The organism is Mucilaginibacter dorajii (assembly GCF_024808255.1).
Lineage (GTDB): Bacteria > Bacteroidota > Bacteroidia > Sphingobacteriales > Sphingobacteriaceae > Mucilaginibacter > Mucilaginibacter dorajii.
In genome coordinates this window covers 1-115,343 of record NZ_JANTYS010000013.1, presented here as the reverse complement: position 1 = coordinate 115,343, position 115,343 = coordinate 1, and the positions used below count along the sequence as shown (strand labels likewise).

Sequence of the window (115,343 nt, the reverse complement as noted above, 5' to 3'; positions counted from 1 at the left end):
TGCCAGCGAAAAACTCGCAGGGCAAAGCTTCATTATATCCGGAGTGTTTGAAACATTCTCGCGTGATGAGCTGAAGGATATCATTGAACAAAATGGAGGCAAAATATTGAGTAGTATATCGGCAAAATTAAACTACCTTGTGGCTGGTGATAATATGGGGCCTGCAAAGCTCGAAAAGGCACAAAAACTAAATATTCCTGTCATTAGCGACCAGGAGTTATTGGATTTGATTGGCTGATTTACTGAAGCTTTGTTTTGACTCAGTCAATTTTTTTCCAATAAAGATTCTTTACTTGGCTTGTTTAAAAATAAATAAAAAGATCGTCATTGAGAGTATACATTAGTGGTGTTCATGAAAAAAAAGTTAATGACACCTTGAAAGCACTATTGATAATCAATAACTTAAATGGACGCTATTATAAGAAGAAATGACGTATAGGTTAGCGCAGACGACTCACCCCGACGAGGCTACGCCCGTCTGCCCCTCTCTCCGACTGCGTCGCATAGAGGGGCTAAAAAGGTTTTTGTTTCTTCTAACCCTCTTTGCGGCGCAGCCGGAGAGAGGGTGGTCCAGCGAAGCGTAGACCGGGTGAGTCGTAGCCAGCGTTCATGCAATGACGGGTGTATATGTGCTCAATGGAGGATATAAAAATTTGAAAGAAATTTAAACAGACCCTTAATGATTTTAAAGAATTTAAAACTGAATAGTATAAATTACGTAAGTTGTACTATTATTTGATTCATGAAACGCGCGATCCTTAAATTTTTATCAGCATGGCCAACTTTGTAGCAATTCAGGAAAATATTTTTTGCGAACCTTGCAAAGATTGTGGCGCAAGGCCCGTTATTGAACAAATAAAAGGTAACTTCATGGTAAGGTGTCCTAACAGTAGCAGCCATTACCAAACGAAACCGGGTTTGGTTGACATCAATGACTGGAACCTTAAAAACAAGATACATACATCTTTAGGCGCTAAAGACACAAAGCCATCAAAGGAAGCTTCCTGATAAAACCATCACAATTTCACACAATTTAACAATTGCCTGTTGTAACATTTAGCAAATAAGCACCATCTTAGCTTAAACACCTGCTAAATGAAATTAACCTTATTTTTTGCCCTGCTTTGTAGTTTAAATATCCAGGCCTTTGCCCAACAGCTTAGTATCAGCGGTAAAATAACCGGCGAAAACAATAAGCCAGTTCCATTTGCATCGGTATACATCAAAAATACTACTCAAGGTGCATCGGCCAATAGCGAAGGTGCCTACCAATTGCAATTAAAGACTGGGAGTTACGAATTACAATTTAAAGCCGTGGGTTACGCCCAGCAAAGTACAATTGTAAAGCTTACCAAAAATCAAATCATCAATATAAACCTCAAAACCGAAACCTACCAGCTTAAAGATATCACCATACACGCCGGTGGCGAAGACCCGGCTTATGCCATTGTTCGCAAAGCCATAAAAAAGCGTAAAATGTATTTAAACGAGGTAAACGCCTATACCTGCGATATTTACATTAAAGGGCTTCAAAAACTACTGGCAGCCCCCAAAAAGTTTATGGGCTTTGACGTACAGAAGGCTACCAGCGAAGCCGGACTGGATTCCAGCCGTACAGGCATAGTTTATCTTTCAGAATCAGAGTCGAAGTATAGTTATATGCGTCCCGATTTGGTGCACGAGGTACAGGTATCATCAAAGGTTTCGGGCTATAACCGGGCATTTAGCTTTAACCGGGCCAGTGATATGCAGGTAAATTTTTACCAGAATTTTGAAAGCTGGAAACGCCTGAGCAATCGCCCGCTGGTATCCCCTATTGCAGAAAATGCACTGTTTTATTATAATTATAAATTGATAGGCGTTACCATTGAAAACGGCGAAACGATCAACAAAATCCAGGTAACGCCAAAGCGTGGTTATGACCCTTGTTTTGAAGGCTATATTTATATTTTGGAGGATAGCTGGCGCCTATCGGGCCTGCAGCTTTTTATAACCAAAAAAGCAAATATCAATTATGTTGATACCTTAAAAATAAGTCAGCAGTTTTACCCGGTTGATAATAAGGTTTGGATGCCGGCCACTATTAAATTTGAATTTACCGGCGGCCTATTGGGTTTTAAATTAGGCGGATATTTTATCAGCGTATATAAAAATTACGATCTTAACCCTGTACTCAATAAAAAGGATTTTGAAGAACGCATCAACATTACCAAAGGGCACGATAAAGATTCAGTTTACTGGGCGCAGGAGCGGCCCATCCCATTAACCGATGAGGAAAAGAAAGACTACGAGGTAAAAGGAAAGCTGGCTGCCAAACGCGAATCGAAACCGTACCTCGATTCGTTAGACAAAGCCAATAATACCTTCAAATTAACCAACCTGCTGCTTACGGGTATTGATACCCGCAACCGCTATAAAAAAGAATACTTTCATTACAACGGGCTTTTACCTTCCCTGCTATATAATACGGTTGAAGGCCTTACCATCAATTATGGGGCAAGCTACAGCAAGATGATTGATACCGTGAATGATCGTTTCCTGGTGGTGAACGCGAGGGTAAGGTATGGGTTTAGCGATCATTTATTGAATGGTGTAGCCGGTGTAAGCATCTCCGTAAACCAGATGACACTGAGCTTTAACGGCGGATCGGACGTTACAGACCTGAACAGCCTGCAGCCGGTATCAAGCATTGTAAACTCGGTTTATACCTTGTTCAGGCGCGAGAATTTTCAGAAGCTTTATCAAAAACAATTTGCTTCGGCATCATTTTTTGGCAGAATCTATGGCGGATGGCAAGCCAGCGCAACCGCCGAATGGGCCAACCGCAAATGGCTGCCCAATAGCAGCGACTATAGTTTTTTCCACAAAACAGACCGCCAGTTTACGTCAAACAATCCGCTAAATCCTTCGCAGGACTTACCCTTGTTTCCGGAAAATCAATCCTTTAAAATAAGTGTTCGTACCAGTTATGATTTTAGTAACCGGTATGAAACCTATCCGTTTGGCCGGCGGTACCTTCCATCCAAATATCCAACTATCGGCCTTAGCTATACTAAAGGCATCAGCGGGATATTAGGGAGTGATGTAAGCTATGACCAGTTAAGTGCCGATATATCCAAATCAGACATCGACCTGGGCTTTTACGGGCAAACCTCCTTTTTTATTGGCGCAGGCAAATTTTTAAATGCCAATAAAATCTACTATCCCGATTATAAACAATTTGATGGCAACCAATTATTGGTGTATAAGCCAACGTTTAACAGGTTCCTGTTATTAGATTACTACAACTTTAGCACACCCGATAAATACCTGGAAGGCCACCTGGAACATAACTTTTCAGGTTTTATTACCAACAAAATTCCCCTCATCCGCGATCTTAAACTAAAGGAGATCATTGATGTAAATTACCTGTATACGCCAGTGCTTAAAAACTATACCGAGTTGGGTTTTGGTTTACAACGCGGCCTGGTTAGGGTGATGTACGGCGTATCCTACAACAGCGGCAGCAATATAAGGAACGCTGTAAGGGTGGGAATAAGTTTATAGTATTGAGTGATGAGTTTTGAGTTTTTGATAATCAATCGCGATTTTACTTATAGTAATACTCAAAACTTACAACTCATAACTCAAAACTACTCCCTATATTAGCATCCTTTAATTTTACTCATGAATATATTTTACGGAACAGGGGTAGCCATGGTGACCCCTTTTCATGCGGATGGTCAAGTTGACTACAACGGGTTGAAAAACCTGATTGAACATTTGATTGATGGCGGGGTGGAATACCTGGTATCATTAGGTACAACCGGCGAAAGCGCCACATTGAGCGAGGCTGAACGAAAGCAGGTTTGGGCATTTACCGCCGAAGTGGTAAATAAGCGCGTTGGTCTTGTTGCCGGCATAGGTGGTAATAATACTCATGAGGTTGTTGAGCAGATAAAAGCGTTTAATACTGCCGGCTACGATGCTATATTATCATCAAGTCCGCATTACAATAAACCTACGCAGGAAGGGATTTATCAGCATTACAAGGCTATTGCGCAAAATACGCAGCTGCCTATCATTTTATATAACGTACCAAGCCGCACCGGGAGCACTATCAGTGCAGAAACTACCGTGCGTTTAGCAAAGGACTTTAAAAACATCATCGGCATTAAAGAAGCGTCGGGTAATTTCGATTTGTTTAACCACCTGATGCGCGATAAGCCCGAGGGATTTTTATTCATATCAGGCGATGATCCGGTTACTTTGCCTATGATGGCTTTGGGAGCAGTTGGTGTAATATCTGTTATAGGCAACGCGTTGCCTCGCCGGTTATCTGATATGGTACGTTTACTTTTAAATAACGATTACAAAGGTGCCCACAAAGCGCATTATGATCTGATAGAGTTTACACGCCTGATGTTTGCAGACGGCAGCCCGGCCGGCGTAAAAACCGCCTTAAAACAATTAGGTGTTTGCGGCGATACGGTAAGGTTACCATTGGTACAGGTTGGTCCTGCTACTAAGGATGCTATTATTAAAGAAACACAGTTGCTATCTTAAATAGAAACTTAAATTTCTTCTTCCATAAAAAACCCGGTTATGATTAGTAACCGGGTTTTTATTTGGAATAAGATGATTAAACCTTCCTTAGCTTTCTTTGTTTTTTGATTCCTGAACCTCCAAACGGATAGCCTGTGCCAGGTTTTTCAAATCTTGCATGCCTTTACGAACACGGGTTCCGGCAGCACTGTTTCCTTTGTTGTAGAATTTGTCGGCGTCAGCCTCCAAAGAAGCTATAAGCTCTTTTACTTCGGTAAATTTTTTCATTTTTTACTCCTTTTAAATAATGAGGTTTATTGTTTTTAATTAAAGCTAAGCTATAATGTTTTTTTTTAATTAAAAACTTTTAAAAGCAAAAAATAGTGCCTTTAAAGTGGTTTTTTTCCACATTTTGGCTCATTAAGGCGTATTTGAAGGGTTGCGATATCGTATTAAAAATATAAAATTGTGTTAATATATTTCAATTACGCTTGAATGATAAATTACATATTTAAAATATTGATCTATTAAATAGTATTTTATTGATTTTTGGGTAGTTTATGCTGTATTTTTGTAACTTTTGCGCTATTTAATAACTAATGATAGAATACCGGTTTAGACTGTTTTAACGAGCAAAGAACAATAAGCAAATTTCATTGCGTCTTAGCGCCTTTGCGTGAAATGAATTTTTCCTTTAAGTTACCCTTTTTACTTGATATGCTTAAACGCGATTTTCCAACATCGCCCGCAGGGAAATCGCTTTTACCGACAAGTAATGAATTCGTGTTATAAGTAAGGCACCTTTTTTTTTGTTAGACACGAATACCCGCTGCCCCGGTTACAATTTAATCGAATTTCACGAATTTTGGAATTGATAGATGGCACAAATCAGGGCAAACGCATCTGAATAATTAACGGGGATAAGCTGTTATTTAAGTGCGCCACACATCAGTTTAGTGTTAACCATGTAAAAATACAAAATATTGATTATCAAATAATTAAGTGTAATTACATCTAAAATATGTTAAGTTATGTTAACCCAATTTGAGGCGTTTGCTGTGTGACACAAATTTAAATGTGATTGAAAAAATCCGTGTTTACTCAGCTCTCAGCTTGTGAGAAAATAAAGTTAAATATGAAAAGCGATTTCCCTTATCGGCCGCCCCGCTTAGCGCCTCATTATAATTATTCATGTATATTTGGTACAATAGCATTGATGAGAGATTTGCCTATCGATGCCGCTTTACCATGTACGAAATAATCACCCAATCCTTACGTAAACTGGTTGACTTTACCGACGAGGAGCTTTTTATGTTTATGCAAAGGCTAAAACCGGTAATCTTAAAAAAATATGCTTTTTATTTAAAGGAAGGCCAGGTTTGCAAAGGCATGGTCATTGTGCAAAAAGGTTGCTTACGCTATTTTTCGCGGGGCGAAAAAGGCGACCATACCATAGGCTTTGCCTTTGAAGGCGAATGGATTGGCGATTATGAAAGCTTTTTATTACAAGCCCCATCACCCGATTTTATTGAAGCCATTGAAGATACTGAGCTGTTTACCCTTAGCTATGCCGATATGCAGGCGCTGTACAGCCATAGCCAACGTTTTGAAAGGTTTGGCCGCCTGATTGCCGAGAGATTATTTATTGATACAGCAAGAAACAATCGCAATTTAAAAATGCAATCGGCCGAAGACCGCTACCTGGAATTGCTGAACACCCAACCCCGCATTTTTGAACGGCTACCTCAGCATCTGATTGCCTCGTACCTCGGTATCCAACCCCAAAGCCTTAGCCGCATCAGGGCCAAGCTGTATAACCCCAAAAGTTAACTCAGGTTAATAAATCTGTTGCTCTTTTTAACCCCATGTCATTTTTAAGCTAAGCCATTAGCCCCAGTTTTGTGCTGTGCATTATTTGCGCCCGGTACAACACTTAAATTAAAAATGATATGAATCCCAACCAGGTATTCCCGGCAGTTAGTTCCATTGCAGCCTTGCAGTGGCTGTTACTTATCGCGCTCCCCAAATGGAAGGTTACAAAGTGGCTTGTTAATCACGCTGCTGTTCCGTTGTTATTATCGCTTATTTATTGCATTTACATCGCCGGCTTTTTTAACGTGCAAGGTGGCGGTTTTAACTCCATACAGCAGGTACGTACTCTTTTTAACAATGATAATTTGCTGCTGGCCGGCTGGGTACATTACCTCGCTTTTGATCTGTTGACAGGCTTTTCTATCCTCAGATCGGCACAGGAAAAATCGGCTTCGCACTGGCTGGTTATCCCATGCCTGGTACTCACTTTTATGTTTGGCCCCTGCGGTTTCCTGCTTTATCAAGTTATTCAAAAAGTAAAATCACGCAAATGAAAACGTTATTCAATCGTATCAAAACCATAAGCCCGGCTTTTTACTATTGTGGTTTAGGTCACCTGGCGCTATTTATATTGATGATCATCGTTGCGCAGTTTGATAGCAGGCAGCTTATGGGCATCAACCTATGGATAAAACCTATCAAATTTGCTATCTCTATAGCCATTTACTGTTTAACCTGGCCTTTGCTGTTACAGTATTTGCCGTTTGAACGCATCAAAAAGCGCTTTATAAATTTCAGCGTATTTGCCATGACATTTGAAATGTTGGCCATTGCCACCCAGGCCGCAAGAGGACAGCTATCACACTATAACACAGCGGGTCTTTATAACGCCATTTTATTTAGTTTGATGGGAATAGTGATTGTGTCGCAAACGTTGTTTGCCATTTACATAGGTTACCTGTTTTTTAAAGTACGGCCTATACAAATAAGTCCGGCTTTGCTATGGGGCATCCGCCTGGGCATTATCATGGGCGGCATCTTTGCCCTTGAGGGCGGCATAATGGCCTCACGATTGGCGCATACCGTTGGCGCTGCCGATGGTGGCCCGGGCCTGCCACTATTTAACTGGAGCCGTATTGCCGGCGATTTACGCATAGCACATTTTTGGGGCTTGCACGCCCTGCAAATTGTACCCTTGTTTGTGGTACTTAGCAACACCAAAAAAGCAAAGCCGGCAATTGTGTTTGCCGGCCTGTACTTTGTAATTGTGTCTTTATTATTTTACAACGCCATGCTGGGCAGGCCGTTGTTTTAATAAATGATTTAAAAGATCTTCTGCAACAGATCCGGATGATGGGCGTGTAGTTTGATGATCAACTCGCCAAACAATGTATTTGCCCAGGCAAACCATTTACGGGTAAAGTTATTGGCATTATCCTTATGGAAACCTTCGTGCATGAAGCCTGTACCTGCATGGGTGTTTTTTAACATATGTAAGCAGCGGGTGATCTCTAATTTATCGGTAGAGGTTAGCGCACGCATGGTAATAGCCATTGGCCATATAAAATCAATTCCCACGTGCGGGCCGCCAATACCTTCGGCAACTTTGCCTTTAAAAAAGTAAGGATTATCCAAACTCAGCACAAACCTACGGGTGTTTTGGTACAAGGGATCGGTAACGGGTAATGAATCGAGGTAAGGCAAGGCCAGTAAACTTGGCACATTGCTATCATCCATTAATAGCTGGTTGCCATAACCATCAACCTCAAAAGCTAATATTTTACCGTATTTAGGATGATTTACTACGGCATATTGTTTTAACGCGGCATCTACTTCAGCGGCAAGGGCTTTACATTCGGCGGCTGTAGCAGCATCTTTACCAATCACGCTAAACATTTCGGCCATTTGCCTTAAGCTGGTAACCGCGAAATAGTTTGAAGGGATCAGGAACGGATAAATAGTGGCATCATCTGACGGGCGGAAGATGGAACAGATCAAGCCTACAGGTTTTACCGGGTTACCATAGCCACGGTTTGGCGCGGTATCGCTGGCTGTCTCGGTTTTACGCTGAAAGTGATATGGCCCTTTACCGTTTTTGCGCTGTTGTACTTTAAAGGTATCTAATATGGTTTTACCGGCTTTTTGCCAATTCTCGTCAAAGAAGCTGGTATCGCCGCTTATTTTCCAATAGTTATAAGCCAACCTAACGGGATAACAAAGCGAATCAATCTCCCATTTACGCTCATGTAACTCGGGCTTCATATCGGTAACATCAGTATCCCACTCGCTGCCGGTTGGGCCTTCGTTAAAGGCGTTGGCATAGGGGTCTATCAGTACACACCTTGCCTGCCTGCTTAACACGCCCTGGATCACTTTTTTAAGTTCAGGATCGTTTTTGATCAATGGCAGATACGGCCAAACCTGCGCCGATGAATCGCGCATCCACATGGCAAAAATATCGCCGGTGATTACAAACGTATCTGGCTTGCCATCCTTTTCGGAATAGTTAACGGTAGTATCTAAAGTATTAGGATAACAATTTTCAAAAAGCCAGGCAATTTCCGGGTCTTTAATAGCCGCTTTAACTTTTTGTATAGTGGCCTCAACAGCCTTGCTGGTAAATTTACGGTCGGCAAGTTTGGGCCGATGGCTTTCAAATACCGGCGTAGTTGCACTAACCCATTTTGGTAAAGCACCTAAACCAAGCCCCGCGGTGGCAACACCATTGATCTTAATAAAATGTCTCCTGGTAATCATATAGGTAAATTGAATTGGTATACTGTAAAAGTATAAAAGGCTTTGATTATCCAAAAGAAAATCGCCTTAAATTATTTATCTAATACCTTTTAGGGGAGTAATTAGTATCAAGTATCAAGACCGAAGCATTGCTTGTTTGAAGTGTTTTTTAGTATTATTCAAAAATCTTGATACTTGCTACTAACTACTTGATACTTGTTTGCTCGGCCTGCATCATTCGTAACCATTCTTTAAAATAAGGGTAGCACCGGGTTTAAAGATTAAGCTTACAAAGCCGGTTTCGGCAGGGTTTATCTGTACATCTTTTTTAACTGTGCTAAAAAAAGTTTTAAACGGAAGCTTCAACTTTGTTTTACCACCTTTTTCTGAAACTATTTTAATTTCGGTAACCTGCCCGTCTGCCTTTTTCAGACTCACTAAAAACGCGCCTTCGGTGCGTAAATTTTCAAAGGCTAAGTTTTTCCAGCTTACAGGCACAGCAGGTAAAACCTCGATGAAACCAGCATAACTTTGTATCAGCATTTCCTGCAGACCAGATGCAAACGCAAAGTTTCCTTCTAATGTAAACGGCCTGTATACAAATTTAGAATAACCGGATTTGGTTTGGTCGCCGTTTAAATGAAAGCTGTTTATTGAACAGAACGCCTTAGCAAAAATGGTAAGATCTTTAGCTGCCCCCTCGCCATCTTTGGCCCTGGCTTTCATATTGGCCAGCCAGGAGTATGAGTAGCCGCACCAATAAGCCGGACCTATGCTATCTAATAAATGAATAGAGTTTTTGATCACCGACTGCGCCTTTGGCCCGTCTTCCCATTTTATTAAGCCTAAAGGATGTATAGCCATCATATTTGAAAAATGCCGGTGCGATTGGTTGTAAGCCATGCTTGGCGCAAACATCAGTTCATTGGCTGGGGTAATGGCAAAATCATCAAATTGTGAGCCTATCTTTTGCCAATGCGCAGCTTCTTTGCTATTCCCCAGTTCTGTTGCCAGTTCTGCCGCGGCTTTAAAGGTAAATTTCATGAGTGCCAGGTCGTAATTAGTGTTTTGGGGAAACCAGGCTGTAATATCATTATCGTTTATTTCGGGACTGGAGCTAATAGGTAATTTACGATGGCCGACGCTATCCAAAACAGTTAAACTTTCAATAAAAGTAGCTGCTCCTTTTATCCAGGGATATGCCCTGGTGCGTAAAAAAGTTTTATCCATGCTGTAGCGCCATTGTAAATAATAATGCTGGCCAAGCCATGACGATACCGTTGGCGAAAGCGAATATTGGATCCAGCCACCCATTTCTGTACCGTTAATAGTAGTTACGCCTGGCACAGCTAAGCCTTTAGTACCAAAATACATTTTAGTGTAACGTTCATAGTTGGCTTTGTTGGCGTCAAGATGATCAAGATACGGCATCGATTCTTTTAAATGGTTGCCGCTATAGCCTGGCCAGTAGCTCAATTGGGTATTTAAATCATGATGAAAATCGCCTTTCCAGGGAGGGAGGCGACCATTATCGGCAGTCCAGATGGCTTGCAGGGAAATGGGTGGAGCCCCTGATCTTGAGGCCGAACCAAATTTATATTGTTCCAGGTACCATTGTTTTTCAAGCAATGTATCGGGCAGGTGTATGGTCGATTTACTCCAAAAATTTTGCCACCATGCACTATGTGAACTATAATAACTTTTGAAACTTTGTTTTAGCGCTTTTTTAGAAACGGCATTAGCCGGCGGATTAATTTTTTTGTTGGGGTATTGTGATGAGATACTCCAAACACCTTCAACAGTATGGGCAGCGGCATAACGCCAGCTTACATTAATTTGATAGGTAAACCCGCCATAACCGTTTTGTATATAGGTAATACTATTCCCTTTTCTTTTGATGCTTCCCTGTGGATATCCAAGCCGGGAAAGGTCATCGCCGCCAACAGGATCGCCGCTTATTTTTACCTCGCCCTGGTATTTAGGCGCTATTAGCTGGGGGACGAATGCCGTTTTTATGTTTTCAAACCTAAACCAGCCTACAGGCGCGGTTGCATGTACAAACGTTTTAAGAATAACGCCGTTTGCCCACTTTACCTTGCACAAAGCATCCGGTAAATGCAGGTTAACCGATTTAACCTGTCCCCATTTTTGGGTATCAAACTCCAATGCCCCGCCAGGGATTTTTGATGGTGCCGGTTCGTGGTCATAAGGGTCATCAAAATATTTTTGCACCGGGGCATAATCTTTTTTATTGACCTGGTTTAGCACCCATTGATAGCTAAACTCGGGCCGGTGCAGGCCTTTCATGGGGCGGGTATCCCAAAGGTCGGCGCGGTCAAGTGAAAAGCGCAGGTGATTTGCCTTTTGCCAAATAAGTGCTCCTATCATACCATTGCCCAGGGGGATGGCTTCGTCCCACCGTGTGGCCAGTGTATCAAAATGCATATCGTGCCTGCTGGCTTGTGTAAAAGCGGGAATGTAGTGTAATAAAACACAAATAATCACCAGTTTAATTTGTTTCATACTTAAGAGGTATTAATAGCTACCTGATTTTTGGTGCCTACAAGGATTATTGTTATGCTATTTATAATGTACCTTATTTATCAAACTTAAAAAAAAGAATAATCACAGACCGGGAAAGCACAAACGTTTGCGCAGCTAAAAACCTGCAAAAGATAAGCTGCAAAGTAGCAGGGCACCAGCTAAACTTGCTGATAAGCTATTGTATGCCGCCTCGGCGGCGTTACTCATCGATATAAACCTAAGTTTCATCGACACTTGCAGGCTGATTTACCCTGTTGGGTTTAATTTAGTATTGTAAATTAAATGATCAATTAAAAAGGTACATGAATAAACAATTACTATAATCCCAAACGGGAGATCTGTTTTTTACAGATCAGCGTACTCTTGTCGTTCTTTACATGTTTCTTCATTTTGTTAAGAAGATACTTTCAGTTAATAGTTAATTATGAAATAGCGCCCGCTGGGAGTGCGGCGCTATTTTGCTTTCTCTTCATAGTATCAACTATCAGACTTTCGCCACAAAGCCGCTTATCCATCGTCCAAAAGTCTCAAAGTCCAAAAATCCTTCGTCCTTTGTCCAAAAAAATCCTAATTTCCCGGCATGCATCATCCCGAGAATAATCCCTGGAAAATAACTTCTGAAAAAGCCATTTATGATAACCCCTGGATTAATGTAACCGAGTACCAGATAATCAATCCATCGGGCAATCCGGGCATTTATGGCAAGGTACATTTTAAAAACCTGGCTATAGGTGTGTTGCCTTTGGATGATGAGCTGAACACTTATCTTGTGGGGCAATACCGTTTTACGCTTAACCAGTATAGCTGGGAAATACCCGAAGGCGGCGGTCAAATAGGAGTTAGTCCCTTAGATTCGGCAAAGCGCGAACTGCTGGAAGAAACCGGATTAAAAGCATCGCAATGGACAGAAATTCAGCAACTACACCTCAGCAATTCCGTAAGCGATGAATGGGGTGTAATATATGTAGCCCGCGGCCTTACCCAACATGAGGCCGAGCCTGAGGATACCGAGCAATTGATAGTTAAAAAAGCACCTTTTGCCCAGGTTTACCAAATGGTATGTGACGGACAAATCACTGATTCGATGACGGTGGCCGCGGTGCTTAAAGTAAAATTATTACTTGCCGAAAACCGATTGTAAATACAGGTTTCCAAAAAATACCTAAATTTGGCAGTCGATGAAAAAGTTTTTAGGCTATCTTCTCACTCCCATAGCAACCGGAGCCTTTTTACTGGTACTTGTTATATTTCAGCCTATACAATGGGTGTGTTTCCGCTTTTTGGGATACGCTGCCCATAAACGCGCGGTTGACCTGCTTAACCTGTGCCTGGTAAGTACCGTATACTTGTTGGGTAATTCGGTAACATTTACCAACAAACAAGATCTGCCTTTGGGGCGACCGATTATATTTTTGGCCAATCACCAGGGGTTGCTGGATATACCCCCATTGATCTGGTACCTGCGTAAATACCACGCCAAATTTATCTCGAAGATTGAACTCACCAAGGGCATACCGTCGATATCTTATAACCTGAAACATGGTGGCGGTGCCAATATTGACAGGAAAGACCCGCGCCAGTCTATCACCGAACTGGCCAAACTGGCTACCCGGATGAAAGAGAACCGCTGGTCCACAGTGATTTTCCCAGAAGGCACGCGATCAACAGATGGAACTGTACGCACATTTCAATCGGCAGGCATAGCCACACTATTAAAAAAATGCCCCGAAGCTTTACTGGTGCCCATCGCCATAAGAGATTCCTGGAAAATGATCCAATACGGCAATTTTCCGCTAAACACATTTACTCCCATGTACTGGGAAGTGCTCCCCCCAATTGAACCCACCGGCAGGCCGGTTGATGAAGTGGTGTTAGAAGCAGAGAACATGATCAGGGCTAAACTGGGGTAGATGTGCAGGTGTGCAAATTTCAAATGTGCAGATTAAGCTCACCTGGCACTATATTCAAACTTTCTTTTTTTCTGAACCCGGATTAAGCAGATTCATCAGATTTTTTGGATTTGATTTGTGTGGTGTTTTCAGACTTTTTAGGAGAAATCCTGGTGATCCTTTAATCTGATAAACTTGGGTTCAGAAAAAATCATCCGACCCTCCCCTCTTCAGATTTTCAAATCCTCAAATCGTTTTTCATCTGCACATCTGCACACCTGAAATCTGCACATCTAATTTCCACCTGCACATCGTCCAAATCCTGTTGATAATCAGCTTAATGTTAACAAATAAATGACGCTTGGTTAACGTTAATATGAAAGCTAATCGCTTATTTTTATAGACCCATAAAACGGGTCATCAAAAATTAACTAAAATCAATTTTTATGATCTGGAGAAAATTCAGCGGCGAGGTGATCCAAACGCCCATCATGGAAGAGGTTGAAAAGGCAATTGAACGCGAAGCCGCCCTTGGTAACAAACTAAAAGTATGTATTGGTACAGATTCGCAGGTGAAGGGTAACGTTACCGATTTTGCTACCGTAATTGTGTTCCTGCGCGAAAAACGCGGTGCTTTTATGTTTATCCACCAGGAACGTACTTCGCAAAAGATGACTATCAAAGAGCGGATGTTGAGCGAAGTTCAAAAATCTATCGACATTGCCTACAAACTTTGCGATTTGCTTGACCTGTACGATGTGGAGCTGGAGGTACATGCCGATATAAATACCAACCCTATGTTTAAATCAAATGCGGCCCTGCACGAAGCTATGGGTTACATCCTGAGCATGGGCTTTGTATTTAAGGCCAAACCAGAAGCTTTTGCAAGTTCATACTGTGCCAATAAAATAGTGCAGTAAAAAACGCGAAACTAAAAAGGCTGTTTCTATATTTGGTTTTATAAAAACCAGATATTGCTATGTCGCCATTAATTGAAATTAACGACCCGGCTTTGGCCGGCCCGAACACCATACTTATCGACGCCCGCGCCGGGAAAGATACGCATGACCGCTACCTGGCTGGTCACCTCAAAAACGCGGCTTACGTTGATCTCGACCGCGATCTTGCCGCCCCCGTAACCGATGCCTCACAAGGCGGCCGTCACCCCTTACCAGATATTAATGATTTTGCTGCCCTGCTGGGCAAATTGGGCATAACGCCCGATAGCCATGTTGTTGTTTATGACGATAAATCGGCAGCGTTTGGCGGTGCCCGTTTCTGGTGGATGCTGAAAGCTATCGGTCATCAAAACGTACAAGTGCTTAACGGGGGCTTACAGGCTGCAAAGGATGCTGGTGTTGACCTTAGTACTGAAGAGTACACGCCAACTCCCGTAGCGCCTTACCCGGTAACAGGCGGCTTTGCAGGTACGGTTACCATTAAAGAAGTAGCCATAGCCGCGCACGATCCTAACCGCATTGTAATAGACGTACGCGAAACACCACGTTATTTAGGCATAACCGAACCCTTGGATCTCATCGCCGGCCACATCCCCGGCGCATTCAACCTGCCATACGTTAGCAACCTGGGCACAGACGGCAAGTACTTGGATGCCGATATCCTTCGTAAAGTTTATGATGAAGCCGTTGGCGCTGTTGTGGGCGAAGATATTATTGTACATTGCGGATCGGGCGTTACTGCCTGCCATACGCTGTTGGGTATGGAATACGCCGGTATTAGCGGCGCCAAAATGTACGTAGGATCATGGAGCGAATGGAGCCGCAGGGGATTACCGATTGGCACCAGCGAACGATAGGATTTTTGGATTAAGGACTTGGGGACGATGGACTTTTGAGACTTCTGGACGAAAGACTTTGGGACAAAGGACAAAAGTTGGCGATATTTAAGTATCGAAACAATAACATGCGCATGGCGGTTGTGCTACCAAAGGACCCCATTTTGAAAATATACGTTTTAAAAACAGAGCAAAAAATCCCGATCTCTTTAGCGGAGGCCTGGGATTTTTTTTCATCTCCATTAAACCTTGCTAAGATTACCCCGCCCGATATGAGTTTTGTGGTAACATCTGATTATACCACCGATACCAAAATATACACCGGTATGATCATCACCTACAAAATTTCGCCCCTGCTAGGTATCAAAATGAACTGGATGACCGAGATCACCCACGTTGCCAATGGCCAGTACTTTGTAGATGAGCAGCGTTTTGGTCCGTATGCCCTATGGCACCACCAGCATCATTTTAAAGAGATCAAAGGCGGTGTACAAATGAACGATATCCTGAACTATGCCATTCCCTACGGCGTCATCGGCACCTTTACCAATAAGATATTTGTAGGAAAAGAGGTGAAGAAGATTTTTGCTTACCGGGAAAAAGCTATTGAGAAGATGTTTGGGGTTTATGGGGAGTAAAGATCATTGGATAAAGGAGTACAGATTTAATTGGAGCGTGGTGCTTATTCATCCATGACAACTTAAAGCCCCCGTCATTGCGAGTTATAAAATTTCGCGAAATTCTGAAGGCAGAATGACAATATAAAGCTATGTCATTGCGAGGCACGAAGCAATCGCGAACTGTGCAGATTCGCTCTGTATGGCTACGAGATTGCCACGCTGCGCTCGCAATGACATATTTTTATATTTGTCATGGGTAGGAACGAAGCAATCTCGTCGCCATGCATATTCGCTCTGTATGGCTACGAGATTGCCACGCTGCGCTCGCAATGACATATTTTTATATTTGTCATGGGTAGGAGAAACGACGAAGCAATCCCCTGCTTACAGGGCGGATCTGTACAGTCGGGGATTGCTTCGTGCCTCGCAATGACGCGTTTTGTTTGTCATTCCACTTGTGTGGGCTGCCGGGTTTCACATTTTACCCTACCATAAAAATAATGGCACCAGCCATATGGGCGATATATAATACGGATCGTAGTAGGGTTGGTAGTATTCGATGGTTTCTTCTTCAACAATGGTAGTAGTAGTTGTGCCACCGCCCCCATTGTTATTCTCGTTATTCTGTTTTTGCTCTTCCTCCATCAGTTTGATCATCAGTTCCGATCCCTGGTTTATCATATCTACCATGGCATCTTTACCAACCTCGTCGGGCTTAATGGCGGTGTTGCAGATCTCTTCTATCTCGGCCCAGGCGTTAGCGCCCATCAGGTCGTTTTGCCAGCCGGATACGCTGGTATCAAACCTATTTTCGTTAACGAAACTCATGAATACAATTTCGGCCGGGTTAACATTTTTAAACATGGCTACGGCAATCCGCAGGTCGTCAAAACGCTCGTTATCCGTAAAGTTGAACCAGTCGTCATCGGTATCAAAATCGAAATAGCTGCTAAAAGCAAACTCGCCGCTTTCAAGATCAACAAACGAAAAAACGTCATAAACCTTCAGGTACTCGGTGTACCGTTTCATAAACGTTTCAAATACACCTCGCCCTTTTGAGCTAACTTTATATACCGAACCCGAGCTGATGATATAGCCATTGGCAATTAACTCGGTAAATAAGGGTTGTAGTACGGCATCATCGCCATAAGCATTGCTGCTAAACTGGTGATCGCCGTTTATCATTTCGTTTAAAACGACGATGGCTTTAAACGTTTTTTTATTATCGTCAGATAAAACAGTGTTTTTTCTTAATTGGATAGCCATATGTTAAGTACGGTTGTCGGCCCCCTCTAAATCTCCCCCGGTAGGGGAGACTTGATGTTGCTTCGGGTTAAATCTAAATTAAAATCTAAAATTGAAATAATAAAGCACGCTTATCGCCTGCGGCCAAAACCACCACGGCTACGGCCAAAGCTTGATCTGCTACTTGAACTTCTCCCGCTGCCAAAGCTGCTGCCCGAACTGCTGCTGCCAAAACCACCGCTCCGTACCCTATTGCTTGAGTTACGGCTGCTGAACGATCTTTGCGACCTGGTAGGCTGACTTAAGCTACTCCTGTTGTTTGTTCTTGACGACATTGACGACGACGTAGTAGGCCTGAAAGTAGTATAAGTACGCGTACGGGTATAATAATTCGGATAATATCCGTAGTGATACATCGGCACGTAATAAGGGTGCGGACGTAAAAAGTAACTCAATATCAAAAAGTCTGTCAGGCCGAATGACGAGTGGTAGTAGTTGTTGTAACCTACGTAGCTCGGGTTGCCCTGTATATCCAGATTGGCGGTGTTATTATTGCCGGTAGGTTGCACATTGATGCTGGCCACCGTTACCGACTGCGAATTGCTCACATCATCAATTACGTTTAGCTTGTTGTTATCAGCTTCCTGTACCTTCAGGTAATCAATGTTACCGTCTTTATCCAGGTCGAGGTTGTTGATCTGGTTGGCCGGATTGTTAATGGCTTTTTCCAGTGTTTGCGGGTCGGTACTGTTTTTAACAAACTGGGCAAGTTTATTCACATCAAAACCGGCAGTGGTATTGTTTTCGATAGTTACATTGTTTTGTTGTGGCGGATTCTGGCTGCAAGCCGAAATACTCAACACTAAACCTGTAAGCGCTATTACTATTTTTTTCATGATGATTTCCTGATTATTTGCCGGCATATTTGCTTTTATTGGTTTGCGCCGGCAGGCTTTGGTATTTGTTTTTTTGTTTAGATGCAATAATGCTATACGATGTTACAAAAAAATATTGGAAATAGAATCAAGAGTTAAGAGTCAGGAATCAAGACAAAGAAAAATAGCAACCGGAAACCTGTTTACGAAACTACGTTTAACACAAAGTAATTTCGTTTCCCAAATAAACGTAAAGCACAGTACAGATGACCACTGATTATCATAATGTTTGTGAAAACGTTTGTCATCCTGAGGAAGTTTTATTTGCGCACAAATAATAGCATTGCAAATGACACTAAAAATAGCTCTAATAATCAGCAAGTTACAAATGTGTCAATGGCAGCATCGCGAAGGATCTTCTTCACCATGAAAGTCTGCGATGAGCAGGGCTAAGAAGATCATTCATTCCTACCCATGACATATTCGATTTCTATGAGCGAGGGCCGGTCACCCTGAGCCTGTCGAAGGGCACGCGTAGAGGCCTTCGACCGCGTGCTTCGACAAGCTCAGCATGACCCTCTTTTTATTATTAACGTCCTTCCTACCTTCAGAGTCCACCGGATCTAAAAACTTAGGATGACAAATCTTTTAAATCAATATTTCTCTCCAAATATCAACCTATAACCCTATTTTAGGGATTATTAATAAATGCATTTACCCAAATACCATCAGCCATGATCAAAAACTACTTTAAAACTACGTTAAGATATTTATGGAAGAATAAGTTTTTTTCGCTCATCAACATCATTGGCCTGGCTACAGGTATCTGCGTTTGTTTTTTTGCCTTGCTGTACGTCCACTTCGAATTGAATCACGATACCTATAACCAAAAGGCCGATAATATTTACCGCCTGGTAACCGACATCAAAACATCAGCGGGCACCACTTACGAAAGTACATCAACCCCAATGGGGCCCCAAATAAAAGCCACCTTCCCCGAAGTAAAAGATATGGCCAGGGTTTTTATGGACGATATGATCCTGCAAAGCAACCCCAACAATGCTATGAAAGAAGAGGTAGCCTATGCCGATTCATCAGCATTTAAAATATTTTCGTGGCCGCTGCTGCGGGGCGATATCAAGCACCTGTTTAATGCTCCATGCGACGTAGTACTTTCCGAAACCGCGGCAAAAAAATACTTTGGCAACACCGACCCTATGGGCCAGACCATGTTCATCAATGGTAAAGCCAAATGCAGGGTAACGGGTATTATGAAAGATATTCCTTATAGCTCGCACCTGCGGGTGGATGTTATTTTTTCGATATCAACCCTCGTTGACCAGGATTGGGAAAGTCACTGGACCCGCTTTGGCTTTTACACCTATCTGCTATTGCAACCGGGAGCGTCGCCAGACGCGGTGCAGGCCAAGCTGCCGGCTCTTGTAAAAGCCAATATGGATCAAACCGAATTTAAATATCAGCTGTCTATCGAGCCATTAAAAAAGGTTTATTTATACGGTAACCCACGCGGGCACCGCACCGGTACATCGGCCAGCGGCAGCATTACCAATGTGTATATCATTTCCATTATAGCGGTATTGGTTTTGTTTATCGCCTGCTTTAATTTCGTTAACCTCACTACAGCGTTTTCGTTGCAAAGGGTTAAAGAAATAGGCGTGCGTAAGGTGCTTGGGGCATCAAAATACCAACTGATGCTACAGTTTTTTATGGATGCGGTGATACTTTGTCTGGTGTCGTTTGTGATCGCCCTGCTGTTCGCATCGCTGTTATTACCATTGTTTAACCAACTAACCGGCACCATTGTGGCCGATGGTATATTTGGCAATGTACAGCATGTTTTATGGCTGTTGGCGCTGGCTGTTGTGGTTGGTGTTTTATCGGGCGCTTACCCGGCCCTGTTTTTATCGGGCTTTAAACCCATCAGCAGCCTTAAAGGCAAAACAGGTTCATCTGGTACGGGGCTTATCCTGCGGCGGTCGCTGGTGGTGGCGCAGTTTTCTATCTCCATATTTCTCATACTGGCTACTACCGTGGTTTACATGCAGCTTAACTTTATGCAAAACCAGCAGCTTGGCTTTCAAAAAGACCATAAACTGGTAATCGATTACCAGTTTAGCAAAAGCATCAATGAGCATACCGATGTCATCAGGCAACAGATGATGGGCATCCCGGGTGTTGGTTTGGTTAGTTTGTCGTCGTCTATCCCTGGCACTACCAACAACCAGTTTAATACCACAATTGAGAATAGCAAAGGCGAAAAGCAGCAGCAACGGCCCGACGTTTACTTTATGGACGATGTATTTCTGAAACAATACCATATCGATTTGATTGCCGGGCGTAATTTCCAGAAAAACACCGCACTCGACTCCATGAAAACCATGCTCATTAACCAGGCCATGTTAACAAGCCTGGGCTTTAAACGGCCCGAAGACGCCATTGGCAAACACTTTAAACAGCTTAACCACACCGGCGAGATCATAGGGGTGATCAAAGATTTTCATAACCATTCCTTTTTGGAAACCGTGCAGCCCCTAACCATCCGCGTAGATTCCAGCCATTTAACCAATATTACTATCGATATTACCTCGCCCGATGTACGGGGCACCGTGGATCAACTGGAAACCACCTGGAAAAAGATGCTGCCCGATGTGCCATTGGTTTACTTTTTTGCCGATGAAGCCTACAACCAGCAATACATCGCCCAGGAACGCTTTGGCAAACTGTTCGTTTGCTTCGCCATTGTGGCGATCGTAATTTCGTGCCTTGGTTTATTAGGTCTGTCGGCTTACAACATTGCCCAGCGCAAAAAAGAGATCAGCGTACGTAAAGTTTTAGGGGCCTCGGTAATGAACATCACCCTCCTGTTATCCCAGGATTTTATCAGGCTTATCGCCATCGCGCTGCTCATCACATCGCCCATTTCCTGGTTGCTCATGCGCAACTGGCTCGATAATTTTGCCTACCGCATCAATATCCCGGTATGGGTGTTCATCTCATCGGGCCTGGCAGCCATGTTTATCGCATTGGTGACTATCAGTTTCCAGTCTATTAAAGCAGCAATTGCCAACCCGGTGCGGAATTTAAAGGCAGATTAATCATGGCGTAACCCTCCTTAGGTCGGGTCGGGCTATCCGCTTATACGGCTATAGGCATTAGGCCGGTATTCGCTGCTATCCCTTACGCGGCCGGGTAGAAATACCAACAAGAACGAAATCATCTATTTCCGGACAAGGAGCGGCGAAATAAATCGACTGATACCGATATAATTGCCGGGTGAACGGCAATGTGGGTTTCACAGGAGTTTCGGGCTAAAGCTACTTCTAATTAACAAATTGAGATCTTTGTCAGGATATGCCGCAATAGCCTTTTTTTAGTTAAACAACTAAAAAAATCCTATATACTGATCATTAATGTAATGAAATTACAACCCATTGCTATATGAGACATTAAATGTTAACAAGTTTAACCTTCCCTACGCGCACATTAAATGCTCTCATCCCATTTCAGGCACTATATTATTAAAGGATAACCGGCAAATGCAATAAAAATCAAATGCAACAGCGACAAAACAAATAAAGGCACTTGTTTTGTAATATATGGGGCACAATGGATCTTTTTATAAAAAACATGATCAGCAGTCGCTGTAAAATTATCGTCGAATTTGAATTACAAAGGGCCGGGCTAAAATGCATTTCTATTGACCAGGGAAGAGTAATTATTACCGGAGATGTTGTATCGGCTCAAATTCAACAGGCGGGCGTCGCTTTATTGAAATACGGGCTGGTATTAATGGATAATAAAAAAAACATCCTGATTGAAAAAATAAAGCAGGTGGTTACCGATTTGATCTTTCACTCAGACATTCCATTGAAAACCAATTTCTCTGACTACCTGAGTAACAAGCTTGACCGTGATTATACCTACCTGGCCAATACATTCTCAGATGTGCAGGGCATAACCATCGAACAGTTTATCATTATGAATAAAATTCAACTGGTAAAACAGTTGATATGGCAAGATGAATTAAGCCTCACCGAAATTTCGTGGAAACTCCATTACAGCAGTGTAGCGCACCTATCTAACCAATTTAAAAAAGTTACCGGCTTAACACCTTCACAGTTTAAGCATTTTGACTATCGGGAACAAGCTGATCGGGTGAATGTGTGAATTATATAACTTATACAAAAAGTTATGTAACATGCCTGTTGCTAAGTAGCCCTAAATTTGTATTATCCTGCAATCTGACCCAATAGGAACCACGGGACTTTTACAATTTACCTTTCAATAATATATTCATGAAAAAAACATTTACTATGCTTATGGATGGCATCCGTATGCGCCAGCGCGGCGGCTATTCCAAAACATTCGGCGCAATTTTGTCGCTGGTGTTACTCGTTACTATTTTAACCTCAGGGTGTAAAAAAGATAATTATAAGGGCGAAATCAAGGGCGACTGCCCGGTTGTGGTTTCAACCGACCCTGCTGATAAAGCTGCTGACATTGTTTTAAATAAAGCCATATCGGTAACCTTTAACACCAGCATGGCCCCCTCAACAATTACCGGCAAAACATTTATAATACAACAAGGCGCTACTGTTATTGCAGGTACAATAACCAACACCACCAACGGCACCATATTTACTTTTACGCCAACCCAGCCCCTTTTGCCTTTTACTATTTATACGGGCACCATAAAGGCATCGGTAACCGACACTTTACGCACCGCAATGGTAAGTGATTACACCTGGACGTTTACAACCATTCCGCAAGTTACGCTAACAGCAGCTCCTGCTATTGGCGGTGTTACCGATGGTGGTGGCACATTTGCGCAGGCATCTATTGTAACTGTTACAGCAACACCCAATACAGGTTACACATTTACCAACTGGACAGATAATGGAGTTGTTGTTTCAACCAGTTCCAGCTACCAGTTTACCATGGCGGGTAACAAGGCATTGGTTGCCAACTTTAAACTGATACCTGCATCGCAGTTTGCGGTAGTACTTACCTCAAGTCCCGCCATTGGCGGTACAACCAGTGGGTCTGGTGCCTATAATGCCGGCACCATCGTAACCGTAACTGCCGACCCGAATAACGGCTTTACATTTGTTAACTGGACGGATAACGGCAACGTGGCCTCCACAAGCTCAAGCTATCAGTTTATACTTGCAGCCAATCGTAAATTAGTAGCCAACTTTAAAGCTACACCCGCATCACAATTTGCACTGGTATTAACATCAAGCCCGGCAGCGGGCGGCTCAACAATCGGATCAGGCGCGTATACTGCGGGCTCATCAGCATCGGCCACTGCAACTGCAAACCCAGGCTACACCTTTACCTCGTGGAGTGGCGATGCAACAGGGACAAACAACCCCTTAACGGTTGTGATGAATGCCAACAAACATGTAACGGCCAACTTTACGCTCAACGTAATCATTATACCACCGATTTTAGGGAATGCTGCAAAATTTGGCGCTTTCGGCGGCAATGCAGGCGTAACCAACCAAGGCTTAAATACGGTAATCAATAACGGATCGATAGGCACAACTGCCGCATCAACGCTGGTTACCGGTTTCCATGATGGCCTGACTGCCGATATTTATACAGAAACACCACTAAACAAGGGTAATGTAACAGAAGGCATATTTACAGCGCCACCAGCACCCGGCACAGCTACCTCGTTCGCTGTTGCCACACAGGGATTGCTTGACGCCACCATTGCCTACAACAGTATATCCCCGGCCTCGAAACCAGGAGGTATTGATCCCGGCGCTGGCGAATTAGGCGGCTTAACTTTAGCCCCCGGCGTATATAAAGCAGCGAGCGGCACATTCAAAGTAACCAATGGCGACCTGACACTGGATGCCAAAGGCGATCCGAATGCAGTATGGATCTTCCAGACGGCTGCCGGCCTCACCGTAGGTACGGCAGGCCCGGCAGGCGCCCGGAGCGTTATCATGAAAAATGGCGGCCTCGCTAAAAACGTTTACTGGTACGTAGGCAGTTCAGCTGTTATCAACGGCGCGGGTGGCGGCATCATGACGGGTACTATCATATCCAGTGCGGGCATCACCTTTTCAACAGCCGGCAACGCGGTACAAACGGTGCTAAATGGCAGGGCTATATCCCTGGTAGCTTCGGTTACTATGGTAAACACCACCGTTAACGTACCACAATAAGCCAGCATCAGTATCAACAGTATTCAATCTCTTTTTGGGGATTGAATACTATCTGTCAACAAAATATTTAAAGAAATATCTCATGTTACCAATCAATAAAATAATTAAAACAACCATCATCTGCTGTTTGATGGTTGCTATGGCCGGCATAACGGTTAAAGCACAAACCACTATAGCCCCAACATGGTGGTTTGGTGTATCCGGAGCTGCCAATTTTAACTTTTACGATGGCACCACCCAACGGTTAAACAATTCATTGATAGCGCCTACCGCATTCCATAAAGGTCATGATATACGCCCTTATGGGTCTATTTTGATGGAATACCGACCGGCAAGAAGTGTATTGGGTGTTATGCTTAACGTAGCTTATGATGGCCGCGGTGGTAAATTCAAAGATGTGGTGGCCCCTTGTAACTGCCCTGCAACTTTAGAAACCAATACCAGTTACATTGCGGTTGAACCAAGCCTGCGTTTAACAGTACCTTCAACCGGTCTATATTTTTTTGCCGGCCCAAGAGTTGCGTTTAATGTAAGTAAAGATTTTGAGTATACTCAGCTTAAGCAACCTAATACCAATGGCCAATTAAGTGCCATGCACAAAACCCTCATCTCGGGTCAGGTTGGCGCGGGTTATGATATTATGGTTTCACCAGCCAGCAGTACTACCAAAGTGAGTATCTCGCCGTTTGTTTCATTTCACCCCTACTTTGGTCAGGAGCCGCGCAGTATCGAAAGCTGGTCGGTTACAACAGTACGTGCCGGGATAGCGCTTAAATTTGGTAAGGCTTCAAAAATTACACCTAAAGCAATAACCACAACGCCTGCACCTATGCATGATTTTGTTTTTACAGTAACCACGCCAACAGGCGTACCTTTAAAACGGCAGGTAAGCGAAACGTTGCCATTGCGTAATTCTGTATTTTTTGATGAAGGAGCAAGTCAGATCCCGGCCAGGTATATTATGCTTTCCACAGACCAGGCAAGTATTTTCAGGGAACAGCAGTTGCAAAACGAGCAGTCTGATAACATGGCCGGCCGATCTGCAAGACAGTTGAATGTTTACCACAACATCCTGAATATTTTAGGTGATAGGTTAAGGACAAACCCAGGCGCTGTAATTGTACTAACCGGTGCATCGGCTAAAGGCCCTGCAGATGGTAAAGAACTGGCACAAGCTGTAAAACAATACCTGATTACCCAATTTGCAGTGGATGCATCAAGAATAACCATTGCCGGCCGTAACAAGCCCCTTATCCCATCTGAGCAGCCGGGCGGCACTAAAGAGTTGTTATTACTGCGCACAGGCGACCGTCGTGTAGATATTACCAGCACCTCGCCAGAATTATTGACAGAAGTAGGCGGCGATATGATGAAGCCTGTTCAGATAAATGCCACCCAAGCCAACCCGCCTGATAGCCAGGTAATTTTAAATATCGATAGTGCAAAACAGCTGCTTAGATCATGGTCGGTAGATGTTACGGATGATAAAGGTACAGTTCAGCATTTCGGACCATTTATTGATGACCAGGCAAACATTCCCGGCAACACAATTTTAGGCGGCAATTCTTCGGGCGACTACAAAATTGTGATGACAGGCGAAACCCGCGCAGGTGTTCCTGTAAGGAAAGAAAGCGCTGTGCATTTGATACGCCAGGACGAAACACCAACCAAAGGCTTACGCTACAGCATCCTGTATGATTTTGACAGATCAAATGCCATTGTATCATATGATAAGTTTTTAACCAATGTTGTATCCGCTTCAATTACCGATGGATCAACGGTTATTATTCATGGCCATACCGATAACATCGGCGAGGAAGATCACAACTTGAAACTATCAAAAGAGCGCGCACTGGATGTTCAGCATACTTTAGAACGTGCTTTAATTAAAGCTGGTAAAACCAATGTTAAATTTGAAACCATAGGCTTTGGCGAAGATGCAGGCAATGCACCATTTGAAAATAATTTAGTAGAAGAACGGTTTTATAACAGAACAGTTATTATAGATATTATCCCTGTTAAATAAGAGCATTCCGCTTAATAAAAAAAAGGCTGCTGCTTTACACTGCCCCCAAAAGTTAGACACTATTTGGGGGCATTTTTATGAACAAATACAAGAGTACAGACGACTCCAACAAATGCGAAAATTCAGGTTCAGACAAAATTACCGGGAGCATTCTGTTAATCCTAAAATTTCAGCTCCTGCACGGCTTTTCGCAGAGGTCTCAGTAGTTGCACATAGCTAACAGTGCTTTCCGAAACCATGTTCATATGACGTGGTTTGGAGACTTTGAGGGAACAGTAAATACCATTTCGCCCACCTAATAACAAAAGCGGGCCACCCAAAGGATAGCCCGCTTTATAAAATCAAGATAGATAATCTTTTACACCAACTGCGCCAAAGCTTCTTTACTGAACCCTTTTAACTCCACGGTACGGTTATCGCGGATCTTTTGTGCCCAATGGGGATCGGCTAATAGTGGGCGACCAACGGCTACCAGGTCAAAATCACCGCGGTCCATACGGCGCAGTAATTCATCTAAAGAGCTTGGGTTTGAGCTTGCACCACCAAAGGCAGCCAAAAACTCACCATCTAAACCAACAGAACCCACTGTAATGGTAGCTTTACCGCTTACTTTTTTGGCCCAACCGGCAAAATTTAAATCCGATCCTTCAAAATCGGTTTCCCAGAAACGGCGTTGCGAGCAATGGAAAATATCCACACCGGCATCGGCCATAGGGTTTAACCAGGCTTCCAGTTCCTGCGGAGTTTTGGCAAGCAGGTTGTTATAGTCGGCAGGCTTCCATTGCGATAGGCGGATAATGATGGCAAAATCTTCGCCAACTTGTTTCCTTACCTCTTTAATCACCTCAACCGCAAAACGGCTGCGTTCGGCCAGGGTTTTACCGCCATAAATGTCGGTACGTTTATTGGTTTCGTTCCAAAAAAACTGGTCTATCAAATAACCATGTGCACCGTGAATTTCCACGCAATCAAAACCTAATCTTTTGGCATCGGCGGCTGCACGACCAAACGCGGCTATGGTATCGGCAATGTCGGCATCGGTCATAGTGTTACCATTGGTATTGCCCGGCCTGTTTAAACCCGACGGGCCTTCAAACGGCTGCGATGGTACCCAACCCGAATGGTGGTTATCCATTATGCCCATATGCCAGATCTGCGGTCCCATAGCGCCACCTTCGGCATGCACACCATCAATTACATTTTGCCAGCCGGCCAAAGCCTCAGTGCCATAAAAATGCGGGATATTGGCATCGTTTGATGACGATACCCTATCAATAACGGTACCCTCAGAAAGGATCAACCCTACTTCACCCTCCGCCCGTTTGCGGTAATACGCGGCAACATCAGCTGTAGGCACACCATTTGGCGAGAATGAACGCGTCATCGGTGCCATTACAATACGATTTTTGATATTTAACGATTTCAGGCTAAATGGCCTGAATAAAGTGTTATTGGCAGTCATGTTATATGTTTGTTTAATAAATGCTTATTATAATTCGGATTCCACCAGTTTACTCAGGGCGGCAAAAGCTTCGTCGTTACGTTTGTAATAAGTCCATTGCCCTACCCGGGTAACGGTAACCAGCCCGGCGCGCTGCATAATGGAAAGATATTCCGATACGGTGGATTGCGTAAGCCCGGCCTTAGCCTGGATTTGGCCAACGCAAATGCCATTATCGTATCCGTAGGGTTCCTGGCCGGGAAAACTCAACTCGGGCTCCTTAAGCCATTGCAATATCTGCAGCCGCGTTTTGTTGGAAAGTGCCTTGAATATTTCTAACTGATCCATGCTGCAAATATATATCGACTTTTCCCGATATACCAATTTACAGTAAAGAGATGACATTTGGGAGATAAAATGTGACTGCCAGATCATTTTTTCCATTTCTATATTTAAAATTAAATTCCGTAAAATTTAAAATATCAAAATTAAATTTTAATATTTGTCTTACAATCCTATCAAAACAAAATAATTAGTATGAAAACAACTTATACGTGGGCTATTTTACTTTTACTATTATTAAACTCATTAAGGACTCATGCCCAAAGTGATACCCGGGAGAATATTACAAAAGTTGAAAACGGACTGTTTGCATCCGTGCAGATAGAAGGTGAAAAAACATGGAATATATTGGATAGAATGGCCTACTACAAAACGCCAGGTTTAAGTATTGCGGTTATTGAAAACTACCGCCTGGTTTGGGCCAAAGGATATGGTTTTGCCAATGATAGTTCAAAAACGCCGGTTACTACGCAAACGCTTTTCCAGGCGGGTTCTATAAGCAAATCATTCAACGCTATTGGGGTACTTAAATTGGTACAGGATAAAAAGCTCGATCTGTATTCCGATATCAATACTTATTTAAAAAGCTGGCAGTTTCCGTACGATAGCCTGGCTAAAGGAAAAAAGATCAGCATGGCAAACCTGTTAAGCCACACTGGGGGAGTAAACTTATCGGGCTTTGGCGGGTACCAGCCGGGCAAGCCTCTGCCAACCATAGTACAGGTACTAAATGGCGAAAAGCCCGCCAATTCACCACGCATTCATTCGTTATTTGAACCAGGCTTACGGGCCGAGTATTCGGGTGGCGGGGTTATTATTTCGCAACTAATGGTGATGGATATTACCGGGCAGCCGTATGCTGATTATATGAGGCAAGCCATACTAAAACCGCTGGGTATTAGTAACAGCACTTTTATGCAACCACCTGCCGATATTAATAATGCTTTGCTGGCCACAGGTTATAATATTGTAGGCAACCCTATCCCCGGTAAATACCGTGTTTTCCCCGAACAGGCTGCCGCCGGCTTGTGGACTAATCCTACCGACCTGGCCAAATTTGTAGTCGCCGTGCAAATGGCTTATGAGGGCAAGTCGACTAAATTATTAACCCGGCAAAGCGCCAGGCTGATGCTTACCCCATATCAGAATAAGATGGGCTCGGGATTAGGTACTTTTGTTAATACATTGGATAGCACAAAGTATTTCACCCATGCGGGGTCTACGGTAGGTTTTCAAAGCGCTTATTATGGCAGCCTGCAAGGCGGTAACGGCGTAGTGGTTATGCTTAACAGTGGCAGCCAGCAACTGCTAACAGAAGTGGTAAACAGCGTAGCAAAGGTTTACGGTTTTAAAGACCTGTATCATCCCAATATTAAAAAACTCATGCCGGTATCCACGGGTATATTGCAAACTTACACCGGGCAATTTCAATTAGCGCCAAATCGCACTTTGACCGTGTTGTTTGAAGATGCCCACCTTTACGTAAGGATGCAGGGCGAAATGAAACGCGAGCTTTTTGCCGAAGCTCCCAACAAGTTTTTTCTGCGCGAACTGCCGTACGAACTTGAGTTTGTAAAGGGTGCAGATGGGGTTGTTAACTTAACATTGTATGGTGATGGAGGAAAGATGGAGGTTAAACGGGTAAAATAAATATGGAGAAGTATGCTGTACTGCCGTTAAGATTTCGCAAAACTCACTTTTTATTGATAGCCCTAATGTTGGGCATCACTTCGTGTTTAAATAACGATAAAAAAACAAGTCGTTCAGTAAATGACTCTGCACCCAGACGCAAGTTGATGTCATGGGAGCAAATGCTTGCAGATGCCGGAAAAGATCATAAAATATGTGGCACTTTTGATGTATCTAAAGACACAATAGTATTGTTGAGGGGGTCCTTTGGTATCGAGTTAAGCACCGATCATGGTAAAACGTGGACATGGCTGGGTAAAAAAATATTCCGCTTAAATGAGTTTACGATAGACGACAAAGGAACTTGGTGGGGATTGGAACGTTGGGCTGGTATCCATGAACCAAGTTATTGCATGATACATTCCTCAGTGAATGCCGGAAAAACCTGGATCACCTATGAATTTAACACCAATAACTTCTTTCCATTTCACATCGATTCAAAACCCCGTGAACCACTTGAGATAACAGATTTTCGGAGTAAAAAAATATATAGGCTTTCGGGGCGAGACGCTTCCCATAACTGGCAGTTCGTAAAACAATTGCCAGAAAACGATAACCAAATTGCAGATCTATCGGTAGAGAACTATTTTATCAGTAACAACAATGACAACAATAAGCTTTACGTAAAAAGAGAGAACGGCATAACCGATACCCTGATGAGTTTCAAAAAGGCTTACAATATATATAATATTAAAAAAATAAAAAATACCGTCTATGTTACAGGACCATCTTCCGGTGATATAAACTCTTATTTTGCGGTAATTAAAAATGAACGGTTATTACAAGAGTTTACGATTCCCGGAGGCGATATAAATTTAATAAAAACTCAATTCAATCGTATTTATTTGAACAGTACCTCCGGGGCATATCAATATAAAAACAACAAAGTCATCAATATTTATAAATGAAAAATATCATCGTCAATATCTCCGGCTGTTGCGGTTTGTAAATTATGACAATTCGCAATCTACTGATTGTTAACTATATACTATTTTTCACTGTTTCACTTGTTGCGCAACACAACAGCGATAAAGTTTAAACCAATTCCAATTCCCGTTTCACCACGGATTGCCTTTTAGCCAGCATCATCGCAAATAATGCTCCTGTTATGGCCATCACCACGCCCACCAATTCGGGCGAGGTAAAGCCGTAGCCCATGGCAATAGGCAAACCACCAAGAAATGCGCCCAGCGCGTTACCTGTATTGAAGGCTGCCTGTGTAGCCGCTGCGCCCAACATTTCGGCACCTTTGGCTGTGCGGATCATCAGGATCTGGATGGGCGAACCGATGGCCATCGATAAGGCACCGGTAATAAATGTCATGATAATGGACAGCACCTGGTTGCCCGATACAAAGTAAATGCCAATGAGTGCCACAGCCATGCTAATAAGTAATATTAAACATGCTTTTACGGGAGCTACCCAGTCGGCCAGTTTGCCGCCTAATATATTGCCTATTACCATGCCCAGGCCTGCAACAATGAGGATGAGTGGTACGCTGTTTTTTGAGAAATGACCAACGTCTGTCATCAGCGGGGCTATGTAGCTTATCCAGCAAAACAGGCCGCCGGTACCAATGGCAGTTGTTAAAAGGATCAGCCAGGCTTCGCGGGTTTTAAAGAAACCCATTTCTGATTTGATATCCCCCTCGCGGCTTACCGGCAAAGCGGGCAGCCAAAGCTGAATGAACAGCAAAGCCATCAATCCGATAAAAGCGATGAGCCCAAAAGTATACCGCCATGAATAATGGTGACCAATGTATGTACCCAGCGGAACGCTTAACAGGTTGGCTATGGTTAACCCGGCAAACATCACCGATATGGCCTGTGCCTGTTTACCTTTTTCGGCCAGGCGGCTTGCTACAACCGAGCCTACGCCAAAGAACGCGCCATGCGGCAGGCCGGATAATAACCGGGCAATAAACAAGGCGTGATCATCCGGTGCAAAAGCCGAAAAGGCGTTGAACACCGTAAACATCACCATTAAGGCTATCAATATTTTTTTAGGCGGATAGTTGCTGCTGATGGCTACCAATAGCGGCGCGCCAATAACAACGCCCAGCGCATAGGCCGAGATCAGGTGACCGGCAACCGGGATGCTAACGTTAAAATCTTTGGCAATATCGGGCAGCAGGCCCATCATCACAAATTCGGTAGTGCCTATGCCTAAGCCGCCAAGGGTAAGGGGAATTAAATTCTTTTTCAATGTGTGTTAAAATATAGTGATGCCGGCTTGTTTGTAAACGTTCAGCCTTTCGTCGTTGGGTTCGGTATCGGTAACTATGATATCTACATCGGTAACCGGGCCTATGTAGTATGATTCGGCAGTGTTTAATTTATCCATGGTAGATAGGGCGATAGTTTGGCCGGCCATTTCCATCATGGTGCGTTTTACCTGCGCTTCTTCGTGATCTACAGTGGTTAGGCCCATGCTGGGGTGGATACTGCAAACGCTGATGAGGCAAAGATCAGCCCTGAAATTTTTAAACGCCTTTATAGTTTCGTACCCAATAGTAGTAAAAGCGGTTTTACAAAGGCGACCGCCTGCAAATATGACATCGGCAGTAGGGTGATCTTCCAAAACGCTCACCACCGGAAAGCTGTGGGTAACCACGGTGATCTTCATATCGGCGGGGATCAGTTCGGCCAGGGCCTGGATGGAAGTACCACCATCTAAAAATATCACCTGCCCGTCTTTAATAAAATGTAAAGCCTTTGAGGCAACTATTCTCTTCTGCGCCATATCGTGCTTTTCCCTTGCCCTGTAATGGTGTGGGATAGGCGAATGCGCCACCGCGCCGCCACGCACGGCTTTTAACAGCCCTTTATCCGATAGGATCTTGATATCCCGCCGAATGGTATCTTCAGATACATTGAGTGAGGTGCTCAGGTCCGTTAATGATACACTGCGTACCCTTGAAACATGCTCCAATATTTGTTCTAAGCGCTCGTCCTTAATCATGACTTAATTGCAATTTATTGCAAACTTAAAAAATAAAACTTGCAACTTATTGCAATAATTGATTTTATTTGCAGAAAAATATTGCAAAATATGAAAAAGACGATAGCAATTGACATGGACGGTGTAATGGCCGATACCGAACCTCATTTTTTTGACTATTACGAACAGGAAACCGGCATCAGGCTTACCCGACCGGATATTGCAGGCAAAAGCGAACATGACGCCTTTAATGGCATTGGGCACCAAATGGTAAACAAGCCCGGCTTTTTCCGCACGCTACCGCTGATGGAAGGTGCTGTTGAAGCGGTAAGATCATTAATGGAAGATTTTGAGGTATACATTGTATCGGCAGCTATGGAGTTCCCCCTTTCGCTGCCCGAAAAGTACGACTGGCTGGCAGAGCATTTCCCGTTTATCGACTGGCGTCACATTGTTTTTTGCGGCGATAAAAGCATCATCAAAACCGACTTTTTAATTGACGACCATTGCAAAAACCTTGATTATTGCCACGGCAAAGCCATTATGTTTGATGCTTTTCATAATGTAAACCTACACCACCACCAAAGGGTTAATAATTGGGCAGATGTGTTGGAGCTCATGAAGGAGTTTCGGGGAGAAGAGTCAAGAATCGAGAGCCAGGAATCAAGATAGAAAAAGCGTTTTTTCGTAGTTTGATGTGGGAGACATCGAAGAGTTGAAGTTTAAAATGGAAGTCATGCTGAACTTATTTCAGCACCCCACGGGACAGGTAACCAACATGCTTTGTAACTTTGTGCATTGCGGCTTTGCAAGTGGGGTGCTGAAACAAGTTCAGCATGACATCGTAGCCTCGTCAGTGTGAGTCGTCTGCGCTATGCAAACCCTATTTTCATTTATTAAACTACTTTAATTTTAATTCGCCGCCGCCTTTGTTCCTTTGTATCACATCAAAAATAAGATACAATGAAAACATCACCCGAAGAAACGATCAAACAATACGTAGCCAGCTGGAACGTAAAAGGTGCAGAAGCCATCAAAGCTGCTTTTGCCAAATGCTGGGCGGCAGATGCAACCTATACCGATCCAAATTATGAAAATGTATCAGGTGTAGATGGCATATCCGCGCTGTGTGTAGGATCGCATGAGATAGCGCCGGGACGTATATTTCACGTACATACCCTGCCCGACCATCATCATAATGTGGCCCTGTATACCTGGACAGTTGATATCCCCGGTAAAGAAACCAAGGGCGGTACAGATTATATTGAGTTTGATGCGGAGGGCAAGATAGCCCGGTTGGTAAGCTTTTTTCCGCCATTGCAATAAGCGGCTGCAAAATATTGCTTTAAACATGTGCCAGCCAATTTTGTTGTTGGCACATGTTATCTTTATAAAAAACCAAAAGAATGTTTGATGTTATCCTGGCCAATTTTGCCATGCATATTTCACTCGACGCTGCCGAAACGGAACATGTAAAAAGCATCCTTAAGCACAAAACAGTTAAAAAGAATACAATACTGCTAAGTTATGGCGAGATTTGCCGGAACATTTACTTTGTGAACAAGGGTTGCCTGCGCATTTTTAATACCGACAACAACGGCGAAGAGCATAACATTTCATTTTGCCCCGAAAATTGGTGGGCTGTTGATATCTCCAGTTTTTCGGCACAAACACCTGCGTTCTATAACATTTCCGCTTTAGAAGATACCGATGTTTTTTACATCAGCCACGTTGTGCTCGAACGGTTATATGTTGATATCCCAAAGTTTGAGCGCTTCTTCCGCATCCTTACCCAAAACGGTTTTAACTTATACCAGCGCCGTATCACCTCCAATCTATCCAAAACTGCCGAAGAGCGTTATACCCAGTTTCAGAAACAATATCCCGGTTTGGAACAACGGATAGCGCAAAAGCAAATCGCTTCTTATCTGGGCATCACGCCCGTGTTTTTAAGTATGATAAGGGGGAAGAAACCCTGATAACCTCCCCCCTATCATTTCACTATCTACTGGTTAAAACCAACGTTGAGGTTTGCAATCCTTTTGATGTTGCTGTAAAGGCAATGCTACCAGCCTTCTCTTTAGCCTGTACAATAGCCAGCGCCAGCCCATGAAAAGCCTTGCGGTAGTTTACCCTAAAGGAATCATGACTTACCGGATCGCCGTTGTCAACACTGGCAATAAAGGCTTCGCCATTAACTTTAAAATCAACTAAATTATCAGCATCAGGTACTACGTTGCCATCTTTATCCAATATTTTTACGGTGATAAATGATAAATCTTTGCCATCGGCCTTAATCAATTTACGATCGGCAATCAGCTGAATTTTTGCTGGTTCGCCAGCGGTTTTGATCTCGCGGGTTAATACAACCTTACCGTCTTTACGGGATACGGCTTTCAGTATTCCTGGCTCATATTTCACACGCCACATAATATGCAGCTCGTCGCCGGTTTTCTTTTTTACACCTAATGATTTACCATTCAGGAAAAGTTCAACTTCATCGGCGTTGTTATAATAAGCCCAGATGTCAACCATCTTACCTGGCGTCCAGTTCCAATGCGGGAAAATGTGGAGCACCGGTTTATTGGTCCACTCGCTTTGGTACATGTAATAAACATCCTTAGGGAAACCTGCTAAATCAATAATCCCGAAGTATGAACTACGTGATGGCCAGCTATAAGGAGTTGGTTCGCCAAGGTAATCAAAGCCCGTCCAGATGAACATACCCGATAGGAAATCGTATTTCTTCATCACCTTCCAGGTCATTTCGTGGGTTGAACCCCATGGTGGCCGCACGTTATCATAGGCCGATACATTGTTGCCTTCCCGCACGAAAGGCTTATCCCATGTTTCTGGCCAAACGCGGATGCTATCAGATGGCATTTCGTAATAACCACGGGTTTCTAATCCAGAAGTAGTTTCTGTAGCGATGAATTTTTTGCCGGGGTAACGGTCATGAAAACCCGCATACTCACCTTCATGGTAATTGTAACCTACCAGGTCTATAGCGCCCGATGCGATGATTTTATTTTTTGTATCCGGATTGTTATTGGCTGCAGTTATAGGACGCGTTGTATCCAAGCTATGTACAATAGCTGCAAGCTGCGGCGCAATCCTTAAAGCCGAAGTATCGCTTTGCTGCCCTATCTCGTTACCAATGCTCCATATCATTACACTTGGGTGGCTACGATCTCGCAAAATCTGGTCTTCCAGGTCGCGTTTATGCCATTCCTTAAAAAACAAATGGTAATCGTACTTTGCTTTTTCCCATTCCCAGGTATCAAAAGCCTCGTCCATTACCACAAAACCCATTTTATCGCATAGGTCAAGCAACTCCGGCGCAGGTGGGTTATGTGAAGTACGGATACCGTTACAGCCCATATCCTTCAAAATTTGCAGTTGTCGCTCCAAAGCACGAACATTTATAGCCGAGCCGAGACTGCCCAGGTCATGGTGATCGCATACACCCAAAATTTTCATCGGTTTGCCATTCAGGCTAAAGCCTTTATCGGCATCAAAATTGAAATAACGGATGCCTAAGGTAGTGGTATAATTATCAATGATGGCTTTACCGTCCAATACTTCGGTTACTACTTTGTACAGGTATGGGTTATCTACCGACCATAATTGGGGCGATTTAACTGTAAAGCTGCTTGCAACTGTAAACGAGGTATCGTTAAACTGCTCTTTTGACGGTAACGCTCCGCCTGTTGCAACAACTTTACCTGCGGCATCATAAATTGAGGTTTTTATATTTAAAGTTTTACTACCTACAGCGTTATTTTTGATCTTAACTTTTAGATCAACAGTTGCAGAAGCATCTGTTACCTGCGGGGTAGTTACGTAAGTACCCCATTGATCAATAGCTGTTTTAGCAGTGGTTACCAATCGCACATTCCTATAAATACCCGATCCTGAATACCAGCGCGAGTTTGGCTGCACTGAGTTATCAACCTTAACAGCTACCAGGTTTGTACTGCCATACTTCAGGTATGGTGTAAGATCATACCTGAACGAGATATAACCATTCGGTCTGTAGCCTAACAAATGCCCGTTAATCCAAACTTTACTTTTTTGGTATACACCATCAAACTCTATATAAGTTAGTTTACCTTTTGAGGCAGCGGGCACGGTAAAAGTTTTACGGTACCAGCCTATTCCGCCTGGCAGCGCGCCGCCTTCGGGGCTGGCAGGATTGTCTTTGCTGAATTTACCTTCAATGCTCCAGTCATGCGGCAGGTTAAGACTGCGCCATTTGGTATCGCTTGTTGCCGATTCCCCAGCATGCGCCACATCGCCTAAATTAAAGCGCCAGCCTTTGTCAAAGTCCTGGATCTGCCGACCCTGCTGGGCAAAGCTTTTGGTGTAAAAAAGGGCAGTAACGAGCAACAAGCTGCTTAATTTGGCAACCCTTGCAATTGATTTTATAGCATGCATAAATGAATCTTAGGATTAATTGTATTTACGACACTAAATTATAAATAAATGCGGAATATGAAACTTATAAAGAAAAAAGGAAGGAAGAATGAGTTTAACGTTTAAGTTTTGTAGTTCTAAATTATGTCATTCCGAGGCACGAAGCAATCGCGAACTATGCAGAGGGGCTCTGTACAGCATGAGATTGCTTCGTTCCCCGCAATGACATAACGGAGACTTATCATGGATAGAAACAAAAGAAACAATATTAAAGGATTTGCTGCTTACGTTTTACTTCTTCACCGTATTTACCATACTAAACCCTACCAGCTCATCCCATCGGGCCGATGGCGGGCGGTAGTAAACTAATAGCTGGTAATCATTTTCGGTTTCAAAATGGCTGCCTTCTATTGGCACATCATCAGCTTTACCGCTTTTATCAACCCAAACGTATTCGTAATCATAAACGCCCTGTTTCAGGAGCAGGTTGATGTAGTAGCGGCCGTTCTCGTCCCGAATAAGTTTACTATGCTCATCCAGCTTATAATCATTAAACTGACCAACAATATACGCCGCCCCATCTGCACCTAACCTGTTTGGCGCAAGGTTAAAGTAAACATGCGCATAATCGGCATCGTTACGTGGATCGCGGCCATCCTGGTTCAGGATGTAAAACTTGCCATTGTTATCGTAATACTGTACGTAGTCGGGATTATCACGAATCGGGTCGCCCAATAAAACCACAATATTGGCGGTATCTTTATAAATTTTAGCTACCCGTTGCGAGTTCAATTTAAGTGTGCGCAGATCAAATAATCTAAACTCGTTACGGCCGGGGAAATCATTGATAGCAATATCGTTATAAACAAGCGATGAGCCACGGATGTTGGTAGGCTGCATATTTAAAGTAGCTGTTGCCGTGCGCGCGTTTTGCATTACCACCGTGCGGATTTCAAATGATGGATTTTGCACCCGCAGGCTGCCATAATCTATAGTAAAATTTAACTTTTGATTGGTTTGCCGGGTTTGCGTGGTGGGTGATGCTCCTGTTGTAGCCGCGATTGACACTTTTGAACCAAGCACGTATAAGCGCCGGGTAAGTATCATTTTGGATTGATCGCCATCCTCATAAACTTTCAGGATATAATTGCCCGATATTTTGGGGGCGATGTTATCGTTGGGGATCTGCTGCTCATAATGGGTATACTTTTGAAAGGTACCGGTTGAGTAAGTATAATTATATAACCTGTCGTCCTGGAAACTTTGCAGGTATTCTGTCGGCGATAAATTTGATGAGTTCCATTTGGAATCGCAATGCTCAATGGTATAGTAATAATTACGACTGCCTCCACGCAGGTCATCAAAAGCCAGCAACACCTTATCATCACTCCCCAGGTTAATAACCGGGAATACATTTTTGCCGGTATTGTTAAATTCAACGCTTTTTATAGCCGGGTTGTAAACGTTGTTATCGTAGGCATCCTGGGCGAAGGACTTGAGGGAAAACGCGACAAAAGACAACAAGCAAACAATTTTCTTCATCAACTTCAATTTTTTCATTCTTCTTCGTCTTCAACTGGCTTATATAAATACTGCCTAACATCATAAATAAATAACTGTACCGACATCCACAAAAAAGGTATCCCGGTACAAAAGCTAAACATCGCCAACCCATCGCCGCTAAATACACCGTGAATAAGGTAAAAGAAGCCCACCCATAAAATGAACAACGAAAACAAACGTGCAATTAGCGCCCTTTTAACGGTGGTAAAAAACAGCAAAATCTGTCCTACGAGTAAAAATATAGCCGAAGCGGCTAAATTGAATTCATAATCTCGCTGTAAAGTAAACAACAAAGGATAGTTATGATGAAACGGGATCATAACTTCAAATAGAATCATTGGCGCAACACCATGCCCCGCGCCTATTAAAATGCATAGGCTTGATATTAAAATACCTATGGTAAGTTTACGGTAAGGCTCTATCATGTTGTTATACATTTAAAGGTATAAATTATAAAAGCATTGAAACTATATAAAACAAAAAAGCCGCTAATGTAACAGCGGCTTTCATTAATAATGTTTTCAAAGCCCTCTCCCTTTAGGGGAGGGTTTGGGTGGGGCTTACGCTTCCAGTTCCAGAATCTGCTCGGCCAAAGCCTCCCATTTTTGTTGGATCTGTTTTAGTTCGGCCTGTTTTTGGCTGTAGCTTGCGTTGGTTTCCTTTAGCTTTTGGCTATCGTTGTATATTTTAGTATCGGCCAGTTTGGTTTCCAGTTCTTTTACTGTTTTTTCAAGAGTAGCAATCTGCTCTTCCATTTTGGCCAAATCCTGGTTCAGTTTTTTTAACTGCTGATGCTTGTTTTCGCCTTGCTGCTGTTTAACCGGCTCGGGCTTTTTTTCTTCCTTTTTAGGTTGAGGTGCAGGCGCAGCGGCCTTTGGCTCTAACTTGCGTTTAGCATTCCACTCATCGTACTCGGCGTAAGTGCCAGGGTATTGCTTAATTTTCTGGTCCTCAATAAACCAAATCTTATTAGCCACATTATCCAGGAAGTACCTATCGTGAGATACTACAATAACAGTACCCTCATACTGTTGCAATGCCTGTATCAGTATATTAACAGATGCCATATCCAGGTGGTTGGTAGGCTCATCCAGTACTAAAAAGTTAGCATCGGCAGTAAGGGCCTTTGCCAGCGCCACGCGCGATTTTTCGCCACCCGATAGTACTTTGATCTTTTTAAACACATCATCGCCGGTAAACAAAAAGGAACCTAATATGGAGCGCAGCTCGGTATCCGTATGTTTTGGTGCGAATGATTGTAGTTCCTGTAATATCTGGTGTTCCAGGTGCAGGCTCTCTAACTGATGCTGCGCGAAAAAGGTTTGGGTAACGTTATGGCCTGTTACAGCTGTACCTTCAAACTCCTTATCGGCACCTGCCACAATACGCAGCAAGGTAGATTTACCTTTACCGTTGGCTCCTATCAGCGCAATTTTATCACCTTTTTCAATAATTGCTTCGGCATCATTTAAAATATCAATAGCCGGGTATTTTTTGGTGATATGCTCCAAAGTAGTTACGTGGCGACCGGATTGCCTGCTAAATCTGAAGCTGAAGTTAACCTCCGGGTTATCATCATCCACATCATCAACACGTTCCATTTTATCAAGCATTTTGATACGCGATTGCGCCATTTTTGCTTTAGATGCCTTAGCACGAAAACGTTCAATTAAACGCTCTTCCTGTTTTATTTTTGATTGCTGGTTTTTAAACTCGCCACGCTGAATTTCGGCACGTAATGCTTTTTCTTCCAGGTAAAAAGTATAGTTACCCGCATACACGTTCAGTTTGCCTTTACGAGATTCAACCGTACGGTTAATTACTTTATCTAAAAACCACCTATCGTGCGATACAATGATGATAGCCCCGCTAAATGCCTTCAAATAATCCTCTAACCACTGGATAGACGGTAAGTCAAGGTGATTCGTAGGCTCATCCAGCAACAAAATATCAGGTGCCTGTAACAGAATTTTAGCAAGCATTACACGCATACGCCAGCCACCCGAAAAGGTGCTCAACTTACGGTGACAATCAGCTTCGCTAAAACCTAAACCGGCTAAAATTTCGTGTGCTTTGTATTCAATATTATAACCGTCAAGCAGTTCAAACTCGTGTTGCTTATCGCTCAATTTGTTTAAAAGATCTTCGGAGTAATCAGTTTCCAGCTTTTTAAGCAGGCTTTCAATCTCGTCATGCAGTTGGTTCTGGCGCTCAAAAGCTTCCATGGCCACATGCACAATATTTTTATCAGATGAGTATGACAGCAAATCCTGGTTAAGATAACCCATGGTAAGGTCCTTAGCCATTGATATGGTGCCCGATGTAGGTTTATAGTCGCCTACAATAATTTTCAGAAGGGTAGTTTTACCTGTTCCATTGGCACCTATTAAACCAATTTTTTCACCAGGTTTTATATGCCAGTTGGCTTCATCGTAAAGGGCCCGCGCACCAATCTCAAACGTAAGGTTATTTATAGCAATCATTTGCGCGCAAAGATACGCTTTTGAGGTGAATTTTAGGCGGATCTTAGGTGAAAGGTAAAAGGCTAAAGGTGAAAGGTTCTCTGGCGACGAAAAAATGACTTTTTCTTTAAACTTCAAGCAATGGATAAAGGTTAAAGTCCAACGTTTTTCAGTGTATAACCAAGATGCGTTGTCACAATTATCTCCTTAAAAAAACATTCGCCTTTAATCTCTTCCAAAAAAACCTTTCGCCCTTAACCTTTTACCTTTCACCTCCTTACGCTCCCACCGCCTTCAGCCAGGTTTGTGCCATTAGGGCTTCGCCGGCTACGCTGGGGTGTACACCATCAAGATTCCAATATGGGGCGGGGGCTATTTTTTCGGCTTTGTTGAAGGCCGCCTGGTAGGGCACAAAAACAGCATCGTATTGTTGGGCTATATCGGCCGCGGCTTTGCGGAAAAGGTCAAATGTTGGGTACCATTTATCATCAACAGCTTTTACACCTTTTTGGGCAAATGGCTCACAGATCACCAGTTTAACATCGGGCAGGGCTGCCTTGGTACGGTCAATCAGATTTTTATAGTCGGCTATGTACGTATCAATGGTGCCGGTGTAATTACCGGTAAGAGTATGCCAAAAATCATTTACGCCAATGTGAATACTTAGCACATTAGGTTTTAGCGCCAGGCAATCAGTATCCCAACGCTCGGCCAGCTGGTAAACCTTGTTACCGCTTACGCCTTTGTTGTAGATCTTAAGACCCTTATCGGCATGGTTTAATAATATCTGCGATGCAGTGATCAGTGTATAGCCTGACCCTAAAGCGCTGGTTGTATTAGGTTCTGTTTTATTATGATCGCGCCCCCAATCGGTAATAGAATCTCCCTGGAAAAGGATTACATCACCGGTATTAAAGCTGATTTTTTTAGATGGCTTTTCGGCAGCTAAAGCTGATGACACAATAGCAGGCAAGCCCATAGCGGCAATGGTACCTACCGATGCGGTTTTTAAAAAATGACGACGACTTGGATTTAATTTGCTTTTCATTTGTCTAAGTTTTCTTTTTAACAGACTGAAGTTAGGTTCTTCCATTTTTAAAGCTACAGATTGTTATAAATTCAGTATTGGTTTACATGCGGTAACAGATTTCCGAATTTACAGATTTACCCCGCTTTTTTAAGCTTTGTTAAATTTTGTATCAATTTTTGGATGATTAATATTATACCACACTAAATTTCAAGAATTTTGATTTACACAGCCTGTGTAATTGCTAACTTCGCGGCATGTATTTTTTATTAAAACCCATCCTGTTCCAGTTCGATCCCGAAAAAGTACATTATTTTGTAACCCGCAATTTAAAGCGCTTTAACCGTTTCCCTGGTGGCGCAACTTTAAGCAGGGCTATATGGGATGTGAACAGTCCACGATTAGAACGTGAAGTATTTGGCCTCAAGTTTAAAAACCCGGTAGGCCTGGCAGCAGGTTTTGATAAAAATGCCGAACTGATGGGCGAAATGGCCAACCTTGGCTTTGGTTTTGTGGAGATAGGCACCGTTACCCCCCTGCCCCAGCCCGGTAACGATAAATTAAGAATGTTTCGCCTGCCGGCAGATGCAGCACTGATTAACCGAATGGGTTTCAACAATTTTGGTGTTGATGTAGCGGCAGAACGCCTTGCCACCTTTCGCAAGAATGCCAAAGGCGCCCAAAAAGACCTGATCATTGGCGGCAACATCGGCAAAAATAAAGTAACCCCAAATGAAGACGCCGTAAGCGACTATATCAAATGTTTCGATCGTTTGTTTGATGTGGTAGATTATTTTGTGGTAAATGTAAGTTCGCCCAATACCCCCGGTTTGCGCGAGCTACAGGAAAAGGAGCCTTTAATGAACCTGCTGAATACCCTGCAGCAACGCAATTCAAAAAATGGCATCAGCCGCCCAATATTACTTAAAATAGCTCCGGATTTAACCGATTCGCAGTTAGATGACATTGTTGATATTGTGCAGCAAACCGGCATTGCTGGCCTTATCGCCACCAATACCACCATCAGTCGCAAAAACTTAACATCCCCCGAAAACCTAAAAAACGAAATGGGTGGCTTAAGCGGCAAACCGCTAACCAAACGCTCAACCGAGGTGATCAGCTATATCCACAAAAAATCGAATGGTTCGTTCCCTATTATTGGTGTCGGTGGTATACACTCTGCCGAAGATGCTATAGAGAAATTTAATGCCGGCGCAGCGCTGGTACAATTGTATACCGGCTTTATTTATGAAGGGCCGGGATTGATCGGGAGGATAAATAAAAGTCTTCTGAATTAATAGTTGAAACCGGGATTAAACAGATTTACCAGATTTTAGGATTTTGATTTGCGTTTTGGTTTTGGTTTTGAAAAACCGAGGTAACCCCTTAATCAGTTTAATCCTGGTTCCGACAAAATTTTCGCCAATAAAAAAATCCCATCGGTTTCTGAAACCAATAGGATTTATAAAGATCTTTTAAAGCGCTTGGCGCCTAAGCAGATAGAATTATTTACCGGCAGCGATAGCTAAAGCTGCGTTGTTTTTTTCAATTTGGTTGCCTTTTTTCTCTGCAGAACGGCTTCCGTACTCAATGTTAGTAGCCAGTTTCAAAAACTGAACTTCTAAACGAGAGAAAGTTTTATTTCTTCTATCTTTTCTTTTTAAACGTGTAACGCCCATGATTTCTTTTTTTAATGTTTTTAATACCCTTGAGGTCGGGAGCGGATTCGAACCGCTGTAAAAGGTTTTGCAGACCTCTGCCTAGCCACTCGGCCACCCGACCCTATTTTTAAGGATTGCAAAAATAGTAATTTATTTATTGCAATGCCAACAATTATTTCATTGAATTTCTTTTTATTTCAGCACACAGTATCGCCGTAGCAATTGCCACGTTCAATGATTCGGCTTTTCCGGCCCTGGGAATGGTTATTTTGGTGTTTATCAGTCTTTCAATTGCCGGGCTAATACCGTTTCCCTCGTTGCCCATTACTAACAGGCCTTCATCGCCAAAATTGGTATTATACATGTTTTCACCATCAAGCATCGCGCCAAACAAAGGTAGCTTTATTTGTGGTAAAACCTGTTCAAGGTTGGTATAATGTACATTTACCCGCGCCAATGAACCCATTGTAGCCTGCACAACCTTGGGATTGTAAACATCGACCGTGTCCTCGCTGCAAATGATATCGGCAATACCAAACCAATCTGCCGTACGGATAATAGTGCCCATATTACCCGGATCCTGCACATTATCCAGCACTAATGAAAACCTATGCTTAAGGCTATCGTAATTTAAAGTTGGCCATAATGGTATTTTAACCAAACCAATTACCTCCTGTGGTGTTTTCAATGTGCTGATTTTTTCGATATCCTTCATCGAAATCTCCTGAAAGTTTATATTCCGGGATAAATTCAGCATTTTTGGAACAATTGCAGGGGTATAAAATATCGTATCCACCTGGTAACCCGAGTTTGTAAATTCAATTACCGATTTATAACCTTCTACCAGGAACAGGCCATGTTCCCTGCGAAATTTTTTATGTTGTAAGGATGTTAATAAACTGATTTGTGATTTTGAAAGCATATACTAAACCTGCTGGTTACCGCTTTACAATATTAAGTATTTTACTGCTCATTATCTGGTCGGGCTGTAGCCTTACCCGCGGAATAAAAAAAGACCAGGCCCTGGTACGCAAAATTACCATTAAAGGCATTGACGATCAGTTTAGTGAAGCTGCCTTAAATTATGTTGATAAAGATCAGCAGCCCAACAACAAACTCAATTTACAATTTTATTACTGGTTTGGCAATAACGGCAAACGCAATATTGGCGAGGCGCCTGCCATTTTGGATAGCAATTTAGTTGATTATTCGCGCGGGCAGATGGAAAAGTTCATTCAAAGCAAGGGATACCTAACGGCTAAGATCACCGATAGCGTAGTTATCAAAAAACGCCGTGCCGAGCTTATTTTTACAGCTGTTGAAGGACCAATGTTTCATATCCGTAAGTTTGAGGATAGCATTCCCGATAAAAAGCTAAAAGATATATACCTGGCCAATCGTAACAAAATGTCGCACATACAGCCAGGTGGCCGTTATGATACCGATAGCCTGGCGCATGATCGCGATGAGATTTACCTGCTTATGAAACGGAATGGTTATTTTGATTTTTACAGGCAATACGTAAACTTCACGTTCGATTCTACCTTTAACAGCAGCGTTGTTGATGTTAAAATGACCATCGATAACCCGCCTGGCAAAACCGAGCACCCTGTTTACACCATCAATAATACATTGATCAGTATATCTGCCAGCAATGGCCGGACTATAGGTAAAGAGGATACGCTAAAGGTTGATTCGCAATATCGCTTTGTTGATTTTTCGCACCGTTTTGTGCCAAGGGTAGTTACAGATTATAACTTTCAGAAAAAAGGCAAATTGTATAATATTGATATGCAAACCCTTACTACAACCCGATTATCGGAGTTAAATGTTTTCAGGAACGTACCCAATCCCACGTATGAGAAGCTGCCCGATAGTACGCATCGCCTTAATACCAAAATTGATATTATCCCCCTTAAGCATTACTCAGACCGTGTAGAAGGCGAGTTCCTGTTTGCTAACGGGCGTTACGGTTACAACGTTGGCAATACCTTTACCAATCGTAATTTGTTTAAACAAGCAGCCATTTTAGAACTAAAAGTTAACTGGAGTATATTATTTGATAACGGATCAAATACCACTAATACCAACGGCATCCAAAACCAGGAGTTTAGGGTAGGGGCAAACCTCATTTTCCCCCGCATCCTTTCGCCGTTTGATTTTCCGCTACAGGGCAAATTTGGGGTTCCGCATACTACCTTCTCTACTAACTATTCGTTGTTTTATCAAAAGGGATTGGTTACACGCCAAAGTTTTGTGAATTCCCTTTCTTATGATTTTTGGGAAACTACCAGAAAACAGCATACCATTACCCCCATCAACATTGAGTTTTCCAAAGGCACCATTGATCCGGCAGCAAGGGATACGTTGATTAAGCCCGAATATAACCGATACTCGTACGTTTACCTGATAGGTCGTACCGTATTTACAACCGGCAGCCAGTATACCTATCAATACAATGCCATCGAACTTAACACCTATGATAACTTCACTTATTTTAGAGGCAGCCTTGATATAGGCGGAAACTTCCTGAGTTTGCTAAGCAACAGTTTCAATACCAAAAGAGACACACTGGGGCAACGTACCTTGTTTGGATATACGTTTTCGCAATACACCAAAACTGACCTTGATTTGCGTATTTACCGCTCATTTGGCGGCGAACGGCAATTTGTATTTCGCATTAATCCCGGCATAGGTGTGCCTTATGGCAACAGCAGTTCGCTGATTTTTGAAAAAAACTTTTATACCGGTGGTGCCAACGATATGCGCGCCTGGTTACCGCGTACCCTTGGCCCCGGCCAGTTCAACAGGGCTACATTCTATGGAACCGACAGTATATCCCGCAACCGTTTCAAATACCTCGACCAATTTGGCGAAATAAAAATTGTGGCCAATGCCGAGTATCGTTACAAACTGGTAGATAACTTTTTTGGAGCGAAATTGAAGGGTGCAGTTTTTATGGATGCCGGCAACATATGGCGTTTAGGCAAAAAAGCCGAAAACCCTGGTGGGGAGTTCAGGCTGAGTAATTTATACCAGTCCACAGCCATAGGCATTGGCACAGGCCTGCGATTTGACCTGAGCTTCTTTGTTTTCAGGCTTGATTATGCCTTTAAACTAAAAGACCCGCAATTTAGCGGTGCCGACCAATGGGTACTGTTTAAACACAGCAATGAGCTTTTCCGCACCGGCGATTTCAAAACCAATTACCTTAAAACCACCGGCGATAATTATAACTTTGCCCAGCTCAACTTCGGCATAGGCCTACCTTTTTAATTAGGTTGAAGAATTATTGAATTATTGAATTATTGAATTAACATTTTTTTCAAAAAATCCAAAAGTCAAATAGTCCCAAAGTCCTTGCTCCTTTGTCCAAAAATCCTTACTCCTCTTATAACATATTCTTCAAGCCATCAATGATGCTTTCAAAAAATGTAGGAATACTTAAGTTGTTGTGATAGTTGAAATACAGGAAGATGAGGAATATAATTACAGCGATGATGATGAACCGCTTAAACATATACGCCAGCAAAACCAATACCAGCGGGATGGCAACTAACAACACCCAGCTGATATGCCATGGGCTTAGTTTGCTATCGTGTTTATATATGTAATACAGGTTGGCGTGGGTGCCGGTTTCGTTCATGTGCTTGGCATACAAAAAAGTCGACCGGTTTATCTTTTGCCTGTAAAAGGCCACTCCTTTTTCAAACTTCAACTGGTTTTCAAACCCGTTCATTACAAAATTAAAATTGCCGTTCACATTCTCCTGGGTTATCCCCGCCGAATCCGTTGCCACGATAGCCACCTGGTCAACCCCGAAAGGGTTTTCTTTAACTACAAAATGGTTTATGGCTATTGCATCAGCAAAAACAAAACAATTAGCAGTTAAAAGCAGGCAAAATAAAAGCAATAATTTTTTCATTTTTTAATAAACAATCAATAAAATGCACGCAATAAAAATAGTGTTTTTTGCACTACTTATTCAGTAAATAAATAGCCGCGTTAAGCACGCCTGCAAATGTTACCCAAAACAAATATGGCCAAAGCAACCAGCCGGCAACCTTGTTATACTTGTTAAACCAATGGATATTAAAAAGAATGCTGATCCATAATAAAACAATCACTATTAAAGCCCCCAATATCTGGTGCAAACCAAAAAACACTATCGACCATGAAAAATTGAGTGCCAGCTGGATTATATAAACAGAACGTGTAATGATGTATGCCGGCTTGCGGCTGCGGTGTTTCCAAACCAGGTAGGCGGCAGTAGCTATCAAAAAGTAAACCACAGACCATACCCAGGGGAAAACCTGCGGTGGCGGATTAAATGCCGGCTTTTTTAAAGTACTGTACCAGCCGGCAATCTCGGGACGGGTTACCAATGAGGCGACAAAACCGATGCCCAGTGTTATTAATAAACTGATGAGGAACGGAAAAAATTGAAATTTTCTGGATACGGCAGGGATCATCGTTTTATTGAACCATTAAAACATCAATAAGTTTGCTAAATAATTACAATTACGTTATACCGGGGATGCCAATAAAAACCATAAATGCCTTAGTTTAGCAACCATGCCTACATAAGGCAAAATAAAATGATAAAAGCTTATAAACTATATACCGGTACCGACGGCCACTCCCACGTACAAACGGGCACGATTGCCGAAGGCTTATTTAACCAGGCCAGCAGCATCCGGTTCCAGGAATCGCCGCCACATTCTTTTTATGGGTGGCATAATGCCCCAACAGATCAATATGTAATTACGTTATTGGGTACGCTGCAATTTGAAACCCGTACCGGCGAAACCTTTATTTTACGCCCAGGCGAAATATTGATTGCCACCGATACAACAGGCACAGCCCACCAATGGAAACTAATAAACGATGAGCCATGGCGCAGGGTTTATGTTGTTTTTGACGAAGGGCAGTCAATTAACTTTATACCCGATGGAGTGTAATTAATTAATTTTTAGTTACAGGCTGTCTTATCGTGTTATCCGTTAAAAACGGCTTAACCTGGTCGGGGTCATTCACTTTAATGTAAGGAGCGCCTTTGCTTTTTAATACGGTTCCGGTTACGCATATGGCTTTCCCTTTAAAAGTGGAATCGAAGAAGCCTTTGGCCCGTTCCCTGGCTTTGCCGGTAAACCTTATCGATACAGCTAATGATTCACCTGGCCTATCGGCACCAAGATATAGTGTTACATTAAATGCCTTATTATCCTGTCCAAAAACGGTACCGCAAATGGTTACTTTTTCGCCAACATGCCTGGCAGCGTCTGTTGCAGGGACAACAATTTGTGCCGATACTTTAGCGATGCACAATAAAATCAGGGTGGAAATGATAAGCAGGTTTTTCATATCTTAATTTAAATATGTAAAACAGTATTTTATGGCAAATATTGTTCAGCGCTCCAATTATCTTACTGGTTTATAAACAATTAATTAAAGTCATGCTGGCCTATCCTTACGGCAGACCAGCCTCCCACTTGCAAGGTATGTAGCCCCCATCATTAACCTTGCGTGTGGGACCCGGCTTTTCGCCCCCGGGGCTTACGGGATGACTTTTAGTATCGTTAGTCGGTTTTTAGGCGTACATATACCGAGCTAAACCCGTCGGAAATATATACGTCGCTTTGGAATAAGGTGTCGTTACGGATTATAAACGCAAATGGTATTTGATCATTGATCTTTAACAGGTCTAAATTCTCTATAGTCGAGTATTTGTAATTCCTGGTTACCGAGAATTTGCCCGACAGCCGCAGCGTATCATTTTTATACAATTTAAAACTCCCATTGGCTCCATAAACCTGGGTTTGCTTAAAGCCCTCCGTTTGCGGCGTAAGGGTGAAGCCACCAATACCACCTACCGACTTCACCCAGCGCCAGCTACCTGTTATTTGTGTAGATGTTGGCCCGGGCGAACCATTTTTATTACATGAACTAACGCTGCAAAGTACCAGCGCGGCAAACAACAGGATAAAGTATCGCATGATTTAAGGTTATATAAAGCATTACGCATCCATTTTATCCTTTGCTACAGCACGTTATAAAAAAACTTAATTTTACATTCGCTCTTAATTTCCATAAAATTTCTTTGTATCATTAGCGCATGATTATTGTTATCCAATGCAAAGACCAGGTAGGCCTGGTTGCCTATATAGCGGCCATACTAGCTAAGCAACAACTAAACATTGTATCTATGCGTGAGCACGTTGACCCTGCCGAAAACCTGTTTTTTATGCGGGTGCAGGTTGAGGATAATGACCACGAGGACGCAAAGCTGGAGCAACTGCTAAAAAGGCTCCTGCCCGAAGGTGCTATGGTAGCCGTTAACCCAAACCCGGCCAAAAAGGTAGTAGTACTGGTAACTAAAGAATACCATTGCCTGGCCGATATCCTGATCCGCAATTTTTTTAAAACCCTTGGCGCTACCGTACAATGCGTAATTGGTAACCATGCCACGCTGCAGGACGTATGCGAGCGCTTTGATATGCCTTTTTACCATATCCCGCATGAAGGCGTAAGTAAAGAAGAATTTGAGCAGCAAATAGATGCTGCAGTAGCCAAATACACACCCGATTACGTGGTGTTAGCCAAATACATGCGCATTGTGCCCCCTTCCTTTGTATCCAAATACCCCATGCGCATTGTGAATATCCACCACTCCTTTCTGCCTGCTTTTATTGGCGCCAATCCATACCGTAAAGCTTTTGAGCGTGGTGTTAAGTTAATAGGTGCTACGGCCCACTTCGTATCTAACGAGTTGGATGAAGGCCCAATTATTACCCAGCAAATTGTACCGGTAAACCATTCATTTACAGTAACCGATATGGTTAAAGCCGGGCAGGAGGTTGAAACCTCGGTATTGGCTCAGGCCCTTAAACTGGTATTTGAAGACCGCGTTTTTGTATCTAAAAATAAAACGGTTGTTTTTAGTTAAATCGAAAATCCCCTTTCCTGGTAGCGATGGGTTTAAAAGCTGGAGCGTTAGAAAGATTTTTCAATTCCCTCCCAACGGGCTACTGTGTGTACACATCTTTTTTTGCTAAAGGAAAATGTCATTTCGAACGAGCAGGCGTAGGGAAAAACGCAGCGCGCAAATCCACCCCGGTTCGTTCGAAATGACAACTTTTTTTAATTATACGATAAGAATCGAAAGATCTTTACAAACAGTAACCTAACGGGAGGGGTGCCGGGAATGCACGCAAATGTAGAGAGGGCTTTCTTAGAGCGACGGGAAACGCAACAATGAATAGCTGATCAAACCCCTACTCCCCGCTTAAATAGTTCGGTTGCATCGAAGATTACTGTATAAGCCTCCCTAATTTTTAAGGAGGCTTTTCTATTTAAAACTTCAAACACATTAAATGAATGAACTAAGCCTTTTCATCATTATTTTCCAAACTTGGCGGGATCAGTTTATACATCACGGGTGTTACGATCCTCGATAGTATAGTGGAACTGATTAAGCCACCGATCAAAACAATTGCCAATGGCGCTATGAGCGGGTTAGGATTCAAGGCGATTGGGAGCAAACCGCAGATCGCTGTTATAGATGTAAGCACAACCGGCAGGAAACGCGTTTCACCGGCCATATGGATGGCCTCATCAATGCTATGTCCTTCCAAACGTAACTGGTTCGTGAAATCTACCAGCAACAGCGAATTTTTGACTTGTATACCTGATAAGCCGATGAAACCGATGATCGAAACCAGTGACATGGGATTGCCGGTGAAAAGCAGGAATACTACGCCGCCAAGAACGCCCAAGGGAATAATTGACAGTACAATAATGATCCCTTTGAACGTTTTAAATTGTAGCAGCAGTACTCCGATAAAAAGAAAGGTGCTCAATATGATTACAGAAAGGAAGTTGCCGCCCAATGCATCTCCTTCTGACTCCGCCTCGCCCGAAAGTTTGTAATAATAGCCCGGCGGCATTTTTAACTTGTTCAGCTGCGGAACGATGTCCTTCAGGATATCATTGGCCAGTACATGCTCTTTGGTCAGGGACGTCACCTTAGCAAACCGTGATTTATTGAAATGATTGATCGCTGTGGGCGACGTTTCAAAGGAAATGGTGGCAATTTGATCAACCAATACCGGGGTGCCCTGCACATTGTTGACATACAGGTTTTTTAAAGCATCGAGATTAGAGAACTTATCCCTTGGAAGTGTGATCACAACGTTGCGGGAATCACCTCTATCGTCAATGTAATCTCCAACGGTTAAGCCTGCTACCGCCATACGGACCACTTTGTCCACATCGCTGGTCAGCACACCTAAGGTACGGGCCTTCTCTTTATCGATCTTTATTTTAACATCTGACTTGTAGGTGTTCAGTTCATTGTTAACATAAAAAGTACCGGGATCTTTTTTCAGGATTTCTTCCACTTTAAATGAAAGGGAGCGTAATGTATCCTGGTTTTCTCCAAATACCCTTACTACAATATTCGCTTCAATAGGCGTTCCCTGTTCAAAGTCTTTCACTTCAATCCTTGCATAAGGAAATTCGTTGAATTTCTTTCTCAGTTGCTTGATCAGGTCAGTCTTTTTACCGGGGCTGGCCTCTTCATCCAGTTGAACAAATACCTGGGCAAAATCAGGCTTTACATCCTGCTGATGCACGTTGTAATAGATCTGGGGATTACCTTTACCTACATTAGACGTATAATAAACGATCTCCTTATGTTTTATTAATTCACTTTCTACCAGTTTAGTCACCCGGTCGCTTTCCGGAATATCTGCCTGTAAGGGCAATTTGATATTGATCAGGAACATCGGTTTTTCGGAAGTAGGAAAAAGCTTAAACCCGGTTTGTGTGAACAGGAAAAAGGCAAGCCCACTCAGGGCTAATGATATCCCGATAGTTACTTTAGGCCATTTTAACGCAAGTGGCATTACCCGGGCATAGGAGCGGGTAAGGAATCTTTGCAGGTGCTTTAAAAAGAAATTACCCTCGCCATGCGTATGGGTTTTTAGCATCCGGCTGCCCAGGAAAGGCACAAGCGTTAAAGCAACGATCATAGATGCCAAAACGCTGGTCATAACAGCCATCGGCAGGCTGCGGATAAATTCCCCGGCAACATCGGGTAAAAAAGCAAGCGGTAAAAACGCGATAACCAGCGTCGCGGTACAGCCAACAACCGCGACACCAATCTGTTTTGTCCCTTTCAGAATAGCCTCCGTACGGGAATGGCCCTCCCTGAGCCAGCGCTCAATGTTCTCCACCACAACAATACTATCATCTACCAGCAGCCCCAATGCCACTACAAGCCCAACAATACTCAGCTGATTTAAAGAATAACCCAATAAATTCATGGCGATGAGCCCTAAAGCTAAAGAAAGCGGAATGGAGATCATCACGATCAGCGATGCGCGGAAGCCCAGCGGCAGCAGGGTGATAACGACCAGAACAATGGCCAACCCAAAGTCAAAGCCCAGGTGCCCAAGACGTTTGGAAACCATATCGGCCTGATCAAAGTTTTTGACCATGCGGATGTTTTCCGGCAGGCTTTTACCAAATTCATCCAGTACCGGTAAATACTCTTTCTGAACACTGGCAATATTCACATTGTCTTTCATTGCCGCCGTAACCAACACACAACGGTGCCCGTTCACACGGGTAATATGGTTGATCGTGCCGTCCTTATAACTTACGTCGGCCACATCTTTCAGATAAATGATCTTGCCATTCGCATTATAGATAACCGTATTGGCCACATCATCAACACTCTTGAATTTGCCGCTGGTTTTTACATTAAAAACCTTGCTGTCCAGGTTGATGCTCCCTCCGGGAATATCCGCCGCTTCGCTTTGCAAACTGCCTATGACCACATTAAGCGGTATTTTCAATTGGGCCAGTTTATCCAACTGCATATCGATGCGGATCTCTTGTTCGGGCATACCGAAATACTTCACCTCTTTTAAGTTGGTGATCTTCTCTAATTGTGTTTTCAGGATGTCTGCTTTGTCCCGCAGCATTTTACCGGAGGCGTTGTCTGATACCAGGGCAACCTGCAATACCTTTACATCTGACGAGGAAACCTTTTCTGTTTTAATGAGGTAAATATCCTTAGGAAGCTCACTATTCTTTAAAGCATTGATCTCTGTGGAAATTTCCTGGTATTTGTTATCCACATCTACACCATATTTAAACTTGGGCTGGATGACCGCTACACCGTCCTCTACGGTTGTCAGGATCTTTTCAATGTTCTCCAGCCCGTATATCTTGTTTTCGATGGGTTTTACCACCTGCTCTTCCATATCCTTTGGACTGGTTCCCGGGTAAATTACCGTGATAATATACTGAGGAGGATGCGTGGTAGGATCTTCCGAACGGGGCATGGTAAACAGTGTGAGCAGGCCTACAACTGCCACTAAAAGAAATATGATCAGCGTGAACTGATAGTTCTTGACTGCAAAATTTGTGATCTTCATGGCCTTACTTAATAATTTTAATGATAGACTGTTCGTTGAGGTAGGCGCTGTTGGAAACTACGATCTGGTCTATACCTTCCAGCTTATCCTTCAGGTACACATTTTCGTTATCAAACTTCAGGATGGTAACCGGTACTCTTTTTACCCTGGTTGTGCCAATAGTAGTAAACACGAAACCTTTATTACCGTCAGCTTCTACCAGTGATCCGTAAGGAATCACCATCACACTTTCATCCTGGTGGGTAGCGATTTCTGCCTTACCAAACATGCCAACCGCGGGTTTTACGCCATTTAATTGCAATTTCAATTCTATCTGGAACGAGCCCAGTTCACGATCAGCCGCCTGCGACTTGCGGAACACGGTGGCATCAAAGGATTGACCGGCGTAGCCGTCGAGCGTTACTTTGGCTGTTTGTCCCGACTTAATGAGAGCCCATTCACGGTCGGTTACACCCACTTTGAGTGAATAACTGTTTCGCTGTTCGGTAGAGTTGGTCAGCAGCACCGGCATCCCTTCGGCAATTACTTCGCCTTCGTTTGCTATTTTCTTGCTTACAAAACCGTCGGAAGCGGCATATATTTTAGAGTAGCGCTCATTAAAGGCTATTGCTTCCTTTGCTTTTTTGGCAACATCCAAAGCAGTTTTGGTATTCTGCAATTGCTCTAACGTGTAAACGCTGTCTTTGTAAAGATTCAGTGCCCGGCTATAGTCACGTTGCGCCTTTTCTACACCTAAGCTGGATTGGGCCAGTCCTGCTGAAATTTCTGTGGAGTTGAGTGTTGCCAGCAACTGTCCCTGTTTAAAGAACTGACCTTCCTGTACGAAGATGCGGCTGATCACGCCGCCTATCTTAAAGGCATATTTGGCTTCATCCTCCGTACTGACCAGGCCTGTGGCGGTGATCTGATCGGGTACGCCTAAGGTAGACACCGGGGCGATTTTAACCGGTATGATATCCGGTTGTCCTATTGGATTTCCTTCCTTGTGTTTTTCTTTGCAGGAAGCCATTAAGGTTAGCACAGCTATTATAATGCTGAATAATTGTAAGTTTTTCATCGTTTTAATTTGTTTTTTTAATGGAGCTGAAGCTATCATGAGCTTATTTATGTTGTTTTTGAACAGTAGCTCATGATGGTTTCATGATTGTTTGTTTTTTTAAGGGATTCAAGAGCCCTTCGGGGTTTTTCATGATGTTTTTATTGTTGAATAGTGAAACTGGCGTTGGCACGTTCGATGGCCGTATTGGCGATCCAGGTATCGTAAAGGGCAATATTGGCGTTAAGCTGCGCATCTATCCACTGGTTTTGTGCATCCAGCAGTTCTATGTAAATAGCCATTCCTTGTTTGTATAACTTCAGCTCATCATTGTAGTAGGTCTGGCTGGTCTTTAGTTGGGATTGGGCAGCGTTATACTGCGCTATCGCACTCTGCATACCAGATTGCCTTACCTTCAATTCGGTAAGCAGTTGTTGCTGCACATAATCCGTTTGCGAGGCAAGTGCCTGCTGGTCTGAAAGGGTTTGTTTGATTCGGTTACTATGCTTGCCAAAGGAAAATAAGTTCCATTCGAGGGAAACACCCAGAAAATAATACTTGCTCTGTCTGTTAACCTGCCAGTCGAAGGCTTGTGAACCCAGATCAAGATAGGTGCCGACCTTGGGGATAAGATAAGATTTGGCAAGCCCGGTAAGGTTGCCGTTGATGTCTTTCGCGATCCTGAGTTTAGACAGTTCCTCCCGGCCGCCAACGTTATTACCCAAGCTTTGATCTTGTGAAGGCAGTTCGGTGATGTTATCTAACTGTACACTGTCCGTCAATGGCCGGTTCAGCAGAAAGTTGAAGTAGTAGCGCGCAGACTCAGCAGTTTTAGTGGCCGTAATAAGTGAGGCGTTAATCCTGGACACTTCATTTTCGCTTCTAAGTACCACTGTTCGGTTTACCTTGCTGTTGTTGTACAGTTTGGTATTGATCCGCAGTCCTTCTTCAACAAGCCGCAGCGAAGATTCGTAGATACTGGTTGCGCTGGTAGCTTTTAAATAGCTATAGTAGGCCGTTTTGATCTCTTTAACCAATTCGCGTTTGTAAAGCAGCACTTCAGTTTTTTGCAGATCCACCTGCTGCTGTTTGATCCGTTTATTATAAATAAGCTCTGCATTTAAGATGGGGAGACTTGTGCGAAGCTTTGCATCATAAAAATTATCCGGATTGAGCAGGATACGCTGATTTTGTAGCTGTGGAAATGAATTGCTTCCTGTTAGCCGGTTCAGTGTGGCATAAGCACCGTTGAGCAGGTCACCTGTAGGAAAATCTATGGTGCGCCCGCCATCGGCTTTGGTATAGTTAGTTGAAAAAGTAACATCAGGCAGGAACATGCTCTTAGCTTCCTTTAGTGCGTAGATATTTTTTTCGAGTACAAAGTTTTGCTGCCTGATACTCTCATTAGAGGCAAGGCCCTGCCGGATATACTCATCCAGCTTGCCCTGGGCTTTTGCATAGGGTGCAGCCAGTAGGGCTGACGATAAAAGCAAAAGCTGATAAAATATTTGACTTTTAAATTTCATTTTTAATCATTGTTATAATTTTAAACACTGTTCAATAATATATTAAAAAAAAGGCTAACTCTTTTCGAGCAGCGCAACAAAAGACTCATACCCGTTCTGCATCAGCTCTTCATTCGACTTGCCGACAAAGCTTTTATTGCGGTGTTTGCAAAAAAGCGCACAGATGCCGTGAACCACAGAGATGATCAGGAAAGTAAAATATTCGGTATCCAGATCTTTGAACTTCCCTTTCTGCTGGCATTCCTGTACCATGCCATGCATATAACTGATCGCTTCTTCAGCGATTTGAAACCCTTCGGAAAGGGAATCTTTGACCGGTTCGTCAACAATGAACATCAGGTTATAATAATCTTTGTTCTCCTGCGCGAATTGAATAAAAACGCGCCCGGAAGCCTTTAAACGCTCAAATGGATCAGCTACCTTGTCCAGTACTTTTAACTGGTTAAGCAGCAGCCGGAACCCCTCTTTATGCAATTCGTGAAAAATCTCACTCTTATCTTTGAAATAAAAATAAAGTGAACCCTGGCTGTAACTGATTTCAGCGGCGATATTGCGCATGCTGGCTTTTTCATAACCTTTCTCTAAAAATATCTTACGCGCGCCGTTAAGAATGCGTTTGTGCATTTCCTGCTTCTCTCTTAGTTTTCTTTCTGCTATGCCCATTTTTAGATTATTATAGGATACAAATATATGATCGCCACTCGTGTGGCCAAATTCCGCATGGTATTTCTGCTTAATTCTGCATTCCAGGGCTAATCTTGCCCATGATGCTCACCGCGGTCTTTCTGTTCAATAACTTGAACCCGAACAGCATGAACCGGTTTTTCCAGCCCTGCACCACTCTTGGCTTTTGCCTTTTTTGCAACGCTCTTACAAGTTCAGTAGCAACATCTTCTACGGAAGAGACAACGAACTCAGGAAAGTCGCTCGTTTGCTTGCCCGCATGCGCATGAAAGTCTGAGTTTGCCGCGCCTGGATTAAAGCCCGCCACGTAAATGCCTTTCGGTTTGAATTCATACCACAGCGATTCTGAAAAGTTAGCAACAAAACTCTTGGTGGCTGCATATACAGAACCCCCAGGCAGCGAAGAATGGGCAAGCAGCGAGCCGATATTGATCAGCGAATCTCCTGCAACAGCATGCTGTAAAAAGCTATAAGACAGGGTTACCAAAGCCTGCATATTGAGTTGCATAGTGGCCAGCTGGTCTTCCAGCGGGATATCGGTAAACTTGCCGTAAGTGCCTGTACCTGCATTGTTGATGAGAACATCGTACTTTTCAGTTCCGAGATGCGCTGCCAGCTTTTGCAGGTCTTCCATATTGTTCAGATCAGCAACCAGGATAGTGTGGCCGCTACCATTTAAACTGCTTAACGCCTGTTCGAGGCGGTTCCTGTTACGGGCTACCAGCGTTACCTGGTAATGCTGTTGAGCCAGCTGCCGGGCTACTTCGAGCCCGATGCCTCCGCTGGCACCTGTGATCAATGCTTTTTTCATGATGGTTGGATTTAATTTAAAACCAGGACAAAGTTATTGAACAGTGTTCAATAAAACAAAAACAACCATCCATCATTTTAAAACCTGACATTAAAAACAGAAACGTTGGATGACGAACCTCACACATTGCTGGTCGTCACCACACGAAGGGATGACTTAAGCAATAAAGTTACATCACTCCCCCTCCCCTACAAATCTGTTACTTAACGGTTAATTAATACTAACCTGCTATTTTCGCCGGCGGTAATATATATCCTCCTATGAAAAAGATCCTGTTTGTTTTGGCGTTCGCGCTATTATCGTGTACCTATGCTTTTGCCCAGCATTTTACCGTGGCTACCTATAACTTACGTAATGATAACTCCACTAACGACGATTCGTTACATGGCAATGGCTGGAAACAGCGCCTGCCGGTTGTTGCTAAACTTATTCAATTTCATGATTTCGACATCTTTGGCACGCAGGAAGGTTTGGTTCATCAGCTAAATGATTTAACCAAAGCTATGCCTGGCTATGCTTATACCGGCATCGGTCGTGACGATGGTAAAACGGCCGGAGAGTTTTCGGCCATATTTTATAAAACAAGTAAGTTCAAACTGTTAAAACATGGCGATTTCTGGCTATCAACCATTATCGACAGGCCAAACAAAGGATGGGACGCCGTATTGCCGCGCATTTGCTCGTGGGGATCGTTCCAGGAAATAAAAACCGGGTATAAGTTTTACTACTTTAACCTGCATATGGACCACATAGGGGTTGTTGCCCGCCGCGAAAGTGCCAAACTGGTATTGGCAAAAATTAAAGTAATAACCGCCAATGAACCGGTAATATTATCGGGCGATTTTAATGTAGATGAAACATCGGATAGCTACGCGGTAATTAATACTTCGGACAAACTGAAAGACGCGTATGAGCTCTCGCCTTTAAAATACGCCGAGAGCGGTACATTCAACGCGTTTAACGCCGAAGAAAAATCAAAAGGCCGTATCGATCATATTTTTTTAAGCAAGGATTTTAAAGTAACCAGGTATGGCATCCTTACCGATAGCTACCGTGCTTTGAACAAAACAACGCAGAAATACGAGGCTAAACTTCCGTCAGACCATTTCCCGGTAATGATAATGGTGGACCATAAATGATCCACCATACATCTGAGATTTAGTTGATTATTAAAAGATCTTTATTCTACTATAAGGGTAGCTATAGAGTGAGGCTGGCTGGTTGTTTTGGCAGCTTTACCTTTTATCCATAAGCTATAGTCAATTTTTTCGTCGGTGTTGTTCATTACTACTACGGCTAACTTACCATCGGGGTTTAAATAAGCAGTAGTTAATAATTTATCCCTGCTGGCTACCGCTGCTACACGTTTTGCACCGGGGTGAATATATTTGCTGAAATGACCCAGGTAATAAAATGAGCTGGTGTAAATGAGGCTTCCATTACGCAGATCGGCATGTACCGGTGCAAAACAGAAGTTGCCCACGTGGTTTGGTCCGCCTTTTTCATCAAGCAAGATGTTCCAGTCGGTCCAGGCTACGGTACCGGCGTTAAAATCGTTGATCATGGATAAACCATACCTTTCACCTAACGCCCAGTCATTGATCTTTGCAAAATCAAATTTTTCGATACAGCCTTCAGTAAAAATGAGGTTTTTATTAGGGAAAGCCTCGTGGGTGCGCCTTAGCGATTCAAACTGCTGACCGGCACCTGTCCATGTTTCATACCAGTGAAAACCAACACCCCAAATGTATTTGGCGGCGGCAGGATCTTCTAAAATGGTACTGGCCTGTTGGTACAATAAATCGCGGTTATGGTCCCAAACAATCAGTTTTTTGCTGCTTAAACCTTGTTTAGCCAGGGTTGGGCCTAAAAAGTTCTTTACAAAATCGCGTTGCTCTTCGGCAGTGTATTTACATGACTCCCAGCTTTGTGAGGCCATTGGCTCGTTTTGTACGGATAAGCCCCAAACCGGGATGCCTTCGTTTTCATAAGCCCTTATAAACTTACCATAAAAATTTGCCCAGCTTTGGTAGTATTTAGGTAACAACTTACCGCCATGCAGCAAACTGTTATTATCCTTCATAAACGCAGGCGGGCTCCATGGTGAAGCAAACAAGGTAAGTTTACCGCCGGCGGCAGCCATCGCGGCTTTTATAAAAGGGATGCGGTAAGCCCTGTCATGGCTGATGTTAAATGATTTTAGTGAGGCATCACCTTCTTTAATATAGCCGTAGCTTTCGCTCGAAAAATCGCAACTCTGGATATTGGTACGGGCCACGGTATAGCCAATGCCTTTATCCTTATCGTAGTAAGCTGTTAAAAGTTCCTTTTGTTTATCCTTAGGTAACTTGTAAAAAGTTTCGGCAGCGGCATCGGTTAAGGCACCACCAACCCCCAGCATGGTTTGGAATGATTTTGCCGGATCGACAAAAACTGATACCTCGGTTTCGCCTGGTTGCGGACTATCTTCAAACTTCAGGGTTTCGGTATTTTTAAACCGCATGCCTGGTTCGTTATCAGATACTATAACTTTTACTTTTTTATTCTGGGTTGAAAAAGGAGCCTTTACCTGGGCGTTAACCAGCGGAGACTGTAATAAACCACCTGCTAAAAAACAGGCAAACAATGCTTTTATATTCATGGTTTAGCTTAATTGGCATACCGGTTTACAAATCGCCAATCAGGAAGCGATTCCGGTGTTCCAAATTAAGAAAGTTAAATTGAATAAAGCAAATAAGAAGCGTTATAAATAATTGACATGTAATGATTTATTAGCTATTTGATACGGTTTAATAGCAGTTAAAAAATCTACAAATATCATTAATAATCAAATAGTTACACCAACTTTTTTGGTGCTAAAATTTCATTTTGATACGCTAAAGCACAATTGTGTATTTTGTACACTGAAATTCAATTTGAGAATGAATATAATTTGAGAATTTGAGAATTTGAAAATTGATCTGATAAGTATAATCTATAGCATTGTTAATCCGGGAGACTCGCCACATTCTCAAATTTTCAAATCATCTCCCTCCATCCGCGTTATGCCCTCTTTTAATCATCTCCCTTACTGCGCTTGCTAAAAAGGCTTTGCCACCTTCGTCAAGCTGGGTTTGTTTGCCACCACCGTTTATTTCATAAATGATTCGGCCGTTATCGTTTTCGGCAACCAGGTCGTCGTCGTTATGGCTGTATTTTACTGATCCATGCGGGGTGATAAATTTAATGCCAGTGCCATCTTCAGTAAAATAGATCTGCCCGCGATATTCAATCTTCACGGTGTTACCATTGGCGTTTTCAATAATGGTGGTATGCCTGCCTCCAAAACGGCATGCTGTTGCCAGCAGAATTATGCCCGCCATGGCAATTAAATAGTGTATTTTTTTCATGATGAATAATTTTTAGTTGAGTTTCATCACAAAGCTAATACAAAACACAGTACTATACAATACATAGTACCATATTTATTCAATTATTTTTACTGCTGATATTTTTTAAGCAAATCATCAACCAAAATACCGTTAATGGTCATCCCCATGGTATTGCAATCGTTGATAACTACGCCGCTTAAATTACAATCGATAATGGTACTGCCGCTCAGCTCGCAATCCTCAAAACGCAAGGGCCGCTGCTTTACCTTTTCGTCATAAGCAGGGTGGCCTTTGGGTGGCACACCTATATTGTGGATGTAGGCACCGCCTAATTGCGCACCCTCAATTTCCAGGTCGCTTAAATTGGCATTTACAATTTTAAGGTGGCTCAGGTCGACATCGTTAAAACTTGCGTTGCTCATCTTCAGCATCACAAAGGTCGATCCATCCAGATGTGAATATTTAGCATCTATCACTTTGGTTGTTTCCTTGATGCTGATTTTTTCGGCGTTATTTCCTGTTTCCATATGTATAATTTTAATACCCTAAATTATACATCATCATTACCATATCCAAAGGCCATTACATACATTTTAAGGGTATAGTTGCGACAGGCAAGCCATTATTATCAATTGATAATACATAATTATAGGCTCTTCATAAATAAACAGGCCTTATAGAAACCATTTACTTTTTACAATGTTGCGTTTTAATACACTTCTATTATGAAACCTATCTTTTTCACGCTAAACAATGATCTCCATATGATGGCGATCCCGGATACAGACGCCCATCTTGACGGCCACCCGGTTATCACTTATACTTATAGCCTGTTTATCGACAGGGCCAAGGGCAATCCGCAACAGGCTTTAAAGAAGGAAAGTACGTTGCACCTGGATAAAATAAACGACCCCGACTACCTGGGGTTCATTGCCTTTGAAACCCCGGCAAATGTTTTTTCATACACCGGCGGCGAACGCTCGCTTACCGTTGCCGAAATTGAAGAGGTAATTGAACATTTGAACCTAATAAGAGACAATCCTCCACTTTGGCGATCAATGGATAACCTATAGCTGAGCCTATAGGTTATCCATCTAAAAAACTTACTATCAACAAGCTTTTGCTAATAAGTTTTTCCCCTGTTCCAGGTCGACGCTTATTGGGATTGCCTTTTTTGCAGTGTTTGTTTTACGGTATTTTGTTAGGTTGATGAGCAACACGCTAAGTAGTATCACTACCAGGCCAATGATCTGCAATGACGAGATCTGTTCGCCGGCAAACAATACGCCCAATAGCACCGCGATAACCGGGTTTACATACGAGTGTGTGCTTACCTGTGTTGCCGGCCGTACCTGCAGCAGCCAAATGTAAGCGCTAAAAGCACCGATAGACCCAAACAGGATAAGGTAAACAATAGCCCACCATGAATGGGCAGGTACGTTCATTAAACTAAAGCCATTAAACTCGTGATGAGCCATGCCCGCGGGAATAAACGCAATGCCCGCTATGATCATTTGCCACGCGGTATTTAAGCGGGCCGGCCCGGTGGTTGCGTTACGTTTTGAGTATAGTGACCCTGCCGACCATGCCACCGGCCCAAAAACTAATAATAACATCCCCAAAAATGTAGGTGCCGAATGGCCTCCGGCAAGAGCTTTGCTTACCTGCTCGCCAAATAAGAGAATCACTCCGGCGAAACCGATTACCAGCCCACCAATGGTCGCTCTGCTTTTAAAATTTACGCGCCAGTTTAATTTATCCAAAGCTACAAACCATATTGGCCCTGCCGATACGGTGATAGCCACCATAGCACTGGGTAAAGTTTGCTCAACCCAAATGACAATCCCGGTAGCTACAAACAGCATGATCAAGCCGCTGATACCCGAGTTGATCACATCTTTTTTAACCCAGATCTTATCGCCTTTAATGGCGCACCAACCCAGCATTAACAGCCCGGCGGTTGTATAACGTAATGCGCCCATCAACATAGGCGGAAAGCCATGCACAGCCATCTGGATAAAAAAATAGGTAGAACCCCAAACAATATAAACGGTAGCAAACGCTATGATAACCCATAAGGTGGGTGCTTTTTGTTGATTGATAGATGTCATGGCGATATTAGTTTTTATTGATTAATGAATCGATACTCCATTTGTATTCGGGTAAAGTAGCCAGCAGCAGGCTCGCCGCGCTCACGGTAAAAACCGAATATCCCACAGGCGAATCAAAGCCGAAGGCGATAGCCATTGATAGCGCGAACGCCAAACTCAGCAGGCAGCTTAAGGACGCCGCAATACGGGTGAACAAACCTGTTAGCAGTAATAGCCCGATAGCGGCCTCGCCAATAGTTGCCAATACAGCCAGGGTTGGAATAACACCCGCAGGTAAAAATGCCATTACCTGGCGGGCGTAATCTAAAAAGTGTTGCCAATCGCCCCAGCCTACGTGTGGCTGGCCATGTGCGCCTAAAAAACCAAGGCGATCTGCCACTTCCCACAGGTAACTGGTAGCCAGCGCCAGTCTTAAAGCAACGGATGGGAACGAATAATTTTTAATGAGTTGCATATCTTTTTTATTTGCTGATATAAAATTACGCATACGTTGGCCTATCTTTATAGTCCAGTAAGTATAAACAAGATAGTCCAGTTATGTTATTTACAAGCGGGTTGATCACGGTAGATAAAAACGCGCAGGTAGCGGTGTACCTGCAAATTTGCAATGGCATTATAGGCCACATCAGGCAGGGCACTTTAAAACCGGGCACCGCCCTGCCCAGCAGCAGGGTTTTAGCTACATTGTTAAAAGTTCACCGCAAAACAGTAGTGGCTGCTTATGATGAATTGTATGCGCAAAGCTGGGTTGATGTTTATCCGCGCAAAGGCATTTTTGTGGCCAAAAACCTGCCCGATGTATCGCCAAGGGCTATCAGCACAGCGGTAAAGAGAAATACTTATCCCGATAAAACCCTTTTTGAGGTGACCGAGAAAGTGCCCTACCCCGATCTTTTCCAGACCGATAAACCCCGCACGCTTGTATTTGACGATGGCTTCCCCGATACGCGGCTTGCGCCTGTTGAATTATTAGTGCGCGAATACCGACGCTTTGCCAATTATCATTTTACGCAACAGTACTTAACCTACGGACCAGAACAAGGATCAATAAACCTGCGTTCCGAACTGGCCCGTTTCCTGGGCGAAACCCGCGGGCTACAGGTAAGCGCTACCGATATTTTAATAACCAAGGGCTCACAAATGGCTATTTACCTTTGTGCCCAGATCCTGTTAAACAAAAACGACGTGGTGATAGCCGCCGATCCTGGTTATCCCGGCGCTAATGAAACCTTTGAACAGGCCGCGGCCAAACTGCATTTGGTACCCATTGACGAACATGGCATTAGCCTGGATGCTGTAGAGGCTATATGCCGACAGAAAAAAGTAAAACTGGTATACGTGATCCCCCATCACCACCGCCCTACTACGGTAACTTTAAGTGCAGAACGGCGCATGCGTTTGCTGGAACTGGCCCGCAAATACAGGTTTGCCATTATTGAGGACGATTACGATTACGATTTCCACTACGCCAGCAGCCCCATACTGCCGTTGGCCAGTGCCGATTATGATGGCAGTGTAATTTATGTAGGCTCGTTTTGTAAAACCATTGCGCCGGGCATCCGTATTGGCTTTATGATTGCGCCGGCAAACCTGCTAACTCAAACTATTCGCCTGCGTAAAATGATTGACCGGCAGGGAGAACACCTGCTTGAAGAAGCTATTGCCAACCTGCTAAAAAATGGTGACATAGGCCGGCACCTGAAAAAGGCCAACAAGCTATACCACGAACGGCGCGACCTGCTTTGCAGCTTACTAAAAGAACACCTTCGCCAATACCTGGATTTTAAAATCCCGGATGGCGGCTTTGCCGTTTGGGTAAAATATGCCGATGGTTTTAATCCCGCCGAAGTAGCCGAAAAGGCGGCCGCGATGGGCCTTACCATTGCCGATGGCCGGGATTATTTTTATGATAACAGCCCCGGTCGTCAATATGTGCGCTTAGGTTTTGCATCGCTCAATGAAAAGGAAATGCGGGAAGCTGTGGATATTTTAGCTGCTGTTTTTAAGAAAACATCGCTTTAAGCAAGTGCTGTAGGCAAACCATCCAAACTTTGCAGGTTCTTTTCTTGTTTGTAAGCTTCCAGTCCTTCGGGGCCTTTATTGTCAGCCCATTTATAGGCCTGGTCGCGTTCGCCTTCATAGGTATAGTAGGGCACGCTGAAACCGCAGGCGGTTTGCACCTGGTAAATATCGGCCACAATAATTTGCCTTGTTGCCAGCAGGATTTGAAAATTAGGGGCCAGTTGCTCCCATTCTTCATCGTCCGGCAATACGGTATAGCCCTTACCAAATAAGCGCATAATAGTAGGAGGGCCGTCAAAAGCGCAGAACATAAAGGTGATCCGCCCGTTTTCTAAAATATGGGCCGATGTTTCGTTGCCGCTCCCGGTAAGATCCATATAGGCAACCTTTGATGGGCTTAAAACTTTAAAACTGTCAATCCCCTTGGGCGAAAGGTTTACATGCCCGTTTGCCGCAAGCGGGGCCGATGCTACAAAAAACATTTTCTGCTTCTCAATAAACACCTGGTGCTGCGGCTGAATATCATCAAAAAACTTTGCCATAGCGGTTAAATTTTTCTTGTTACTCAAATTTAACAAATATTTGCCGCTGTAGGAGGTTAAGTTATTGTTAACAGGTTGGCTGGCAGCCTTAATCCCAAAAGCCCTGTACTTTGATCTGTCCTGATGGATAACCTTGCCCGCGCAACAGTTTCCTCAATTGCGCAACCATGGTGTTGTTTCCAGCAAGGTAAAATACGGTATTTTCTAAAGTGTACCGCTGACCGATCACCCACTCCATCAAACTTTGATGACCGTAAACATCTTTGCGGGCTACGGGTTCCAATGGCGTCCAAAAGTATTCATGGAAGAGCTTACGGTGCTGCTCATTGCCTATCACTATACTACCCGAAAAACGGGTATGCGGCAAAACCATTTTTTGCAGGGCCAAAAAGTGCCCCATGCTGCTTTCATCGCCCAAAGCTACAATGGCCGATGTTGGCGCGGGCTTTTGATTGGTAGTACCTGTTTTCAGGTAGCTCACCGTATCGCCCTTTTTTAACAGCCTTGCCCAGCTGCTGCCCGGACCATTATGCGCGGCATCAACAAAAATGGTGCAGGTACAGGTTTCGGCATCCCAGCCAGATGGGGTATAATCGCGGAAGGTAAGGCCGTCAACCTTAAATTTAATGTAAGGGATCTCCTGCCATTGGGACATATCAAGCTGCGGCAAGTGCAGGTCAATTTCAATTAAGGTGCAGGGTTCCCAGCACCTTACTTCCAACACACGGCCGCTTTGCAGCCTCTGATCAAACAGCTTATCAACCGTTCTTTTAATTTTATATATAGTGGATGTTTCCATGGTGTGTTAATTTTGTTAACACAAAGAAAGGTGCAAATCATACCAGATACAATGGCATAGTTACGGTAATGATTGGACTATTTACGGTAACCCTTCCGAAATGAAAGTGGTGTACTCCCCTCCGTCTTTTTAAACAGGCGCGAAAAATAGGCGTGGTCATCGTATCCCAGCGTATGGGCAATTTCTTTAACATTCATCTGGCTGTAATACAGCAGGCGTTTAGCCTCTAATAATAATTCCTGCTGAATCCAGTAACTCACCGACATTCCTGTTACTTTTTTTAACGCTTCGTTAAGGTAAGTTTCAGATACGTTGAGCATATTGGCGTAAGCCGAGGGGCTTTTTACCTCGCGCACATGCTCAACCAGTAACTTTTTAAATTGCTGTGCCAACTGCACCGGGCGCGAGGTCATTAAACGCTGGTTGCCCGTATGGCTAAAGCAACAGGCCGCCATCCCCAAAAACGATTGCAGCAGCGAGTGTACCACGGGCAAATAAAATGTCCTGCTTTCGTCTTCGCAATATTTCTCGTAAAGCAGGTTTAACAGGTTTTTACACTGATTAAGCTGTACATCGGTAAGCCGGTAAGGTTGCTGCATAATGAGCTGATTTTCAAAAATGCTGCGGTAATCGGGCGAAAGCAGCATGGTATCAACGGCGATGAACCAGCCAAAGGCTTCAAAATTTTTAATGCGGTGATGTACCTGGCCGGGCAGTACATAATAAAGCTGCGACGCTTCAAAATGCACCTCCTGGAAATCATTCATCATAGAAGCCAAACCACCTTCCAGCAAAAAGAACAGGTAATGATCGTCCCGATGGGCGCCCAGCGGTTCATCGGCTTTGGGCATATCACCCTCCAAAAAACGGTGGATCTCAAGCCCGGATGTGGCGCGTTCTTTTAGTTGATGTACTGGGATATCTTTCATGGGCGTTAATATTTTTATGTAGAGACGCAATATTTTGCGTCTCCGGCGTTCAAATCCGGCATTTCTGAGATTATCCTCCAGTAAAACGGCTCTGCATAGCGGGAGACGTAAAATATTGCGTCTCTACATTTTAAAACCCAAATTAACGGCTTTAAGCTTAAATTTACCTAACGTAAATAATACATAAACCCTTGGCGGCTTATACAATATAGCTAATGCATAATTTAATATGTTTGTCTATCTTTAGAGGTGATCCAATTATCATAGACGCTTAAATGAGGCCGAAGTTATTTCCTGCATTCTTTTTATTACTGCTGATTATAACGCGGGGCCATGCCCAAAATCCGGTTACGGATTCGATGATGAATAAATTTAATGTTGTTTTGGCCGATAAAGACAACTTTGTACAGCAAAAACTTTCCCGCATCGAGGCTATAAAAAAGCAAGCCGGCCAGGTAAGCAACATCAACAAAAAGTACGATCTGTATCAACAACTCTATAACGAGTATAAAAATTTCAGCTACGATTCGGCTTATAGCTACGCCAAAAAGCTGCAACAGACCGCTGCCGAACTGCATGACCCTTCCCGCCTGGCCTTTGCCAAAATGGAATTAGGCTTTACGCTTATTTCATCGGGCATGTTTAAGGAAACATTGGAAACGCTCAACGGCATCGATCTAAGTTTACTTTCTACCAATGATAAAGTCGACTATTATTTCCTGAAAGCCCGGAGCTATTTTGACCTGTCGGACTTTGACCGGAATTTAGATTACTCGGCCATTTATAACCCAAAAGGAGTTCAATGTATCGATTCTGCCTTGTCCCTGGCCACACCTGGCACCTATAATTATTTCGCGCTGAATGGTTTAAAATACCTCAGGAATGGCAATTTTGAAGATGGGGTTAAAAACTATGCCTCGCTTTTACAGCTCAAAAACCTTACACCCAACCAGTTTGCAGTAAGCGCCTGTTCGCTTAGCTACATTTACGAGCGTAAAGGCATGCAGGATAAATCCATCGAGTTACTGATCCAGGCGGCCATTGCCGATCTGCAATCGGCCACCAAAGAAACCGTGGCCATTTATAAACTGGCCGATTTCCTATATAAAAAAGGCGACCTCAACAATGCCTTTATCTACATAAAACAAGCCATGGACGATGCCACCTTTTATGGCGCACGCCACCGGCAGGTAACCATCAGCAGCATTTTGCCTATCATCGAGGCCCAGCGCATCAGCACGGTCGAGCAGCAACGGCGGTCGTTATTTATCTACTCCTCTATTATTACGGTGCTGGTGCTTTTTGTGGTAGTGTTCGCGGTGATCATCTTCCGTCAGCTTAAAAAACTGCGCATTGCCGATAACCTGATCAAGGAAGCCAACGTATCCTTGCAGGAAAGTAACATTGCCCTGGAAGGCCTTAACCGTAATTTAAGCACCGCCAATAAAATCAAAAACGAATACATTGGCTATTACTTTAACATCAATTCCATCTACATTGATAAACTGGAAAGCTTCCAAAAATCCTTAGATAAAAAGCTAAGCAGCAAACGGTACGAAGATGCCCAGGCAGCCATCAAAAGCCTTAACCTGGAGAATGAGCGACACCAGTTGTTCCATACCTTCGATAAGGTTTTTCTTTCCCTGTTTCCTGATTTTATTGAAAAGTTTGAAGCCCTGTTCCATAACGATGAAAAGATAGCAATTGCCGATGGCCAGCTGCTAAGCACCGAACACCGGATCTTCGCCCTCATCCGCATGGGCATCCATGATAATGACAGGATTGCCAAACTGTTAGGCTACTCGGTAAACACCATATACTCCTACAAAAACCGCATCAAAAACAAATCGTTCATCGCCAATGATGAGTTTGAAGATCATATTATGGCGATTGAGGCGGTGTAAGATTTGAGATCCGGCGTAAACTAACCAAGGGACGACTCACCCCAACGAGGCTTCGCCCGTCTTCCCCTCTCCGACTGCGCCGCATAGAGGGGCGGGAAATTTTCGGTTTGTTTTCTTTAAATCCTGGTACTGGAAGGGGAAAATGTTATAAAAACTATATTCTCCACCCTGTCATTCTGAGTTGTAAAATTTCGCGAAATTCTGAAGTTGGAATGACAACATAAAACTCTATGTCATTGCGAGGAACGGAGCAATCGCGAACTGTGCAGATCCGCCCTGTATAGCATGCGATTGCTTCGTTCCTCGCAATGACATGGTGGACTTGTTATGGGTAGGCATGAAGCAATCGCGAACTCTGCAGATCCACCCTGTATAGCATGCGATTGCTTCGTGCCTCGCAATAACATGACGTAATTATAATAAGAAGCCATCCACATAACGCCGATAACCTACTTATTACCTCTTTTTAAATCTATATTGACCTCATTTACAACAATACATAATAAATTGATTATCAATTAATTAAAAAACATATTTCCTCTATATTTTCTATATTGACCTATCCGGCTATTGATTAGCCTGTTTTCCCTTCTTTTCTTTGATTTGGAATTACCCACCAAAGTATTTCGAAACAAACCAATTTTTAAAACCAATTTTAAATGAAAAAAGTTTACTTATTTAAGTATGGCTTGACCGTACTACTTTTAGTTTGCGCTACCATCGCTTTTGCTCAAAAAGGCACATTCAAAGGCAAAGTAGTTGATGAGCTTAACCAGCCATTACCAGGCGCAACTGTGCACGTAAAGGGAACAGATCAATCAACCGTTACTGATGTAAGCGGCTCATTCAGCCTCACCGGCAATACCCCAACCGTAACTATACAGGTTAGCTTTGTGGGTTACGATATGCAGGAGCGTGTGATCAAAGCCAATGAAAGCAGCACAATTTCGCTGGTGCCAGCCTCCAAATCATTAACCGAAGTTGTGGTTGTAGGCTATGGATCGGTTAAAAAATCAGACTTAACCGGTGCTGTAACCAATTTAGGTTCAAAAGACTTAAACCCAGGCCCTATTACCAACCCTTTACAGCAATTAACCGGTAAAGCGGCAGGTGTAAGCATTAGCCAAACAGGCAGCGAGCCCGGTGTTGCACCAACCGTGCGTATCCGTGGTATTACTTCGCTGCAAGGCGGTAATGATCCATTGGTTGTGGTTGATGGCATCCAGGGCAATATGGACCTGCTTAACCAGGTTCCGCCGAGTGAGATCGCTTCTGTCGACATTTTGAAAGATGCATCTGCCACCGCTATTTACGGTTCACGTGGTGCACCGGGTGTTATCATCATCAGCACAAAAAAAGGTGTTGCAGGCAAAGCCAATGTTGAATACACCGAAAATACATCGCTGGATGTGATCGCCAAAAAACTGAAAGAGTTAGATGCCGCCGGCTGGACCAAACAAGCCGAAGCACAAGGGGTAGATGTATCTGCCAACCACGGTTCCAGTACCGATTGGTTTAACCTGCTTACCCGGAACGGTGTAACCCAAAACCATACCCTTGCTTTTGGTTCGGGCACCAATGGTTTTAACTACCGTGCATCGGTGAGTGCTATCACCCAAACTGGTATCGTGATTAATTCCAGCTATAAAAAATACATTGGCCGGATAACCGCTACCCAAAAAGCGTTGGATGATAAGTTAACGCTTACCATGAACGTGAACAGCGGTATTAATGATAATGTATACAGCCCTATCGGTATCGGTCGTGCCGCGTTTACATCAAACTTAATCAGCAACACTTACATTTCAAGGCCAACCGACCCTGTATTTAACAGCGATGGCAGCTATTACAGCGACCCCAACGTGTTTCAGTACATTAACCCCTACGCGGTTGCCAAAACGGTTCAAAACAATGCAAACACCAATAACCTGTTCGGTAGCTTAGCAGCTAACCTTGATATCTACAAAGGCCTGTCGGCCGGATGGTTTGGCAGCTGGAGAAAAACGGATACCAACACAGGTTATTACGCGCCGGTAGCATCAACCATAGCTACCGCCATTGATAACAAAGGCATCGCCAACATTGCCAACAACCATGTTGACGAAAAGCTGATGGACATTAACCTGAGCTATAAAGCCGATTTTGGCTTAAGCCATTTAGACGCGACCTCCGTTTATGAGTGGCAGGCGCAAACCTATAACGGCAGCTTTGCACAAGGCCGCGGCTTTATCAATGATATAGCTACTTACAACGCTTTGCAATTAGGCGATATCTCTAAAGTTTTGCAGGGCGATATTTCATCGTACAAAAACGACAGGAGACTGGTTTCCTTTTTAGGCCGTGTAAACTACTCTTATAACAACCGTTACCTGTTAACCGCCAGTTTTAGGCGAGATGGTTCAACCGTGTTTGGGGTAAATAACAAATGGGGTAATTTCCCATCGGCATCATTAGCCTGGCGTATTGACCAGGAAGGTTTCATGAAAAATCAGCATGCCCTTAGCAGCCTTAAACTGCGTGTTGGCTACGGTATTACCGGTAACCAGCAAGGTATTAGCCCGCAAAACTCAATCGCTTTGGTTGGGCAGGCAGGTTCGGTATTTTTTGGTGGTACTACCATACCAAACTACTCGGTTAATCAAAACTCAAACCCTAATTTAAAGTGGGAAACCCGTAAACAGGCCAACTTAGGTTTAGATTTTGCTTCGTTCAACGATAGGTTTAACGGATCTGTTGATGTATACACAGCCAATACCGATAACCTGTTATTTAACTACACCGTTCCTTTAGAAGGCCCGTTTTTAACCACCAATATATTAGCCAACGTGGGTACGTTACAGGCCCGCGGTTTGGAACTTAGCTTAAGCTACGCGGTTATTAAAAACGCGAATACTACGTTGATCCTTGCCGGTAACGGTTCATTAATGAAAAACAAGGTACTTAAATTAGGTGGCAATATTGAGGGTTATGACATCCCTACCAATTACATTGGCTGGGGCGGTGGCGGCAACGCTTACCTTGTTGTGGGCAAGCCAATTGGTACCTTCCTGATCCTGAAACACAAAGGTAAAGACGCCAACAGTGCCGAAACCGTGGTTGACCGTGACAACAACGGCACTATTGACCAGGGTTCACAAAGTAAAGATCGTTACGAAGAAGGCCAGGGCTTACCTACCTACTCTTATGCCTTTACCCCAAGCTTTACCTACAAAAACTTTGATGCATCAATGGTTTGGCGCGGCTCTGGCGGCAACAAGATCTACAACGGTCTTCGCCAGGATTTGAGCTTGTTAGAAAACCTTGGTAAATCAAACGTGCTGCAAAGTGCTGTACCGCTGGGTATCCAGTCGTCACAATACGGATCTGACCTTTGGCTGGAGAGCGGCAACTATTTACGTTGGGAAAACCTATCGTTCGGTTACCGCATCAACCTAAAAAACGTGAAGTACATTAATGCTTTACGCGTATCGGTAACAGGTCAAAACCTTGCACTTATTACCAAATATAAAGGCATCGACCCTGAGTTGGATACAAGTGGTGGCAGCTCAATAGCCCAGGACTATGGTATATACCCCCGTACCAGGACCTTCTCTATCGGTTTAAATGTTATTTTAAAATAAGTGGATCATGAAAAAAATATTTTTTAGTATGTTAATTGTTGCCCTTGGCGCTGCAAGCTGCACCAAGGTTAACGAAAACGTGTACGACAAATACGCTGCCACGCAATTTTATTCAACAGCGGCCGGTGCCGATGTTGCGCTGGCAAGCGTGTACGCAAAAATTACGGGAAGCTGGGGTTCAAACTACGCAGGCCGCGATAACTGCTGGTACGATTTAAACTGCTACTCATCTGATGAACAGGTTATACCGCACCGCAACACCGGCGACTGGCAGCTTGATTTTGCCCAGCTATACACCCGTACCGAACTGCCAAGTCTTGGTATCATTAACAATACCTGGAACTGGGCCTACTCAACCATTTACAGCGCCAACCTTTCTATAGCGCAGCTTACCGCCGCCAAGGCCGATCCGTCAAAGATCGCCGAGGCCAAAGTGATGCGTGCCTGGTTGTATTACCTGTTGATTGATGATTTTGGTGATGTACCTTTTTATACCGATAACAACACCGATATCTCTAAAATTCCGCAGGAAAAACGCGCTACCATTTACAACTTTATTGTTAGCGAGTTGAAGGGCAATGTTGATTTGCTGTCTGAAACCAGGGGCGGCGCTTATTATGGTCGTTTTAATAAATGGGCCGGTTATATGGTATTGGCTAAGGTTTATTTAAATGCCGAAGTTTATACCGGAACAGCCCATTGGGCCGAAGCGCTTGCCGCTTGCAATAAAGTAGCATCGGGTGGTTTTGCCTTGCACCCTGCAAGCGCCAATACGGCCAGCGCGTTGGGTAACTCCTACTATGATCTTTTTGGCGATGTATGCCCTAATGATGAAACCATCTGGGCCTTGTTCATCACCCAAAACGTTATCAGCGGTAATATATACACCATCAGGAGTTTAAACAGCCCGAATGGAACCGCCCTTATCGGCTTCCCGGGTTGGAATGGTACTATCATCCCATCTGAGTATTATGATAAGTTTGATAATGCCGATATCAGGAAAAAACAATTCCTGGTTGGGGCACAGGCCGGTGGCGTTACTTACAGCAAGGAAGTATCATCATTGATCGATCCGGGTGCAGGTCCTAATGAGGGTATCAGGGACGATAAATTTTTCCCGGTAAAACCATCTGACGGCAGCGGCGAATCAAACGATTTCCCGGTATACCGTTACGCTGATGTGTTGTTAATGCAGGCGGAATGCAATGTTCGGTTAGGCAACGCGGCAGCTGCCGCGCCATTCTTAAACCAGGTAAGGGAACGCGCCGGGCTAACAGATATAGGATCGCCTACGTTGGATAATATTTATGACGAGCGCGGTTTTGAGCTGAACATGGAAGGCCACCGCAGGCAGGATATGATCCGTTTTGGCAAATTCCTGTTGCCGCACGGCTTTGTACAAACTACGCCATCGTACAGGATGCTTTTCCCTATCCCTACCGCGGCGCTTAACGCCAACCCGGCATTGAAACAGAATCCTGGTTATCCTAATTAATGATCAACATGAAAAAAATATTCAATTTAGTATTGATAGCAACGGCCTGTATGGCTGTTGCCTGTCACAAAAATGCTGAGTTAACTGTGTTGAAACCCGTTGCTTTCGGATCATCAATTTCAGCCTCAACCAGCACCGCTATACTATCGCCCGCTACAGATTCGGCAACTGTGGTAACCCTTAAATGGCCGGCTGTAGTATATCCATATAAATCGCATGTAACCTATACTTTACAGGCCGATATCCCTACTGATACGGTAGGTGCCACTGCCTGGGGTAATGCTACATCGATATTAATTGGTAACGATGTATTAACCAAAACCTTTAAAGGGAGCGATTTAAACACGCTTGCACTGGCCATTGGTGTGCCTGCCAATGATACCGCAAAAATGGTGTTCAGAGTACGCGCTTACCAGGATAGAGACGCGTTTTCGCACGCGGTAACACTTACCATTAGTCCGTACAAAATCATTTTGCCGCCAAGCAATAATTACCCGGTGCTATATGTTCCCGGCGATTACCAGGGCTGGTCGCCACCAACAGCGCCAACTGTTGCGGCATCTATCCCTAATGTGTACGAAGGCTATATCAACGAGCCTGCCGGTGGCACTTATCACTTTAAGTTTACCAGCGCGCCGGATTGGAACCATATCAATTATGGCGATGGCGGCACAGGCTTGTTAACTACTGATGGCACAAAAGGCGATCTGGTACTGCCTGGCCCTGGTTATTACGAATTGGTGGCTAATCCATCAACGCTAACCTGGTCATACACTTTGGTTACCTGGGGAATTATCGGCGATGCCACACCAGGCGGCTGGACTTCAGATACGCAGATGAGCTATGACGCGACCAAAAAGGTTTGGACAGTTACGGCTAACATGTTATCAAGCGGTTCATTTAAGTTTAGGGCAAACAACCAATGGTCTATCGACTTTGGGATTGATGCTAACGGCAAAATTCAATATGCCGATAATCCTGCCTTCCCTTACAATGGGTCGCTGGGTAACTTAACGGTTCCGTCAAACGGCAATTATACCATCACGTTAGATCTGCATGACCCTAACAATTACACGTATAAGATCCACAAAAACTAATAACAACTATAAGGCAGTGCAAAAGCACTGCCTTATTTAATACACTTATAAAACAAGCAATTTGAATTTGCCAGCTTTGCAAAAAGATGGTTGTTCAGTACCACTCTAATTCATGAAATCTATTAAGATCACGTTTTTACTTGCCTGTGTTTTGATCATGCCACGTGTTATGGCGCAATCGCCGGTAGTTATGCCGGGTAATTTTGAAAGTGTTACCCTTGGTGAGCAAGACGTTACTTTTAAAACTACCAATAGCTACGGAAAAATAACCGTTTATAGTCCATCTATTATCAGGATCAGGCTGGATAAAAAGCCGCTCAATGCCGATTTCTCCTATGCTGTTGTCGGCAAGCCGATGGCCGTTAAAGCACAGATCAACCAAACCGATAATGAAATTGATATCGTCACCGATTCGCTTAAAGCGGTAATTCAAAAGAAGCCATTTAGCGTATCGTTTTTCACAATCGATGGCAAAGTGATTAACCAGGATGAGCAGGGTTTAACAACTTCATGGGTTAATGATGCCGTAACTACCTACAAAAAAATGCAGGATGATGAGCATTTTGTAGGTCTTGGCGAAAAAACAGGCAATCTTGACCGTAAAGGTAATGGCTACACCAACTGGAATTCTGACGTGTATGGTTACAACGTAGCCGCCGATCCCTTGTATTCAACCATTCCGTTTTATGTGGGTATTCACCATGGCTTAAACTATGGCATTTTTATGGACAACACTTACCAAAGCGATTTTAACTTTGGTGCCAGTAATAACCGCTTCTCATCTTTCGGCGCGCGCGGTGGCGAAATGAATTACTACTTTATCTACCATAAAAAACTGGCAGATATTATTGCCTCTTATACCTGGCTTACCGGGCGTATGCCATTGCCCCCTAAATGGGCTTTGGGCTACCAACAAAACAGGTACAGCTATTACCCCGAAGCAGAGGTAATGCGCATTGCCAATACCCTGCGCGAGAAACGCATCCCTGCCGATGGTATCACTTTAGATATCCATTACATGGACCGCTACCAATTGTTTACCTGGAACAAGAACCGTTTCCCTGATCCTGCCAAAATGAGTGCCGAACTGAACAAGCTGGGCTTAAAACTTACCGTTATTGTTGACCCCGGCATTAAGGTTGAAAAAGGTGCGCCTGCTTACGAAAGCGGACTGGCTAAAGATGTTTATATTAAATACCCCGATGGTACACCATACACCGGGCAGGTATGGCCGGGTTGGTGTAATTTTACCGATTTTACCAGCGAAAAAGGCAGGGCCTGGTGGCGCGGCCAGGTTGATTTCTTTGCCAAATCCGGCGTCAGCGGCATTTGGAACGATATGAACGAAATTTCTACCTGGGGCCAAAAAATGCCGGATAACGTGTTGTTTGATTTCGACGGCAGGAAAACCACCCACCTGGAAGCGCATAATGTGTACGGTTTAGAAATGGTACGCTCAAGCTATGAAGGCGCTTTGGAGCATTTTAAAGAGCGCCCGTTTATCCTGAGCAGATCGGGTTACGCGGGCCTGCAACGCTACTCGGCCATATGGACCGGTGATAACCGCGCCGAAGAAGATCATATGCTGGCAGGTGTTAGGCTGATGAACAGCCTTGGCTTAAGCGGCGTATCCTTTACCGGCATGGATATCGGCGGTTTTACCGGCAACCCCACCACGTCCTTATATACTCGCTGGATAGAGCTGGGTGCCTTTGTACCCTATTACCGCAATCATACCGCCCTTAACACCCGGGCCGCCGAGCCATGGGCTTTTGGCGAAGATGTTTTGGACATTGCCCGCAGCTACATCAGCCTGCGTTATCAATTGATGCCTTACCTGTATTCCTCGTTTTATGAATCAACCCAAAACGGGATGCCGGTGATGCGGTCGCTGGCCATCAACTATACCTTTGATCCAAAAGTGATGGACCCTACCTACCAAAACCAGTACGAATTTGGCAACGGTTTTATGGTAGCACCATTTGAAAGTACCGCCGCTTTTGGCAAAGTTTACTTCCCGCAAGGTACCTGGTATGATTTGTATACCGGCGGGGAGCAGAAAGGTGCACAGGAGGTTACTATACCGGTATCGGTAAGTAAATTGCCGGTGTATGTAAAGGGCGGTAGTATTATCCCAATGCAGTCACTAACCCAATCGACAGCCGAGTTGCCTACCGATACCCTTGCCGTACATGTTTACAAAGGCGATAAGCCAAACCACTTTGTTTATTACGAGGATGATGGCAAAAGCTTCAGCTATCAAAAGGGCGATTTTTACAAACGCACCATCAGCTTTGATCCCGGCAAAAAAACGATCACATTTGATAAAGCCGAAGGGACTTATCAAACCAATTTTAAATACATCAGGCTGGTACTGCATGGCTTTGAGCAAACCGCATCGGTTAAAACAAGTGGCAATAACCTGAAACTACAAGATGGCACGATAGCCTTTTTGGGCGCAGCCGCCAATACCGATCCGCAGGGAAGTATTAATGCCCCTGACAGCAGCCCGATTAAAACCGTAACTATCAACAATACAGCAAATAACATACAAATTAATTACTAAAGGAAAAGTGCGCATGAATAAGAGTAAAAAAAACAACCGGATGAACAGCATTATATTATTTACCATGCTGATAAGCTCGATACTGGGCTGCGGCAAATCAAATCCCGGCACTACACCGGTTGATACCATGAAAACAACACCGGTTAATCCCGACCCGGTACAATACGGTACACCCTTTGCCAGCGTACCCGCAACTAAGGATATTGTAATGTACGAGGTGAATCTGCGTACCTACTCGCCAACCACTTTGGTTAAGGCAAGTGCCCGTTTAGATTCTATTAAAGCACTGGGTGTTAACGTGGTTTGGCTGATGCCTACCTACCCTATTGGTGTACTTAAAGCATCGGGATCGCCATACGCTGTTAGAGATTATACCGGTGTAAACGCCGATTTTGGTACCCTTGATGATCTGCGCGCCTACATTGCCAAAGCACATTCACTGGGCATGGCCGTGATATTGGATTGGGTTGCTAACCATACCTCATGGGATAACGCCTGGATACAGAATAAATCATGGTACCAGCAGGATGCAGCCGGGAATATCATCATTCCGCCGGGGACTAACTATACCGATGTTGCCGCTTTAAATTATAACAATACCACCATGCGCAGCGCCATGATCAAGGCGATGAAATACTGGATTTACGCTGCCAACATTGATGGTTACCGTTGCGATTTTGCCGATAATATCCCTAACGATTTTTGGGTACCGGCTTTAGATACCCTCAACACCATCAAAACCCATAAGCTGATCTATTTAGCCGAAGGCACCAAAGGACCAGAAATTAGCGCCGGTTTCCAGATGGGTTATGCTTTTAGCTATTACGGCACGCTTAAAAGCTTGTTTGCAGGTGGCTCTGCTCCATCAGCATTATTTAGTACCAATAGCGCCGAAATTGCTTCCCTGCCATCGCCAGGTATTAAATTAAGGTACATTACTAACCACGATAACGCGTCATCAGACGGAAGTACCCTTACAGAGTACAACGGCAAGCAGGGCGCGTTAGCGGCCTTTGTACTGGCAAGTTATATGGGCGGTGTACCGCTTATATATGGCAGCCAGGAAGTTGGTTATCCCAACTCCATTAACTTTTTCAATAATGTAAATGTGGATTATACGGCCAACCCGGATATGGTAGCGGCTTATAAAAAGATCCTGGCTTTCCGTGCCGCGCATGAGGCTGTAAAAACCGGCACGTTAACGCAGTACCCTGATGCCAATGTGGTTGCCTTTGAGAAAAAATCGGGCAGCGATGATGTGGTGGTATTGGTAAATGCTAAAAACAGCACGGTTACCTACTCGGTACCAGCAGGCCTGCAAAGCAGCTGGACAGATGGCCTTGCCAACACCAGTGTAACGCTGAATACACAATTAACACTTCAGCCATATCAGTATGTGATATTGAAAAAATAGCGTTCTCGTTTACTTTTTAATAAAAGGTGGCTTGGTCTCCGCCTTTGGGTTTGATCGTCGCGCGATGCGACGATCATTTTTTTTGTGGTAATATCAAGGTGTAGCTGGTGTTGCGGCCGCCGCCTGTTTCCTTCTCCATTATCCCCTTATCCACCAAATCCTGAATATCCCTTAAAGCCGTATCAACCGAGCATTTTGCCATTTTACTCCATTTACCTGTTGTGAGCTTTCCATAAAAGTCGTCCAATAAATTGGTGATCATTTGATGCTGCCTGCTGTTAAAATCCACATCACGGTTATGTTCCCAAAAACTGTTCCGCGTAAATATGCGCGATAGAACTTCTTCGGTATGATCCATCGCATGGTCAAGGCAAGCCAGGAACCAATTGATCCAGGAAGTGATGTCAAGGCCACCCTTTTGTGTTGTTTCCAACAGGTGATAATACGCTGTTTTTTCATTAAGGATCTGGGCAGACATACTATAAAAACGTTGGGAAGTATCATCGGCCCGGGCAAGGAGCAGATCGGTTAATGCGCGGGCAATTCGACCGTTGCCATCATCGAACGGATGGATGGTTACAAACCACAGGTGCGCGATAGCTGCTTTTATAACCAGGTCATTCTCGTTGTTGCCGTTAAACCAATGGATAAACAATTGCATTTCGGCGGCAAGGCGTGCCGCTTCGGGGGCTTCAAAGTGTACTTTTTCTTTGCCAATAGCACCGGATACTACCTGCATTGGACCTGCGTCCGGCGTCCGCCACGCACCAACTGTTATTTTGTGCATGCCTGCTCTTCCGGTAGGAAACAAGGCCGAATGCCATCCATATAATCGATCTTCGGTTAATGGATCTTTATAATGCTGAGTGGCATTCAACAACATTTCTACAACACCTTCAACATCACGGCTTGCCGGAACTGCACCGGCTATATCTATCCCTAAACGACGGGCGATGGATGACCGTACCTGGTCTGTGTTAAGTTTTTCGCCTTCAATTTCACTTGTTTTTAAAACATCAAGTGTTAACGTCTCCAATATCGTATCCTCTTTAAGCCTAAACCCGAGCGAATTCATTTGTCCAAGAATCAGCCCTTGCCTGTGCCTTACTTTACCCAAAACAGGCAAAATGGGATCGGCATCCCAGGTAAAATTTGGCCAGTTTTTAAGTTGATGAATATACAAAACGAAACTATTTGCGGTAAATATATCAATTATTCGCCACAAATTACTTTATTCGCCGCAAATATGCAGTGAATAAAGTAATTAATCACCGCATGATTGCCAGCGATTATTCTGCTACTTTATAAGTTGCCTGGTGTAAAACCGGGAATTTTACAGAATTTGCTATAAAACATAGCTTGTTTGCCTCATGATGAATTTCATCGGCTTTGGTCTGCATAGCAGCATCTTTTAGGGTGATCTGCGGTTTTAACACTACCTCGGTAAAATAGCCGCCACCATCGCTGGTTTCAACCATAGTGCCTTCGGCCTTATCCTCATAATCAACTACGATAACACCTGCTACCGAACATAGATGCAGGTACCAAAGCATGTGACAGGCCGAAACAGATGCCAATAAAAGGTCTTCAGGACTGTAGCGTGCCTTATCTCCCCTGAAACTTGGGTCGGATGATCCGGGAATATCGGGTTTCCCTTCTATATAAATAACGTGACTGCGTTCATAGGCCCGGTAGTCTTTGGTGCCTTCGCCCTTGTTGCCGGTCCAGTTGATGGTGGCATTATAATGATGGTCTTTCATGATCAAATCCCCCCATAAAATTAAAGTCGAAACTATAAACTGCTTTTAGCTTTGCGTTCGGCTAAAACCTCATGCGCTCTTTTGGGCAGGTTAGCGTTACCGGATTGGTTTTCGAAATTAATTTTATGATAATTAACTAACCAGGTACCATCTTCTTTAATCAGCCTGGTATGATAAGTCGCGGTAACCGTCCAAACGTCATCGCCAATAAAGTGCTCGGCCACGGCGCTGTAATGCACATCAGCTACGCTACCATTAAGCTGCACCCTGAATGCAGATAACTGGTGATGGGTCCTATCAAAACCGGGCAAAAACATTTCCCAGTTATTAGTTACTTCTACAGGCGATAATTCAACCGGACCTACACCATTCATGGATGAGTAATCAAGCGTCACTTTTTGGGCCAGCACGCTTTGCACCAGGCACCAGTCGTGGGTGTCTGCGCCTTTAAAAACATTGGTTACTGCTGCTAAAACTTTTGTGCCTTCCATGGTATTTAGATGTAAAGCTATTGAATTTGTTTCAAACCTGCTCACATTTCAAATTTACTCCAACTCTTTTGTCATCGTTAACTGATCATTAATGGCTTGTAGTCTTTCTATTGCCGCGTTCATCTCGGCTTTTTGTTTTTTTACCGTACGCGGTTTTATGTAAAAATATACCACGGCCAGCCAGCCAAGCAGGCTTACGTAGGCAACACAGCCCAGGGTAAATCCCATTTTTTGAACAAACTCAATCATGTATAAAAACATCCCTGCCGATAGAAATAAAAAGTACAGGTTCATCGCCCTTGTTTGAATAAATTCCTGCTTTTTTCTGATCTGTAGCAGATCTGTCAAAAAAGAAAAGGTATCTGTTTCTGGTTTGGTTTTAAACAAGCTCAGCAACAAGCGATTGTTTAGTGTTAAAAAAAAAACAATACCGAGGATCACCAATGCCGCGCCTATTTTGGTAGTGACCATACTGGTGCTTAAGGTAAAACCCGGCACAAAAATATACAGCAATATGGTGGCAATTAACGCCAGGTTTAGCCATAATAATTTGTTCCTGGTTTTGCGCTTGACGCCTTTGGCTTTTTTGATTACCTCATTAATGTGGGGCCTGGCAGCAGCTTCCTGTTGTTGCCAAAGTGCCTTAAAATCAATATTGCTGCTCATACTGTTTAAATTTTTGCGAAAGTTTTTCTTTGATCCTGTAAACCTTAACCCTGATATTACTCTCCGAAAGACCGGTGATGTTAGCTATCTCAGCTTGTTTGACATCCTCCAGTTCAAGGGAAATAATAATGCGGTCTATTTCGGGCAGCTCGGCTATGCATTTGTACAGTAGTTGCACCTGCCCTTCAATATCGGGTGGTGGTTTGTCTTCCAGTTCGGGCGGCATTTCGCCCAGGGGCATCCGGTTTTCCTTTTCCAGCTGCCGCAAACAATGGTTTGAAGCGATACGGAAGATCCAGGTGCCGATGGCTGATTCATTACGAAACGTGGCCAGTTTTTGCCACACGGTAATAAAAGTTTCCTGTGCAACATCGCGGGCACGGTCATGGTCATTCATGTAGCCCATGCACACCCTAAAGATCTTGCTGTAATAAGTATCGTAAATTTCCTCGAACGACATTGCCTGCATTTGTGATGGTTAGATACGGAGATTTTTAAAATGCTACAGATAAGGTGAAAAAACTCTGGCAGCACAATATAAGTAATGCTTCCAGCAACAATACAATTGTTATATTAGCTTGCACAACCTATTTATATGACGGCCGTTTTTATATCCTTATTCGTAATCATAGCCATTTCGATAACAAATCCGCTCATCACCATCTTTCATGAGTTAGGTCATGCTTTTGCTTACCTTCTATTAACAAAACCTGATAATATTAATGTTTTTATAGGATCACACGGAAACAAAGCAACCAGGCTTAATTTCAAAATTGGCAGGTTATACTTTTATTTCAACCCAGGCTCTCCCTTTATCCGCGGGGGCATGTGTCAGTCATCTAAAATAGAATCTAATTATTTTAAATACATTTTGATCCTTTTAGCCGGCCCTGTTTTTACGCTGCTTTTTGCGTGTATAATTGGGGTTATAGTGTTCAATACCGAATTGCATGGTGCGATAAAACTATATTGCTTTATCCTTATTATTTTTTCGGGGATAAGTTTGATACGAAACTTAAACCCTAAACCATCCAATGAAGCCTATTTAAATAATGACGGCCAACAGATAGCTTTTACATTTAGGAACCGGGCTGTTTATTCAAGTTATATAGCCGCTATTGAAGATCAGCTAAACAACGAAAATAGTGCTGCCGCAGATAAATTGCTCAAAATAGCTGATACACATCCAAAGGAAGAAAAAATTTTAAGGCAACTTATACCCCTGTTAATAAATATTAAGAGTAATGATCTTGCTAAAAAGCATTTAATCGCCCTTGGAACAATAAGTTCTTTTGACATGGTTGACTATTCAAATATGGGATACTTACATTCCTTAGCCGGCGAACATGAAAACGCCATGAAAAATTACAGAAAGGCGCTGACTATAGAACCGGAAAACTCAGCAGTCCTCAACAACCTTGGTTATGAATTAGTGCTGACCGAAGCTTACCAGGAAGCAGATGAAATATTGCAAAAAGCTATTAAACTTGATCCCGAACTTCCAGACCCTTATAGCATCCTGGGGTTATTAAATGTTTTAACAGGCAAGTTAGAAGCTGGGAGAGTATTGATAGATAAATGCCTGGGATTGGATCCGGCTAATGCATATGCCCACAAGCACCTCGGTATTTTTTATTTAAAAATGAAAGAGAAGGAAAATGCGTTCATCAATTTGAAAAAAGCAGCAGAATTAGATAGCAACATTAATGTAGATTTATACCTGCAGGAGGCGCAATTAATAAATTGACTGATAAATAAAACACCGCTCTTGTCCTATTCCCCAAAACCTGATCGTCATATGGTTTTATTCACTAAATTTAAAAGATCATGAACGAATTTTTATTGCTTTTCAGAAAAAACGAACCAGAAGGCACACCAAAACCATCGCCAGAGCAAATGCAAAGCTCCATGAAATTATGGATGGACTGGCTGGGGGGCATTGCCGCGCAAAACAAGCTGGTTAGCAATGGTAACCGCTTGTATAACGATGGCATCACCATTGCGCCAAACGAGGTGATAACCAATGGCCCATATGTTGAAATTAAAGAGTTGATAGGCGGCTATTCCATTATCCGGGCCGAATCGCAGGAAGAGGCGGTTGAGCTATCAAAGGGCTGCCCTATTCTTAAAGTTGGCGGCAGCGTTGAAGTACGCATGATAATGCCTATGTAATTTTACCATGGCCATTTCAGCAACGTTGGGATGGCCATTTAACAATATGAACAATACCGAACTGCTTCCTCATCTATTCCGTACCGAATACCGAAAAATAGTATCGGTATTATACAAGCATTTCGGCTTTGAGCATCCCGAAATTGCCGAGGATATTGCCAGCGAAACATTTCTAAGCGCCGCCGAAACCTGGGGCATTAAAGGGTTGCCCGATAATCCTGTAGGCTGGCTGTACACGGTAGCCCGTAACCGGGCTAAAGATCATTTGAAACGCAACAAGATCTTCGACCAGAAGATAACTCCGGTGCTTCAGCTATCTCATGAGGATGTTAAGGAGTTTGATATTGATCTATCAGATCAGCATATTAAAGATAGCCAGCTACAACTGATGTTCGCCATTTGTCAGCCGGTGATCCCTCCGGAGGCACAGATCAGCCTGTCGCTGCGAATTCTTTGCGGCTTTGGGATAGATGAAATTGCAGATGCTTTTTTAACCAGTAAATCAACCATTAACAAGCGCCTGTTCAGGGCTAAAGATAAGCTACGCGAGGAAAAGGTGAAGATAGAATTCCCGCCGGCCACGCAGATTACCGACAGACTACAAGCTGTTTTAACCACGCTTTATCTGTTATTTAATGAGGGCTATTATTCTACCAGCCAGGACGCCACCGTACGTAAAGAACTGTGCCTGGAAGCCATGCGCCTAACGATTTTCTTGTTAGAATACGAACCAACCAACCTGTCCGAAACCAACGCTCTCATGGCATTGATGTGTTTCCACTCCTCCCGTTTTGATGCCCGTACGGACGAGCATGGCGAAATGATCCGCTATGACGACCAGGATAGCAGCCTGTGGAATGAGGAACTGATACGCAAAGGTGAGTATTATTTAAACCTATCCTCCAAGGGGGGCATCAACAAATACCACCTGGAAGCGGCCATAGCTTATTGGCATACGGTAAAAAACGACACCACCGAAAAATGGGAAAACATTTTACAGCTTTATAACCGCCTGCTACAAATTGCCTACTCGCCGGCGGCGGCGCTTAACCGCACTTTTGCCTTGTACAAATCCCGGGGCAGGCAGCAAGCCATTATTGAAGCAGAAAAGTTAAAGCTTAACAACAACCATTTATACCACGTTTTGCTGGGGCACCTGTATACATCCGTTGACAAAACAACAGCCATCCATCACTTGAAAACAGCGCTACAGTTTGCCAAAACCACCGCCGAAAAGAGCAGGATACGTAAAGACCTTGAGCAACTCAATAAAACTATTTATTAATTTTACGTTCTATGGCCTACAATGAGCATTTAGCAAACCGCGTACGCGAAGCATTTATCGATCAACCTAAAGTTGACGAGGTAGAAATGTTCAAGGGCTTATGTTTCATGGTCAATGAAAAAATGTGCATCTGCATTCGTGATAACGGCCTGCTCTGCCGCATTGGTCAGGATCAAGCCGCCATTGAACTGGAAACCGGCGACTGCCGCCAGATGATTCACGGCACCCGCGTAATGAAAGATTTTGTTTGGGTTGATGGCGAAGACCTTATTACCGCCCAAAAATTCAACCACTGGATAACCCTGGCGGTCGCCTTCAACAAAATTGCCAAAGCATCGAAGAAGGGGGGAAAGGCAAAAGATTAAGAGCGAAAGGTTATTTATTAACGATATTTTTTTGTAGAGACGCATATTTGCGTCACCCGCGTGCAAATCAAAAATGCAGATAATGGTATATTAATCGCAATTAAGCGGGGCGTCCCCCCGCAGGGCAAACGCTTTAAATTGGGTTAACATAACTTAACACATTTCAGATAAATATTTTATAAAAATCTAACAATCAGCGACTTGAGTTTTTACATGGTTAACACTAAACTGATGTATCACGCAATTTAGGCGCATCCAAATATTTGTGCCTGTTGTTGCCCAATACAGGTGGCAAATGGACCTTGATCTTTTAACCAGGATCAGGCGATAACAAGGTATCGTTTGATGCTTATATATTCTGACGACATAAGCTTATTCCGTTACCTATTATTAAAAAACAGCTTATCGTCATTAACTATTTAGTTGCGTTTGCCCTGCGCGTCTCCCTATCAATCCCTCAACGTATTATTCCCCCTATCCACATCGGGCAGCAAATTATCGGGATCTAAAATTACTTTGTTTATTTTGGAGGTGGTGTGGCATTTGAAGGTCCATTTGGCCCCGCGTTGCCAAACTTCAACCGGGAGGTTTACAATTTGGGTTTGCCCGTTTTGTTCTATGATCTTTATAGTAACCGGCATTACCATCTGGTTTAAATTTTCGATGGTGATGAACGCGCCGAATGAGGCACCGTTTTTATCGTACTTAATTTCGGTAACGGCCTGGTCAAGATTCCAGGTGGTATAAAACCACTCTTTCCAAAACCAGGTAAGCTCCTCGCCGGCGGCATCATTCATGGTGCGGAAAAAATCGTCTGGCTGCGGATGCTTGTAGGCCCACCTTTTTATGTAAATCTTAAAAGCATAATCAAATCTATCGGCACCTAAAACCACATTGCGTAATATATTTAAACCCAGCGCGGTTTTGTAATAGGCCATCCCTCCTTCGTTATTAACCTCGGGCGCTACCATGAGCGAGTGCTTGCTCCTGATCATTTCGGACACAATGCTTTGGGCCGGGTTTCCTTTTGGGGCGTATTCGCCATTGTTAAAATGAAGCCAGGCGTAACCGTTGATAAAAGTATCAAAACCTTCGTCCATCCAGGCAAAACGGCGTTCGTTGCTACCCACAATCATCGGGAACCAGTTATGCCCCATCTCGTGGGTTACATCTCTAAACAGGTCATCATCTTTAATGCTGTAGCTGCAAAATACAATGCCCGGGTACTCCATACCCAAAGCTACGCCAGCTACTACGGTTGCCGAATGCCACGGATATTCAAAATAGGTATCAGAGTAAAACTCCATACTGTGTTTAAGGTATTGTGCAGCGCGATTATATTTGTTAGGCCCAACGCTTTCAACCGGGTAAACGGCCATAGCTAAACCCTTTTTGCCCGATGGATAGTTAACCCTTGCAGCATCCCATATAAAAGCCCTCGATGCCGACCAGGCCACATCGCGCGTGTTTTGAATTTTGTAGTGCCAGGTTAAGGTTCCGTTTTGTTTAGGCCTGATACCGGATGTAAGCAATTCCTGTTGTTTAATGATGCTTATGGTGCTGTCTGTTTTAGAGGTGCTTGCCAACCTGCTGATCTGTGCCGCCGTTAAAACCTGCTGAGGGTTTTGCAAATCGCCGGATGCGGCTACGATCATATCGGCAGGCGTGGTAATAAAATAGTCAACATTACCATACTCGCAATAAAATTCGCCGGTGCCCATATAAGGCAAGGTATTCCAGCCCATTACATCGTCATAAACACACATGCGCGGAAACCACTGTGCCAACTGATAAATGATGCCGTTTTTTGTTGGCTGCTGGCCCATCCTATCGGCACCATGCTCTGGTATGGCAAATGAATAGTTTATTTTAACGCTTACTTTATCGCCATGTGGCTTCACCACAAAAGGCAGGCGCAATTGCATCCTGGTATCGGTAATAGTTGGGTTTATGGTATAGCTTTTACCCTGGTATATAGCTGTTACCGCCGCAATCTGGTAGCCACCTTTAAAACCATTGGCATCAAACCTATCCCCTTTTACAGGCGTGGCGGCTACCCCGCGCGAATCGGATTTAAACAAATTCTGATCCAACTGCAGCCACAAATAGTTCAGGGTATCGGTGCTGTTGTTAGTATAATTGATATTTACATCGCCGGTTATGGTGGTATCTTTTTCTATCAGCGCGGCATGAATAACGTAATCGGCCCGGTTTTGCCAGTATTTGGGGCCTGGGGCACCATTGGCATTGCGAATATCGTTACCGTTATGCGTAAAAAAACTATGGTCAAAAACCTGCAGTGGATCATATGCAGATTTGCTTTGGGCTAATGCCACAACCGGGAACAACAAAATCCCCATAAACCATAAGTACGCGTGTTTTTTCATGTTGATTGAAATTGTATACTGGTGATAACCAGACTTTGCCCTGAAATTATAGATTATGTATCGGTATTAACCAATTTAGCACAACACAAACGTTTGATTAGTTGAGGGATAGATTTAACATAGGAATATAGCAATAGCGAAACCAATAGGGCAAACCAGGTAAAAAAGTGTACATCGACACTGTTTGGAGGCATTGAGTATTTGGATCAGTAACCGTTTAATGGTAAACACCCAGCAAACGTTTGCGTAATGATCATTGACAATAGTTTTGACCAAAACCATTGTCAATGATTAAGTACAATTGAGTTTGATAGCTAACTTAAAACGCCTCGCCAAGGCCTACCGTGATGGAATTATATCCCTTGCTAAAACCATAATCAATACCAACATTGGTATTGGATCCTTTGTTGAATTTTACCCTAAGGCCTGTGCCTGCGGCAGGGTGCCAGGAGGTGAATAATGTTCCGGAACCACTTACGGTGTTGGCATTAGCAAACACTACAAAACCTAACAAGCCATTTTCAGTAATATCCCGCCTATACTCCCCTTCCAGGTAAAATAACGATCCGCCGCGATAGCGGTTTTGATCCATACCCCTGCCCGAGCGGTTATAGGGATCCCAGCCAACGCTTGGCAAATCAAGGTAAGGCGCCCTGCTGCCTAATACCGTCCAATAGTAGGTCCATATAGCTAAAGTATTCTGCTGGCTTTTATTAGCGGGGTTTAAGGGTATATACTTTCGCATATCTATATAAACCGAATGCCAGCTATCATTACTCCCCAAAAATCCGGGATTAATGCGATACACAAAATTGGCGTAAGCGCCCGGTAAAGGATTTATGGAGTTATTACGGGTATCATACAAAGCATTCAAACTTATGCCCGAAGAAAACGAGTTGCCGGCCGTGCCATATTGATAACCCGTATATTGTTTAAGGTCGATATTAGGGTCGTCGCTTTTGATGTTGGTATGGTAATCGAGATTATAGCCAACACCTGCAAAAAAATAAGGGGTAATGCGCTTGAGCGCGCTTTGATAAAACCGGATGTATCGATAATCAACCAACGTTTTTTCATCGCTGCTATGACTGCTACCTAAACCCCAGGTATATTGTGGATACACCAGGAAACGGATATCGCCCTGGATGTTCCAGGTATTATCGGGCAGCCAGATGCTGGAACGTAAAGGCAAGCCAAAACGGCTGTGGAAATTCCAATACGGCGCAAACGATACACTGGATAGATTGGTAGTGTTTTTAGGACCAAGATAAACACCCGCAGTAGTACTGGTTACCAATGCCCGGCCGGTACCACCTGGTGCAGCACCACTTACCGGTAAAACAGAAAAGTAGATCCGTTTTTTGCCATCTGGCGGCGGTGCGCCTGGCTTTACATGAAATATCCCTTTGGCTATATCTATCAGATCTGTTTTACCGATGGTATCAATTTTTGCATCTTTTTGAGGAATTACGCTCTGGGCAAATAGTGTTGATGGAATTAAAAAAAGGGCGATGACAATATATTTATACATATAAAATAGCTGCTTTACAATACCTTACCGGTAAGGCAATAATCAAAGAATTAATTTTTCACCGGCACATATTACCTGTATTTTAACAGTCTGTTAACTATCCGGCTTATGGTAGAACCCATGAGGGCCAATTTTGTTGTCGACTTAAATTTGCCGTTGTTAAATAAAACACTAAAATGTGTTAAATCATATTAAAAACACCGCATACCAAGCAAGCTGTTTGTTTTTTTGGCCAACAAAGTGTTACTATTGCCCCGTTATTGGGATTTGTAGTTAATTATTGATCACAAACAAACTGCAGTTTTACTTGCTGAATGCACATGAGGGATATAAAATACAGGAAGCTCATTTTCATTTTATTGATCATTTTGATAGCAGCGGTGCTGCTGTCGTCTGTATTTTACAGGTACGATAGCAACATGGTTATCTACATCAATAGCTACCGCAACCCAACGATGGATTGGCTGTTTTTAACTATAACCAATATTGCGGGTACCATTACTTATGTTGTAGCAACGTTAGCTTTGCTCATCTCATTTATAAAACGTCTAAAACCTATTAAAATACAACTGCGCGCTATTGCGTTAGCGGCAGCATTATCGGGCTTACTGGCAACCGCTTTAAAACATGTTATACACAGGGTACGTCCGCAAGATGTTTACCTTACTATCCATGATTTAGGTCCCGGAGGCGGTTGGTCATTTCCCTCGGGCCATTCTTGTGATGCCTTTGTACTGGCGGCAATTTTATCATTGGTCTATCCAAAAAAACGGCTCATTATACCGGTTTACTGCTGGGCAATCGCGGTTGGTTTTTCAAGGATGTATTTAGGGGTGCATTACCCATCAGATATATTAGGAGGTGTTTTAATTGGCAGCAGCATGGCGTTACTTGCGTATTATATCTGCACTTATAAACGGCCCAAAACCACTTAGTCAATTGCTTTCTATTTTGTTCTCCAGGCAGGCACGTTTAGCGAGTTCGGCCACTGTAACATCAATGTTTCCACATCCTTCGCCAATAAAGCAGATCCGGTAAAGGTGTTGGTTACACCCTGTAACTCCGGTTTTTGTTCACTTCAATAAAATTCGCATTCAACAGCATGAAATTAAGCTTTAACAGGCCCCTGATCATTATTTCGATATTAATGATAAGCAGGATCATTTCATACAAATTATAAAATATCGGTTTTGTTCAACTTTTGGTTGTCTTTGTGGAAACCTGGAGTTTTGCCGTTCTGTACCTTTAGATCATTATAAACCTGCAGCCAAATAAAGCCAATTGTTGCAAACCCACTTAATCTGGCCTGCATTTTAAACTGCATTTTATGAGTCAGCATTTATTTTTACCTGTTATTCCGCCATTTTTAATGAAAAAACCAACAATTACCTTTTTTGCACTCGCCACAGCTGCTTTTATTTTGTTTAACCTGAAACCGGCCGACGCGCAGGATCAGGTCAGTTCAGGAAATGGGCGGATAGATGGTTTCGCAATCGCAAAGAAACATTCGATTTTATGCGATAAGCCCGCGCAGGATTTTTTTGAGGGCTCATTGCTGGGGAACGGCGCGATGGGCGTAAACGTTACAAGCAGGCCGGACGCGATAGTACTGTATTTCGGGCATAATAATGTATGGGATATCCGCCTTGCGGAGCATCATAAAGAAGAAATCGGAACTTTTGAAGAGGTATTTGATAAGGTTAAAAAAATACCGGCAGACTATAGTGATCTTAACAATGATGCCTGGTACAGGCAGTACGGCCAAATGGCAGGCGACAATTACAGCAAACCGTATCCCCGCCCGTTTCCCTGCGGTTCGGTACTGATCGGCTTTGATCGCCGAAAGGTACAGGTTACCCGACAGCAGCTGGATATCTCCAATGGACTATGCACGGTCAGCATGATAACCAATGATAAAAAACAACTGTTTCTGAAATTGTTTACGGACATGAAGACGGACCGGCTGCTGCTGCGCCTGGTTGATGAAAAAGACAGGCCTGCCATCAATATTTTTGACCGCATTAAAGTATTGCCCGATCCGTCCACACCAGGCGATATCCCTTCATTCAGCGCGCGGGAGGATCTGGAGGGCGGCAGACTATCTTTTCGCCAGGTGCTTCCATTTGACGAACCGGAGAAACACAGTACCGGAAATCCACGTGATAGGGCCTTCCGCCTGACGCTTAACGTAAATGGGCCGCTTGTAAAAACCACCCGGATCAACTGGAACGGTGGTAAGGAAACAATGGCCTTACTTGAAGGCGCGCTGTCATCCCAGGTGCCCTTTGATGCCACTATTACCTTACAGGAGGGCCCAGCTTCCGCTGTTCGGGAGGAAATTCCTCCGGTTAGTATAAATGACGGAAAGCAATTCACAGCGTTATTTAAGCAAAATGAAAAAATATGGGTCAAATACTGGGCTAAGTCTGCCGTCAGTCTTGATGATCAATTCCTCGAAGCGATCTGGTACCGTAACCTGTACTTTTTGAACTGCGCTGCCAAAGCAGGCGCAACTTGTCCCGGGCTTTTTGCCAACTGGAGCTATAACAATATCGGTACCGCCTGGCATGGTGACTACCACATGAACTATAATGTGCAGCAGCCATTCTGGGTTACTTTCAGCAGCAATCACCTCGAAAAGAACATACCTTATGTAGACCTCATTAACTCACTCATGCCAGTCAGCAAAAAATGGGCAAAAGAATATTATCAGCTACCCGGTGCATATTTCCCACATTCTGCTTACCCGGTTGAGATGAGTATGAATCCATATCCACTCCCCGACTGGGGCTGGGAAGTAAGCGAAACACCCTGGGCTGTGCAGGGCTTATGGTGGCATTACTTATATTCCGGTGACAAGGCATTTCTAAAAGATAGGGCCTATGAGCCGATCAAAGCGGCCTGCCAGTTTCTGACGGCTTATATGAAGCGGACCGATGCACATGATGGTAACCGATGGAAGGATGATAAATACCATGTTTTCCCTACAGTTGCACCCGAATTATATGCTTTGCGGCCTGGATTTAAGTTCAACTATGATTGCGGCGTCGACCTGACCCTGATCAAATTTATTTTTAAAGCATTTGACCGGGCAACTGCCGATCTGGGGACGAGTTCGCAGGAGGCACTCTTACTTGCAGACATCAGGGAGATATTAAGTCATTTCCCAAAATATCCGGTTGCAAAGACAGCATCGGGTGATGAAGTACTGGTGGCCGTTCCCGGTGAAAGTGCTGGAACGGTATACAATGTGCCTAACGCACTTTTCGCAGCTTTTCCGGGTGAGGACTATGGCCTGCACTCAGATAAAAAGACATTACAGTTGCTGAGAAATACCTATCTCAACCAACAGAACGAAGGTGGAAACGACCTTGTTTTTGCTAATCTACAGGCAGCAAGGATCGGCATGCTGAATATAGACGAATTTAAACGCCAGGTAAGGTACTGTCTTTTGCCTAACGGAACAGCTACAGATATGGTCATGCAAACCCGTGGCCGTTACAATGATCAGACTGATTACGGATATATGTCAAAAATGGGGATCTGGTTTGAAAACTTCGCCCTGCCAGCTGTCATCAATGAGTGCCTGATGCAAAGCTACAGCGGCACAATCCGGCTTTTTCCGAACTGGCCTGAAAACAGGCGTGCGCATTTTGAAAATCTCCGGGCAGCGGGTGCTTTTTTGGTGAGCGCCCAAAAAATAAACGGGAAAATTACACGGGTGCGCATATTTAGCGAACAGGGCAATACCCTCCATATTTTATCTCCCTGGGGCGATCAGGGAACCATAAGCGTTTCAGGAAAAAAACAACAGGTAGCCTCCGGTGAAATTTCGATTAAAACCAAGCCAGGGCAATGGATCACGTTAAGCCGTAATTAATAGATTCCGGGCCCAACCCTTCGATAAAGAGATATGAAGCCATTGCTCAATATAGCTAAGGGAAAAAATCCGCCAATATTCCGAATAAATTCTCAGTTCATTATTCACATATGGTATTATTTAAATACCATATTTAACTGTTTTTTGTGTTAACTGAAATAAAAAAGGCATTTACGAGCTTCGTAAATGCCTTGATTATCAAGTGTGGAGAATATCGGAGTCGAACCGATGACCTCTTGCATGCCATGCAAGCGCTCTAGCCAGCTGAGCTAATCCCCCGTTGGGGTGGCAAATATATTACAATAACCCTAAAAATAAAATCCTATTTAATTTTTATTTTTCACCGGGCTGAAAATTGTTGTTTAATATCAGTTGCATGAATTTCAAATCGAGCCAATGGTTGAATTTGTACCCTACCTGTTTAAATGTGCCAACTTCGGTAAAGCCAAACTTTTGATGAAGCTTAATACTGGCTGTATTCCCGGCATCAATCCCCGCAATAATGGTATGCATCTGCTTTTGCATTACTGTTTCAATAAGTTTTTCCAATAACTTTTGGGCTATGCCGCGTTGCCGGTAGTCATGATGCACATATACCGAGTGCTCAATGGTATATTGATAGGCTGGCCAAACCCTGAATGGCCCATAGGTGGCAAAGCCAGCAACCACACCAGCAACTTCGGCAATAAAAACCGGGATGTTGCTACGGTTTTTATCTTCCAACCATGCTAAGCGCATTGCTAACGAGTGCGGCTCATAACTGTAAACTGAAGTGGTATTCAATATAGCGTGGTTATAAATATCCAGGATACCGCCGGCATCTGTTGGTGAAGCGAGGCGAATAATTAATGATGAATTTTCTTTTTCCATACTTTATAAAAACTATATCATAAATATAACAAGAAAAGACAGCGAGTAAGGACGTTGGTTTGAAGGATTATAGAACAATAAAGAAAATTTTTGAGGAAACGTTTACAAAATCTTTATTCCTTGCTCCAACAATCTTTGTTCTTAAAAACCCTATAAAACAAGTAAAGCCCCTGATGGGCAGGGGCCTTTACTAACCAATTATAAACCTAAATTATGAGAAGACTTTTTTATGTTGTGTTGCTCTTGCAATACGGTGTAAAAGTAACACTATGTTTTTATATTATTCTAATTTATTTTGTAATTTTTTTGTAACATTTATCGAAACAAGTCAATTACTCTGTTTGATTCTCAAAAATACAAATAAATCTTTATTAAAGTGACAATAAATTGAATTTTTAATTTTCATCCACATAAGTAACAAAATAAACATGAAAATATTGCGCAATAACTTAGTTTTTTATTTAAAAAATCGAATTTTATTGGTTTTAAATGAAAAAAGTTAAAAAAACAGAGAAAAATTCACCCGTCGTCAATAAAAATCCAAAACTAAATGCAAAAAAATGCATTTCAGACAAAAAACAGGCTCAAATAAACACCTTAACCAAATATCGATATCAATTATGCTGTTTTCATTAATATTTTAAAACTCATTAAGCATTAAGATATTGTTTGGCATATCAAAAAAATTACTTTGCAAAGGCATGATTTTGAGATTGCATCCTCATTTTTGCAACAATTTTTACACTGCCATCATCTATGACTGCTACTACATCGCCCAAAACACACCCGCATTTAACAAGCTTTACCTTATGGATCATGACCATTGCTACCGGTTTGGTGGTGGCCAACATCTATTATAACCAGCCTTTACTGGTCGATATTGCACACACTTTTAATATTACCGATAAAAAAGCGCAACAAGTATCCCTGTTTACTCAAATTGGTTATGCCACAGGGTTACTCTTCATTATACCACTTGCCGACATGCTTAAACGCAAACGGTTAATCTTGATTGACTTTGCATTAGTGATCGTATCCTTATTAAGCAGCGCGTTGGCGCCATCAGTTACGGTGTTAACCATAGCCGGCTTTTTAGTTGGCGTATCATCCGTAATCCCTCAATTACTGATCCCCATGGCTGCGCATTTGGCAAAACCGAATGAAAGGGGTAAAAAGATTGGCTTTGTAATGAGTGGTTTATTGATAGGCATACTACTCTCCCGTACATTAAGCGGTTTTGTGGGCGAACATTTTGGCTGGCGGGCCATGTATTACATAGCTACCGGCTTAATGTTGGCCATGTGGCTGATGATCTTTTTCTTTTTACCCGAAGTTGAACCCGACTATAAAGGCAATTATAAAAACCTTATGAAATCCCTGATCCACCTGGTTAAAACCCAGCCAAAATTACGGATGGCAGCCTTTAGGGGGGCTTTGTGCTTTGCAGGCTTTAGCGCTTTTTGGACAACATTGGTGTTCCTGCTAAAACAGCCGCAGTTTAATGAGGGCAGCGCCGTTGCCGGTGCATTTGGTTTGGTGGGAGCCTTTGGCGCGTTGGCCGCCGGCTTAATGGGCCGGCTGAGCGATAAAATGGATTCTTATAAACTATCGGGTTATACTTTACTGCTGGTGCTTATCTCCTTTGTTATCTTTTATTTTTCGAGCCATAGCATCATTGGGTTAGTAATTGGCGTAATTGTGCTGGATATGGGCGTACAGGCTACACATATCTCTAACCAGTCCATCATCTTCGCGTTGATCCCGGAAGCCCGCAACAGACTGAATACCGTATACATGGTGTCTTATTTTATAGGCGGTGCTTCGGGTACGTTTTTGGCCAGCCAGGTATGGAAAAGCTACCAGTGGACGGGCGTGTGCGCCATAGGTGCTGCATTGGCCATTATAGCACTGGCCGCGCACCTGCTTAACTACCAAAAAAACGTACGAAATTAAAGCAAGTGTTCGGTTATTGCATACTAACCGAACAGGTATTTTGTACCTGGTAGTGCTTTCGTGAAAAAAAATTGAAAAATATTTTCAAAATAAAAACCGCTTAAATACAGCCATTTACACCGTATTGTAAAAAATATCTGAGACTGTAATGGCTTTTTTGAGGTTATCCAAAATTTTTGGCACAGGATTGGGATAGTACTTATCAAACGTAGCTGTTATGGAAACGATAAAGAAAACGGTTAAGGAGGAAGAGAAAGAATGGGACAACCCGGTAGAACCAACAAAAACAACCGACCCACGAGACGAGGAGCAAATTCTGAGGCAATATAAAGAAGCAAAACGCCGCAAAGACAACCTTACCGAAAACCAGGAAACTAAAAAGAACGATTAAACTAAAGACATTTAAAACATACAAAAAACTAAAACTATGAAAACCGCAAAAAAATCAGCCACCAATAAGTTAGTAGATCGTTTTGATAACGAATTGAGAATTTTATTAATGAACGACCTAAAAGCTATTAAAGCTAAAAATACCCTGGCTTTACAAAATGCTGCTTAATTAAACTGAAAAACACTTACTCATAAAACATCCCTACCTATGAAAGCCACTAAAACAAATACCACTGCCATAAGTAAATTAGTTGCCCGCTTTGACGACGAGTTAATGGAAATTTTATTGGAAGATCTTAGAAACTTCAGAGCAAGAAACCAGTTCAGAAAAAATAACCAACAGGTAGCAGCACAGCAAACGCTTAAAGCTGCCTGATCATCATATATCTACATCTACCTATTAAATTACAACATCACACCTATGAAAACGATAGAGCCCTGCCAAAATAGGGCTCTATTTTTTTGATGCGTATTTGATGATCAAGGCAGCGGTTTTTGCAGATGCGCCGGGGTGGCCCATCCGCTGATCAAGCTCATCATAATTCCTGAGCATTGCGGCGCGATTTTGCCGATCATTTACAATAGCGTTCAATTCTCTCGCAATTTTCAATTCGTTACATTCTTCCTGGATCAGCTCAGTAACGATACCCCTATCCACAATAAGGTTCACCAGCGATATAAATTTGATTTTTACCAGCATCCTGGCTATCGCGATGGTCAAGGCATTCCCTTTGTAAACCACTACCTGCGGTACGTTGAAAAGCGCGGTCTCTAATGTAGCAGTTCCCGAAGCTACGATAGCGGCATAGGCGTTAGTGAGCAGATCATAGGTGGCATTAAATATTACCGGGATGTTTTTATCTTTTAAAAACTGGTCGTAAAATTCGGGTTTAAAGGATGGCGCGCCGGCAATTACAAACTGGAAATCTTTAAATTGATCTGCCACGGCAAGCATATCTGGCAACAGGTAGGTAATTTCCTGCTTGCGGCTGCCCGGCAACAGGGCTATGATCTTTTTATCGGTTAATTGATTTTTCTGCAAAAAATCCGGCTCGGGTTCAAACGCGGTTATAGCATCCAGCAGTGGATTGCCTACATAATCAACTTCCATACCCCATGATCTGTAAAACTCCACCTCAAATGGCAGTATACAGAACAGATGGTCAACAATTCTTTTGATCTTTAAAACCCGCTTCTGATTCCAGGCCCATACTTTAGGCGAAATGTAATAGTACACGGGCAAACCTGCAGATTTGGTATACTCCGCTATTTTTAAGTTAAAGCCCGGAAAATCAATCAGTACTAAAACATCCGGTTTATAAGCGGCAATATCCTGTTTACAAGTCTTCATGTTTTTAAGGATGGTGTTCAGGTTTACTACCACCTCTACAAAACCCATAAAAGCCATATCGGCGTAATGCTTTACCAATGTACCGCCTTCGGCCTGCATCAGGTCGCCACCAAAAAAACGAAATTCGGCATTGGCGTCAAGTGCTTTAAGGGCTTTCATCAAATTAGCTCCATGCAAATCGCCCGAAGCTTCGCCGGCTACCAGGTAATATTTCATTTAATGGGTTGTAATTTAAGTAAAAACACGGCAGCCATAAATACAAAAGTAACCAGGATAAAGCCGGTGCCGGTTTTATCCAAGTCTTGTTTATAAAGATACCTGATGATAAATAAATTGAACACTATAGCCACCATGTACGGCACGCCCGGCTTATTGAAAATTAAAAAATTGCCTTTAAGCAAGTATAAAAAAATGAACAGGCTAATGCCCGGCAGCATTACCCCCCCTATTACCCCTGCTATGATGCTATTATTTTTAAGCATGTATGTTGATTAGTAGAGCAATTTATACATTAAATGTCCAATTATTTAAAAGCGGAATGGCATGATGCGCCGTCATATCAAACTGAACCGGCACCACCGATACATAGTTATGCTCTAAAGCCCAAACATCGGTATCCTCGCCCCCATCATTTAACTGAAACACACCGGTAAGCCAGTAATACGGGCGCTTATGCGGATCAACCCTTTCATCGAATTCCTCGGCCCATTTGGCATTTGCCTGGCGGCAGATCTTGATGCCTTTAATGTTATCACTATTAGGGAAGTTAACATTGAGCAATGTGTTTACCGGTAAGCCATTAGCCAATACCTGCAAGGCCAGTTCCTTAACATATTTTACACAATGACTAAAATTAGCATCCAGGTTATAATCATCTAAAGAAAACCCTATCGACGGGATACTTTCAATAGCCCCCTCAACGGCTGCCGACATGGTACCGGAATACAGTACATTGATAGAATTATTTAAACCATGATTAATGCCCGATACGCACAGATCGGGCTTTTGGCCTTTAAATACTTTATTAACAGCCAGCTTTACACAATCAACCGGGGTGCCCGAGCAGCGGTATATTTCGATGCCCTCGTACAGATCAACCTTATCTAAACGCAAGGGTTTGCCAATGGTGATGGCATGCCCCATGCCCGATTGCGGGCTATCCGGCGCCACTACCACTACCCGGCCAATAGCGGCCATGGCTTCTATCAAAACTTTAATCCCGGGGGCAGTTATACCATCGTCATTAACAACAAGAATATTGGGTTTCGCTGTTTTCATTGGGCGAAATTAGTTATATTTGATTTATGCTTACCGCTGATAAGAAAAAGAAATACACCGTTGATGATTATTTGCTGCTGGAAGAAGGTGCACCTTTTCAGTTAATTAACTATGATTTAATTATGTCGCCCTCTCCTCTTCCAATTCATCAACAAGTAGTTTATAATCTTTCGGAAATTATCGTTTTATACACTATACAACAAGGACGTAAAGGACAATGGCTTTACTCACCAATGGATGTAAAATTCGATGAAGGAAATGTATTACAACCAGATATTCTTTATATCACAGAAGAACGAAAAGCCGATCTGATAAAAAACAGAATTGAAGGAGCACCGGATTTAATTATCGAAATACTTTCGCCATCAAACGCCTATTATGATCTTAGGCAAAAGAAAGACATTTATGAAAAATACGGCGTTAAGGAGTACATTATCATTGATCCTATTCAGCAAAATGCCGACTTGTACCTCTTAAAAGATGGCGCTTATTATCTACACCAGAAAGCCCAAACCGGAGAGGTGCTTACCTCATTGTTATTGCCGGGATTTGAGCTTGAAGTAGTAAAATTATTTATTCAATAAAAAAGCCCCGTTCCCGGAGCCTTCTTCTTAATTTTATAAACTATTTATCCACTTCACCAGTTCATCGCGAGATTTGCCGGTTTTTTGCTGAAGCTTTCCTAAAGTTTCATCGTCTTTACCTTCTTCGTGTATCAGATCATCGTCGGTAAGGTCGCCGTAGGCTTGTTTGATCTTTCCCTTCAGTTCGTTCCAGCCGCCTTTTAATTCTAATTTGTCCATGATGTTTTTTTATTTAGATGTACAGAGAGAACATCGGGGAAACGATATAGTTTGAGGAAATAGAATCAAGAGGCAAGAATCAGGATTCAAGAAAGCGCAAAAAATGTGCGTTTAAATAGTCGCCAATCGACAGAGAAGGTCTTAATTCTTGACTCTTGACTCCAAACTCTCCACCTATTCCGACTCAAACTGCTTCAGTACTTTGCGCTTCATGTCGGTAGATGTCCAGATCTCAATTTTATAATGATCGGGACCTTCATCTTCCTGGGTGTTGATATTCTTGAGATCGTAGGAATAAATGCGGATCCGGTATCGCCCGGGTGTTACAATTGCTTTTAGTTCGATCTTAAAATCGGGATGGTTAAGGATCATCATAATGCCCGAGCTGAGTTTTAAACCTCCCTCAACCACATGGTCATATATTTTAAAATCCTTTTCCCTGCTTGGCGCATCAAGTACATCCAGTTCAGCCTTTATATGACCAAAGCTTTCTGTACTAATCCCCACAATGTCGTCGGCTATAGCCAACCTGTCGTTATAAGCGCGGTATGACCAAAAACTGGTATCACCCGTTTCGGCCGCAAAAGCCGAATCGCACAAATAAAACTGGTTCTCTGAAGTAAAAAAATCAAGCTTATACCTTGCAGAAGGAGCGAAGTTTTGGGGAAATGAAAAATTGACAAAGGACAAAAGACAAAGGATGCAGGGAATAAAGATAAAAGCCATGAATTTAATCCATGTTAACTTTTTATACTTCGTTTCCCGCATCCCGTATCATATTAGTTGCAATTCGATAATCTTATTTCTTTCATCCCTATGTCCTTGCTCCTTTGTCCAAAAATCCGCAAGTCCAAAAGTCTTACAAAGCCCCTGCTTTTATCTCTTCAACAATAGCAGGGTCAAGCAATGTTGATGTATCGCCTAAATTGGCAGTATCGCCTTCGGCTATTTTACGCAGGATGCGGCGCATGATCTTGCCCGACCGTGTTTTGGGCAGACCTGTTACAAACTGAATTTTATCGGGTTTGGCAATAGCGCCAATAATGCGCGATACCGTCATGATGATATCTTTGCGGGTGATCTCTTCATCGCCATGTTTATCGGGACTTACCACGTAGGCGTAAACACCTTGCCCTTTAATATCATGCGGGTAACCAACCACAGCCGATTCAACCACACTGCTGTGCATATTAATAGCGTTCTCTACCTCCGCAGTACCAATACGGTGACCGGACACATTTAACACATCATCAACACGACCGGTAATGCGGTAATAGCCATCCTCATCGCGTAAACAACCGTCACCTGTAAAATACATATTTTCATAAGTGGCAAAATACGTGGTACGGCAACGCTCATGATCGCCATAAGTGGTACGCAGCATACCCGGCCATGGGAATTTGATGCACAGGTTACCGCTTACACCGTTACCTTCAATCACTTTACCATTTTCATCAACCAACACCGGCTGTACACCGGGTAATGGCAGAGTGGCGTAACCAGGTTTTGTTGGGGTAACATTACAGATAGGCGATATCATTAAACCGCCATTTTCTGTTTGCCACCAGGTATCGGCAATAGGGCATTTACCATGGCCTATTTTTTCATCGTACCAATGCCAGGCTTCCTCGTTAATAGGCTCGCCTACCGATCCTAATTTGGTTAATGAACTTAGGTCTTTTCCCTTTAAAGGTTCTAAGCCAAAGCTCATTAATGAGCGTATAGCTGTTGGCGCGGTGTATAATATATTTACCTTAAACTTATCTACAATATCCCAAAATCTGCCGGCATCCGGATAGGTAGGTACGCCTTCAAACATCAGTGTAGTTGCCCCTTGCGATAGCGGACCATATACAATATAAGAGTGACCGGTGATCCAGCCGATATCGGCAGTACAGAAATAAACCTCGCCCGGGTTATATTGAAATACGTTGGCAAAAGTATAGCCTGTATAAACCATGTAGCCACCCGTGGTATGCACTACCCCTTTAGGTTTACCTGTTGAGCCCGATGTGTAAAGAATAAATAACATATCCTCGGCATCCATCTCTTCGGCCGGGCAATCGGGATTACCTTGTGTCTCTACCTTTTTAACTTCATCTTCCCACCAAACATCACGACCTTTGATCATAGATACCGGCGTGCGGCTGCGGGTTAACACAATTACTTTTTTAACCGATTTGCACTGAACCAGGGCATCATCAATAGTGGCTTTAAGCGGGATGGCTTTGTTAGCACGGAAACCACCATCGGCAGTAATTACAATATTACACTCGGCATCATTGATCCTATCGGCAATGGATTGCGCCGAAAAACCTCCAAAAACTACCGAGTGGATAGCTCCAATACGGGCACACGCCAAAACAGCGATAGCCAGCTCAGGGATCATGGGCATGTAAATACAAATACGGTCGCCTTTTTTTGCACCATTGTTTTTAAGCACATTGGCAAACTGGCAAACCTTATCATGCAGTTGTTTATAGGTTAATATGCGGTGATCTTCCTGCGGATCGTTTGGTTCCCAGATAATGGCGGGCTTATCGCCCATGGTAGCCAGGTGACGGTCGAGGCAGTTTTCGGTAATGTTGAGTTTAGCACCCTGGAACCATTTGATCTTTGGATCTTTAAAGTTCCAGTCAAGTACCTTATCCCACTTTTTTTTCCATAAAAAGTTTTCGGCTATGCCTGCCCAAAACTCTTCCGGCTGTTCAACGCTTTGTTTATATACGCTTTTGTATTCGTCAAATGATGTGATCTTCATAGTGTTTATATGGTGGGCCTAATTTAATAATTATGTATGAAGTAGAAGTTAAAAATTAAACCTTTTTAAAATAATTTAAAAAGTGCCTGAATTTAGCCGTTAAAGGCATTGAGACAAAGCACAATACTCTCATTTTTGGTACCAAATGAGGCTTTTGGAAATATTTTCACAATTTTTGAAAACCCCCTTGAATATTTGATTTAAAAGTCTGATATTTGCAAACTCTTTTTGAATAAAGGGTTGATAATTAAAAATATTTGTCATGTCAAGAATTTGTGATCTAACAGGAAAAGCATCTATAGTTGGTAACAACGTTTCTAACTCAAACGTTAAAACTAAACGTAGATTTCATCCTAACTTAAAACTTAAAAAGTTTTATATACCTGAAGAGGATAAATGGATTACCTTAAAGGTATCTACATCAGCTGTAAAAACCATCACTAAAAATGGTATTACTGCCTGTATCAATAAATTTGTAAAAAAAGGATACATTTAGTAGTTGCGCGTTTACGGTTTTACTTGCTATGTAAAACTCAAAGCGTACAGTTAATAAATTGAAAAATTGCGTAAGCCGTGATGGTGATACGTACAACATAAAAAGAAAATGGCAAAAAAAGGCAACAGGGTTCAGGTTATTTTAGAGTGTACTGAACACAAAACAAGCGGTATGCCAGGCATGTCTCGCTATATTACCACCAAGAACAAAAAAAATACAACTGAAAGATTAGAGTTGAAAAAATTCAACCCTGTTTTAAGGAAAGTAACTGTTCATAAAGAGATTAAATAATTAGTGAATTATGTTGATTGGTTTGCGTTAAGCATTCAATAAAAATCAACTCACTAATTCAATGATTCACTAATTCAATAATTAAAAGAAATGGCAAAGAAAGTAGTTGCAACACTGAAAGTAGCAGGTAAAGGCAAAGAATATTCAAAAGTTATCACCATGAATAAGTCACCAAAAACTGGTGCTTATTCATTCAGAACCCAAATTGTCCCTAACGATTCTGTTAAGGATGCTATTGCGGGCAAAACTATATAATAACTTTTGACCAAAATATTGAAGCCGTCTTGTTTTAACGAGAGGGCTTTTTTTGTTGGTAGAGTAGCTACAGATGTGCAGATTTCAGATATGCAGATGTGCAAATGAGAAAAAACGCATCACTTATTACAGCATAGTGATTATCTGCACATCTGAAATCTGCACATTTGCACATCAATAGTAATTTGCACATCAAAAAACATGGGATTATTTGATTTTTTTAAGAAAAAGGAAAATACACAGCAAGAGCAGCAAGCCCTTGATACCGGTTTGGAGAAAACCAAGGATAGCTTTTTTTCAAAGATCACCAAAGCGGTAGCAGGCAAATCAACTGTTGATGATGATGTACTGGATGACCTGGAAGAGATCCTGGTAACATCAGATGTGGGCGTAAAAACCACCCTCAAAATCATCGAGCGCATACAGGAACGCGTGGCCCGCGATAAATACGTTGGCACAAGTGAACTGAATACGCTGCTTAAAGATGAGATCCAGAAACTGCTGGCCGAAAATAACAGCAACGATTTCCGCAATTTTGAGTACGGCGATCACAAGCCTTATGTAATTATGGTAGTTGGTGTTAATGGTGTTGGCAAAACCACAACCATTGGCAAACTGGCGCATAAGCTAAAGCAAGCCGGTAACCAGGTAGTATTAGGCGCTGCCGATACCTTCCGCGCCGCGGCTGTTGACCAGATTAAATTATGGGGCGAGCGGGTTGGTGTTAAAGTGGTAGCACAGGCTATGGGTTCAGACCCGGCTTCGGTTGCTTATGATACCCTGCGTTCGGCTGTTTCAAATGGCGATGATGTGGCTATCATTGACACTGCTGGCAGGTTACATAATAAAGTTGGTTTGATGAACGAGCTTACCAAAATCAAAAACGTGATGCAAAAAGTAATTCCCGGCGCACCGCATGAGATCTTGCTGGTACTGGATGCATCAACCGGGCAAAACGCCATTGAGCAATGCAAACAATTTACCGAAGCCACCAACGTAAACGCCCTGGCCCTAACCAAGCTTGATGGTACTGCAAAAGGTGGTGTTGTAATAGGCATTTCAGATCAATTTAAAATTCCCGTAAAATATATAGGTGTGGGTGAAGGTGTAGATCATTTGCAATTGTTTGACAGGCAGGCTTTCGTTAATAGTCTTTTTAGTTAGGGGATTACACCGATTTTAAGGGTGATTTCACCGATTTTTAAAAGAAATGATGAATAGTGATTTTTTCTTTACGCTGTAGAAGATGTCAAATTTTGAACATGATGCTCTTACCGAAAAGATTATCGGTTGCTGTTATGAGGTACATCGTTTATTGGGACCGGGGTTCAATGAAAAAATATACGCTAAGGCACTTCAGTATCAATTAACGCTGGAGAAACTAAGTTTTGAATTTGAAAAAGAGTTCAACGTTGTTTTCAAAGATCAATATGTCGGAAAATTCAGATGTGATCTTTTCGTTGAAAATACAGTAATTGTTGAATTAAAATCTGTGACTGGATACATGCCTGTCCTATTTAAAAGTCAGGTTCTTTCCTATTTAAAGGCAAGCAAAGTAAAAACCGGTTTGCTCATAAATTTTGGCAATCCCAGTTGCGAAATAAAACGAATATCAGTTTAACTAACAAAAAAAATCGGTGAAATCACCCTTAAAATCAGTGTAATCCCCAAACAAAAAAATCGGTGAAATCACTCTTGAAAATCAGTGTAATCCCCTCAATAAAAGATCGGTGAAATCACTCCCAAATCAGTGTAATCCCCAAAAAAATGAAGACAAAAGAAATCTCCCGGCCAGTAGCTAAACCTGTTAAACCCCGTGTTAACGTGGTTACCTTAGGCTGTTCAAAAAATATATACGATTCTGAGATCCTGATGGGTCAGCTTAAGGGCAATCAGTTTGATGTTGTACATGAGGCCGAAAAAGTAGGTAAAAACGATATCATCGTGATTAATACCTGTGGCTTTATTGACAATGCCAAGCAGGAATCTATTGATACCATACTCCAATACAGCGAACTTAAAGAGCAGGGCAAAGTTGGTAAAGTGATTGTTACCGGCTGCCTAAGCGAGCGCTATAAGCCCGAACTGGAAGCCGAGATCACCAATGTGGATGCCTACTTTGGCACCAACGATCTGCAAAACTTATTAGCTTCCGTAGGTGCAAATTACAAACACGAACTGATTGGCGAGCGTTTATTGACTACTCCTTCGCATTTTGCGTATTTTAAAATTGCCGAAGGCTGTAACCGTCCGTGTTCTTTTTGCGCCATTCCGTTGATGCGCGGCAAGCACCTGAGTACCCCGATTGACCAATTGGTTAAGGATGCCCAAAACCTGGTTAAAAACGGCACCAAAGAACTTATTTTGATAGCGCAGGACCTTACCTATTACGGACTGGACCTGTACGGTAAACGTAACCTTGACGAGTTACTTCGTCGCTTGAGCGATGTGAACGGTGTTGAATGGATCCGCCTGCAATATGCTTATCCATCTGGTTTCCCTATGGAAATTTTGGATGTGATGAACGAGCGTGATAACATTTGCAAATACATGGATATGCCATTGCAGCACATCAGCGATGACATGCTAAAATCTATGCGTCGTGGTATCACCAAACAAAAAACCATCGACGTAGTAAACCAGATCCGGGATAAAGTACCGGGCATTGCCATGCGTACCACTCTGATCACAGGTTACCCTGGCGAAACTCAACGGGATTTTGAAGAAATGGCGCAATGGGTTGAGGATACCAAATTTGATCGCCTGGGCTGTTTTACCTACTCGCACGAAGAAAAAACACATGCGCACTCATTAGTAGATGATGTACCTGAAGAAGTAAAACAGGAACGCGCGGATGCTATTATGGAAATTCAGCAGGGTATTTCTTTCGATAAAAACCAGGAAAAAATTAGCCATACATTTAAAGTATTGGTTGATAAAAAAGATGGCGATTACTTTGTTGGTCGTACAGAATTTGATTCGCCAGAGGTTGATAACGAAGTTTTAATTGACGCCAGCATTGATTACGCCACCATTGGCAGCTTTGTTAACGTAAAGATAGACAGCGCCGAAGACTTTGACCTTTATGGACAAATTGTAAAATAATACTAATTTGCGGTTTCCGATGATCGGTATGAGATTAAAAATCTAATTTCGAAATCAATATTTAGTATTTAGCTGATGTTCAATAACCGATTTGCATAAATCCGAAATTGAACATCCGAAATCGCAAATCAAAATGGAAGCCTCCTGCATAAGTTATAAAGAAACCGGATTTTTTTCACCTACTGTTATTGATTATCTCGAAAACCGGGCCGATCTTAAACCGTTTTATGGTCACCGCCCGGATATGAAGGGCTTTGCCGATTTGTTAAAAACAAAAAAGGTAGTCGCCAATCGTGAGATACTGTACCGTGTTTTAACCAAACAATACGCGCATAACGAGCAGGATAGCAATTCAGAATTTAAAATCTTAAATTCAAAATTGGTTGCAGATAATATCGATCTGCTAAAGCTTGATAATACTTATACCATTACCACAGGTCACCAGCTTAATATATTTGCCGGGCCATTATATTTCCTTTATAAAATTGCCACGGCAATTAAACTGGCGCAGCAATTAAAAGCAGCCCTTCCCGATAAAAATTTTGTGCCTGTTTACTGGATGGCCAGCGAGGATCATGACTTTGCCGAGATTAACTACACCAACATTGGTGGCAAAAAAGTGCATTGGTGGTACGAGGCTTCGGGCGCTACCGGGCGTATCAACCCCGATACCATGCGCCAGGCACTTAACCAGTACAAAGGCGTTTTAGGGATGGAAGGCCATGCTGGGGAAGTCGCCAATATTGTAGAGACTGCCTATACCAAATTTGACAAACTGGCCGATGCTACCCGCTACCTGGTTAACGCCCTGTTTGGCGAATACGGCCTGGTGATCATTGATGCCGACCATCATGAATTTAAGCAGCAGTTTGCGCCTATTATGGCCCAGGATATCATCAACCAAAACAGCTATAAAAATATTACGGCCACTAACGAGCAATTGCAAAAGTTAGGGGTACATATCCAGGTTAATCCGCGTGAGATCAACTTTTTTTACCTGAAGGATAACCTGCGTGAACGGGTTGTTTTTGAACAGGATAGCTACCAGGTTATGAATACCGAGATCAGGTTTACCGAAACTGAACTAAGAGAAGAAATAACTAAATACCCCGAGCGTTTTAGCCCCAACGTGGTGATGCGCCCGCTATACCAGGAATGCATTTTACCAAACATAGCCTACATTGGCGGTGGCGCCGAAGTGGTGTACTGGTTGGAGCTAAAATCCAATTTCGATTTTTATAAGGTTGATTTTCCCATCCTCATTTTACGAAACTCGGCCCTGATCGTTAAAAAAGAACAAGCGGCAAAAGTTAAGCATATGGACTTGAGTGCAGCCGACCTGTTTAAAGCAACCGACGAACTTAAAACCTGCTGGATTAAAAAACACAGCAACCATAATTTAACGCTTGAAGAAGAATGGCGGGAAATGAGCGCGCTGTTTGAAAAAATAAAACTCCGGAGCTATAAAATAGATCCTACCCTATCTCCATCAGCGTCGGCGGTGCAAGCCAGGTTAAAACACGCCGTTGATAACCTGGAAAAGAAACTCATTAAAGCCGAAAAACGTAATTACGCGGTACGCTTGGAGCAGTTATCTATTATTAAAGCCGAGCTTTTCCCTAAGGACAGCCTGCAGGAACGTACCGAAAACTTCGGTTTAATGTATGTAAAATGGGGACAATCGTTCATTGATGAATTGGTGAAGCATTTTGAACCTTTGGATTTTGAATTTACGGTGCTAACCGAAAAATAAACTAAAAAAATTACAAGATAAATGAAGTCGTGATTGCTTCATAGTTTCGCCCACTCTTGACAAATATAAAATTATGTCATTGCGAGTGATAAAATTTCGCGAAATTCTGAAGGTAGAATGACAATATAAAGCTATGTCATTGCGAGGCACGAAGCAATCGCGAACTGTGCAGATCCGCCCTGTAGAGCATGCGATTGCTTCGTGCCTCGCAATGACATGGTGGACTTGTCATGGGTAGCGCAGCGTGGCAATCTCGTCGCCCTACAGAGCGAATAAGCAAAGCGACGAGATTGGTTCGTTCCTACCCATGACAAGTGGTGTTTTTCGTTTTGCCATTTGAAGTTATCAATTCACTTCGATGATCTTCATACCCCATGGCTCTAACTGCAAGGCGGCGTTCTTGCTTACACTATTGCCCGATAATAATTCCTTGCCATTACCATAAGGATACGTAAAACTCGCTTCTTTCGCCGAATAATTAAAATAGTAATGAATCGTTTTGCCTGCCTGGTTCACACCAAACTTGGTGATCAAAGGAAACATCAATTGCTGATCGGAACCCCACAGGCCAGCCTTTTTAACGGCGTCTGCCAATATCTTGTCGGTTACCGCATCGGTAGTGAGGCAGCCAATGTAGGTAGCCAAACCTTTGCCGTAGCTATTCTCGGTAATAGCCGCGTACTTACCCCAAACCGGGTGATCATAATAAGCCAACACCTTGGCCGTAGTTGGGGTAATCAATTCCATCCAGGTATTTGCTTTTTTGTCTTCGGGTTTTAAATCAAAAGCATCACCTTTTAAGCTCACATTTTCGGGTGAGGTAAACTGGTTGTAATAAATCCCACAGGCCTCATCAATAATCCCCGGCTGGCGGGTACTGCGTACCTTTACATTTTCATCGGCAAAACCACTTTTTATCGTATAAATGATATGACCGCCATTTTTCACATACCGGTTTAAGCGTTGCAGCAAACTATCGGGCGCGGCGTATAAAAGTGGCACTACCAAAAGTTTATAATCTTCAATGTTCTTACTGGAAGGATCAACAAAATCGCAGCCTACATTCATGTGGTAAAGGCCATCATATAGTTGGCGCAGTACATCATTGTAACCTGTACGTACGCCCCAGCCAAAACCGAAGGCTTTGAACCCGGTAAGGGCTTCATTGCTAAACAATATGGCCACATCGTTTTTCTTTTTAAGGTTGATGAGTTTCGGACTCAGTCTGTCAAAATCTCTACCTATGGTTTTGGCTTCATCATAAACCGGGTTAGGTTCAAAATCATGACTTAACAAGCCTTTCCAATAAGTTTCAAACGAATTATGAATAGAATGCCATGGCCAATACCCTACCCCATTAGCACCCGATGCCAGGTGACTAAAAGCCTGCAACCTCAACTGCCCCGGATAAGGCACCCATTGCGGAAAGCCCTGTGCTTCGGTTTCAATCACCAGGTAATTTTTCCCGGCTTTCATTGACCGGGTAACATCACCACCAAAAGAGATCTCGGCACCGGTTAAATGATCCTGGCTTGGGTGATAAATATCAATGCCGGCAATATCCATCGCTTTAGATGCTGCAAAATGATCAACATCGGGCTGAATACCGAAAGAGTAACCATGCCATTCCAGGTCAAAGTTTTGGGTAATGAATTGATCGGGGCGTTTATATTCGCGCACAATCCCCGCCTGCCAAGCCAGGTATTGGGTAACCAGCAACCGCTGAAACTTGGCAAACTCCGACGATAAACTGGCATTGATGGTGCTACCGGTTACAGCCGGGAAATCTTCCCAGGTATTAATGCGGTTACTCCAGTAATTTAGTCCGTAAATGGCGTTCAGGTTATCGAGCGTTTTATATTTATCCTGCATGTATTTTACAAACAGCGCCTGCACATTGGGGCCGGATGTACCGTAAGATTTTGTTTCGTTATCCACCTGGTAACCAATCACAGCCGGATTATCCTTCACATGTTCCATGATTTTGCGGATCACCCGCTCGGCATACATCCTGAAATCGGTGTTGGTAATATCCATATTTTGCCTTGGCCCGTATTGGTTTTGGCCCGATGATGTAATGGCCAATATTTCGGGATGTTTGCGAGCCATCCAGGTGGGGATGGCATAAGTTGGCGTACCTACAATAACTTTGATACCACCTTTTTGCATGGCGGCCAAAACACGGTCGATATGCGTAAAATCAAAAACGCCATCCTGGGGTTCCACCGTTCCCCAGGTAGATTCGGCTATGCGCACTACATTAATGCCTGCCGCTTTCATCATTTGTACATCCTTATCCAATCGCTCATAAGGCATGTACTCATCATAATAAGCTACCCCGTAAAGCAGTTTATCCATTTTAGGATATTGGGCAAAAGCACTTGCAGCAAAAAGCAATTGCAGGATCAAGACCGACAGGTATTTTTTGTTCATAAAAGGTGGTATTGGTTTACAAAAATGAAGGTACAAATTAATTGTACATTTAACACACAATAATTAAAAGCAGAAAAGCTGCAATACTTACAAAATCCAGTACTATAGTTAGTATAATTAATATACTTACCCAAAAAAGAGTGCTTTCAAGTTTTAGTCGGAGTTTGGTTGAATTGACAACACGGACATTGGAGTGCTTTAGCCATTGTTTTAAAATGAGAAATTTTGTAACTTTAACTAATGAAATCAAAAGCTAATAAAAAAACTGTTAAGCAGAATACTTTGAGAGAAGATATTTTAAAATCAATGGTTGCTTCTTTTAAAATCGAAGGTATACATATTTCAGACCAAAAGGCCTCTGCGGCTTTAAAGCGGGTAGAACTTAGCCTGGGAAAATAAATCTTATCAGTTCTTCCATTTTATCATATTTTTTTTCTGCCGATTGCTGCACAGCGGAAACATAAAACTCAAATTCCTTTTCGCCAATTTTTTCAAATTGAAGCCGCTTATAACCTTGCTTTTGCATCATTAAATTTGCCAGTATACGTGCCGTACGCCCATTGCCTTCGCGAAATGGATGAATGAACAACAGTTCTCCATGAACAATCGCCACATCTCTGATAAGCTCAGTCTCATTTTTGTATATATTTGGCAAATTCAAAAGGACCTCTTGCTCAAAAGTATTCATTGTAGGAGGTAAGAACCGTGCAGCTGCAAATGGAAATCCTCCTTTTGACAAATTAACATCTCTGTATTTTCCTGCAAATGAATACAAATGAGAAAGTGCCATTTTATGAATTTTAAGAATGTAATTCAAATTAAACCTTGTCCGCTTAGTAAGTGATTCCGCAAGCATAATTTCTGCTTTCAAAAAACCATCAAATTCTGAATCAATAATTTCATCATAGGATTTCAAGTCCAATATATTAGGTAAGATCTCACTTTGATCATCGGGTGTATTGTATTTCATAGCACTTAAACTTATGAACAATATAAATTAATATGGCTTAATTGTTGCGGATTTTTTATAAACTGCATCATCTATGCTAAAAACAATACCCCTACTTATACTCACACTGCTGTGTTATGTCGGAGCAAACGCCCAGGCTATTGACAGCACCCAAAAAAAATCGACAGTAAAAACACTAACAGATGTGCAATACATCGCGCTTTTAAAGGGCGAGGATATTTTTGGCAACCAGGCCCTGGTTGCTCAACTTAATCATTACCCCATGCCGGATACGGCCATTAAGTTTAAAAAGGAAGCGGACCTGAGCCCGATACAACTGTCAAAAATTATGGCAATCGCTAAAGAATTACACCGAAAACGTGTTGAAATGGGCGAATTTATCATCACCAACGAGCGCGCTTTAGATAACTCATTAAAAAAAGGCACTGATGAAGGTACCATTATTTTTTACGGCAATCGCTCGGGGTTATACTATGGCGAACTCCGGAATGCCATTTTAGTGGCCTGTTATAATACCTGGAAACTGTTGGCACCGGCACAAATTAAAAAGCTGGAAACATTGCAAAATCATAATTGATAAATTTGCCGTTGGATTTGTTTAATTTAGCAGCCCCAAATAAAGTGTATGAAAATAACTTTTGATTTTGAAAAGCCGCTTGCCGAGCTGATACAGCAGATTGAAAAGGTAAGACAGGTTGAAGATAAAAATAAACTGGACATGTCGGCAACGGTTGCAGAACTGGAAGCCAAATTAGAAAGCGCCAAGAAAGAAATATACGGCAACCTTACCGGTTGGCAAAAAGTACAAATCTCCCGTCACCCCGAAAGACCTTATACCCTGCAATATATTGAGTTAATGTGCGATGATTTTATTGAATTGCACGGCGACCGTACCGTTGGTGATGACAAAGCCATCATAGGTGGTTTCGGCACGCTTAACGGGCAAACAGTAATGTTTATCGGTCAGCAAAAAGGCCGTAACACCAAGGAGCGTCAATACCGCAATTTTGGCATGGCTAATCCCGAAGGATACCGCAAAGCATTAAGGCTGATGAAAATGGCCGAGAAATTTAACAAACCAGTTGTTACATTAATTGACACTCCTGGCGCGTTCCCTGGTTTAGAAGCCGAAGAACGCGGACAAGGTGAGGCCATTGCCCGCAACCTGTTAGAAATGTCGGTACTAAAAGTGCCTATCATTTGCGTAATCATTGGCGAAGGCGCATCTGGCGGGGCATTGGGTATTGGCATTGGCGATAGGGTATTAATGCTGGATAACTCCTGGTATTCTGTAATATCGCCAGAAAACTGCTCAACCATCCTTTGGAAAACCTGGGAAAATAAAGAACGCGCTGCCGAAGTATTGAAATTGACATCTACCGAGATGCTAAAAAACAAACTGATTGACGGCGTGATCAAAGAACCCCTTGGCGGTGCCCACCAGGATCCAGTAGCCATGGCTGCAACACTCAAAAAACAACTATTAAAAGATCTGAAAATCCTTAAAGAAAAAGAGGTTACCGAACTGGTTAACGAGCGCATCGAAAAATTCTGTTCGATGGGAGTTGTTAACGAGTAATTTGGACTTGGGACTATCGGACTTTGAGACTATCGGATTTTAAAATCATAAAACAAGAAAAGCGGCAATTGCCGCTTTTCTTGTTTTATGCTAAATTGTCATTGCGAGCGTAGCGCGGCAATCTCGTAGCACAGCAGGGCGAATATACAGGGCGACGGGATTGCTTCGTTCCTACCCATGACGTTTTGTAAGAAACGTTTGTCATCCTGAGTAGGTTTTATTTGCGCACAAATAATCGCATTGCAAATGACACGAATAGTTATGAGTTTTGCTTTATAAAAGCAACTTATGGCAGTGTAGCAGTTTAGCTCCTGGTGTTAATTACCCGCCCCTGAGTTT

Annotated in this window: 106 protein-coding genes and 2 tRNA genes (1 of these 108 running past the window's edge); 56 read left to right on the top strand and 52 right to left on the bottom strand. The window is 43.1% G+C overall.

Going from position 1 to position 115,343, the window contains the following annotated elements; all coding sequences use genetic code 11:
• From ligA to dapA, 4 genes are all read left to right on the top strand, one after another.
• On the top strand, positions 1 to 238 hold the 3' portion of the coding sequence (ligA, locus tag FHS10_RS18045; protein ID WP_259093112.1) for an NAD-dependent DNA ligase LigA. It extends 1,778 nt beyond the left edge of the window; the window shows 238 of its 2,016 coding nt (coding positions 1,779-2,016); its start codon lies off the left edge, out of view; the stop codon is at positions 236 to 238.
• A gap of 536 nt (positions 239 to 774) precedes the next feature.
• Positions 775 to 1,008, top strand: coding sequence for a hypothetical protein (locus tag FHS10_RS18040; RefSeq protein WP_259093110.1), 234 nt, complete (start codon positions 775 to 777; stop codon positions 1,006 to 1,008).
• Between the two features lie 87 nt (positions 1,009 to 1,095).
• Positions 1,096 to 3,546, top strand: coding sequence for a DUF5686 and carboxypeptidase regulatory-like domain-containing protein (locus FHS10_RS18035; protein WP_259093109.1), 2,451 nt, complete (start codon positions 1,096 to 1,098; stop codon positions 3,544 to 3,546).
• A gap of 120 nt (positions 3,547 to 3,666) precedes the next feature.
• The gene (dapA, locus tag FHS10_RS18030; RefSeq protein WP_259093107.1) at positions 3,667 to 4,545 is read left to right on the top strand and encodes a 4-hydroxy-tetrahydrodipicolinate synthase; all 879 of its coding nucleotides are present in this window, start codon (positions 3,667 to 3,669) and stop codon (positions 4,543 to 4,545) included.
• An 87-nt stretch (positions 4,546 to 4,632) separates the two neighbouring features.
• On the opposite strand, the gene FHS10_RS18025 is transcribed toward dapA, so the two are convergent.
• The gene (locus FHS10_RS18025) at positions 4,633 to 4,812 is read right to left on the bottom strand and encodes a BF3379 family histone-like protein (RefSeq protein WP_091145245.1); all 180 of its coding nucleotides are present in this window, start codon (positions 4,810 to 4,812) and stop codon (positions 4,633 to 4,635) included.
• Between the two features lie 960 nt (positions 4,813 to 5,772).
• On the opposite strand from FHS10_RS18025, the gene FHS10_RS18020 reads away from it, so the two are divergent.
• The 3 genes from FHS10_RS18020 to FHS10_RS18010 all read left to right on the top strand — a co-directional run bounded on the left by FHS10_RS18020 (position 5,773) and on the right by FHS10_RS18010 (position 7,651).
• Positions 5,773 to 6,354 (top strand): Crp/Fnr family transcriptional regulator, encoded by a 582-nt coding sequence (locus FHS10_RS18020; protein ID WP_259093104.1) that lies wholly within the window; start codon positions 5,773 to 5,775, stop codon positions 6,352 to 6,354.
• A gap of 119 nt (positions 6,355 to 6,473) precedes the next feature.
• A complete protein-coding gene (locus tag FHS10_RS18015; protein WP_259093103.1) occupies positions 6,474 to 6,890 on the top strand; it encodes an ABA4-like family protein in 417 nt (138 codons plus the stop codon).
• Positions 6,887 to 7,651, top strand: coding sequence for a hypothetical protein (locus FHS10_RS18010; protein ID WP_259093102.1), 765 nt, complete (start codon positions 6,887 to 6,889; stop codon positions 7,649 to 7,651). The genes FHS10_RS18015 and FHS10_RS18010 overlap by 4 nt, the downstream gene beginning before the upstream one ends.
• A gap of 8 nt (positions 7,652 to 7,659) precedes the next feature.
• On the opposite strand, the gene FHS10_RS18005 is transcribed toward FHS10_RS18010, so the two are convergent.
• Positions 7,660 to 9,093: a glycoside hydrolase family 125 protein gene (locus FHS10_RS18005; protein WP_425562282.1), complete on the bottom strand. Its 1,434-nt coding sequence runs from the start codon at positions 9,091 to 9,093 to the stop codon at positions 7,660 to 7,662.
• Between the two features lie 213 nt (positions 9,094 to 9,306).
• On the bottom strand, positions 9,307 to 11,595 hold the full coding sequence (locus FHS10_RS18000; protein ID WP_259093099.1) for a glycosyl hydrolase family 95 catalytic domain-containing protein: 2,289 nt from the start codon (positions 11,593 to 11,595) through the stop codon (positions 9,307 to 9,309).
• Positions 11,596 to 12,196: 601 nt separating this feature from the next.
• Here FHS10_RS18000 and FHS10_RS17995 point away from each other — a divergent pair.
• The 5 genes from FHS10_RS17995 to FHS10_RS17975 all read left to right on the top strand — a co-directional run bounded on the left by FHS10_RS17995 (position 12,197) and on the right by FHS10_RS17975 (position 15,938).
• Complete coding sequence (locus FHS10_RS17995) at positions 12,197 to 12,757, top strand: NUDIX domain-containing protein (protein ID WP_259093097.1); 561 nt, start codon at positions 12,197 to 12,199, stop codon at positions 12,755 to 12,757.
• A 37-nt stretch (positions 12,758 to 12,794) separates the two neighbouring features.
• Positions 12,795 to 13,526, top strand: a complete 732-nt coding sequence (locus FHS10_RS17990; RefSeq protein ID WP_259093094.1) for a lysophospholipid acyltransferase family protein — start codon at positions 12,795 to 12,797, stop codon at positions 13,524 to 13,526.
• A gap of 425 nt (positions 13,527 to 13,951) precedes the next feature.
• On the top strand, positions 13,952 to 14,425 hold the full coding sequence (locus tag FHS10_RS17985) for a ribonuclease H-like YkuK family protein (RefSeq protein WP_259093091.1): 474 nt from the start codon (positions 13,952 to 13,954) through the stop codon (positions 14,423 to 14,425).
• Positions 14,426 to 14,484: 59 nt separating this feature from the next.
• On the top strand, positions 14,485 to 15,321 hold the full coding sequence (locus FHS10_RS17980) for a sulfurtransferase (protein ID WP_259093089.1): 837 nt from the start codon (positions 14,485 to 14,487) through the stop codon (positions 15,319 to 15,321).
• Between the two features lie 143 nt (positions 15,322 to 15,464).
• Positions 15,465 to 15,938: an SRPBCC family protein gene (locus tag FHS10_RS17975; protein WP_259093086.1), complete on the top strand. Its 474-nt coding sequence runs from the start codon at positions 15,465 to 15,467 to the stop codon at positions 15,936 to 15,938.
• Positions 15,939 to 16,406: 468 nt separating this feature from the next.
• Here FHS10_RS17975 and FHS10_RS17970 read toward each other — a convergent pair whose 3' ends face one another.
• A complete protein-coding gene (locus tag FHS10_RS17970) occupies positions 16,407 to 17,186 on the bottom strand; it encodes a hypothetical protein (protein ID WP_259093084.1) in 780 nt (259 codons plus the stop codon).
• Positions 17,187 to 17,296: 110 nt separating this feature from the next.
• The gene (locus FHS10_RS17965) at positions 17,297 to 18,061 is read right to left on the bottom strand and encodes a hypothetical protein (protein WP_259093083.1); all 765 of its coding nucleotides are present in this window, start codon (positions 18,059 to 18,061) and stop codon (positions 17,297 to 17,299) included.
• A 713-nt stretch (positions 18,062 to 18,774) separates the two neighbouring features.
• Here FHS10_RS17965 and FHS10_RS17960 point away from each other — a divergent pair.
• The 4 genes from FHS10_RS17960 to FHS10_RS17945 all read left to right on the top strand — a co-directional run bounded on the left by FHS10_RS17960 (position 18,775) and on the right by FHS10_RS17945 (position 26,266).
• Entirely contained in the window at positions 18,775 to 21,156 is a 2,382-nt protein-coding gene (locus FHS10_RS17960) for an ABC transporter permease (RefSeq protein WP_259093082.1), read from the top strand.
• A 511-nt stretch (positions 21,157 to 21,667) separates the two neighbouring features.
• Positions 21,668 to 22,228: a helix-turn-helix domain-containing protein gene (locus FHS10_RS17955; protein ID WP_259093081.1), complete on the top strand. Its 561-nt coding sequence runs from the start codon at positions 21,668 to 21,670 to the stop codon at positions 22,226 to 22,228.
• 128 nt (positions 22,229 to 22,356) lie between these two features.
• Positions 22,357 to 24,240, top strand: a complete 1,884-nt coding sequence (locus tag FHS10_RS17950) for an InlB B-repeat-containing protein (RefSeq protein WP_259093080.1) — start codon at positions 22,357 to 22,359, stop codon at positions 24,238 to 24,240.
• Between the two features lie 82 nt (positions 24,241 to 24,322).
• Positions 24,323 to 26,266 (top strand): OmpA family protein, encoded by a 1,944-nt coding sequence (locus FHS10_RS17945; protein ID WP_259093078.1) that lies wholly within the window; start codon positions 24,323 to 24,325, stop codon positions 26,264 to 26,266.
• A gap of 358 nt (positions 26,267 to 26,624) precedes the next feature.
• Here the strand turns inward: FHS10_RS17945 and FHS10_RS17940 are convergent, their stop codons facing one another.
• Both FHS10_RS17940 and FHS10_RS17935 read right to left on the bottom strand, forming a co-directional pair.
• The gene (locus tag FHS10_RS17940; protein ID WP_259093077.1) at positions 26,625 to 27,728 is read right to left on the bottom strand and encodes an NADH:flavin oxidoreductase; all 1,104 of its coding nucleotides are present in this window, start codon (positions 27,726 to 27,728) and stop codon (positions 26,625 to 26,627) included.
• A 27-nt stretch (positions 27,729 to 27,755) separates the two neighbouring features.
• Complete coding sequence (locus tag FHS10_RS17935) at positions 27,756 to 28,055, bottom strand: ArsR/SmtB family transcription factor (RefSeq protein ID WP_259093076.1); 300 nt, start codon at positions 28,053 to 28,055, stop codon at positions 27,756 to 27,758.
• A 189-nt stretch (positions 28,056 to 28,244) separates the two neighbouring features.
• On the opposite strand from FHS10_RS17935, the gene FHS10_RS17930 reads away from it, so the two are divergent.
• Together FHS10_RS17930 and FHS10_RS17925 are read left to right on the top strand one after the other, a co-directional pair.
• A complete protein-coding gene (locus tag FHS10_RS17930) occupies positions 28,245 to 29,699 on the top strand; it encodes a serine hydrolase domain-containing protein (protein WP_259093075.1) in 1,455 nt (484 codons plus the stop codon).
• A 2-nt stretch (positions 29,700 to 29,701) separates the two neighbouring features.
• Positions 29,702 to 30,646, top strand: a complete 945-nt coding sequence (locus FHS10_RS17925; protein WP_259093074.1) for a beta propeller repeat protein — start codon at positions 29,702 to 29,704, stop codon at positions 30,644 to 30,646.
• Positions 30,647 to 30,773: 127 nt separating this feature from the next.
• Here the strand turns inward: FHS10_RS17925 and FHS10_RS17920 are convergent, their stop codons facing one another.
• A complete protein-coding gene (locus FHS10_RS17920; RefSeq protein ID WP_259093073.1) occupies positions 30,774 to 31,943 on the bottom strand; it encodes an MFS transporter in 1,170 nt (389 codons plus the stop codon).
• Between the two features lie 6 nt (positions 31,944 to 31,949).
• Positions 31,950 to 32,699, bottom strand: a complete 750-nt coding sequence (locus tag FHS10_RS17915) for a DeoR/GlpR family DNA-binding transcription regulator (protein ID WP_259093072.1) — start codon at positions 32,697 to 32,699, stop codon at positions 31,950 to 31,952.
• A gap of 90 nt (positions 32,700 to 32,789) precedes the next feature.
• Here FHS10_RS17915 and FHS10_RS17910 point away from each other — a divergent pair, with 90 nt between their 5' ends.
• From FHS10_RS17910 to FHS10_RS17895, 4 genes are all read left to right on the top strand, one after another.
• A complete protein-coding gene (locus tag FHS10_RS17910; RefSeq protein WP_259093071.1) occupies positions 32,790 to 33,350 on the top strand; it encodes a 5' nucleotidase, NT5C type in 561 nt (186 codons plus the stop codon).
• 64 nt (positions 33,351 to 33,414) lie between these two features.
• Positions 33,415 to 33,540 carry a hypothetical protein gene (locus tag FHS10_RS17905; protein WP_259093070.1) on the top strand — a complete coding sequence of 42 codons (126 nt, stop codon included), beginning with the start codon at positions 33,415 to 33,417 and terminating at the stop codon, positions 33,538 to 33,540.
• A gap of 101 nt (positions 33,541 to 33,641) precedes the next feature.
• Entirely contained in the window at positions 33,642 to 34,004 is a 363-nt protein-coding gene (locus FHS10_RS17900) for a nuclear transport factor 2 family protein (protein WP_259093069.1), read from the top strand.
• A gap of 80 nt (positions 34,005 to 34,084) precedes the next feature.
• The gene (locus tag FHS10_RS17895) at positions 34,085 to 34,657 is read left to right on the top strand and encodes a Crp/Fnr family transcriptional regulator (protein WP_259093068.1); all 573 of its coding nucleotides are present in this window, start codon (positions 34,085 to 34,087) and stop codon (positions 34,655 to 34,657) included.
• 22 nt (positions 34,658 to 34,679) lie between these two features.
• On the opposite strand, the gene galB is transcribed toward FHS10_RS17895, so the two are convergent.
• The 5 genes from galB to FHS10_RS17870 form a co-directional block, all read right to left on the bottom strand.
• Positions 34,680 to 37,115 (bottom strand): beta-galactosidase GalB, encoded by a 2,436-nt coding sequence (gene galB, locus FHS10_RS17890; protein WP_259093067.1) that lies wholly within the window; start codon positions 37,113 to 37,115, stop codon positions 34,680 to 34,682.
• A 270-nt stretch (positions 37,116 to 37,385) separates the two neighbouring features.
• The gene (locus tag FHS10_RS17885; protein ID WP_259093066.1) at positions 37,386 to 38,636 is read right to left on the bottom strand and encodes a type IX secretion system plug protein; all 1,251 of its coding nucleotides are present in this window, start codon (positions 38,634 to 38,636) and stop codon (positions 37,386 to 37,388) included.
• Between the two features lie 14 nt (positions 38,637 to 38,650).
• Positions 38,651 to 39,082 carry a hypothetical protein gene (locus FHS10_RS17880; RefSeq protein WP_259093065.1) on the bottom strand — a complete coding sequence of 144 codons (432 nt, stop codon included), beginning with the start codon at positions 39,080 to 39,082 and terminating at the stop codon, positions 38,651 to 38,653.
• A gap of 135 nt (positions 39,083 to 39,217) precedes the next feature.
• Positions 39,218 to 41,140, bottom strand: a complete 1,923-nt coding sequence (locus FHS10_RS17875; protein WP_259093236.1) for an ABC-F family ATP-binding cassette domain-containing protein — start codon at positions 41,138 to 41,140, stop codon at positions 39,218 to 39,220.
• A gap of 256 nt (positions 41,141 to 41,396) precedes the next feature.
• Complete coding sequence (locus tag FHS10_RS17870) at positions 41,397 to 42,167, bottom strand: SGNH/GDSL hydrolase family protein (protein WP_259093063.1); 771 nt, start codon at positions 42,165 to 42,167, stop codon at positions 41,397 to 41,399.
• Positions 42,168 to 42,403: 236 nt separating this feature from the next.
• On the opposite strand from FHS10_RS17870, the gene FHS10_RS17865 reads away from it, so the two are divergent.
• A complete protein-coding gene (locus tag FHS10_RS17865; RefSeq protein ID WP_259093061.1) occupies positions 42,404 to 43,444 on the top strand; it encodes a quinone-dependent dihydroorotate dehydrogenase in 1,041 nt (346 codons plus the stop codon).
• Positions 43,445 to 43,651: 207 nt separating this feature from the next.
• On the opposite strand, the gene FHS10_RS17860 is transcribed toward FHS10_RS17865, so the two are convergent.
• From FHS10_RS17860 to FHS10_RS17850, 3 genes are all read right to left on the bottom strand, one after another.
• Positions 43,652 to 43,825 (bottom strand): spore protein, encoded by a 174-nt coding sequence (locus tag FHS10_RS17860; protein WP_259093058.1) that lies wholly within the window; start codon positions 43,823 to 43,825, stop codon positions 43,652 to 43,654.
• Between the two features lie 32 nt (positions 43,826 to 43,857).
• Positions 43,858 to 43,928 (bottom strand) — tRNA-Cys (locus tag FHS10_RS17855).
• Positions 43,929 to 43,979: 51 nt separating this feature from the next.
• On the bottom strand, positions 43,980 to 44,729 hold the full coding sequence (locus FHS10_RS17850; protein WP_259093055.1) for a TrmH family RNA methyltransferase: 750 nt from the start codon (positions 44,727 to 44,729) through the stop codon (positions 43,980 to 43,982).
• On the opposite strand from FHS10_RS17850, the gene tamL reads away from it, so the two are divergent.
• Positions 44,720 to 47,083, top strand: a complete 2,364-nt coding sequence (gene tamL / locus FHS10_RS17845; protein WP_259093053.1) for a translocation and assembly module lipoprotein TamL — start codon at positions 44,720 to 44,722, stop codon at positions 47,081 to 47,083. The two genes, FHS10_RS17850 and tamL, sit on opposite strands and share 10 nt — an antisense overlap.
• A 115-nt stretch (positions 47,084 to 47,198) precedes the next feature.
• Here the strand turns inward: tamL and FHS10_RS17840 are convergent, their stop codons facing one another.
• Positions 47,199 to 47,732: a hypothetical protein gene (locus FHS10_RS17840; RefSeq protein ID WP_259093050.1), complete on the bottom strand. Its 534-nt coding sequence runs from the start codon at positions 47,730 to 47,732 to the stop codon at positions 47,199 to 47,201.
• A 52-nt stretch (positions 47,733 to 47,784) separates the two neighbouring features.
• The gene (locus FHS10_RS17835; RefSeq protein WP_259093047.1) at positions 47,785 to 48,279 is read right to left on the bottom strand and encodes a TspO/MBR family protein; all 495 of its coding nucleotides are present in this window, start codon (positions 48,277 to 48,279) and stop codon (positions 47,785 to 47,787) included.
• A gap of 126 nt (positions 48,280 to 48,405) precedes the next feature.
• Between FHS10_RS17835 and FHS10_RS17830 the strand changes: the two genes are divergently transcribed.
• The gene (locus FHS10_RS17830) at positions 48,406 to 48,768 is read left to right on the top strand and encodes a cupin domain-containing protein (protein WP_259093045.1); all 363 of its coding nucleotides are present in this window, start codon (positions 48,406 to 48,408) and stop codon (positions 48,766 to 48,768) included.
• A 4-nt stretch (positions 48,769 to 48,772) separates the two neighbouring features.
• On the opposite strand, the gene FHS10_RS17825 is transcribed toward FHS10_RS17830, so the two are convergent.
• A complete protein-coding gene (locus FHS10_RS17825; protein ID WP_259093042.1) occupies positions 48,773 to 49,171 on the bottom strand; it encodes a hypothetical protein in 399 nt (132 codons plus the stop codon).
• Between the two features lie 215 nt (positions 49,172 to 49,386).
• The gene (locus FHS10_RS17820; protein WP_259093041.1) at positions 49,387 to 49,803 is read right to left on the bottom strand and encodes a hypothetical protein; all 417 of its coding nucleotides are present in this window, start codon (positions 49,801 to 49,803) and stop codon (positions 49,387 to 49,389) included.
• A gap of 119 nt (positions 49,804 to 49,922) precedes the next feature.
• On the opposite strand from FHS10_RS17820, the gene purU reads away from it, so the two are divergent.
• Positions 49,923 to 50,753: a formyltetrahydrofolate deformylase gene (gene purU, locus FHS10_RS17815; RefSeq protein ID WP_259093040.1), complete on the top strand. Its 831-nt coding sequence runs from the start codon at positions 49,923 to 49,925 to the stop codon at positions 50,751 to 50,753.
• 436 nt (positions 50,754 to 51,189) lie between these two features.
• On the opposite strand, the gene FHS10_RS17810 is transcribed toward purU, so the two are convergent.
• The 5 genes from FHS10_RS17810 to FHS10_RS17790 form a co-directional block, all read right to left on the bottom strand.
• A complete protein-coding gene (locus tag FHS10_RS17810) occupies positions 51,190 to 54,252 on the bottom strand; it encodes an efflux RND transporter permease subunit (protein WP_259093038.1) in 3,063 nt (1,020 codons plus the stop codon).
• Positions 54,253 to 54,256: 4 nt separating this feature from the next.
• The gene (locus FHS10_RS17805) at positions 54,257 to 55,309 is read right to left on the bottom strand and encodes an efflux RND transporter periplasmic adaptor subunit (RefSeq protein ID WP_259093036.1); all 1,053 of its coding nucleotides are present in this window, start codon (positions 55,307 to 55,309) and stop codon (positions 54,257 to 54,259) included.
• 140 nt (positions 55,310 to 55,449) lie between these two features.
• On the bottom strand, positions 55,450 to 56,814 hold the full coding sequence (locus FHS10_RS17800) for a TolC family protein (RefSeq protein WP_259093035.1): 1,365 nt from the start codon (positions 56,812 to 56,814) through the stop codon (positions 55,450 to 55,452).
• A 54-nt stretch (positions 56,815 to 56,868) separates the two neighbouring features.
• Positions 56,869 to 57,477 carry a TetR/AcrR family transcriptional regulator gene (locus FHS10_RS17795; protein WP_259093032.1) on the bottom strand — a complete coding sequence of 203 codons (609 nt, stop codon included), beginning with the start codon at positions 57,475 to 57,477 and terminating at the stop codon, positions 56,869 to 56,871.
• Between the two features lie 70 nt (positions 57,478 to 57,547).
• On the bottom strand, positions 57,548 to 58,309 hold the full coding sequence (locus FHS10_RS17790; RefSeq protein ID WP_259093031.1) for an SDR family NAD(P)-dependent oxidoreductase: 762 nt from the start codon (positions 58,307 to 58,309) through the stop codon (positions 57,548 to 57,550).
• Positions 58,310 to 58,569: 260 nt separating this feature from the next.
• Between FHS10_RS17790 and FHS10_RS17785 the strand changes: the two genes are divergently transcribed.
• A complete protein-coding gene (locus FHS10_RS17785) occupies positions 58,570 to 59,448 on the top strand; it encodes an endonuclease/exonuclease/phosphatase family protein (protein ID WP_259093030.1) in 879 nt (292 codons plus the stop codon).
• A gap of 41 nt (positions 59,449 to 59,489) precedes the next feature.
• Here the strand turns inward: FHS10_RS17785 and FHS10_RS17780 are convergent, their stop codons facing one another.
• The 3 genes from FHS10_RS17780 to FHS10_RS17770 all read right to left on the bottom strand — a co-directional run bounded on the left by FHS10_RS17780 (position 59,490) and on the right by FHS10_RS17770 (position 62,207).
• Positions 59,490 to 60,950 carry a glycoside hydrolase family 30 protein gene (locus tag FHS10_RS17780; protein WP_259093029.1) on the bottom strand — a complete coding sequence of 487 codons (1,461 nt, stop codon included), beginning with the start codon at positions 60,948 to 60,950 and terminating at the stop codon, positions 59,490 to 59,492.
• 382 nt (positions 60,951 to 61,332) lie between these two features.
• A complete protein-coding gene (locus FHS10_RS17775; RefSeq protein WP_259093028.1) occupies positions 61,333 to 61,698 on the bottom strand; it encodes a hypothetical protein in 366 nt (121 codons plus the stop codon).
• A gap of 89 nt (positions 61,699 to 61,787) precedes the next feature.
• Positions 61,788 to 62,207, bottom strand: a complete 420-nt coding sequence (locus FHS10_RS17770) for a pentapeptide repeat-containing protein (protein ID WP_259093027.1) — start codon at positions 62,205 to 62,207, stop codon at positions 61,788 to 61,790.
• 198 nt (positions 62,208 to 62,405) lie between these two features.
• On the opposite strand from FHS10_RS17770, the gene FHS10_RS17765 reads away from it, so the two are divergent.
• Positions 62,406 to 62,753, top strand: a complete 348-nt coding sequence (locus FHS10_RS17765) for a hypothetical protein (RefSeq protein WP_259093026.1) — start codon at positions 62,406 to 62,408, stop codon at positions 62,751 to 62,753.
• 36 nt (positions 62,754 to 62,789) lie between these two features.
• Here FHS10_RS17765 and FHS10_RS17760 read toward each other — a convergent pair whose 3' ends face one another.
• Positions 62,790 to 63,791, bottom strand: coding sequence for an EamA family transporter (locus FHS10_RS17760; protein ID WP_259093025.1), 1,002 nt, complete (start codon positions 63,789 to 63,791; stop codon positions 62,790 to 62,792).
• 7 nt (positions 63,792 to 63,798) lie between these two features.
• Positions 63,799 to 64,245: a DoxX family membrane protein gene (locus FHS10_RS17755; RefSeq protein ID WP_259093024.1), complete on the bottom strand. Its 447-nt coding sequence runs from the start codon at positions 64,243 to 64,245 to the stop codon at positions 63,799 to 63,801.
• Positions 64,246 to 64,328: 83 nt separating this feature from the next.
• On the opposite strand from FHS10_RS17755, the gene pdxR reads away from it, so the two are divergent.
• Positions 64,329 to 65,813, top strand: coding sequence for a MocR-like pyridoxine biosynthesis transcription factor PdxR (pdxR, locus tag FHS10_RS17750; protein WP_259093022.1), 1,485 nt, complete (start codon positions 64,329 to 64,331; stop codon positions 65,811 to 65,813).
• Here the strand turns inward: pdxR and FHS10_RS17745 are convergent.
• The 3 genes from FHS10_RS17745 to FHS10_RS17735 form a co-directional block, all read right to left on the bottom strand.
• Positions 65,810 to 66,355 (bottom strand): pyridoxamine 5'-phosphate oxidase family protein, encoded by a 546-nt coding sequence (locus FHS10_RS17745; RefSeq protein ID WP_259093019.1) that lies wholly within the window; start codon positions 66,353 to 66,355, stop codon positions 65,810 to 65,812. The two genes, pdxR and FHS10_RS17745, sit on opposite strands and share 4 nt — an antisense overlap.
• Before the next feature lie 88 nt (positions 66,356 to 66,443).
• Positions 66,444 to 67,154 (bottom strand): siderophore-interacting protein, encoded by a 711-nt coding sequence (locus FHS10_RS17740; RefSeq protein WP_259093016.1) that lies wholly within the window; start codon positions 67,152 to 67,154, stop codon positions 66,444 to 66,446.
• Between the two features lie 77 nt (positions 67,155 to 67,231).
• Positions 67,232 to 68,083, bottom strand: coding sequence for a helix-turn-helix domain-containing protein (locus tag FHS10_RS17735; protein WP_259093014.1), 852 nt, complete (start codon positions 68,081 to 68,083; stop codon positions 67,232 to 67,234).
• Positions 68,084 to 68,358: 275 nt separating this feature from the next.
• Between FHS10_RS17735 and susR the strand changes: the two genes are divergently transcribed.
• From susR to FHS10_RS17705, 6 genes are all read left to right on the top strand, one after another.
• Positions 68,359 to 69,987, top strand: coding sequence for a SusR family glycan utilization regulator (gene susR / locus FHS10_RS17730; protein ID WP_259093012.1), 1,629 nt, complete (start codon positions 68,359 to 68,361; stop codon positions 69,985 to 69,987).
• Between the two features lie 659 nt (positions 69,988 to 70,646).
• Positions 70,647 to 73,607 carry a SusC/RagA family TonB-linked outer membrane protein gene (locus tag FHS10_RS17725; protein ID WP_259093010.1) on the top strand — a complete coding sequence of 987 codons (2,961 nt, stop codon included), beginning with the start codon at positions 70,647 to 70,649 and terminating at the stop codon, positions 73,605 to 73,607.
• Positions 73,608 to 73,614: 7 nt separating this feature from the next.
• A complete protein-coding gene (locus tag FHS10_RS17720; RefSeq protein ID WP_259093007.1) occupies positions 73,615 to 75,102 on the top strand; it encodes a RagB/SusD family nutrient uptake outer membrane protein in 1,488 nt (495 codons plus the stop codon).
• Positions 75,103 to 75,110: 8 nt separating this feature from the next.
• A complete protein-coding gene (locus FHS10_RS17715; protein ID WP_259093005.1) occupies positions 75,111 to 76,199 on the top strand; it encodes a SusE domain-containing protein in 1,089 nt (362 codons plus the stop codon).
• Positions 76,200 to 76,311: 112 nt separating this feature from the next.
• Positions 76,312 to 78,765, top strand: a complete 2,454-nt coding sequence (locus FHS10_RS17710; RefSeq protein ID WP_259093002.1) for a glycoside hydrolase family 31 protein — start codon at positions 76,312 to 76,314, stop codon at positions 78,763 to 78,765.
• Positions 78,766 to 78,778: 13 nt separating this feature from the next.
• Complete coding sequence (locus FHS10_RS17705; protein ID WP_259093001.1) at positions 78,779 to 80,179, top strand: alpha-amylase family glycosyl hydrolase; 1,401 nt, start codon at positions 78,779 to 78,781, stop codon at positions 80,177 to 80,179.
• A gap of 73 nt (positions 80,180 to 80,252) precedes the next feature.
• On the opposite strand, the gene FHS10_RS17700 is transcribed toward FHS10_RS17705, so the two are convergent.
• The 5 genes from FHS10_RS17700 to FHS10_RS17680 form a co-directional block, all read right to left on the bottom strand.
• Positions 80,253 to 81,362, bottom strand: coding sequence for a Fic family protein (locus FHS10_RS17700; RefSeq protein ID WP_259092998.1), 1,110 nt, complete (start codon positions 81,360 to 81,362; stop codon positions 80,253 to 80,255).
• Between the two features lie 106 nt (positions 81,363 to 81,468).
• A complete protein-coding gene (locus FHS10_RS17695) occupies positions 81,469 to 81,939 on the bottom strand; it encodes an OsmC family protein (RefSeq protein ID WP_310504191.1) in 471 nt (156 codons plus the stop codon).
• Positions 81,940 to 81,971: 32 nt separating this feature from the next.
• Positions 81,972 to 82,430 (bottom strand): nuclear transport factor 2 family protein, encoded by a 459-nt coding sequence (locus FHS10_RS17690; RefSeq protein ID WP_259092996.1) that lies wholly within the window; start codon positions 82,428 to 82,430, stop codon positions 81,972 to 81,974.
• A 54-nt stretch (positions 82,431 to 82,484) separates the two neighbouring features.
• Positions 82,485 to 83,096, bottom strand: a complete 612-nt coding sequence (locus FHS10_RS17685) for a hypothetical protein (RefSeq protein WP_259092994.1) — start codon at positions 83,094 to 83,096, stop codon at positions 82,485 to 82,487.
• A complete protein-coding gene (locus FHS10_RS17680; protein ID WP_259092992.1) occupies positions 83,080 to 83,556 on the bottom strand; it encodes an RNA polymerase sigma factor in 477 nt (158 codons plus the stop codon). The genes FHS10_RS17685 and FHS10_RS17680 overlap by 17 nt, the downstream gene beginning before the upstream one ends.
• A 543-nt stretch (positions 83,557 to 84,099) precedes the next feature.
• On the opposite strand from FHS10_RS17680, the gene FHS10_RS17675 reads away from it, so the two are divergent.
• The 4 genes from FHS10_RS17675 (at position 84,100) to FHS10_RS17660 (ending at position 86,918) form a co-directional block, all read left to right on the top strand.
• Complete coding sequence (locus FHS10_RS17675; RefSeq protein WP_259092991.1) at positions 84,100 to 84,843, top strand: hypothetical protein; 744 nt, start codon at positions 84,100 to 84,102, stop codon at positions 84,841 to 84,843.
• A gap of 80 nt (positions 84,844 to 84,923) precedes the next feature.
• Positions 84,924 to 85,268, top strand: a complete 345-nt coding sequence (locus tag FHS10_RS17670) for a YciI family protein (RefSeq protein WP_259092988.1) — start codon at positions 84,924 to 84,926, stop codon at positions 85,266 to 85,268.
• A 7-nt stretch (positions 85,269 to 85,275) separates the two neighbouring features.
• Positions 85,276 to 86,553, top strand: a complete 1,278-nt coding sequence (locus FHS10_RS17665) for an RNA polymerase sigma factor (protein ID WP_259092986.1) — start codon at positions 85,276 to 85,278, stop codon at positions 86,551 to 86,553.
• 11 nt (positions 86,554 to 86,564) lie between these two features.
• A complete protein-coding gene (locus FHS10_RS17660) occupies positions 86,565 to 86,918 on the top strand; it encodes a TfoX/Sxy family protein (RefSeq protein WP_259092983.1) in 354 nt (117 codons plus the stop codon).
• 449 nt (positions 86,919 to 87,367) lie between these two features.
• Here the strand turns inward: FHS10_RS17660 and FHS10_RS17655 are convergent, their stop codons facing one another.
• The gene (locus FHS10_RS17655) at positions 87,368 to 89,305 is read right to left on the bottom strand and encodes a M1 family metallopeptidase (protein ID WP_259092982.1); all 1,938 of its coding nucleotides are present in this window, start codon (positions 89,303 to 89,305) and stop codon (positions 87,368 to 87,370) included.
• 319 nt (positions 89,306 to 89,624) lie between these two features.
• Complete coding sequence (locus tag FHS10_RS17650) at positions 89,625 to 90,836, bottom strand: BamA/TamA family outer membrane protein (protein WP_259092980.1); 1,212 nt, start codon at positions 90,834 to 90,836, stop codon at positions 89,625 to 89,627.
• A 320-nt stretch (positions 90,837 to 91,156) separates the two neighbouring features.
• Between FHS10_RS17650 and FHS10_RS17645 the strand changes: the two genes are divergently transcribed.
• Complete coding sequence (locus FHS10_RS17645) at positions 91,157 to 91,771, top strand: phosphatase PAP2 family protein (protein WP_259092978.1); 615 nt, start codon at positions 91,157 to 91,159, stop codon at positions 91,769 to 91,771.
• Positions 91,772 to 92,010: 239 nt separating this feature from the next.
• On the opposite strand, the gene FHS10_RS17640 is transcribed toward FHS10_RS17645, so the two are convergent.
• Entirely contained in the window at positions 92,011 to 92,148 is a 138-nt protein-coding gene (locus FHS10_RS17640) for a hypothetical protein (protein ID WP_259092977.1), read from the bottom strand.
• A gap of 15 nt (positions 92,149 to 92,163) precedes the next feature.
• Between FHS10_RS17640 and FHS10_RS17635 the strand changes: the two genes are divergently transcribed.
• Entirely contained in the window at positions 92,164 to 94,716 is a 2,553-nt protein-coding gene (locus FHS10_RS17635) for a glycosyl hydrolase family 95 catalytic domain-containing protein (protein ID WP_259092975.1), read from the top strand.
• A 205-nt stretch (positions 94,717 to 94,921) separates the two neighbouring features.
• Here the strand turns inward: FHS10_RS17635 and FHS10_RS17630 are convergent.
• Together FHS10_RS17630 and FHS10_RS17625 are read right to left on the bottom strand one after the other, a co-directional pair.
• Positions 94,922 to 94,995 (bottom strand) — tRNA-Ala (locus tag FHS10_RS17630).
• Positions 94,996 to 95,049: 54 nt separating this feature from the next.
• Entirely contained in the window at positions 95,050 to 95,586 is a 537-nt protein-coding gene (locus FHS10_RS17625; RefSeq protein ID WP_259092974.1) for a GNAT family N-acetyltransferase, read from the bottom strand.
• Positions 95,587 to 96,342: 756 nt separating this feature from the next.
• Between FHS10_RS17625 and FHS10_RS17620 the strand changes: the two genes are divergently transcribed.
• The 4 genes from FHS10_RS17620 (at position 96,343) to FHS10_RS17605 (ending at position 98,305) form a co-directional block, all read left to right on the top strand.
• On the top strand, positions 96,343 to 97,539 hold the full coding sequence (locus FHS10_RS17620) for an MFS transporter (protein ID WP_259092972.1): 1,197 nt from the start codon (positions 96,343 to 96,345) through the stop codon (positions 97,537 to 97,539).
• A 217-nt stretch (positions 97,540 to 97,756) separates the two neighbouring features.
• Positions 97,757 to 97,930, top strand: a complete 174-nt coding sequence (locus tag FHS10_RS17615; RefSeq protein ID WP_259092971.1) for a hypothetical protein — start codon at positions 97,757 to 97,759, stop codon at positions 97,928 to 97,930.
• A 36-nt stretch (positions 97,931 to 97,966) separates the two neighbouring features.
• Positions 97,967 to 98,098 carry a hypothetical protein gene (locus FHS10_RS17610; protein WP_259092969.1) on the top strand — a complete coding sequence of 44 codons (132 nt, stop codon included), beginning with the start codon at positions 97,967 to 97,969 and terminating at the stop codon, positions 98,096 to 98,098.
• A gap of 39 nt (positions 98,099 to 98,137) precedes the next feature.
• Positions 98,138 to 98,305, top strand: coding sequence for a hypothetical protein (locus FHS10_RS17605; protein WP_259092968.1), 168 nt, complete (start codon positions 98,138 to 98,140; stop codon positions 98,303 to 98,305).
• 78 nt (positions 98,306 to 98,383) lie between these two features.
• On the opposite strand, the gene lpxB is transcribed toward FHS10_RS17605, so the two are convergent.
• The 3 genes from lpxB to surE are packed head-to-tail and all read right to left on the bottom strand — an operon-like array spanning position 98,384 to position 100,558.
• Entirely contained in the window at positions 98,384 to 99,496 is a 1,113-nt protein-coding gene (lpxB, locus tag FHS10_RS17600) for a lipid-A-disaccharide synthase (RefSeq protein WP_259092966.1), read from the bottom strand.
• The gene (locus tag FHS10_RS17595) at positions 99,493 to 99,762 is read right to left on the bottom strand and encodes a hypothetical protein (protein WP_259092964.1); all 270 of its coding nucleotides are present in this window, start codon (positions 99,760 to 99,762) and stop codon (positions 99,493 to 99,495) included. The genes lpxB and FHS10_RS17595 overlap by 4 nt, the downstream gene beginning before the upstream one ends.
• A gap of 22 nt (positions 99,763 to 99,784) precedes the next feature.
• Positions 99,785 to 100,558, bottom strand: a complete 774-nt coding sequence (gene surE, locus FHS10_RS17590) for a 5'/3'-nucleotidase SurE (protein ID WP_259092963.1) — start codon at positions 100,556 to 100,558, stop codon at positions 99,785 to 99,787.
• Positions 100,559 to 100,584: 26 nt separating this feature from the next.
• On the opposite strand from surE, the gene FHS10_RS17585 reads away from it, so the two are divergent.
• The gene (locus FHS10_RS17585; protein WP_259092961.1) at positions 100,585 to 101,142 is read left to right on the top strand and encodes a Uma2 family endonuclease; all 558 of its coding nucleotides are present in this window, start codon (positions 100,585 to 100,587) and stop codon (positions 101,140 to 101,142) included.
• A gap of 33 nt (positions 101,143 to 101,175) precedes the next feature.
• Here the strand turns inward: FHS10_RS17585 and FHS10_RS17580 are convergent, their stop codons facing one another.
• The 3 genes from FHS10_RS17580 to acs all read right to left on the bottom strand — a co-directional run bounded on the left by FHS10_RS17580 (position 101,176) and on the right by acs (position 104,122).
• Positions 101,176 to 101,361, bottom strand: coding sequence for a CsbD family protein (locus tag FHS10_RS17580; RefSeq protein ID WP_259092959.1), 186 nt, complete (start codon positions 101,359 to 101,361; stop codon positions 101,176 to 101,178).
• Positions 101,362 to 101,535: 174 nt separating this feature from the next.
• Entirely contained in the window at positions 101,536 to 102,087 is a 552-nt protein-coding gene (locus FHS10_RS17575) for a hypothetical protein (RefSeq protein WP_259092956.1), read from the bottom strand.
• A 133-nt stretch (positions 102,088 to 102,220) separates the two neighbouring features.
• On the bottom strand, positions 102,221 to 104,122 hold the full coding sequence (acs, locus tag FHS10_RS17570; protein ID WP_259092953.1) for an acetate--CoA ligase: 1,902 nt from the start codon (positions 104,120 to 104,122) through the stop codon (positions 102,221 to 102,223).
• Positions 104,123 to 104,384: 262 nt separating this feature from the next.
• On the opposite strand from acs, the gene rpmB reads away from it, so the two are divergent.
• The 7 genes from rpmB to bshC all read left to right on the top strand — a co-directional run bounded on the left by rpmB (position 104,385) and on the right by bshC (position 110,022).
• Positions 104,385 to 104,618: a 50S ribosomal protein L28 gene (gene rpmB, locus FHS10_RS17565; protein WP_090641306.1), complete on the top strand. Its 234-nt coding sequence runs from the start codon at positions 104,385 to 104,387 to the stop codon at positions 104,616 to 104,618.
• A 108-nt stretch (positions 104,619 to 104,726) separates the two neighbouring features.
• Positions 104,727 to 104,909 (top strand): 50S ribosomal protein L33, encoded by a 183-nt coding sequence (rpmG, locus tag FHS10_RS17560; RefSeq protein WP_022830075.1) that lies wholly within the window; start codon positions 104,727 to 104,729, stop codon positions 104,907 to 104,909.
• 90 nt (positions 104,910 to 104,999) lie between these two features.
• On the top strand, positions 105,000 to 105,164 hold the full coding sequence (locus tag FHS10_RS17555) for a DUF4295 domain-containing protein (RefSeq protein ID WP_259092949.1): 165 nt from the start codon (positions 105,000 to 105,002) through the stop codon (positions 105,162 to 105,164).
• A 201-nt stretch (positions 105,165 to 105,365) separates the two neighbouring features.
• On the top strand, positions 105,366 to 106,328 hold the full coding sequence (gene ftsY / locus FHS10_RS17550) for a signal recognition particle-docking protein FtsY (RefSeq protein WP_259092948.1): 963 nt from the start codon (positions 105,366 to 105,368) through the stop codon (positions 106,326 to 106,328).
• A gap of 82 nt (positions 106,329 to 106,410) precedes the next feature.
• Positions 106,411 to 106,785, top strand: coding sequence for a GxxExxY protein (locus FHS10_RS17545; RefSeq protein WP_259092946.1), 375 nt, complete (start codon positions 106,411 to 106,413; stop codon positions 106,783 to 106,785).
• A gap of 146 nt (positions 106,786 to 106,931) precedes the next feature.
• Positions 106,932 to 108,269 (top strand): 30S ribosomal protein S12 methylthiotransferase RimO, encoded by a 1,338-nt coding sequence (rimO, locus tag FHS10_RS17540; protein WP_259092944.1) that lies wholly within the window; start codon positions 106,932 to 106,934, stop codon positions 108,267 to 108,269.
• 133 nt (positions 108,270 to 108,402) lie between these two features.
• Positions 108,403 to 110,022 carry a bacillithiol biosynthesis cysteine-adding enzyme BshC gene (gene bshC / locus FHS10_RS17535; protein ID WP_259092943.1) on the top strand — a complete coding sequence of 540 codons (1,620 nt, stop codon included), beginning with the start codon at positions 108,403 to 108,405 and terminating at the stop codon, positions 110,020 to 110,022.
• A gap of 345 nt (positions 110,023 to 110,367) precedes the next feature.
• Here bshC and FHS10_RS17530 read toward each other — a convergent pair whose 3' ends face one another.
• Entirely contained in the window at positions 110,368 to 112,455 is a 2,088-nt protein-coding gene (locus FHS10_RS17530) for a beta-galactosidase (RefSeq protein ID WP_259092942.1), read from the bottom strand.
• Between the two features lie 240 nt (positions 112,456 to 112,695).
• Here FHS10_RS17530 and FHS10_RS17525 point away from each other — a divergent pair, with 240 nt between their 5' ends.
• Complete coding sequence (locus FHS10_RS17525) at positions 112,696 to 112,854, top strand: hypothetical protein (RefSeq protein ID WP_259092939.1); 159 nt, start codon at positions 112,696 to 112,698, stop codon at positions 112,852 to 112,854.
• Here the strand turns inward: FHS10_RS17525 and FHS10_RS17520 are convergent.
• Positions 112,838 to 113,425: a Fic/DOC family protein gene (locus FHS10_RS17520; protein WP_259092938.1), complete on the bottom strand. Its 588-nt coding sequence runs from the start codon at positions 113,423 to 113,425 to the stop codon at positions 112,838 to 112,840. The genes FHS10_RS17525 and FHS10_RS17520 overlap by 17 nt on opposite strands.
• Before the next feature lie 73 nt (positions 113,426 to 113,498).
• Here FHS10_RS17520 and FHS10_RS17515 point away from each other — a divergent pair, with 73 nt between their 5' ends.
• Together FHS10_RS17515 and FHS10_RS17510 are read left to right on the top strand one after the other, a co-directional pair.
• The gene (locus tag FHS10_RS17515; protein WP_259092935.1) at positions 113,499 to 114,002 is read left to right on the top strand and encodes a hypothetical protein; all 504 of its coding nucleotides are present in this window, start codon (positions 113,499 to 113,501) and stop codon (positions 114,000 to 114,002) included.
• Positions 114,003 to 114,050: 48 nt separating this feature from the next.
• A complete protein-coding gene (locus FHS10_RS17510) occupies positions 114,051 to 115,004 on the top strand; it encodes an acetyl-CoA carboxylase carboxyltransferase subunit alpha (protein ID WP_259092933.1) in 954 nt (317 codons plus the stop codon).
• Positions 115,005 to 115,343: the final 339 nt, after the last annotated feature.

Excerpts from the sequence above, each read along its gene's own strand:
- FHS10_RS18040 (WP_259093110.1), top strand. The coding sequence starts at position 775 with ATGGCCAACTTTGTAGCAATTCAGGAAAATATTTTTTGCGAACCTTGC.
- FHS10_RS18035 (WP_259093109.1), top strand. The coding sequence starts at position 1,096 with ATGAAATTAACCTTATTTTTTGCCCTGCTTTGTAGTTTAAATATCCAG.
- dapA (WP_259093107.1), top strand. The coding sequence starts at position 3,667 with ATGAATATATTTTACGGAACAGGGGTAGCCATGGTGACCCCTTTTCAT.
- FHS10_RS18025 (WP_091145245.1), bottom strand. The coding sequence starts at position 4,812 with ATGAAAAAATTTACCGAAGTAAAAGAGCTTATAGCTTCTTTGGAGGCT.
- FHS10_RS18020 (WP_259093104.1), top strand. The coding sequence starts at position 5,773 with ATGTACGAAATAATCACCCAATCCTTACGTAAACTGGTTGACTTTACC.
- FHS10_RS18015 (WP_259093103.1), top strand. The coding sequence starts at position 6,474 with ATGAATCCCAACCAGGTATTCCCGGCAGTTAGTTCCATTGCAGCCTTG.
- FHS10_RS18010 (WP_259093102.1), top strand. The coding sequence starts at position 6,887 with ATGAAAACGTTATTCAATCGTATCAAAACCATAAGCCCGGCTTTTTAC.
- FHS10_RS18005 (WP_425562282.1), bottom strand. The coding sequence starts at position 9,093 with ATGATTACCAGGAGACATTTTATTAAGATCAATGGTGTTGCCACCGCG.
- FHS10_RS18000 (WP_259093099.1), bottom strand. The coding sequence starts at position 11,595 with ATGAAACAAATTAAACTGGTGATTATTTGTGTTTTATTACACTACATT.
- FHS10_RS17995 (WP_259093097.1), top strand. The coding sequence starts at position 12,197 with ATGCATCATCCCGAGAATAATCCCTGGAAAATAACTTCTGAAAAAGCC.
- FHS10_RS17990 (WP_259093094.1), top strand. The coding sequence starts at position 12,795 with ATGAAAAAGTTTTTAGGCTATCTTCTCACTCCCATAGCAACCGGAGCC.
- FHS10_RS17985 (WP_259093091.1), top strand. The coding sequence starts at position 13,952 with ATGATCTGGAGAAAATTCAGCGGCGAGGTGATCCAAACGCCCATCATG.
- FHS10_RS17980 (WP_259093089.1), top strand. The coding sequence starts at position 14,485 with ATGTCGCCATTAATTGAAATTAACGACCCGGCTTTGGCCGGCCCGAAC.
- FHS10_RS17970 (WP_259093084.1), bottom strand. The coding sequence starts at position 17,186 with ATGGCTATCCAATTAAGAAAAAACACTGTTTTATCTGACGATAATAAA.
- FHS10_RS17965 (WP_259093083.1), bottom strand. The coding sequence starts at position 18,061 with ATGAAAAAAATAGTAATAGCGCTTACAGGTTTAGTGTTGAGTATTTCG.
- FHS10_RS17960 (WP_259093082.1), top strand. The coding sequence starts at position 18,775 with ATGATCAAAAACTACTTTAAAACTACGTTAAGATATTTATGGAAGAAT.
- FHS10_RS17955 (WP_259093081.1), top strand. The coding sequence starts at position 21,668 with ATGGATCTTTTTATAAAAAACATGATCAGCAGTCGCTGTAAAATTATC.
- FHS10_RS17950 (WP_259093080.1), top strand. The coding sequence starts at position 22,357 with ATGAAAAAAACATTTACTATGCTTATGGATGGCATCCGTATGCGCCAG.
- FHS10_RS17945 (WP_259093078.1), top strand. The coding sequence starts at position 24,323 with ATGTTACCAATCAATAAAATAATTAAAACAACCATCATCTGCTGTTTG.
- FHS10_RS17940 (WP_259093077.1), bottom strand. The coding sequence starts at position 27,728 with ATGACTGCCAATAACACTTTATTCAGGCCATTTAGCCTGAAATCGTTA.
- FHS10_RS17935 (WP_259093076.1), bottom strand. The coding sequence starts at position 28,055 with ATGGATCAGTTAGAAATATTCAAGGCACTTTCCAACAAAACGCGGCTG.
- FHS10_RS17930 (WP_259093075.1), top strand. The coding sequence starts at position 28,245 with ATGAAAACAACTTATACGTGGGCTATTTTACTTTTACTATTATTAAAC.
- FHS10_RS17925 (WP_259093074.1), top strand. The coding sequence starts at position 29,702 with ATGGAGAAGTATGCTGTACTGCCGTTAAGATTTCGCAAAACTCACTTT.
- FHS10_RS17915 (WP_259093072.1), bottom strand. The coding sequence starts at position 32,699 with ATGATTAAGGACGAGCGCTTAGAACAAATATTGGAGCATGTTTCAAGG.
- FHS10_RS17910 (WP_259093071.1), top strand. The coding sequence starts at position 32,790 with ATGAAAAAGACGATAGCAATTGACATGGACGGTGTAATGGCCGATACC.
- FHS10_RS17905 (WP_259093070.1), top strand. The coding sequence starts at position 33,415 with ATGCTGAACTTATTTCAGCACCCCACGGGACAGGTAACCAACATGCTT.
- FHS10_RS17900 (WP_259093069.1), top strand. The coding sequence starts at position 33,642 with ATGAAAACATCACCCGAAGAAACGATCAAACAATACGTAGCCAGCTGG.
- FHS10_RS17895 (WP_259093068.1), top strand. The coding sequence starts at position 34,085 with ATGTTTGATGTTATCCTGGCCAATTTTGCCATGCATATTTCACTCGAC.
- galB (WP_259093067.1), bottom strand. The coding sequence starts at position 37,115 with ATGCATGCTATAAAATCAATTGCAAGGGTTGCCAAATTAAGCAGCTTG.
- FHS10_RS17885 (WP_259093066.1), bottom strand. The coding sequence starts at position 38,636 with ATGAAGAAAATTGTTTGCTTGTTGTCTTTTGTCGCGTTTTCCCTCAAG.
- FHS10_RS17880 (WP_259093065.1), bottom strand. The coding sequence starts at position 39,082 with ATGATAGAGCCTTACCGTAAACTTACCATAGGTATTTTAATATCAAGC.
- FHS10_RS17875 (WP_259093236.1), bottom strand. The coding sequence starts at position 41,140 with ATGATTGCTATAAATAACCTTACGTTTGAGATTGGTGCGCGGGCCCTT.
- FHS10_RS17870 (WP_259093063.1), bottom strand. The coding sequence starts at position 42,167 with ATGAAAAGCAAATTAAATCCAAGTCGTCGTCATTTTTTAAAAACCGCA.
- FHS10_RS17865 (WP_259093061.1), top strand. The coding sequence starts at position 42,404 with ATGTATTTTTTATTAAAACCCATCCTGTTCCAGTTCGATCCCGAAAAA.
- FHS10_RS17860 (WP_259093058.1), bottom strand. The coding sequence starts at position 43,825 with ATGGGCGTTACACGTTTAAAAAGAAAAGATAGAAGAAATAAAACTTTC.
- FHS10_RS17850 (WP_259093055.1), bottom strand. The coding sequence starts at position 44,729 with ATGCTTTCAAAATCACAAATCAGTTTATTAACATCCTTACAACATAAA.
- FHS10_RS17840 (WP_259093050.1), bottom strand. The coding sequence starts at position 47,732 with ATGAAAAAATTATTGCTTTTATTTTGCCTGCTTTTAACTGCTAATTGT.
- FHS10_RS17835 (WP_259093047.1), bottom strand. The coding sequence starts at position 48,279 with ATGATCCCTGCCGTATCCAGAAAATTTCAATTTTTTCCGTTCCTCATC.
- FHS10_RS17830 (WP_259093045.1), top strand. The coding sequence starts at position 48,406 with ATGATAAAAGCTTATAAACTATATACCGGTACCGACGGCCACTCCCAC.
- FHS10_RS17825 (WP_259093042.1), bottom strand. The coding sequence starts at position 49,171 with ATGAAAAACCTGCTTATCATTTCCACCCTGATTTTATTGTGCATCGCT.
- FHS10_RS17820 (WP_259093041.1), bottom strand. The coding sequence starts at position 49,803 with ATGCGATACTTTATCCTGTTGTTTGCCGCGCTGGTACTTTGCAGCGTT.
- purU (WP_259093040.1), top strand. The coding sequence starts at position 49,923 with ATGATTATTGTTATCCAATGCAAAGACCAGGTAGGCCTGGTTGCCTAT.
- FHS10_RS17810 (WP_259093038.1), bottom strand. The coding sequence starts at position 54,252 with ATGAAGATCACAAATTTTGCAGTCAAGAACTATCAGTTCACGCTGATC.
- FHS10_RS17805 (WP_259093036.1), bottom strand. The coding sequence starts at position 55,309 with ATGAAAAACTTACAATTATTCAGCATTATAATAGCTGTGCTAACCTTA.
- FHS10_RS17800 (WP_259093035.1), bottom strand. The coding sequence starts at position 56,814 with ATGAAATTTAAAAGTCAAATATTTTATCAGCTTTTGCTTTTATCGTCA.
- FHS10_RS17795 (WP_259093032.1), bottom strand. The coding sequence starts at position 57,477 with ATGGGCATAGCAGAAAGAAAACTAAGAGAGAAGCAGGAAATGCACAAA.
- FHS10_RS17790 (WP_259093031.1), bottom strand. The coding sequence starts at position 58,309 with ATGAAAAAAGCATTGATCACAGGTGCCAGCGGAGGCATCGGGCTCGAA.
- FHS10_RS17785 (WP_259093030.1), top strand. The coding sequence starts at position 58,570 with ATGAAAAAGATCCTGTTTGTTTTGGCGTTCGCGCTATTATCGTGTACC.
- FHS10_RS17780 (WP_259093029.1), bottom strand. The coding sequence starts at position 60,950 with ATGAATATAAAAGCATTGTTTGCCTGTTTTTTAGCAGGTGGTTTATTA.
- FHS10_RS17775 (WP_259093028.1), bottom strand. The coding sequence starts at position 61,698 with ATGAAAAAAATACACTATTTAATTGCCATGGCGGGCATAATTCTGCTG.
- FHS10_RS17770 (WP_259093027.1), bottom strand. The coding sequence starts at position 62,207 with ATGGAAACAGGAAATAACGCCGAAAAAATCAGCATCAAGGAAACAACC.
- FHS10_RS17765 (WP_259093026.1), top strand. The coding sequence starts at position 62,406 with ATGAAACCTATCTTTTTCACGCTAAACAATGATCTCCATATGATGGCG.
- FHS10_RS17760 (WP_259093025.1), bottom strand. The coding sequence starts at position 63,791 with ATGACATCTATCAATCAACAAAAAGCACCCACCTTATGGGTTATCATA.
- FHS10_RS17755 (WP_259093024.1), bottom strand. The coding sequence starts at position 64,245 with ATGCAACTCATTAAAAATTATTCGTTCCCATCCGTTGCTTTAAGACTG.
- pdxR (WP_259093022.1), top strand. The coding sequence starts at position 64,329 with ATGTTATTTACAAGCGGGTTGATCACGGTAGATAAAAACGCGCAGGTA.
- FHS10_RS17745 (WP_259093019.1), bottom strand. The coding sequence starts at position 66,355 with ATGGCAAAGTTTTTTGATGATATTCAGCCGCAGCACCAGGTGTTTATT.
- FHS10_RS17740 (WP_259093016.1), bottom strand. The coding sequence starts at position 67,154 with ATGGAAACATCCACTATATATAAAATTAAAAGAACGGTTGATAAGCTG.
- FHS10_RS17735 (WP_259093014.1), bottom strand. The coding sequence starts at position 68,083 with ATGAAAGATATCCCAGTACATCAACTAAAAGAACGCGCCACATCCGGG.
- susR (WP_259093012.1), top strand. The coding sequence starts at position 68,359 with ATGAGGCCGAAGTTATTTCCTGCATTCTTTTTATTACTGCTGATTATA.
- FHS10_RS17725 (WP_259093010.1), top strand. The coding sequence starts at position 70,647 with ATGAAAAAAGTTTACTTATTTAAGTATGGCTTGACCGTACTACTTTTA.
- FHS10_RS17720 (WP_259093007.1), top strand. The coding sequence starts at position 73,615 with ATGAAAAAAATATTTTTTAGTATGTTAATTGTTGCCCTTGGCGCTGCA.
- FHS10_RS17715 (WP_259093005.1), top strand. The coding sequence starts at position 75,111 with ATGAAAAAAATATTCAATTTAGTATTGATAGCAACGGCCTGTATGGCT.
- FHS10_RS17710 (WP_259093002.1), top strand. The coding sequence starts at position 76,312 with ATGAAATCTATTAAGATCACGTTTTTACTTGCCTGTGTTTTGATCATG.
- FHS10_RS17705 (WP_259093001.1), top strand. The coding sequence starts at position 78,779 with ATGAATAAGAGTAAAAAAAACAACCGGATGAACAGCATTATATTATTT.
- FHS10_RS17695 (WP_310504191.1), bottom strand. The coding sequence starts at position 81,939 with ATGAAAGACCATCATTATAATGCCACCATCAACTGGACCGGCAACAAG.
- FHS10_RS17690 (WP_259092996.1), bottom strand. The coding sequence starts at position 82,430 with ATGGAAGGCACAAAAGTTTTAGCAGCAGTAACCAATGTTTTTAAAGGC.
- FHS10_RS17685 (WP_259092994.1), bottom strand. The coding sequence starts at position 83,096 with ATGAGCAGCAATATTGATTTTAAGGCACTTTGGCAACAACAGGAAGCT.
- FHS10_RS17680 (WP_259092992.1), bottom strand. The coding sequence starts at position 83,556 with ATGTCGTTCGAGGAAATTTACGATACTTATTACAGCAAGATCTTTAGG.
- FHS10_RS17670 (WP_259092988.1), top strand. The coding sequence starts at position 84,924 with ATGAACGAATTTTTATTGCTTTTCAGAAAAAACGAACCAGAAGGCACA.
- FHS10_RS17665 (WP_259092986.1), top strand. The coding sequence starts at position 85,276 with ATGGCCATTTCAGCAACGTTGGGATGGCCATTTAACAATATGAACAAT.
- FHS10_RS17660 (WP_259092983.1), top strand. The coding sequence starts at position 86,565 with ATGGCCTACAATGAGCATTTAGCAAACCGCGTACGCGAAGCATTTATC.
- FHS10_RS17655 (WP_259092982.1), bottom strand. The coding sequence starts at position 89,305 with ATGAAAAAACACGCGTACTTATGGTTTATGGGGATTTTGTTGTTCCCG.
- FHS10_RS17650 (WP_259092980.1), bottom strand. The coding sequence starts at position 90,836 with ATGTATAAATATATTGTCATCGCCCTTTTTTTAATTCCATCAACACTA.
- FHS10_RS17645 (WP_259092978.1), top strand. The coding sequence starts at position 91,157 with ATGAGGGATATAAAATACAGGAAGCTCATTTTCATTTTATTGATCATT.
- FHS10_RS17640 (WP_259092977.1), bottom strand. The coding sequence starts at position 92,148 with ATGCAGGCCAGATTAAGTGGGTTTGCAACAATTGGCTTTATTTGGCTG.
- FHS10_RS17635 (WP_259092975.1), top strand. The coding sequence starts at position 92,164 with ATGAGTCAGCATTTATTTTTACCTGTTATTCCGCCATTTTTAATGAAA.
- FHS10_RS17625 (WP_259092974.1), bottom strand. The coding sequence starts at position 95,586 with ATGGAAAAAGAAAATTCATCATTAATTATTCGCCTCGCTTCACCAACA.
- FHS10_RS17620 (WP_259092972.1), top strand. The coding sequence starts at position 96,343 with ATGACTGCTACTACATCGCCCAAAACACACCCGCATTTAACAAGCTTT.
- FHS10_RS17615 (WP_259092971.1), top strand. The coding sequence starts at position 97,757 with ATGGAAACGATAAAGAAAACGGTTAAGGAGGAAGAGAAAGAATGGGAC.
- FHS10_RS17610 (WP_259092969.1), top strand. The coding sequence starts at position 97,967 with ATGAAAACCGCAAAAAAATCAGCCACCAATAAGTTAGTAGATCGTTTT.
- FHS10_RS17605 (WP_259092968.1), top strand. The coding sequence starts at position 98,138 with ATGAAAGCCACTAAAACAAATACCACTGCCATAAGTAAATTAGTTGCC.
- lpxB (WP_259092966.1), bottom strand. The coding sequence starts at position 99,496 with ATGAAATATTACCTGGTAGCCGGCGAAGCTTCGGGCGATTTGCATGGA.
- FHS10_RS17595 (WP_259092964.1), bottom strand. The coding sequence starts at position 99,762 with ATGCTTAAAAATAATAGCATCATAGCAGGGGTAATAGGGGGGGTAATG.
- surE (WP_259092963.1), bottom strand. The coding sequence starts at position 100,558 with ATGAAAACAGCGAAACCCAATATTCTTGTTGTTAATGACGATGGTATA.
- FHS10_RS17585 (WP_259092961.1), top strand. The coding sequence starts at position 100,585 with ATGCTTACCGCTGATAAGAAAAAGAAATACACCGTTGATGATTATTTG.
- FHS10_RS17580 (WP_259092959.1), bottom strand. The coding sequence starts at position 101,361 with ATGGACAAATTAGAATTAAAAGGCGGCTGGAACGAACTGAAGGGAAAG.
- FHS10_RS17575 (WP_259092956.1), bottom strand. The coding sequence starts at position 102,087 with ATGGCTTTTATCTTTATTCCCTGCATCCTTTGTCTTTTGTCCTTTGTC.
- acs (WP_259092953.1), bottom strand. The coding sequence starts at position 104,122 with ATGAAGATCACATCATTTGACGAATACAAAAGCGTATATAAACAAAGC.
- rpmB (WP_090641306.1), top strand. The coding sequence starts at position 104,385 with ATGTCAAGAATTTGTGATCTAACAGGAAAAGCATCTATAGTTGGTAAC.
- rpmG (WP_022830075.1), top strand. The coding sequence starts at position 104,727 with ATGGCAAAAAAAGGCAACAGGGTTCAGGTTATTTTAGAGTGTACTGAA.
- FHS10_RS17555 (WP_259092949.1), top strand. The coding sequence starts at position 105,000 with ATGGCAAAGAAAGTAGTTGCAACACTGAAAGTAGCAGGTAAAGGCAAA.
- ftsY (WP_259092948.1), top strand. The coding sequence starts at position 105,366 with ATGGGATTATTTGATTTTTTTAAGAAAAAGGAAAATACACAGCAAGAG.
- FHS10_RS17545 (WP_259092946.1), top strand. The coding sequence starts at position 106,411 with ATGTCAAATTTTGAACATGATGCTCTTACCGAAAAGATTATCGGTTGC.
- rimO (WP_259092944.1), top strand. The coding sequence starts at position 106,932 with ATGAAGACAAAAGAAATCTCCCGGCCAGTAGCTAAACCTGTTAAACCC.
- bshC (WP_259092943.1), top strand. The coding sequence starts at position 108,403 with ATGGAAGCCTCCTGCATAAGTTATAAAGAAACCGGATTTTTTTCACCT.
- FHS10_RS17530 (WP_259092942.1), bottom strand. The coding sequence starts at position 112,455 with ATGAACAAAAAATACCTGTCGGTCTTGATCCTGCAATTGCTTTTTGCT.
- FHS10_RS17525 (WP_259092939.1), top strand. The coding sequence starts at position 112,696 with ATGAAATCAAAAGCTAATAAAAAAACTGTTAAGCAGAATACTTTGAGA.
- FHS10_RS17520 (WP_259092938.1), bottom strand. The coding sequence starts at position 113,425 with ATGAAATACAATACACCCGATGATCAAAGTGAGATCTTACCTAATATA.
- FHS10_RS17515 (WP_259092935.1), top strand. The coding sequence starts at position 113,499 with ATGCTAAAAACAATACCCCTACTTATACTCACACTGCTGTGTTATGTC.
- FHS10_RS17510 (WP_259092933.1), top strand. The coding sequence starts at position 114,051 with ATGAAAATAACTTTTGATTTTGAAAAGCCGCTTGCCGAGCTGATACAG.